At 72.4% G+C, this 101,653-nt stretch carries 92 protein-coding genes, 2 tRNA genes and 1 riboswitch (1 of these 95 running past the window's edge); of the genes, 58 read left to right on the top strand and 36 right to left on the bottom strand.

Translation table 11 applies throughout. From position 1 onward, the window contains the following. Window positions 1–483: 483 nt before the first annotated feature. Together FJQ56_RS15375 and FJQ56_RS15370 are read right to left on the bottom strand one after the other, a co-directional pair. Window positions 484–882, bottom strand: a complete 399-nt coding sequence (locus FJQ56_RS15375; RefSeq protein WP_170215424.1) for a GNAT family N-acetyltransferase — start codon at window positions 880–882, stop codon at window positions 484–486. A gap of 497 nt (window positions 883–1,379) precedes the next feature. Beyond that, window positions 1,380–1,817 carry a hypothetical protein gene (locus FJQ56_RS15370; protein ID WP_140010410.1) on the bottom strand — a complete coding sequence of 146 codons (438 nt, stop codon included), beginning with the start codon at window positions 1,815–1,817 and terminating at the stop codon, window positions 1,380–1,382. A 147-nt stretch (window positions 1,818–1,964) separates the two neighbouring features. Here FJQ56_RS15370 and FJQ56_RS15365 point away from each other — a divergent pair, with 147 nt between their 5' ends. From FJQ56_RS15365 to FJQ56_RS15350, 4 genes are read left to right on the top strand one after another with little or no spacing between them, the layout of a single operon-like run. Next, the gene (locus FJQ56_RS15365) at window positions 1,965–2,504 is read left to right on the top strand and encodes a hypothetical protein (RefSeq protein WP_140010409.1); all 540 of its coding nucleotides are present in this window, start codon (window positions 1,965–1,967) and stop codon (window positions 2,502–2,504) included. A 21-nt stretch (window positions 2,505–2,525) separates the two neighbouring features. Continuing rightward, entirely contained in the window at window positions 2,526–3,344 is an 819-nt protein-coding gene (locus FJQ56_RS15360) for a 3'(2'),5'-bisphosphate nucleotidase CysQ (RefSeq protein WP_140010408.1), read from the top strand. Between the two features lie 5 nt (window positions 3,345–3,349). After that, on the top strand, window positions 3,350–3,964 hold the full coding sequence (locus FJQ56_RS15355) for an HAD family hydrolase (RefSeq protein WP_140010407.1): 615 nt from the start codon (window positions 3,350–3,352) through the stop codon (window positions 3,962–3,964). After that, window positions 3,961–4,356 (top strand): VOC family protein, encoded by a 396-nt coding sequence (locus FJQ56_RS15350; protein WP_140010406.1) that lies wholly within the window; start codon window positions 3,961–3,963, stop codon window positions 4,354–4,356. Before FJQ56_RS15355 ends, FJQ56_RS15350 begins: the two co-directional genes overlap by 4 nt. Before the next feature lie 127 nt (window positions 4,357–4,483). Here the strand turns inward: FJQ56_RS15350 and FJQ56_RS15345 are convergent, their stop codons facing one another. From FJQ56_RS15345 to FJQ56_RS15335, 3 genes are all read right to left on the bottom strand, one after another. Further along, a complete protein-coding gene (locus FJQ56_RS15345) occupies window positions 4,484–5,398 on the bottom strand; it encodes an alpha/beta fold hydrolase (RefSeq protein WP_140010405.1) in 915 nt (304 codons plus the stop codon). A 35-nt stretch (window positions 5,399–5,433) separates the two neighbouring features. Further along, window positions 5,434–5,685, bottom strand: coding sequence for a hypothetical protein (locus FJQ56_RS15340; RefSeq protein WP_140010404.1), 252 nt, complete (start codon window positions 5,683–5,685; stop codon window positions 5,434–5,436). An 89-nt stretch (window positions 5,686–5,774) separates the two neighbouring features. After that, window positions 5,775–6,626: an EamA family transporter gene (locus FJQ56_RS15335; RefSeq protein ID WP_246084177.1), complete on the bottom strand. Its 852-nt coding sequence runs from the start codon at window positions 6,624–6,626 to the stop codon at window positions 5,775–5,777. Window positions 6,627–6,691: 65 nt separating this feature from the next. Here FJQ56_RS15335 and FJQ56_RS15330 point away from each other — a divergent pair, with 65 nt between their 5' ends. From FJQ56_RS15330 to FJQ56_RS15320, 3 genes are all read left to right on the top strand, one after another. Further along, entirely contained in the window at window positions 6,692–7,147 is a 456-nt protein-coding gene (locus FJQ56_RS15330) for an SRPBCC family protein (RefSeq protein ID WP_140010403.1), read from the top strand. Window positions 7,148–7,539: 392 nt separating this feature from the next. Continuing rightward, window positions 7,540–9,225, top strand: a complete 1,686-nt coding sequence (gene ilvD, locus FJQ56_RS15325; protein ID WP_140010402.1) for a dihydroxy-acid dehydratase — start codon at window positions 7,540–7,542, stop codon at window positions 9,223–9,225. Window positions 9,226–9,229: 4 nt separating this feature from the next. Next, the gene (locus FJQ56_RS15320; protein WP_140010401.1) at window positions 9,230–10,267 is read left to right on the top strand and encodes a hypothetical protein; all 1,038 of its coding nucleotides are present in this window, start codon (window positions 9,230–9,232) and stop codon (window positions 10,265–10,267) included. A gap of 56 nt (window positions 10,268–10,323) precedes the next feature. Here FJQ56_RS15320 and FJQ56_RS15315 read toward each other — a convergent pair whose 3' ends face one another. Further along, on the bottom strand, window positions 10,324–11,520 hold the full coding sequence (locus tag FJQ56_RS15315) for a GNAT family N-acetyltransferase (RefSeq protein WP_140010400.1): 1,197 nt from the start codon (window positions 11,518–11,520) through the stop codon (window positions 10,324–10,326). Window positions 11,521–11,645: 125 nt separating this feature from the next. Between FJQ56_RS15315 and FJQ56_RS15310 the strand changes: the two genes are divergently transcribed. From FJQ56_RS15310 to FJQ56_RS15300, 3 genes are read left to right on the top strand one after another with little or no spacing between them, the layout of a single operon-like run. Next, on the top strand, window positions 11,646–12,848 hold the full coding sequence (locus tag FJQ56_RS15310; protein ID WP_211351050.1) for a kynureninase: 1,203 nt from the start codon (window positions 11,646–11,648) through the stop codon (window positions 12,846–12,848). 10 nt (window positions 12,849–12,858) lie between these two features. Beyond that, window positions 12,859–14,055, top strand: coding sequence for an MFS transporter (locus FJQ56_RS15305; RefSeq protein ID WP_211351048.1), 1,197 nt, complete (start codon window positions 12,859–12,861; stop codon window positions 14,053–14,055). Between the two features lie 12 nt (window positions 14,056–14,067). Next, window positions 14,068–15,087: a S66 family peptidase gene (locus tag FJQ56_RS15300; RefSeq protein ID WP_140010398.1), complete on the top strand. Its 1,020-nt coding sequence runs from the start codon at window positions 14,068–14,070 to the stop codon at window positions 15,085–15,087. On the opposite strand, the gene FJQ56_RS15295 is transcribed toward FJQ56_RS15300, so the two are convergent. From FJQ56_RS15295 to FJQ56_RS15285, 3 genes are read right to left on the bottom strand one after another with little or no spacing between them, the layout of a single operon-like run. Next, entirely contained in the window at window positions 15,068–17,293 is a 2,226-nt protein-coding gene (locus tag FJQ56_RS15295; protein ID WP_140010397.1) for a molybdopterin-containing oxidoreductase family protein, read from the bottom strand. The two genes, FJQ56_RS15300 and FJQ56_RS15295, sit on opposite strands and share 20 nt — an antisense overlap. After that, complete coding sequence (locus FJQ56_RS15290) at window positions 17,286–17,639, bottom strand: UBP-type zinc finger domain-containing protein (RefSeq protein WP_140010396.1); 354 nt, start codon at window positions 17,637–17,639, stop codon at window positions 17,286–17,288. Before FJQ56_RS15290 ends, FJQ56_RS15295 begins: the two co-directional genes overlap by 8 nt. Further along, window positions 17,636–18,277, bottom strand: coding sequence for a Pr6Pr family membrane protein (locus FJQ56_RS15285; protein WP_140010395.1), 642 nt, complete (start codon window positions 18,275–18,277; stop codon window positions 17,636–17,638). Before FJQ56_RS15285 ends, FJQ56_RS15290 begins: the two co-directional genes overlap by 4 nt. A gap of 22 nt (window positions 18,278–18,299) precedes the next feature. Between FJQ56_RS15285 and FJQ56_RS15280 the strand changes: the two genes are divergently transcribed. The 8 genes from FJQ56_RS15280 to FJQ56_RS15245 all read left to right on the top strand — a co-directional run bounded on the left by FJQ56_RS15280 (window position 18,300) and on the right by FJQ56_RS15245 (window position 24,534). Beyond that, window positions 18,300–19,007, top strand: coding sequence for a GNAT family N-acetyltransferase (locus tag FJQ56_RS15280; protein ID WP_140010394.1), 708 nt, complete (start codon window positions 18,300–18,302; stop codon window positions 19,005–19,007). 27 nt (window positions 19,008–19,034) lie between these two features. After that, a complete protein-coding gene (locus FJQ56_RS15275) occupies window positions 19,035–19,451 on the top strand; it encodes a VOC family protein (protein ID WP_140010393.1) in 417 nt (138 codons plus the stop codon). Continuing rightward, the gene (locus FJQ56_RS15270; RefSeq protein WP_140010392.1) at window positions 19,448–20,197 is read left to right on the top strand and encodes a VOC family protein; all 750 of its coding nucleotides are present in this window, start codon (window positions 19,448–19,450) and stop codon (window positions 20,195–20,197) included. Before FJQ56_RS15275 ends, FJQ56_RS15270 begins: the two co-directional genes overlap by 4 nt. Next, window positions 20,181–20,861 carry a VOC family protein gene (locus tag FJQ56_RS15265; protein ID WP_140010391.1) on the top strand — a complete coding sequence of 227 codons (681 nt, stop codon included), beginning with the start codon at window positions 20,181–20,183 and terminating at the stop codon, window positions 20,859–20,861. The genes FJQ56_RS15270 and FJQ56_RS15265 overlap by 17 nt, the downstream gene beginning before the upstream one ends. A 118-nt stretch (window positions 20,862–20,979) precedes the next feature. After that, window positions 20,980–21,053, top strand: a tRNA-Gly gene (locus FJQ56_RS15260). A gap of 45 nt (window positions 21,054–21,098) precedes the next feature. Continuing rightward, window positions 21,099–21,171: transfer RNA gene (locus FJQ56_RS15255), tRNA-Pro, on the top strand. A gap of 36 nt (window positions 21,172–21,207) precedes the next feature. Next, a complete protein-coding gene (gene tig / locus FJQ56_RS15250) occupies window positions 21,208–22,644 on the top strand; it encodes a trigger factor (RefSeq protein WP_140010390.1) in 1,437 nt (478 codons plus the stop codon). Window positions 22,645–22,746: 102 nt separating this feature from the next. Continuing rightward, the gene (locus tag FJQ56_RS15245) at window positions 22,747–24,534 is read left to right on the top strand and encodes a serine/threonine-protein kinase (RefSeq protein WP_140010389.1); all 1,788 of its coding nucleotides are present in this window, start codon (window positions 22,747–22,749) and stop codon (window positions 24,532–24,534) included. 216 nt (window positions 24,535–24,750) lie between these two features. Here FJQ56_RS15245 and FJQ56_RS15240 read toward each other — a convergent pair whose 3' ends face one another. The 9 genes from FJQ56_RS15240 to FJQ56_RS15200 form a co-directional block, all read right to left on the bottom strand. Continuing rightward, complete coding sequence (locus tag FJQ56_RS15240; RefSeq protein WP_140010388.1) at window positions 24,751–26,871, bottom strand: transglutaminase TgpA family protein; 2,121 nt, start codon at window positions 26,869–26,871, stop codon at window positions 24,751–24,753. Then, complete coding sequence (locus FJQ56_RS22940) at window positions 26,868–28,037, bottom strand: DUF58 domain-containing protein (RefSeq protein WP_170215423.1); 1,170 nt, start codon at window positions 28,035–28,037, stop codon at window positions 26,868–26,870. Before FJQ56_RS22940 ends, FJQ56_RS15240 begins: the two co-directional genes overlap by 4 nt. A 7-nt stretch (window positions 28,038–28,044) precedes the next feature. Further along, window positions 28,045–29,034 (bottom strand): AAA family ATPase, encoded by a 990-nt coding sequence (locus tag FJQ56_RS15230; protein ID WP_140010386.1) that lies wholly within the window; start codon window positions 29,032–29,034, stop codon window positions 28,045–28,047. Window positions 29,035–29,097: 63 nt separating this feature from the next. After that, window positions 29,098–31,638: a hypothetical protein gene (locus FJQ56_RS15225; protein WP_140010385.1), complete on the bottom strand. Its 2,541-nt coding sequence runs from the start codon at window positions 31,636–31,638 to the stop codon at window positions 29,098–29,100. Window positions 31,639–31,717: 79 nt separating this feature from the next. Beyond that, entirely contained in the window at window positions 31,718–36,013 is a 4,296-nt protein-coding gene (locus FJQ56_RS15220) for a type VII secretion EssC family protein (RefSeq protein ID WP_140010384.1), read from the bottom strand. A 195-nt stretch (window positions 36,014–36,208) separates the two neighbouring features. Next, window positions 36,209–36,472 (bottom strand): hypothetical protein, encoded by a 264-nt coding sequence (locus FJQ56_RS15215; RefSeq protein WP_140010383.1) that lies wholly within the window; start codon window positions 36,470–36,472, stop codon window positions 36,209–36,211. A gap of 54 nt (window positions 36,473–36,526) precedes the next feature. Further along, the gene (locus tag FJQ56_RS15210) at window positions 36,527–38,320 is read right to left on the bottom strand and encodes a peptidoglycan-binding domain-containing protein (RefSeq protein WP_140010382.1); all 1,794 of its coding nucleotides are present in this window, start codon (window positions 38,318–38,320) and stop codon (window positions 36,527–36,529) included. Between the two features lie 235 nt (window positions 38,321–38,555). Further along, window positions 38,556–38,825, bottom strand: a complete 270-nt coding sequence (locus tag FJQ56_RS15205) for a hypothetical protein (protein ID WP_140010381.1) — start codon at window positions 38,823–38,825, stop codon at window positions 38,556–38,558. A 69-nt stretch (window positions 38,826–38,894) separates the two neighbouring features. Next, a complete protein-coding gene (locus FJQ56_RS15200) occupies window positions 38,895–39,737 on the bottom strand; it encodes a hypothetical protein (protein ID WP_211351046.1) in 843 nt (280 codons plus the stop codon). A 184-nt stretch (window positions 39,738–39,921) separates the two neighbouring features. Here FJQ56_RS15200 and FJQ56_RS15195 point away from each other — a divergent pair, with 184 nt between their 5' ends. The 4 genes from FJQ56_RS15195 (at window position 39,922) to clpX (ending at window position 44,287) form a co-directional block, all read left to right on the top strand. Continuing rightward, entirely contained in the window at window positions 39,922–41,148 is a 1,227-nt protein-coding gene (locus tag FJQ56_RS15195; protein WP_140010380.1) for an esterase/lipase family protein, read from the top strand. Window positions 41,149–41,588: 440 nt separating this feature from the next. Further along, window positions 41,589–42,227: an ATP-dependent Clp protease proteolytic subunit gene (locus tag FJQ56_RS15190; RefSeq protein WP_246084176.1), complete on the top strand. Its 639-nt coding sequence runs from the start codon at window positions 41,589–41,591 to the stop codon at window positions 42,225–42,227. 7 nt (window positions 42,228–42,234) lie between these two features. After that, on the top strand, window positions 42,235–42,840 hold the full coding sequence (locus FJQ56_RS15185; protein ID WP_140010379.1) for an ATP-dependent Clp protease proteolytic subunit: 606 nt from the start codon (window positions 42,235–42,237) through the stop codon (window positions 42,838–42,840). Between the two features lie 148 nt (window positions 42,841–42,988). Beyond that, a complete protein-coding gene (gene clpX / locus FJQ56_RS15180; RefSeq protein WP_140010378.1) occupies window positions 42,989–44,287 on the top strand; it encodes an ATP-dependent Clp protease ATP-binding subunit ClpX in 1,299 nt (432 codons plus the stop codon). 161 nt (window positions 44,288–44,448) lie between these two features. On the opposite strand, the gene valS is transcribed toward clpX, so the two are convergent. The 4 genes from valS to FJQ56_RS15160 all read right to left on the bottom strand — a co-directional run bounded on the left by valS (window position 44,449) and on the right by FJQ56_RS15160 (window position 49,535). After that, complete coding sequence (gene valS / locus FJQ56_RS15175; RefSeq protein WP_140010377.1) at window positions 44,449–47,067, bottom strand: valine--tRNA ligase; 2,619 nt, start codon at window positions 47,065–47,067, stop codon at window positions 44,449–44,451. A gap of 94 nt (window positions 47,068–47,161) precedes the next feature. Then, the gene (locus FJQ56_RS15170; protein ID WP_140010376.1) at window positions 47,162–47,842 is read right to left on the bottom strand and encodes a hypothetical protein; all 681 of its coding nucleotides are present in this window, start codon (window positions 47,840–47,842) and stop codon (window positions 47,162–47,164) included. Continuing rightward, entirely contained in the window at window positions 47,839–48,375 is a 537-nt protein-coding gene (locus tag FJQ56_RS15165; RefSeq protein WP_140010375.1) for a SigE family RNA polymerase sigma factor, read from the bottom strand. The genes FJQ56_RS15170 and FJQ56_RS15165 overlap by 4 nt, the downstream gene beginning before the upstream one ends. A gap of 59 nt (window positions 48,376–48,434) precedes the next feature. Continuing rightward, complete coding sequence (locus FJQ56_RS15160; RefSeq protein ID WP_140010374.1) at window positions 48,435–49,535, bottom strand: NAD(P)-dependent alcohol dehydrogenase; 1,101 nt, start codon at window positions 49,533–49,535, stop codon at window positions 48,435–48,437. Between the two features lie 90 nt (window positions 49,536–49,625). Here FJQ56_RS15160 and FJQ56_RS15155 point away from each other — a divergent pair, with 90 nt between their 5' ends. Both FJQ56_RS15155 and FJQ56_RS15150 read left to right on the top strand, forming a co-directional pair. After that, entirely contained in the window at window positions 49,626–51,026 is a 1,401-nt protein-coding gene (locus FJQ56_RS15155; RefSeq protein WP_140010373.1) for a bifunctional folylpolyglutamate synthase/dihydrofolate synthase, read from the top strand. Next, window positions 51,023–51,406, top strand: a complete 384-nt coding sequence (locus FJQ56_RS15150) for a DUF4233 domain-containing protein (protein WP_246084175.1) — start codon at window positions 51,023–51,025, stop codon at window positions 51,404–51,406. The genes FJQ56_RS15155 and FJQ56_RS15150 overlap by 4 nt, the downstream gene beginning before the upstream one ends. 135 nt (window positions 51,407–51,541) lie before the next feature. Here the strand turns inward: FJQ56_RS15150 and FJQ56_RS15145 are convergent, their stop codons facing one another. Further along, on the bottom strand, window positions 51,542–52,039 hold the full coding sequence (locus FJQ56_RS15145; protein WP_246084174.1) for a MarR family winged helix-turn-helix transcriptional regulator: 498 nt from the start codon (window positions 52,037–52,039) through the stop codon (window positions 51,542–51,544). 93 nt (window positions 52,040–52,132) lie between these two features. Next, window positions 52,133–53,347, bottom strand: coding sequence for an acetyl-CoA C-acetyltransferase (locus FJQ56_RS15140; RefSeq protein ID WP_140010372.1), 1,215 nt, complete (start codon window positions 53,345–53,347; stop codon window positions 52,133–52,135). 160 nt (window positions 53,348–53,507) lie between these two features. Here FJQ56_RS15140 and FJQ56_RS15135 point away from each other — a divergent pair, with 160 nt between their 5' ends. Then, window positions 53,508–54,392, top strand: a complete 885-nt coding sequence (locus FJQ56_RS15135) for an acyl-CoA thioesterase (protein WP_140010371.1) — start codon at window positions 53,508–53,510, stop codon at window positions 54,390–54,392. Here the strand turns inward: FJQ56_RS15135 and FJQ56_RS15130 are convergent. Both FJQ56_RS15130 and FJQ56_RS15125 read right to left on the bottom strand, forming a co-directional pair. Then, window positions 54,376–54,747, bottom strand: a complete 372-nt coding sequence (locus tag FJQ56_RS15130; RefSeq protein ID WP_246084173.1) for a globin — start codon at window positions 54,745–54,747, stop codon at window positions 54,376–54,378. The genes FJQ56_RS15135 and FJQ56_RS15130 overlap by 17 nt on opposite strands. Window positions 54,748–54,791: 44 nt before the next feature. Beyond that, on the bottom strand, window positions 54,792–55,811 hold the full coding sequence (locus tag FJQ56_RS15125) for a mechanosensitive ion channel family protein (RefSeq protein WP_246084172.1): 1,020 nt from the start codon (window positions 55,809–55,811) through the stop codon (window positions 54,792–54,794). Between the two features lie 71 nt (window positions 55,812–55,882). Between FJQ56_RS15125 and FJQ56_RS22215 the strand changes: the two genes are divergently transcribed. Beyond that, a complete protein-coding gene (locus FJQ56_RS22215) occupies window positions 55,883–56,281 on the top strand; it encodes a hypothetical protein (protein WP_170215422.1) in 399 nt (132 codons plus the stop codon). Continuing rightward, a complete protein-coding gene (locus FJQ56_RS22210) occupies window positions 56,268–56,654 on the top strand; it encodes a DUF5130 family protein (RefSeq protein WP_170215421.1) in 387 nt (128 codons plus the stop codon). The genes FJQ56_RS22215 and FJQ56_RS22210 overlap by 14 nt, the downstream gene beginning before the upstream one ends. Before the next feature lie 240 nt (window positions 56,655–56,894). Here FJQ56_RS22210 and pepN read toward each other — a convergent pair whose 3' ends face one another. Then, the gene (pepN, locus tag FJQ56_RS15115) at window positions 56,895–59,444 is read right to left on the bottom strand and encodes an aminopeptidase N (protein ID WP_140010368.1); all 2,550 of its coding nucleotides are present in this window, start codon (window positions 59,442–59,444) and stop codon (window positions 56,895–56,897) included. Window positions 59,445–59,611: 167 nt separating this feature from the next. On the opposite strand from pepN, the gene FJQ56_RS15110 reads away from it, so the two are divergent. The 6 genes from FJQ56_RS15110 to FJQ56_RS15085 all read left to right on the top strand — a co-directional run bounded on the left by FJQ56_RS15110 (window position 59,612) and on the right by FJQ56_RS15085 (window position 66,374). Then, window positions 59,612–61,273 (top strand): CHAP domain-containing protein, encoded by a 1,662-nt coding sequence (locus FJQ56_RS15110; protein WP_170215420.1) that lies wholly within the window; start codon window positions 59,612–59,614, stop codon window positions 61,271–61,273. 38 nt (window positions 61,274–61,311) lie between these two features. Further along, on the top strand, window positions 61,312–61,974 hold the full coding sequence (locus FJQ56_RS15105) for a mycothiol-dependent nitroreductase Rv2466c family protein (RefSeq protein ID WP_140010366.1): 663 nt from the start codon (window positions 61,312–61,314) through the stop codon (window positions 61,972–61,974). A 153-nt stretch (window positions 61,975–62,127) separates the two neighbouring features. After that, entirely contained in the window at window positions 62,128–63,021 is an 894-nt protein-coding gene (locus tag FJQ56_RS15100; protein ID WP_140010365.1) for an MOSC domain-containing protein, read from the top strand. Window positions 63,022–63,031: 10 nt separating this feature from the next. Next, complete coding sequence (metG, locus tag FJQ56_RS15095) at window positions 63,032–64,843, top strand: methionine--tRNA ligase (protein WP_140010364.1); 1,812 nt, start codon at window positions 63,032–63,034, stop codon at window positions 64,841–64,843. A gap of 48 nt (window positions 64,844–64,891) precedes the next feature. Continuing rightward, window positions 64,892–65,458 carry an LURP-one-related family protein gene (locus FJQ56_RS15090; protein ID WP_140010363.1) on the top strand — a complete coding sequence of 189 codons (567 nt, stop codon included), beginning with the start codon at window positions 64,892–64,894 and terminating at the stop codon, window positions 65,456–65,458. Between the two features lie 19 nt (window positions 65,459–65,477). Then, window positions 65,478–66,374: an alpha/beta hydrolase gene (locus tag FJQ56_RS15085; protein WP_140010362.1), complete on the top strand. Its 897-nt coding sequence runs from the start codon at window positions 65,478–65,480 to the stop codon at window positions 66,372–66,374. Window positions 66,375–66,399: 25 nt separating this feature from the next. Here FJQ56_RS15085 and FJQ56_RS15080 read toward each other — a convergent pair whose 3' ends face one another. Beyond that, window positions 66,400–67,710: a hypothetical protein gene (locus FJQ56_RS15080; RefSeq protein WP_140010361.1), complete on the bottom strand. Its 1,311-nt coding sequence runs from the start codon at window positions 67,708–67,710 to the stop codon at window positions 66,400–66,402. Between the two features lie 69 nt (window positions 67,711–67,779). Between FJQ56_RS15080 and FJQ56_RS15075 the strand changes: the two genes are divergently transcribed. From FJQ56_RS15075 to FJQ56_RS15065, 3 genes are read left to right on the top strand one after another with little or no spacing between them, the layout of a single operon-like run. After that, window positions 67,780–68,292, top strand: coding sequence for a ribose-5-phosphate isomerase (locus FJQ56_RS15075; RefSeq protein WP_140010360.1), 513 nt, complete (start codon window positions 67,780–67,782; stop codon window positions 68,290–68,292). A 10-nt stretch (window positions 68,293–68,302) separates the two neighbouring features. Continuing rightward, window positions 68,303–69,163: an Fpg/Nei family DNA glycosylase gene (locus FJQ56_RS15070; RefSeq protein WP_140010359.1), complete on the top strand. Its 861-nt coding sequence runs from the start codon at window positions 68,303–68,305 to the stop codon at window positions 69,161–69,163. A 47-nt stretch (window positions 69,164–69,210) separates the two neighbouring features. Further along, window positions 69,211–70,317, top strand: a complete 1,107-nt coding sequence (locus tag FJQ56_RS15065) for a PP2C family protein-serine/threonine phosphatase (RefSeq protein WP_140010358.1) — start codon at window positions 69,211–69,213, stop codon at window positions 70,315–70,317. A gap of 48 nt (window positions 70,318–70,365) precedes the next feature. On the opposite strand, the gene FJQ56_RS15060 is transcribed toward FJQ56_RS15065, so the two are convergent. Continuing rightward, on the bottom strand, window positions 70,366–71,613 hold the full coding sequence (locus FJQ56_RS15060; RefSeq protein WP_140010357.1) for an HNH endonuclease signature motif containing protein: 1,248 nt from the start codon (window positions 71,611–71,613) through the stop codon (window positions 70,366–70,368). A 122-nt stretch (window positions 71,614–71,735) separates the two neighbouring features. Between FJQ56_RS15060 and FJQ56_RS22205 the strand changes: the two genes are divergently transcribed. Beyond that, window positions 71,736–71,891, top strand: coding sequence for a hypothetical protein (locus FJQ56_RS22205; RefSeq protein WP_170215419.1), 156 nt, complete (start codon window positions 71,736–71,738; stop codon window positions 71,889–71,891). Between the two features lie 113 nt (window positions 71,892–72,004). On the opposite strand, the gene FJQ56_RS15055 is transcribed toward FJQ56_RS22205, so the two are convergent. Then, window positions 72,005–72,520: a DUF4304 domain-containing protein gene (locus FJQ56_RS15055; RefSeq protein WP_170215418.1), complete on the bottom strand. Its 516-nt coding sequence runs from the start codon at window positions 72,518–72,520 to the stop codon at window positions 72,005–72,007. Window positions 72,521–72,778: 258 nt separating this feature from the next. Here FJQ56_RS15055 and FJQ56_RS15050 point away from each other — a divergent pair, with 258 nt between their 5' ends. The 4 genes from FJQ56_RS15050 (at window position 72,779) to ilvC (ending at window position 76,873) form a co-directional block, all read left to right on the top strand. Further along, a complete protein-coding gene (locus tag FJQ56_RS15050) occupies window positions 72,779–73,081 on the top strand; it encodes a hypothetical protein (protein ID WP_140010355.1) in 303 nt (100 codons plus the stop codon). 384 nt (window positions 73,082–73,465) lie between these two features. Next, on the top strand, window positions 73,466–75,220 hold the full coding sequence (locus tag FJQ56_RS15045) for an acetolactate synthase large subunit (protein WP_140010354.1): 1,755 nt from the start codon (window positions 73,466–73,468) through the stop codon (window positions 75,218–75,220). A 9-nt stretch (window positions 75,221–75,229) separates the two neighbouring features. Beyond that, a complete protein-coding gene (ilvN, locus tag FJQ56_RS15040; protein WP_140010353.1) occupies window positions 75,230–75,772 on the top strand; it encodes an acetolactate synthase small subunit in 543 nt (180 codons plus the stop codon). 75 nt (window positions 75,773–75,847) lie between these two features. Then, window positions 75,848–76,873, top strand: coding sequence for a ketol-acid reductoisomerase (ilvC, locus tag FJQ56_RS15035; RefSeq protein ID WP_140010352.1), 1,026 nt, complete (start codon window positions 75,848–75,850; stop codon window positions 76,871–76,873). A gap of 71 nt (window positions 76,874–76,944) precedes the next feature. Here the strand turns inward: ilvC and FJQ56_RS15030 are convergent, their stop codons facing one another. Both FJQ56_RS15030 and FJQ56_RS15025 read right to left on the bottom strand, forming a co-directional pair. Continuing rightward, window positions 76,945–77,757, bottom strand: a complete 813-nt coding sequence (locus FJQ56_RS15030; protein ID WP_140010351.1) for an ABC-2 transporter permease — start codon at window positions 77,755–77,757, stop codon at window positions 76,945–76,947. Then, window positions 77,754–78,650, bottom strand: a complete 897-nt coding sequence (locus tag FJQ56_RS15025; RefSeq protein ID WP_140010350.1) for an ABC transporter ATP-binding protein — start codon at window positions 78,648–78,650, stop codon at window positions 77,754–77,756. The genes FJQ56_RS15030 and FJQ56_RS15025 overlap by 4 nt, the downstream gene beginning before the upstream one ends. Window positions 78,651–78,794: 144 nt before the next feature. Between FJQ56_RS15025 and efeU the strand changes: the two genes are divergently transcribed. From efeU to FJQ56_RS15005, 4 genes are all read left to right on the top strand, one after another. Next, window positions 78,795–79,664: an iron uptake transporter permease EfeU gene (gene efeU / locus FJQ56_RS15020; protein WP_140010349.1), complete on the top strand. Its 870-nt coding sequence runs from the start codon at window positions 78,795–78,797 to the stop codon at window positions 79,662–79,664. Window positions 79,665–79,712: 48 nt separating this feature from the next. Continuing rightward, a complete protein-coding gene (efeO, locus tag FJQ56_RS15015; protein ID WP_140010348.1) occupies window positions 79,713–80,876 on the top strand; it encodes an iron uptake system protein EfeO in 1,164 nt (387 codons plus the stop codon). Window positions 80,877–80,976: 100 nt separating this feature from the next. Beyond that, window positions 80,977–82,215: an iron uptake transporter deferrochelatase/peroxidase subunit gene (gene efeB / locus FJQ56_RS15010; protein ID WP_246084171.1), complete on the top strand. Its 1,239-nt coding sequence runs from the start codon at window positions 80,977–80,979 to the stop codon at window positions 82,213–82,215. Between the two features lie 80 nt (window positions 82,216–82,295). After that, entirely contained in the window at window positions 82,296–82,526 is a 231-nt protein-coding gene (locus FJQ56_RS15005; RefSeq protein ID WP_140010346.1) for a hypothetical protein, read from the top strand. A gap of 13 nt (window positions 82,527–82,539) precedes the next feature. Here FJQ56_RS15005 and FJQ56_RS15000 read toward each other — a convergent pair whose 3' ends face one another. Next, window positions 82,540–82,848, bottom strand: a complete 309-nt coding sequence (locus FJQ56_RS15000; RefSeq protein WP_140010345.1) for a hypothetical protein — start codon at window positions 82,846–82,848, stop codon at window positions 82,540–82,542. A gap of 4 nt (window positions 82,849–82,852) precedes the next feature. Then, the gene (locus FJQ56_RS14995) at window positions 82,853–84,484 is read right to left on the bottom strand and encodes an ABC-F family ATP-binding cassette domain-containing protein (RefSeq protein ID WP_140010344.1); all 1,632 of its coding nucleotides are present in this window, start codon (window positions 84,482–84,484) and stop codon (window positions 82,853–82,855) included. Between the two features lie 198 nt (window positions 84,485–84,682). Here FJQ56_RS14995 and serA point away from each other — a divergent pair, with 198 nt between their 5' ends. Next, window positions 84,683–86,293, top strand: a complete 1,611-nt coding sequence (gene serA, locus FJQ56_RS14990; RefSeq protein ID WP_140010343.1) for a phosphoglycerate dehydrogenase — start codon at window positions 84,683–84,685, stop codon at window positions 86,291–86,293. A gap of 251 nt (window positions 86,294–86,544) precedes the next feature. Here serA and FJQ56_RS14985 read toward each other — a convergent pair whose 3' ends face one another. After that, window positions 86,545–87,027 (bottom strand): C40 family peptidase, encoded by a 483-nt coding sequence (locus FJQ56_RS14985; RefSeq protein WP_211351044.1) that lies wholly within the window; start codon window positions 87,025–87,027, stop codon window positions 86,545–86,547. Between the two features lie 3 nt (window positions 87,028–87,030). Further along, window positions 87,031–87,193: riboswitch (cyclic di-AMP (ydaO/yuaA leader) on the bottom strand. A gap of 119 nt (window positions 87,194–87,312) precedes the next feature. Then, entirely contained in the window at window positions 87,313–88,764 is a 1,452-nt protein-coding gene (gene yczR / locus FJQ56_RS14980; RefSeq protein ID WP_140010342.1) for a MocR-like transcription factor YczR, read from the bottom strand. Window positions 88,765–88,825: 61 nt separating this feature from the next. Here yczR and yczE point away from each other — a divergent pair, with 61 nt between their 5' ends. The 12 genes from yczE to FJQ56_RS14920 all read left to right on the top strand — a co-directional run. Further along, window positions 88,826–89,539 carry a membrane protein YczE gene (gene yczE / locus FJQ56_RS14975; protein ID WP_140010341.1) on the top strand — a complete coding sequence of 238 codons (714 nt, stop codon included), beginning with the start codon at window positions 88,826–88,828 and terminating at the stop codon, window positions 89,537–89,539. 151 nt (window positions 89,540–89,690) lie between these two features. Further along, window positions 89,691–89,957, top strand: coding sequence for a hypothetical protein (locus FJQ56_RS14970; RefSeq protein ID WP_140010340.1), 267 nt, complete (start codon window positions 89,691–89,693; stop codon window positions 89,955–89,957). Window positions 89,958–89,963: 6 nt separating this feature from the next. Further along, on the top strand, window positions 89,964–90,407 hold the full coding sequence (locus tag FJQ56_RS14965; protein ID WP_140010339.1) for a hypothetical protein: 444 nt from the start codon (window positions 89,964–89,966) through the stop codon (window positions 90,405–90,407). 114 nt (window positions 90,408–90,521) lie between these two features. Then, window positions 90,522–91,775, top strand: a complete 1,254-nt coding sequence (locus FJQ56_RS14960) for a toxic anion resistance protein (protein ID WP_140010338.1) — start codon at window positions 90,522–90,524, stop codon at window positions 91,773–91,775. 55 nt (window positions 91,776–91,830) lie between these two features. Beyond that, on the top strand, window positions 91,831–92,313 hold the full coding sequence (locus tag FJQ56_RS14955) for a hypothetical protein (protein WP_140010337.1): 483 nt from the start codon (window positions 91,831–91,833) through the stop codon (window positions 92,311–92,313). Between the two features lie 166 nt (window positions 92,314–92,479). Beyond that, window positions 92,480–93,958, top strand: coding sequence for an AAA family ATPase (locus tag FJQ56_RS14950; protein ID WP_140010336.1), 1,479 nt, complete (start codon window positions 92,480–92,482; stop codon window positions 93,956–93,958). Window positions 93,959–94,029: 71 nt separating this feature from the next. Next, window positions 94,030–95,259: a hypothetical protein gene (locus FJQ56_RS14945; protein ID WP_140010335.1), complete on the top strand. Its 1,230-nt coding sequence runs from the start codon at window positions 94,030–94,032 to the stop codon at window positions 95,257–95,259. Further along, window positions 95,256–96,212 (top strand): glutamate ABC transporter substrate-binding protein, encoded by a 957-nt coding sequence (locus FJQ56_RS14940; RefSeq protein WP_140010334.1) that lies wholly within the window; start codon window positions 95,256–95,258, stop codon window positions 96,210–96,212. The genes FJQ56_RS14945 and FJQ56_RS14940 overlap by 4 nt, the downstream gene beginning before the upstream one ends. Before the next feature lie 5 nt (window positions 96,213–96,217). Further along, window positions 96,218–97,330, top strand: a complete 1,113-nt coding sequence (locus tag FJQ56_RS14935) for a hypothetical protein (protein WP_140010333.1) — start codon at window positions 96,218–96,220, stop codon at window positions 97,328–97,330. Next, on the top strand, window positions 97,327–99,774 hold the full coding sequence (locus FJQ56_RS14930) for a serine/threonine-protein kinase (protein WP_140010332.1): 2,448 nt from the start codon (window positions 97,327–97,329) through the stop codon (window positions 99,772–99,774). Before FJQ56_RS14935 ends, FJQ56_RS14930 begins: the two co-directional genes overlap by 4 nt. 160 nt (window positions 99,775–99,934) lie before the next feature. After that, window positions 99,935–101,071 carry a PP2C family protein-serine/threonine phosphatase gene (locus FJQ56_RS14925; protein ID WP_140010331.1) on the top strand — a complete coding sequence of 379 codons (1,137 nt, stop codon included), beginning with the start codon at window positions 99,935–99,937 and terminating at the stop codon, window positions 101,069–101,071. Beyond that, a protein-coding gene (locus tag FJQ56_RS14920) for a vWA domain-containing protein (protein WP_140010330.1) crosses the window boundary here: on the top strand, window positions 101,064–101,653 show its 5' end (the start). It continues 691 nt past the right edge of the window; the window shows 590 of its 1,281 coding nt (coding positions 1–590); the start codon lies at window positions 101,064–101,066; the stop codon falls past the right edge of the window. Before FJQ56_RS14925 ends, FJQ56_RS14920 begins: the two co-directional genes overlap by 8 nt.

Here is a 101,653-nt window from a genome sequence, read left to right as displayed (position 1 = left end):
ACGACGAGAACGACACGGGACGACTCCAGGCAGCAGGGACCCCGAGACGGGGGTCGGCGGGTGCTGCCCGGGGAGTGGGACCACCGGGACCTCTGCAAGAGGGACTGCTCGGGGACCGGCGAGCCCAGGGGGCTGAGGACGGGGCACGCACCCGCCGAAGTGTCCGGGACCGAGAGGGAGCTGATCGCGTGCAGTCCAACCATAGTACAGGTGTTCGATTAAAAGCGCAAGACATGCCGATCGGTTGCTCGTGCTCGTGCGGCGGGAGGGGCGCCCTCCTGGCAGACCGGACCCCACGATGCTCCTACGAAGCCTCAGCGCCGACCCGAGCCGGTCCATGTGGCCAGCCCTTCTCGGCGGCTCTCTCCTTGTCGCGTCGTGGCCGGATCGCCCCGGCGTTCTGACGCCAGGCGACGACGTACCCCGATCCGCGGTACCCCGATCCTCGGCGGCTCGCGCGCCCTCAGGCAGCACCAACGGGCACTATCGCCTGAGTGTGCATCGGTACCGCGACCCCGGCCAGGCAGAGGCGACACTCGCGATCTCGAATCCAGTGATCCGGTAGAAGTCGACGGCGTCGCCGTCGGTCTCGGCTACGAGCTGGCGCAGCGCCAACTCGGTGAACGCGGCGTGAAGCAGCGCGCCCGCGTGTCCATGGCGCTCGTGTTCCAAGGAGGTTGCCAGGTGCAGGAGTTCGGCATCAGGTCGGTCGTTCGAGATTCCGGCGACGGACACCAGCTCATGGTCGACCGACCAGCCGTACAAGTCGCGGTCAGCCCGGGCTTCGTACGCCCCCAGCTCCTGCTGCGCGGAGTGATCGCTCATGGCGCGCCGCAGCAATGCCGCTACCGGTTCGGACAGCAGCACCCCGGCAACGAACACGGCACAAGCGTAAGGGCGGCTGGCCTGCCCGCGACTCGGCATGACCGTCCCGTGGGGCAGCGGAGATGGACGGCACGGGTGACTACCGAGCTCGAAGGTCCGTGTCATCTAGTGACCCGATTCTTCGACCGTCATCGTGCCGAGCTCTTGTCGACCGACCCTGCAGCACACGGCCACCCGTCCCAGACCGCGGAGTAGCAACGCTCCCCGTCAGTGGCGTGCGTGGCCAGGACGTCGTGGACCAGACGTGGGGCATCTCGACCACGACGGAGCGACACCTCCACGTACGCCCCATAGCCTGTGGGCACCACGGTGCTCACTGACGGCTGCTGGTTTCGTGGGTCTCTTCGGACCCAGGCGGCGTCCAGCCTCGACGCGAGCCGGGCGGCACTGCTGACGTCCGACGCCAGGGTCACGCCCGGTGGTAGGTCGGCGCCTGGGGTCACGTTCGGATCGTAGTGACGACCAGCGTGCTCGTCGTCCGCAGCGGCGCCGGGTCAGCTCAGCGTGAACGTGTAGGAGTAACCCCCGTCCAGCGTCGGCGTGTCGAGCACGGTCTCCGCACCCCGCTCGACGGTGAACTCGTCGACCAGGTCGTTGAGGTTGCTGCCGCCCGTCTCTCCCTCCGGCGCGAGCTCGCGGCTGCTCGACACCGCGACCTCGCCGCCGCCGACGCGGGCGACCTCGAACGTGAGCGTCTCGCCGATGCTGTCCACGGTGACGCTGGAGCCGACGGAGGCCGGCAGCGTCGTGGTCCGCGGTGTCGGTGTGTGCTCGGGATCCCACCCGTTCCAGTCCGAGCTGACGATCGTCAACGTCCCGCCCGGACCGGGCCCTTCGGTCCCGCTGTCGTCCGACCGGCAGCCCACCACGCCGAGCGCGGCGAGAGGGGCCAGCACGACGGTGGTCAGGAGTCGGGTCGTCGATGCGGTCATGGGGTTTCCGACGGCCGGGTGGCCGCGGTGGTTCCCGAGCGAGCGTCCGCACGACCGTGCGCGTCGGCTGGTCTGCACGCGGGTCGTGGGACACAGTGGCGCGACCGACCGACCTCCACCGGGCGGCGTACGACCGAGGAGAACCCCATGACCGAGGACCACGACCTGCGAGCCCTGCGGTTCCGTGTCGAACGGCTCGAGCACCTGGTGGTCCAGGTGACCTGCTGGGCGGCCTGCCTGCTGCTGGTCGTGGGGTCGCTCCTCGACTACATCACCGCCCGGAACGGATCCGACGAGCAGGAGGTGACGCCTCGGTTGCTCACGACGGGGTTCCACGCGATCGGCTACCGCAACGACGAGGGCGACACCGACGGGTTCACCATCGCGGTCGGGATCGGGTTCCTCGGCCTGATGGTCGTCACGCTCGTCGTGGTGTGGCTGCTGCTCGCCATCGCGGCGGGCTCGACGTCCGACCGGACCGTGCGCCTGCTCGGGATCGCCCTGACCCTCATGCTGATCGGTACGGCGGTGGCGGGGGTGTTCACCCTGATCGGTCTGGGCAGCGACGACTACACCGGGTACGACGTCGGCTGGGGCATCGTGGTGTTCGCGGCGGGCGGGGCCCTGTGCCTGGCACTGTTCTCCCGGGACCTGCGCCGGTGGTGGGACCCGGCCCTCGCGGCCTAGGCCCTCACTAGGGTGGCTCGGGTGACCCACGAGCCGTCCCAGCCGCCCGCGTCCGCCGCCACCGACGACCATGTCCTGGCCGCCTGGCTGGCCGAGGAGGCCGGACGCCGTCTGCTCGAGGTGCGCGAGGAGGGGCTGGTCGACCGGGAGCTCAAGGACGCCGGCGACGCCGCCGCCCACGAGCTTCTCGTGGCGCTGCTGGCCGAGCACCGACCGCACGACGCCGTGCTGTCCGAGGAGGGCAAGGACGACAAGGTCCGGCTGACCTCGCAGCGGGTGTGGATCATCGACCCCCTCGACGGCACCCGTGAGTTCTCCGAGCCGCCGCGCGAGGACTGGGCCGTCCACGTCGCGCTCTGGGAGCGCGGTGCCGGTGCCGGTGCTGGTGCTGGTGCTGGTGGAGAGGGTGACCTGGTCGCCGGGGCGGTCGCGCAGCCGGCGCTGGGGGAGACCTTCACGACGGGCGCGCCCCCCGTCGTACCCCTCAGCACGAGCGAGAGCGTGCGGATCGCGGTGTCGCGCAGCCGCCCGCCGCAGTTCGTGCACGGGCTCGCCCGCGAGCTCGACGCGCAGCTGGTGGCGATGGGGTCGGCGGGGGTCAAGGTGCTGTCGGTGGCGCGCGACGTCACCGACGCCTACGTCCACGCGGGCGGGCAGTACGAGTGGGACAGCGCCGCTCCCGTCGCCGTCGCCCGGGCCGCCGGCCTGTTCACCAGCCGCATCGACGGCACCCCCCTGCGCTACAACCAGGACGACGTCTACCTGCCCGACCTCGTCGTCTGCCGTCCCGAGCTCGCCGACCGGATCCTCGCCTGGATCTCCGACAACGACGTCCGGTGAGCGGCGTGAGCGTCCGACACGTCCTCCTCGATGCCGACGGCGTGCTCCAGGACCTGCCGGGCGGCTGGTTCGAGCGGCTCCGTCCGTGGCTCGGCGACCGGGCCGAGGAGTTCATCGAGCAGTCGTGGATCGACGAGGTGCCGTGCCTGCGCGGTGAGGGCGACTTCTTCGACCACCTCACCGCCCACCTCGCGGCCTATGACGTCGACGTCGAGGTGGGGGAGCTGTTCGCCTCCGTGTGGACCTCGATCGAGCTCGTGCCGTCGTCGATCGAGCTGGTCCACCGCCTGCGCGCGGCCGGGTACGGCGTCCACCTCGGCACCAACCAGGAGCAGCACCGGGCGGCGTACATGCGGACCGCGCTCGGCTACGACGAGCTCTTCGATGTCTCCTGCTACTCCTGGGAGCTCGGCGCGGTGAAGACCGAGCCGGTCTACTTCGAGCGGGCGCTGACGATGATCGGCACCGTGCCCGAGGAGGTCGTCTTCGTCGACGACCGGCTCGAGAACGTCGAGACCGCCCGCTCGGCGGGGCTGGCCGCGGTCCACTGGGACTTCACCGAGGGACTCGCCACATTGGAGTCGCGACTCGGCGAGCACGGTGTCAGGGTCGGGTCATGACGTCCTTCATCTCCCACACCACCATCGACTGCCACGACGCCTACGCGCTCTCGGAGTGGTGGAAGCCCGTGCTCGGGTACGTCGACATCGAGGGCGACCCCAACGAGCCCGGCCACGAGGAGTGCATGATCCGCGACCCCGCGACCGGCCACCAGCTGCTGTTCATCGAGGTGCCCGACGCCGACCTGCCCGACAAGCGGATCCACTTCGACGTCGCGGCACGCGAGGGCACCCGCGAGGCCGAGGTGGCCCGGCTCGTCGAGCACGGCGCGACGGTCGTCGCCGACCACCGCGGCATCCACGGCCCCGGAACCGGCTGGGTCACCCTGGCCGACCCCGAGGGCAACCAGCTCTGCGTGATCCGCAACCAGGAGGAGCGAGAGAGCAGCTGAGAGCGAGGAACGAGCTCTCAGCGTCGCGAACGAGGGTTGAGCAAGGCTCGCGGCCGAGGAACGAGGCCGCGAAGGCCGCGTCGAGACCACCGCAGCCGAAGGTCGGCCCGACCACCGGGCAGACGGCTCAGCCAACCCTGTCGAGGAACTCGAGCAGCAACCGGTGAACGACCTCGGGCTTCTCCATCGGCAGGAAGTGCGAGCCGCGCAGCTCGACGTACTCGGCGTCGCTCATCCGCGCCGCGGCCGTGGCCATGTCGCGGGCGCCGGCGAGCACGTCGTACGTCGCGGCGACGAACACGGCCGGCACGGAGATCGACGACAGGGAGACCCGGGCATGCCGTGACGTGCTGAGCGCGAGGTGGAAGTACCAGTCGAGGGGGGTCGTGAGGAACTCCTTGACCCCGACGGCCGCCAGCGCGGGGTCGCGCACCGGCAGCATGAACCCGGAGTGGGAGAGCACCGCGATCGTCCGCGACCCGATCGGCAGCCGGCGGGCGACCGGGCTGAGCGCCCTGCCGGCCACCGTCATCGCCCGCGACAGGTTGACGGTGATCGCCCGGGCGACGGCGTGCGGCACGTGCAGCGGGCCGAGCATGGTCGCGAAGGTGTCGCCCGGCACGCCCGCGACCGCGAACAGGCCGGCCACCCGCTCGGGCTGGCGCACGGCGAGCTCGAACATCGTGTTGACCCCCATCGACCAGCCCATCAGCACGGCCCGGTCGATGCCGAAGTGGTCCATGACCGACAGGCCGTCCTGGACGAAGTGCTCGATCTCGACGTGGCTCGGGTCGACCGGCCGCTCCGACCCGCCGACGCCACGGTGGTTCCACGACACGATCCGCACGCCGCAGTCGGGCGAGAGCAGCGCCGGCCAGCACCAGGCGTTGGTGCCGAGGCCGTTGCAGAGCACGACCGTCGGACCGTCGATGCGGCCGTCGGGGTCGTTGGTCCACGCCCGTAGGTGGGTCCCGTCATCGGACAGGATGTCGCGGAAGGCCGGCGAGCGGGTGGCGACGGCGCGCGCGGCGGAGGTCGGCATGCGCCGATTCTGCCGTACGGCGGCCGCCCGGGCCCTCAGGCGTGGGACGCGCGACCGGCGGTCGGGCGGGTGGGCTCCTCGGGAGCGGCCGGGATGGCCGGAACAGTCGGGACGGCCCGGGCGTCGAGGTAGTCGTCGACGTCCTGGCGCTCGATGCGCCGCTGGGCGCACGCGGTGGTGGCCACCATCGCGTTGCGACGGGCCTGCTGCTGCGAGGCGACCGACCAGTCCTGGACGCGCCGCGCGAGACCCCGCAGGGGGCGTGCCACGAGACGCGAGTCGACCATGGTCAGACCGTACGCCGCGGGGCACACCCGGTCATCACCTGCGCGTGACGACCAGGTGAACGCGTTCATGTATTCGAGCCCGAGCGGGCTCAGTCCGGCACCGGATCGGTGACGACACCCTGCCGCGTCGCGCCGATGCTGGCCGCGACGACACACGCGATGGCCAGCCACTGCAGCCCGCTCAAGGTCTCGCTCAGCACCAGGATGCCGGCCAGCGCGGCCGCGGCCGGCTCGAGCGACATCAGGATCCCGAACGTGGCCGGGCGCAGCGTGCGCAGCGCCACCAGCTCGCAGGTGTAGGGCACCACCGACGACAGCACGCCCACGGCCGCGCCGAGCAGCAGCACCCGGCTGTCGAGCATGCCGTCGGTGGCACCGTCGAGGAGCAGGAACGGCGACACGAGCAGCATCGCCACGACACTGGCCAGGGCCAGCCCCTCGATCCCCGCGAAGCGACGCCCGGTTGCGCCCGACAGCAGGATGTACGCCGCCCAGCACGCCCCCGCGAGCAGCGCGAACAGCAACCCCAGCAGGTCGAGGTCGGCCCGCTCGGCTCCCAGCAGGGCGACCCCGACGGCGGCGAGCCCCACCCAGGCCAGGTCGCGGGCGCGCCGCGAGCCGACGACCGCGAGCGTCAGCGGACCGACGAACTCGAGGGTGACCGCGATGCCCAGCGGGATCCGCGAGAAGGACTCGTAGATCGCCAGGTTCATCAGGCCCAGGCTCGCCCCGAACCCCAGCAGGACCAGCAGGTCGGTGCGGGAGCGGCCGCGCAGCCGCGGTCGCGCCCAGACCAGCAGGACCAGCGAGCTGGTCGCCAGCCGCAGGAAGACCAACGCGGAGGGCGACACCTCGTCGAACAGCGACTTGGCAACCCCTGCGCCGAGCTGGACCGACGCGATCCCGATCAGCACCAGGACGATCGGGGAGGGGCGTGGCACCGGGTCACCGTAGCGACGTCCCCGCTGCCCTCCACCGAAGGTCACGAATGTGTCACGATGCCCGGATGGGGAACTACCGCGTGAGCCGGTCCGCCTCCATCGCCGCCGACCCGGCGCTGGTGCACCGCCTCGTCAACGATCTTCACGAATGGCCCGCCTGGTCGCCCTGGGAGGGCGTCGACCCCGCGCTGGAGCGCGTCTACAGCGGCGCCGACTCCGGTGTCGGCGCCCACTACGCGTGGTCGGGCAACCGCAAGGCCGGTCGCGGGTCGATGGAGATCACCGGCTCCACGCCCGAGCGCGTCGACCTGATGATCGTGTTCGTCAAGCCGTTCCGCTCCACCAGCGAGGTCTCCTTCCTGCTCGCCTCCAACGGCACCGGCACCGACGTCACCTGGGCGATGTCCGGGGAGCAGACCGGCGTGATGGGCGTCCTGGGCAAGGTCGTGACGATGGACCGGCTCGTCGGCAAGGACTTCGAGCGCGGACTGGCCCAGCTGAAGGCCGCCGCCGAGGCCTAGGGCGTGTCTCTCGATCCTGGGCGGCGCCAGACGCCGCCCAGGCCGCACGCTGACGGCACCGCAGCTGCTCGAAATACGGCGAGTATGCCGTCGCACCTGCGGACACCGTCATCGCACGACCTGGACGTCGCTGGCATCCACCCCTGATCGAGAGACACGCCCTAGCCCCCAGCCCGCCCGCGCTGACCCGTCCGCAACGGGCGACGGGTCACCGCGGAATCCGCGCTGACCCGTCCGCAACGGGCGACGGGTCACCGTGAGCCCCCGCCGGCATGTCCCACCGGCCCGCACGCGTGGACGGTCTCGTGCCCGAGGGGGCGCGCGGAGGGCCAGGTGTCCCCAACGTCTGGGACCGGCGGTGGCCGGCGACTGCTCGGACCTATCCTCGAACCATGAGTGACCAGCCCGACATCAAGCCCCGCTCCCGCGACGTCACCGACGGGCTCGAGAAGGCCGCGGCGCGCGGCATGCTCCGGGCCGTCGGCATGGGCGACGACGACTGGGTCAAGCCGCAGATCGGGGTGGCGTCGTCGTGGAACGAGATCACCCCCTGCAACCTGTCCCTCGACCGGCTCGCCAAGGCCGTCAAGAACGGCGTGCACGCGGCCGGTGGCTACCCGCTCGAGTTCGGCACGATCTCGGTGTCCGACGGCATCTCGATGGGCCACGAGGGGATGCACTTCTCGCTGGTCTCGCGCGAGGTCATCGCCGACTCCGTCGAGACCGTGATGATGGCCGAGCGGCTCGACGGCTCGGTGCTGCTCGCCGGCTGCGACAAGTCACTGCCCGGCATGATGATGGCCGCCGCCCGCCTCGACCTGAGCTCGGTGTTCCTCTACGCCGGCTCGACGATGCCCGGCAGCGTCGACGGCAAGGACGTCACCATCATCGACGCCTTCGAGGCCGTTGGTGCGTGCCTGGCGGGCAAGATCACCCGCGACGAGGTCGACCGCATCGAGCGCGCGATCTGTCCGGGCGAGGGCGCCTGCGGCGGCATGTACACCGCCAACACGATGGCCGCCGTCGCCGAGGCGATCGGCATGTCGCTGCCGGGCAGCGCAGCCCCGCCGGCCGTCGACCGCCGGCGCGACGGGTTCGCCCACCGCTCCGGCGAGGCCGTGGTCAACCTGCTCCGTCAGGGCATCACCGCCCGCCAGATCATGACCAAGCCGGCGTTCGAGAACGCCATCACCGTCGTGATGGCCCTCGGTGGCTCCACCAACGCCGTGCTCCACCTGCTGGCGATGGCCCGCGAGGCCGAGGTCGACCTGACCCTCGACGACTTCAACCGGGTCGGCGACAAGGTGCCCCACCTGGCCGACCTCAAGCCCTTCGGCCGCTACGTCATGAACGACGTCGACAAGATCGGCGGCATCCCCGTGGTGATGAAGGCCCTGCTCGACGCGGGCCTGATGAACGGCGACTGCCTCACCGTGACCGGCCGCACGATGGCCGAGAACCTCGAGGCCCTCGCCCCGCCGCCGCTCGACGACGACGTGCTGCGCTCCCTCGACCGACCGATCCACGCCAGCGGCGGCCTGACCATCCTCAAGGGCTCGCTGGCCCCCGAGGGCGCGGTCGTGAAGTCGGCCGGGTTCGACGAGTCGGTCTTCTCCGGCACCGCCCGGGTCTTCGACGGCGAGCGGGCCGCGATGGACGCCCTCACCGAGGGCAAGATCGTCGCCGGCGACGTCGTGGTCATCCGCTACGAGGGCCCCAAGGGCGGTCCGGGCATGCGCGAGATGCTCGCGATCACCGGTGCCATCAAGGGCGCCGGCCTCGGCAAGGACGTGCTGCTGCTCACCGACGGCCGGTTCTCCGGCGGCACCACCGGCCTGTGCGTCGGCCACGTCGCCCCCGAGGCCGCCGACGGCGGCCCGATCGCCTTCGTGCGTGACGGCGACCCGATCACCCTCGACGTGCTCAACAAGACCCTCGAGGTGGAGTTCGCCGGCCCCGACGACCTCGAGGCCCGCCGCGTCGGGTGGGAGCCGCTGCCGCCGAAGTACACCCGCGGCGTCCTCGGCAAGTACGCCCGCACGGTCACCTCCGCGGCGCACGGCGCCGTCACCTCCTGACCTCGTGACGGCCACCGTCCGCGCCCCGCGCCCGCGGGGCCTGACCCTTGCGCTCGCCGCGCTCGTCCTGCTGCTCGTCGTGGTCGGGCTCGTGCGCCTCGTCGGGGACGACGAGCCGGCTGGGCGCGCCCGCGAGGCGGCCCCGGCCGGCGAGCCGGGCAGCGCCGGCAGCCCCCCGTCGACCTCGGCGACCTCGGAGCCGAGCGCGGAGCCGAGCGCGGGGCCGACATCGAGCGGTGCCACGCAGGAGCCGGAGGTGCCGCGCACCCACGCGGCTGACGGCCACGTCTTCGGCAAGGGGCGCGTGCTCGTCGCCTACTACGGCACCGGCAGCACCGGCTCGCTCGGGGTGCTGGGGGAGGACGGTCCCGAGGCCATGCACCGGCGGCTGCAGAAGGCGGCCCGGCCGTTCCGGGCGCTCGGCACGGTGCAGCTGGTCTACGAGCTCATCGTCACCGTCGCCGACCGCTCACCGGGCCCGGACGGCACCTACAGCCACGACATCCCCCGTGCGGTCGTCGAGGAGTACGTCGAGGCCGCGCGCCGCCACCACGCGCTGCTCGTGCTCGACATCCAGCCCGGGAGGGCCCGGTTCCTCGACGTCGTCAAGCGGTGGGAGTGGGCGCTGCGCGAGCCGCACGTCGGCCTGGCGCTCGACCCCGAGTGGCGGATGGCGCCCGGCGAGGTGCCCGGCAGCGTGATCGGCTCGACCAGCGCGGCCGAGGTCAACGCGGTGTCGCGCTGGCTGTCCGACCTGACCCGCCGCCAGGACCTGCCCGAGAAGGTCTTCGTGCTGCACCAGTTCCGGGCCGCGATGATCCGCAGCGTGAGCCGGGTGGTTGCGCGACCGGGTTTGGCGATGGTCCAGCACGTCGACGGCTTCGGCACGCCACGAGAGAAGCTCGCGACCTATCGGGCCGTCGCCCGCCCCCGCGCCTTCACGATGGGGTTCAAGCTGTTCTACGACGAGGACCAGCCGCTGATGTCGGCGCGCGACGTGGCCAAGATCCGGCCGAAGGTCCGCTTCGTCACCTTCCAGTGACCGGGCCCAGTGACCCGGCCGGTGACCGGGCCTCCCGAGCACCACGCCCAGGACGGTCAGAAGTAGTCGCGCACGTGCACCGGTCGCCCGCCGAGGAGGGCGTCGAGCACGGCGTCGTGGGTGGCGGGGCCGCTCAGGTGGCCGCTCATCCGCAGGTTCGCGCACGACTGGGCGCCGGCGTACACCAGCGCGAGGCCCTGGGTGGTGAACGTGGGGGCCTCGCCCGCGGGGTCGACCCGCTCGCACGTCGACGGCCCGTCGCCGAGGCTGAGCCGGTAGGTCCCGTCGGCGGTCCGCAGTCGGTCGCCGGCCACGGCGAGCACGACGTCGACGGCCCCGCCGGGCCAGGAGAGACCGCTCAGGGCCGCGGCCGGGTCGCTGACGCGCAGCATGTAGGGGTGGCGTGCGACGACGTCCCACGCGGCGGTGGGGAGCACGAGTCGGGCGGGGTCCTCGCCCGACGTGTGGAGGCGCACCCGTCCGGCCACGGAGGTGTGGGTGCCGAGGAGTCGCCACAGCGCGCGGTAGCCGTCGGCGGTCACCGCGACGAGGTCGTGCACCTCGAGGGTCGCGGTGGTGGGGTCGTAGCCCTCGCCCCGGTCCCACAGCGCGTAGCCGACGACCCGCTCCTGCCCGTCCGGCCCGGTGTCGACGGCGAGGGAGACGGCGGTGAACTCGTCGACCAGCTCCTGGTCGGTGGTCGCGAAGCGGGGGCCGGTGCGGGTCAGCGGGCCGTTCTGCGCGGCCGCCCACTCGTCGTACACGTGCTTGAGAGCGGGTACGTCGCCCACGCCGGCCCTGCGGGTGCGGGTGTCGGCGGGCGGGCGGACGGCCGCGAGGTCGGCGGTCGCGAGCACGACGGTGTCGTAGGAGGACACGATCTCGTAGCCGAGCGGACGGTAGATGCCGTTGGCCGTCGGGAAGAGCGTCGACAGCACCTCGCCGCGCTCGGCGGCCGCGCCGAGGGTCGCCTCGAAGACCGGCACCAGCAGGCCCTCGCCGCGCCGCTCGGGCGCGACGGCGACGCTCGCGATGCCGCAGGTCGGCACCCGGCGCCCGTGCCACCACGACTCGTAGGAGTGTGCCGCGGCGCGCGCCGCGATGTCGTCGCCGTCGACCGCGAGCCAGACCTCGCGTCCCTCTGGGAGGACGGTCGGTGCCGGCGGAGGACCGCCCGGCCCGGAGCCGAAGGCCTCCATCGACAGGCGGTAGGACGGCAGGTGGTCGTCGAGGGTGTAGCGGCGGATCTCCACGACCGCAGTGTCTACCAGGCGTGCGCCGACCCGTCGCCCATGGACGACGGGTCACCGCGAGATCCACGCTGACCCGTCGCCCACGGGCGACGGGTCACCCGACGTCGGCGGGTAGCGTCGCCGCCGTGACCGACCTCGACACCCATGACCCGCTCGGGTCCTACCGCGACCGCTTCGTCGGGACCGACTCCGACCTGGTCTACCTCGACGGCAACTCGCTGGGCCGGCCCCTGAGGGCGACGGGCGAGCGGCTGCGGACGTTCGTCGAGCAGGAGTGGGGCGCCCGGCTGATCCGCGGGTGGGACGAGTCGTGGTTCCTGCTGCCCGAGGTGGTCGGCGACGAGATCGGGCGGGTCTGCCTGGGGGCGGCGCCCGGCCAGACGGTGGTCGGCGACTCGACGACGGTGCTGCTCTACAAGGCGATGCGGGCCGCGGTCGCGCTGCGCCCGGGACGCACCGAGATCGTGGTCGACCGCGACAACTTCCCGACCGACCGCTACGTCGCCGACGGGGTGGCCCGCGAGTGCGGGCTGACGCTGCGGTGGGTCGACGTCGACACGAGCGCGGGCGTGACCGCCGAGCTCCTGGCCGAGGCCGTGGGGGAGCAGACGGCGCTGGTCGTGCTGAGCCACGTGGCCTACCGCTCGGCCTGGCTGGCCGACGTACCGGCGCTGACGCGGATCGCCCACGACGCCGGGGCCCTCGTGCTGTGGGACCTCTCGCACTCCGTCGGGTCGGTGCCGACGCAGCTCGACGCGTGGGAGGTCGACCTGGCGGTCGGCTGCACCTACAAGTACCTCAACGGCGGGCCGGGCGCGCCCGCGTTCGTGTACGTCGCCGAGCGGCACCTCACCGGCGACGTACCGCTGACCCAGCCCGTGCAGGGATGGATGGGGGCGCTCGACCCGTTCCTGATGGGCCCGAGCTATGCACCCGCCGCCGGCATCCGGCGGATGCTGTCGGGGACCCCGCCGGTCGTCGGGATGCTCGCGCTCCAGGACATGCTGGCGCTGCTCGACGAGGTCGGCATGGACGCCGTCCGCGCCAAGTCGGTCGGGCTGACCGAGCACGCGATCACGGTCGCCGCCGAGCTGCTGCCCGACACCGTCCTCGCCTCCCCGCGCGAGGCTGCGTGGCGCGGCGGTCACGTCACCCTCAACCACCCGCTGATGCGCGAGGCCACCGCCGCGCTGTGGCGCCGCGACGTGATCCCCGACTACCGCGACCCGGACGGCCTGCGGCTCGGCCTCTCGCCCCTCTCCACGTCGTACGACGAGGTCGAGCGTGGGCTGCAGGCCGTGCGCGAGGTCCTCGACGCCCTCGCCTGACGTGGCGGTGGTGCCCGCGGAGGACCGCCCCCCGTTCCCGGCCGAGCTGCGGGTCCTGGTCGCGGCGGCCTTCGTCATCGCGATCGGCTTCGGCCTGGTCTCCCCGGTCCTGCCGGCCTACGCCCGCAGCTTCGACGTCGGCGTGGCGGCCGCGTCGTTCGTGGTCTCGATCTTCGCCTTCTTCCGCCTGGTGTTCGCGCCGGCCGGCGGTGCGCTGGTGCAGCGGCTCGGCGAGCGACCGGTCTACCTGACCGGGCTGCTGCTGGTCGCGGCGTCGTCCCTGGCGACGGCGTTCGCCCAGTCCTACGGGCAGCTGCTGGTCCTGCGCGGCCTGGGCGGCATCGGGTCGACGATGTTCACGGTGTCGGCCATGGCGCTGCTGGTGCGCCTCGCCCCGCCGGCCATGCGCGGGCGCGTGTCGTCCGCCTACGCGAGCTCGTTCCTGGTCGGCGGCATGCTCGGCCCGGTACTGGGCGGCGCGCTCGCCGGCTTCGGGCTGCGGCTGCCCTTCATCGCGTACGCCGCCGCGCTGGTGACCGCGACGCTGGTCGTCGCGCTCCGCCTGACCGGTGCGCAGCTGCGTCCGACGACGACCGGGCCACCGGCGCCGCCGATGCGGCTCGGCGAGGCGCTCGGGACGGCGTCGTACCGCGCCTGCCTGGCCTCGGCCTTCGCCAACGGGTGGTGCAACTTCGGGGTGCGGGTGGCGGTGCTGCCGCAGTTCGCGGTGGCCGTGCACGACGACACCTGGGTCGCCGGCGTCGCGCTCGCGCTGGCCGCCCTCGGCACGGCCGTCACCCTGCAGGTCGCCGGCCGGGTCGCCGACAGCGTGGGCCGTCGTCCCCTGGTGCTCGTCGGCCTGGTGGTGACCGCGGCGGGCCTGGGCCTGCTCGGTCTCAGCCACGACCTGCTCGTGCTCTTCCTCCTGTCGGCCGTCTCGGGCGTCGGGGCGGGGCTGGTCAACCCCGGGCAGCAGGCGACCGTGGCCGACCTGATCGGCTCCACGCGCAGCGGCGGCACGGTCCTGAGCACCTTCCAGATGGCGCAGGACGCCGGGGCGATCCTCGGGCCGGTGCTCGTCGGCGTCGTCGCCGACCAGGTGGGCTACGGCTGGGCGTTCGCGACGACGGCCGTCGTCAGCCTGCTCGCCGTCGGCCCCTGGCTGCTCGCCCCCGAGACCCTCGAGCGGGTGCCCGACGGCGCGTGACAGCCTGACGAGGTGTCGACCCGCTACCCCGCCCCGCTCCGACCCGGCGACACCGTCGGGGTCACCGCCCCGTCCAGCGGGGTCGGTGACGCGCTGCGCCCGCGCCTGGACCACAACGTCCGGTGGTTGCGCGAGCGCGGCTACGAGGTGTGGGTCGGCGAGTGCCTCGGCGACGACCGGGTCGTGTCGGCGCCCAAGGAGCAGCGGGCCGCCGAGCTCATGGCCATGCTCCGCGACCCCACGGTGCGTGCCGTCGTGCCGCCGTGGGGCGGCGAGCTGGCGATCGACCTGCTCGACCAGCTCGACTGGGACGAGCTCGCGACGCTCGAGCCGACCTGGCTCGTCGGCTACTCCGATCTCTGCTCGCTGCTGCTTCCCTTCACCACCCTCCTGGGCTGGGCGACGGTCCACGGCACCAACCTGATGGACACCGCCTACCGCACCCCCGAGGGCCTGCGGCACTGGACCGAGCTCGTGTCGGGGCCGGGTCCGTTCGTGCAGGTCAGCCCCGGTCGACACCGGGTCGGCTCGTGGGACGACTACCGGGCCGATCCCGCCGTCGAGGAGCTGACGCTCGACGGCACCGGCTCCTGGGAGGTCGTCGGCGGCGGCGGGCTCGACGTCACCGGTCGGCTCGTCGGCGGGTGCGTCGAGATCGTGTCGCTGCTCGCCGCGACGCCGTACGGCGACGTGCCGGGGTTCGGGCGGACCCACGCCGACGAGGGCCTCGTGGTCTTCCTCGAGGTCGCCGAGGCCGACCCGGCCACCGTGGCGCGATCGCTGCACTCCCTGCGCCTGGCCGGCTGGTTCGAGGAGGCGAACGCCGTCCTGGTCGGTCGCACCCCGGCGCCCGACGCCGACCGGCTCTCCCAGCGCGAGGCCGTGCTCGACGCCCTCGGGTCGCTCGACGTGCCGCTGGTGCTCGGGGCCGACATCGGGCACACGCAGCCCTGGATGTCCCTGGTCACCGGCGCCGCGGCCCGGGTCGTGGTCGAGGGCGACCGGGCCGAGGTCACCCAGACGCTGGACTGACGCCGACGCCGACCTCGGGGTCGGCGGCGACCAGGGCGACCTCGACCTCGTGGGCCAGCATCACGGCCTGACCGCTCACCGGGTCCATGTGGGCGGCCCCGCCCGGGATGACGTCGTTGACGTTGGCGCCGGGCAGCGCGCGGGCGCGCCGTGGGCCGGTGGTCGCGTGGCCCCAGCCGTGGGGCACGACGACGACCCCGCGGGCCACGTCGGTGGTCAGCGAGGCGGGCAGCGTGAGCCGGCCCGTCGGGCTCGACACCTCGACCTCGTCTCCCTCGACGATGCCGCGCGCGGCCGCGTCGTCGGGGTGCAGCAGGACGCCGTTGCCGTCAGGCTGCTTGACGTAGGCGCTGTTGTGCATCCACGAGTTGTGCGAGCGACGGTCGCGACGCCCGACCAGGCGCAGCACGCCGGGGCGGGCCAGGTCGGCCTCCGCCGCCTCGAGGCGGGCCAGGTCGGCGACCAGGTCGGCGGGGGCCAGGTCGACCAGGCCGTCCGGCGTCGCGACCCGTGAGCCGAGGAACGACCCCGGCTCGGTGGGCGGCAGCAGGACGCCCTCCGGGTGTCGCTTGAGCTCGCGCAGCGTCGTACGACGGCCCCAGCGCAGGAGCAGGGCCAGCAGCTGGTCGGCGCCGAGCTGGGGCGAGCGCGGCAACCGGGCCAGCAGGCGGTTGAGGCGCGGCAGGGCGTGGGCGGCCGTGGTGCCCCACGGGCGCACCCCGGAGGCGATCGCGAGGTCGGAGAAGATCCGCCACTCCGTGCGCCGCTCGGCGAGCGGCTCGACGACCGCAGGGGTCCACTGGGCGTGCGGGACGACCTGCAGCGACTGGTGCGAGGCCGGGAAGTCGCTGCGCTCGAGCATGTCGGTGGCGGGCAGCACGTAGTCGGCGTGGGCGGCGGTCTCGTTGCGGAAGATGTCGACGCTGACCAGCAGGTCGAGGTGGGGGAGCGCCTCGCGCAGGTCGTGGCCGGGCACGGAGTGCACGGGGTTGCCGGCGGTGACGAAGAGCGCGCGCACGCGGTCGGGGTGGTCGGTGGTGATCTCGCCGGCCAGGGCCGCGACGGGGAAGGCGCCGGCGACGCGATGCCACCGGCCGTCGGTCGTGCGGTGCTCGTCGAAGCGCCCCAGCCCGACGAGGTCGCTGAGGCGCAGCGTGTCGAAGGCGCCGCGCGGCACCAGCAGCCCACCGCGCCGGTCGAGGTTGCCGGTGAGCAGGTTGAGGCCCTGGATCAGCCAGTAGGCGACCGAGCCGAACGGCCCCATGTTGACCCCGGTCGAGCAGTAGAGCGCGGCGCCCCCTCGGGTGCTGGCGGCGGCGTACGCCGTGGCGAGCTCGCGCACCATGGCCGCGGGCACACCGGTGACGGCCTCGGCGCGCTCGGGGGTCCACGGGGCAGCGGCGGCGACCAGCTCGTCGACACCCCGGGCGACCGCCCGGGCCGGCGCGAGGTCGAGCGGCTGCTCGTGGGTCAGCACGTGCAGCATCGCGGCCAGCAGGTAGGCGTCGGTGCCGGGCCGGATGGGCAGGTGCTCGCCCACCCGACGGGCGGTCTCGGTGCGGCGTGGGTCGACGATCACGACCCGCCCGCCGCGGGCCTCGATGCGCTGCAGGACGCCGGCGGCGTCGGCGACCGTCACCACCGACATCTGGCTGACCAGCGGGTTGGAGCCGAGGCAGACGAACATCTCGACGTGCTCGAGGTCGGGCACCGGGTGCACCAACGACAGGCCGTACATCTCGGTCGAGACGTGGAACTTGGTGTTGACGTCGACCGAGTGGGAGGCGAAGACGTTGGGGGAGCCGAGCGCCTCGACGTACGCCGTCGACATCAGCGTGTGCTGCAGCGAGAAGAACGTCGGGTTGCCCTGGTAGAGCGCGACCGATCGCGGGCCGTGCTCGTCGACGAGGGCGCGCACGCGCGCGCCGATCTCGGCGTTGGCCTGGTCCCAGCTGATCGGCACGAGCTCGCCGTCGACCCGCTTGAGCGGGGTGTCGAGCCGGTCCTCGTCGTGGTGCAGCGCGCCGAGGCCGAGGCCCTTGACGCAGCAGTAGCCCTGCGAGACGGGGTGGTCGCGGTCGGGGCGCACCTTGACGACCTGCTCGTCGGCGCCCTCGCCGACGACGTCGACGACCAGCCCGCAGTGCACCTCGCAGATCCGGCAGAAGGTGCGGACGCTCCTCGTGGGCGTCTCGGCCTCAGCCACGGACGTGGGACAGCCAGTCGGCCGGCACCCGACCGGCGGGGCCGGGCACGGGCTGGTCGTCGGGGTGGGACGTCGGCGGGGCGAGCTCGAGGTCCTCGGGCACGTCGGCGTCTGTGTCGGCGGCGAAGTCCCAGAACCACTCCTCGCCGGGCTCGAAGCTCTGCATCACCGGGTGTGCGGTCGCGGCGTGGTGCGCCGAGGCGTGCTGGCCGGGGGAGGAGTCGCAGCAGCCCACGTGGCCGCACTGGGCGCAGCGCCGCAGGTGGACCCACCACCCGCCCGCCGCGTCGCACTCGACGCACCCGGTGCCGCTGGGAGGGACGCTGGGGTCGACGCCGTCGGTCATGGGGCTGAGTGTGCCCGCTCGGGTAGCCGGCGGTCGAGGGCCGCGAGTCCGCCGACCACCGCCAGGAACAGCGCCGTGACCCCGCTGCAGGCGACGACCACGGCGGGGACGCCGTCCTCGTCCGGGTCGAGGAACGGGTAGGGGTACCAGCCGGAGGCCGCCCCGACGGCCAGGGTCACCACGAGCCAGAGGATCGGCCACCCGATCGCGACGGCGACGGCAGCACGGTCGATCCGTCGACGCGGCCCGTACGCCGCCCACCCGACGACTGCCAGGACCGGCACCACCATGTGGAGCAGCTTGTCGGCCGCCCAGTCGGCGCCCTCGAGGTCGAGGAGCGGCCGCAGCAGCACGAAGTGGACGATGCCGGTCACCGTGATGCCGGCGACCCCCGCGAGCCGCACCCACCGGAGCACGACCGAGTCGTGGGCCGGGTCGCGCGCCAGCCGCCAGGCCCCCACGGCCACGAGCACGTTGCTCTGGATCGTGAAGTAGGCGGCGAAGCGGTAGAGCGCGATCGGCAGCGACGGCTCCTGGGTCTCGTCGAGCACCGCCCCGCCCTGCACCACCAGCACGAGCTGGAACAGCACCGCTCCGCTCGCCACGACCGCGGTCACCAGGTGCCAGCGTCGGTCCATCAGGCGACAGTAGGGTCTCGACGTGCCCGAGGAGAACGATCACGGCCAGCTCGTCGGCGACGTCGTACCCGGGTGGACGCCGCGGCCGTGGCCCACCCCGGTGCGCCTCGCCGGCCGGTACGTCGTCCTCGAGCCGCTCGACGTCGCCCACGCGCCCGCGCTGCACCGTGCGTTGTGCGGCCCGGACGACGGCGCCCTGTGGACCTACCGGCCCACGCAGCCACCCGCGGACGTCGGGGCGATGGAGCGGTGGATCACCGACCAGCTGGCCACGCCCTCGGTCGAGACCTGGGCGGTCGTGCCCGTCGGGGGCCCGACGCCGGGGCAGGCGGGCGGCGTCACGTCATTCATGCGGATCGAGCCCGCGACCGGTCAGGTCGAGGTCGCCGGCGTCCTCTACGGCCGGCACCTGCAGCGCACGCCGGTGACCACCGAGGCGACGCACCTGCTCATGCGGTGGGCCTTCGACGACCTCGGCTACCGCCGCTTCGAGTGGAAGTGCGACTCGCTCAACGAGCCGTCGCGCCGGGCCGCGGCCCGGCTGGGGTTCACCTACGAGGGCCGGTTCCGCCACCACATGATCACCAAGGGCCGCAGCCGCGACACCGACTGGTTCTCCGTCGTCGACACCGAGTGGCCGGCCGTGCGGGCCGAGCACGAGCGCTGGCTGGCTCCCGACAACCTCGACGGCTCCGGACGGCAGCGTTCGCCCCTGCGAGTGGTGACCTGAGTCACCAGGCGTGGCAGGGTCGGGACGATGGACCAGCGGATCAGCTTCGTCACGCTCGCCGTCGCCGACCTCGAGGCGTCGCGGCGCTTCTACCTCGACGGCCTCGGCTGGACCGAGGACGTCCACGTCCCCGGCGAGGTCAGCATGGTGCTCGTCGGCGAGCACGTCGCGCTCTCGCTGTGGGACCGGCAGGCGTTCGAGGACGAGGTCGGCCCCATCGCGGCGTACGACGGGGTCCCTCCGTTCACCCTGGCCCACAACGTGGCCACGACCGAGGAGGTCGACGCGATCCTCGCGACGGCCCAGGCGGCCGGCGCCGAGCGGGTCGGCGACCCGCTGGAGCGTGAGTGGGGCGGCTACAGCGGCTACTTCGCCGACCCCGACGGCTATCGCTGGGAGATCGCCACCAACCCCGGACCCATCGGACAGAAGGTGCTGCCATGACCGACGACCACGACCAGACCGACGACCAGGCCGACGACCGCCGGACGCTGGGCCCGGCCGACGTCGCGAGCGAGCTGCTCGACGACTGGCGCTACCTGATGGGTGCGCTGCACGCCCGCTTCGAGACGGGCGACTTCGCGACCGGTCTCCGGCTGGTCGCCGACATCGGCGGCTCCGCGGAGGCGGCCGGCCACCACCCCGACCTCGACCTGCGCTACCCGTTCGTCACCGTGCGCCTGACCAGCCACGACGTCGGTGGGGTGACCCTGCGCGACGTACGCCTGGCCCGCGAGATCACCGACCACGCCGGGCGCCTGGGAGCCACGCCCCGGCCCGAGGAGGTGCGGGTCGTGGAGTGGGCCCTCGACACCCGTGCCCACGCCGACGTGGCGGCGTTCTGGGCGGCCGTGCTCGGCCGTCCCGTGCCCGAGGGGGACGACGACGCCCTGGCCGACCCCGACGGCACCGGGCTCGGCGTGTGGTTCCAGGAGGCGCCCGACGCGACCTCGACGGTCGACAACCCGCCCGAGCAGCGCTGGCACGTCGACGTCAGCGTGCCGTCGGAGGTCGCCGAGCGCCGGGTGCAGGAGGTCGTCGCCGCCGGCGGGACGTTGATCAGCGACGCCCGCAAGCCGAGCTTCTGGGTGCTCGCCGACGCCCACGGCAACCAGGCCTGCATCTGCACCTCGATCGGCTCGACCGAGGAGGTCCCCGTGGACAGGACCGGTGATGGGACGGATTCCTGAGGCCGACCGCCTCCTGCTCGACGGCCACGACGTCGAGACCGAGCGGCTCGCCGACTGGCGGATCCTGTTCTGGCGGCTGCACGCCCGCTTCGCGACGGGCGACTTCGCGACCGGCGTGCGCCTCGTCGAGGCGATCGGCGAGGCGGCCGCCACCGCCGACCACCACCCCGACGTCGACCTGACCTACGCCGCGGTCGACGTGCGGCTGTCCAGCCACGACGTGGGCGGGGTGACCCAGCGCGACGTGCGTCTGGCGCGGGAGATCAGTGCCGCCGCCGGGCGCCTCGGCGCGACGCCCCGCCCCGACCAGGTGAGCGTCTTGGAGCTGGGCCTCGACACCGCCGACTTCGGCGGGGTCAAGGCGTTCTGGGCCGCGCTGCTCGGCTACGAGCCCAGCCCCCACCACGAGGCCGAGCTCGTCGACCCCGACGGCACCATGCCCACGATCTGGGCGCAGTCCACCGACCCCCACGAGACTCCTCGTCAGCGCTGGCACCTCGACCTGCGGGTGCCCCCCGAGGTCGTCGAGGCCCGGATCCGAGCAGCGCTCGACGCCGGCGGCACGCTGGTGAGCGACGAGCGGGCGCCCGCGTTCTGGGTGCTGGCCGACGCCCAGGGCAACCAGGCGTGCCTCACCACCTGGCTCGGTCGCGGCCAGGGCTGAGCCCGGCGCCGAGCCGACGACGACCGACGACGACCGACAGTGCACGAATGCCGTTTGGTCGGCGTACCCGGGCCTGTGGAAGAATCCTCAGGTCGACGGGGACGCAGTCCCCGTGTGCGCGGATGTAGCTCAATGGTAGAGCTCCAGTCTTCCAAACTGATTACGCGGGTTCGATTCCCGTCATCCGCTCCAAGCGGGTCCTCGAGCGCCGACCCGGCGCTCCGAGGTCCGACTTGGCGGGGCGTAGCGTAGTGGCTAGCGCGCCTGCTTTGGGAGCAGGAGATCGCAGGTTCGAGTCCTGTCGCCCCGACAGCCCAGACACCACCCGAACCCTAGGAGACCACCTGTGAAGAGCGCCGTCGAGACCTTGAGCCCCACGCGGGTCAAGCTCACCGTCGAGGTGCCTTTCGAGGAGCTCAAGCCGAGCCTGGATGCCGCCTACCAGTCGATCGCCAAGCAGATCAACGTGCCCGGCTTCCGCCGCGGCAAGGTGCCGCCCACGGTCATCGACCGGCAGGTCGGCCGCGCGGCCGTCCTCGAGCAGGCCATCAACGAGACCCTCCCCAAGAAGTACGCCGAGGCGCTCGAGGCCAACGACCTCGTCCCCCTCGCCCAGCCCGACATCGAGGGCCTCGAGATCGCCGACGACGAGGGCTTCGGCTTCACCGCCGAGGTCGACGTCAAGCCCGAGATCGTCGTCCCCGACTACACCGGCCTGACCGCCGAGGTCCCCGACGCCGAGATCACCGACGCCGACGTCGACGAGCAGGTCGAGGCGCTGCGCGAGCGGTTCGCGACCCTCAACGACGTCGAGCGGGCCGCCGCCGACGGTGACTTCGTCGTGCTCGACCTCCGCGCGACCAAGGACGGCGAGGTCGTCGACGGCGCCGAGGTCAGCGGCATGTCCTACCAGGTCGGCCGCGGCGGCATGATCGAGGGCCTCGACGAGGCGCTGGTCGGCCTGTCCGCCGGCGACGACAAGACCTTCGAGACCGAGCTGGTCGGCGGCGACCTCGTCGGCGAGAAGGTCGAGGTCAGCGTCAAGGTGACCCAGGTCCAGGAGCAGGAGCTCCCCGAGATCGACGACGAGTTCGCTCAGATGGCCTCCGAGTTCGACACCGTCGACGAGCTCACCGCCGACGTCCGTGAGCGGCTCGGCCGGGGCAAGCGCCTCGAGCAGGCCGCCGAGGCCCGCGACGCGGTCCTCGAGGCCCTGCTGGACAAGATCGAGATCCCGCTGCCCGAGACCATGGTCACCGACGAGCTCAACGCCCGCCGCTCCAGCGTCGAGCAGCAGCTCGCCATGGCCGGCATCACCATGGAGAAGTACCTCGAGGACGAGGGCCAGACCGTCGACGAGTTCGAGGCCGACCTCGAGCGCCGCGTCCGCGACGCCGTCGCCGCGCAGTTCCTGCTCGACGAGATCGCCAAGAAGGAGGAGTTCGGCATCGACCAGGCCGAGCTCTCCCAGCACCTCGTACGGCGCGCCCAGCAGTCGGGCCAGGACCCGCAGGAGTTCGCCAACCACATGTTCGAGCACAACCACATCCCCGACCTCGTGCAGGAGATCCTGCGCGGCAAGGCGCTCGCGCTGGTCGTGGAGGGTGCCGAGGTCAAGGACGCCTCGGGCAACCCGGTCGAGCTCAAGAACCTGCGCCCCGACGGCACCATCGGTGAGGACGAGCCCGTCGACGAGTCGGCCGAGGGCTCCGACGAGGGCTCGGACGAGGCCTCCGAGGCCACGGCCACCGAGTCCGACGACAAGGCCGACGACAAGGCCTGAGCCACCGCGCTCCACGGGCGCCACCCCGCTCGCCGCTCCGACGGCCGAGCAGGGTGGCGCCTGCTGCGTGTGAGCACACCCCGCAGGTCATAGGCTGAGCCCATGACTTCGGGATCCTCGGGCGGGTCGGACGGGTCCGACGCCGCCTGGCGTCCGCCGGAGCCCGTGCGCGCCACCGCGAGCGAGCAGCTCGACGGCTACACCGACCTCGTCGAGATCGGCCGTGGTGGCGACTCGGTCGTCTACCGCGCCCGCGAGGTCGCCCTGGGGCGCGAGGTCGCCATCAAGGTGCTCAGTCTCGACACCACCAGCGACCCGACCCGCGCCGCGCGGTTCGCGCGCGAGATCGAGATCACCGTCCAGCTGGGCCGCCAGCACCCCAACATCGTCACCGTGCTGGCGACCGGCACCACCGCGTCCGGGCGCCCGGCCGTGGTCATGGACTTCTTCGAGGGTGGCACCCTCCACGACCGGCTCCGCGCCTACGGCCCGCTACCGCCCGAGGAGGTCGGCCGGATCGGCGAGGTGCTCGCTGACGCGCTGTCGTTCGCCCACGAGCGCGGCGTCCTCCACCGTGACGTGAAGCCCCAGAACGTCCTGGTGCTGCCCACGTCCTGGGTGCTCGCCGACTTCGGCATCGCCCGCCTCGTCGACGCCGAGCACACCTCGTCGGCCGAGACCTTCACCTACCGCCACGCTGCCCCCCAGATCCTCGACGGGCACCCCCCGACGGCGGCCGACGACGTGTGGTCCCTCGGCTCCACGCTCTTCACGCTGCTCGACGGGCGCCCGCCGTTCGCCAGCGACGACCCCGACGAGGACTCCGCCCTGGCCTACCTGCGCCGGGCCCGCACCGAGGACCACCGCCCCCTCGAGATCGTCGGTGCCGAGCGCCTGGGGCCGGTCATCGCGCGGTGCCTGCGCAAGGACGTCGCCGAGCGGTGGGCTTCGGCCGCCGAGCTGCGCGACGCGTTGCACGGCCTGCGTGCCTCGGCCTGGGAGCCCACCGGTGCGAGCGGGGCGCCGCGACCGGCCCCGCCCTCCCTGGTCAAGTCACCTGCCCCGTCACCGGCACCGTCGCCGGCGGCATCCTCGGGCACCGACCGCGAGGCTGCCCCCACCCCCACCCCCACCCCGACGCCGACGCACACCCCCACGTGGGCGGCGCCGGCGCCGATCGGGCCCGGACCCATCAGTCCCAGCCCGATCAGCCACAGTCCGTCACCGATGGCCGAGCCGGTCCCGCTCGCGGTCTCCGCGGTGTCCCACGCCGCCCCCGTCCACGACGCCGAGCCCACCGGCACCGGACTCCCTGACGCCACCGGCAAGCCTCCCGCGGCCCGTAGCGAGCCCGAGGCGCCCGCCGAGGAGAAGTCCCCGTCGCGCCGACGTCTCCCGCTCCTGCTCGGGGTCGGCGCCCTGGTCATCGGGCTGGCGCTCGGCATCGTCGGGGCCGTGCTCCGCGACAAGGACGAGCCGACCGACCCCGACACCTCCGCCGTCACCGACCCCGGTCAGGGAGCCCCCGTCGCTCCCGTCGCGCCGGGGGCCACCGACACCGTGACCGGCCGGCCCCAGGCCGACCTCGCCGTCGTGCTCCAGTCCTTCGACTACGACGGGACCAACCTCGGCGCCCAGTGGACCGACCCGTCCGACGGCGAGGGGGAGTTCCGGCTCCTCATGGCCACCGACGACGTCCCCGGGGGCCGCGTCATCTACAGCTGGCCCCCCGGCTCGGGCGGCACCAAGGTCACCGTCCCGATCGCCCCGCGCCTACCGACCGGACGCGCCTGCTTCTTCATGCTCGTCAAGCTGCCCACCGGGGCCTACGGCATCAGCGACCGCACCTCGCGATGCGGCAAGGTCACGGCGTTCGGCTTCGAGCAGTAGCCGGCGCCACCCGGCCTGGACTAGTCCGGGGGGTCGTCTGCTCGGCGGTCGGTCCTGTCGCTGGCACGCGTGCTGACTCGTGCAATTGAACGGGTTGGTGGCCGGGTGGGGCTGACCGGGCGCCCGACTCGTGCAATTGAACGGGTTGGTGGCCGGGTGGGGCTGGTCGGGCGCCCGACTCGTTCGATTGCACGAGTCGGTCGTGCGCCCGCACCTCTACGAGCGGCGCAGGACCCGCGGGTCGAGCCACCACCACCAGCGGCGCCACAGCGGCGTCTCGCGGCGGACCCGCCGGCGTACGTCGCGCAGCTGCGTCCGCAGGGCGGTGCGGTCGGCGTCGGGCGAGGGGGACGGCGTCGGGGGGCCGAAGGTGGCGAGCTCGGCACGGGAGGCGATGGCGGCCGAGGAGGTGCCGAGGCGGGCGTCGAGGCCGGCGGCCACGACGTCGGCGGGCTGGTGGGCAGCGGGCCGCAGGCCCGAGAGCCGCATCGCGTCGACCACCTCGGCCCAGGCGCCGGTCGGGCCACGACGCTGGTGGCGGACCCGACGGCCGGTGCGGAGCAGCACCAGGACCACCACCACCAGGGCCAGGCCGGCACCGAGCAGCACCGACGCGGCCGGTCCCCCCATCGGGGCGTCGGCGTCGTCCGGGCCCACGCTCGCGTCGCCGGTCTGGGGGTCCTCGCTCGGGGTGGCGCTCGTCGACGGGGGCAGCACCGGTGAGCCGGTGTCGGCCTCCTCGGGCAGCTCGGCCTCGGTGGCCTCGATGGGCCGGGGGCGGCTGAAGGTGTCGTCGTCGGGCGTGGGCGAGAAGGGCACCCAGCCCAGGCCGCGGAAGTAGACCTCGGCCCACGCGAAGGCGTCCTCGCCCTTGATCACGCGCGTGCCGTCGTCCTGGGCGGTGCCGGGGCGGAAGCCCACCACCACCCGGGTCGGGAGCCCGTTGTAGCGGGCCAGCAGCGCGAAGGCCGAGGCGAACTGCTCGGAGGTGCCGACCCCGCCTCCCGGCTTGTCGGAGCCGCCGAGGAGGAACTGGTCGAGCCGCCACAGCGCGGAGCCCGAGATGGCGGTCGGCGAGAGCTTGTACTCGTCGCGGACCAGGGACTCGATGGCCGAGGCCCGTTGGTACGGCGTCGCTGCGGTCGCACCGACCTGGCCGGCGAAGTCGGCGAGCGGCTTGGGCAGCGGAGGGAGCTCGGTGAGCTCGCCGACGTCCTCGGGGACCTGGGCGGCGTTCAGGTCCTCGCTGGGCGGGGAGTCGTAGGACCCGGCCACCTCGTAGACCAGGCCGTCGGTGCCGTCGGGCGAGAACAGGGTGCCGGTGGCGGGATCGACCAGGACGTCGTCGAGCGCCACCGAGAGCGGGGTGCCGGGGCTGGGGAGCCAACTGCCACCCAGGCCCGAGAACTGCACCTGCAGGGTCGCGTCGGACGGGTAGGGCCCGGGGTCGATCCCGGTGCGCCCGTCGCTGCGGACCTGCTCGAACCTGGTGGCCGAGGTCCACTGGGTGCCGTCGTACTTGTCGAGGACGACCAGGCGCAGCGGGACCTTGGGACCACGGACCCGCAGCAGCTCCTGGTCGGGGTTGTTGGCCCATGCCCCCAGCTGGGTGAGCGGGTTGGACGCGACCACGTCGACGACCGGCGGGTCGACCATCTCGCGGGGCTCGAACGCCGCCCCCACCGGCAGGGTGGCGATGGCGGCGAGCGCGCCGACGCCGACGACCGAGACCGGACCGGCCAGCGCCAGCCGCTGCCGGACCGGCTCGCCGTGCTCGTCGAGGAAGACCCAGCCGAGCAGGGCGACCACCAGCAGCAGCACCACCACGAGGCCCGCGGGGTCGGCGTCCCCGGCGGTGAGCAGCATCCCGGCGAGGTAGAGGACGGCGGCACCGACGACCGGCTCGACCCGCAGCCGGCTGTCGACCCGGAGCCCGACGAGCACCGAGACCAGCGCGGTCAGCAGCAGCGGCCCGACCAGCAGGTCGGCACGGGCGGCGTACGGCTGCGGCGCGGTCAGCAGCCGGGGTACGACGTCCTGGATGGTCTGCTCGAGCGAGAGGTCGGCGCCCGAGGTGGCGAGGTAGGCGCCCATGATCGACAGCAGCACGATCATCGAGCTGGCGAACCAGCGCGACATCCCGACCCGCAGCAGGCCGCGCAGCAGCAGCAGGGGGAGGGCGGCGACCACGGCGAAGAGCAGCGAGATCGTCAGCCGGTGCCAGGCGGTGGCCAGCACCAGGGCACCCAGGACGAGGAGCGCGACCGGCCACAGCAGCCGGAGCGCGCGTCCGGGCAGGCTCTCGGTGGTGGCCTCGGAGGTGGCGATGCTGCTCACCGGTGCACCGCCGCGTCCCAGCTGGCCGCGAGCGACACCGAGGTCGCCCCGCGCAGCACGAGCAGCCCGGCCTCCTGGTGGGCACCGACGAAGGGGGCGGGGTCGACGACGGCGAGGACCCGCGTCGGTGCGTCGCCGAGCAGCAGCCCGACGTCGCGCAGGTCGGCGCCCGGGCCGGTCACGGCCACGGCGACGTCGAGGTCGCGGCTGTGCAGTTCGATGCGCGACAGCGACCCGGTGAGGTCGACCTCGGCCAGGAGCCAGTCGAGGTCGCGGTGCTCCTCGAGGAGCCGTCGGCTGGCCGACCCGGGCACCCGCACCTCGCGGCGGTCGCTCATCGTGTGCAGCCGGACCGGGAGGCCGTCCTCGAGACCCGAGCGGCACAGGGCGGCGGCGATCTCGACCGCCTCCTCGAACAGCGCGTCGTCGCCCAGGTAGGCCGAGGCACGGTCGTCGAGCAGGACGCACACGTGGGCCTGCGACGGCTCGGCGTCCTCGCGCACCATCAGGGTCCCGGTACGGGCGCTGGTCGCCCAGTGCAGCCGCCGCAGGTCGTCACCCATGGCGTACTCGTGGAGCCCCACGAGGTCGGTGCCGCCGAGCTCGTTGGCCTCGTCGTTGCCGGTCAGGGCCCGGCGGGTCCCCGAGACCATCCCGGCCAGGGGCACGCGGCGGGGCAGCACCCGGACCTGGTCGACGGGTCCGGACTCGGTCGAGCGGGCGGCCATGCCGGTGAGCCCGACGAGCCGCACCTGGACCGGGCCGACGTCGACCAGGCCGCGCCGAGGCGTCGGGATCCGGTAGACGACACGGGTGCCCAGCTCGTCGGTGCCGAGGTGGTCGGGCAGCGAGACCGGCACCAGGCCGCCGTGGACACGGTCGGCGACGTCGAGCCGCACCAGCCCCCGTCGGCGTCGGCCACGCACGAGCAGCCGGCCCTCGCACGGGGCCTGACGGACCACGACGCGCGGCTCGATGTCGCGGTCGACCGCCACCGGGCGGGTGAGGAGGACCGCGGCGAGCTCGACGACGACGAGCGCCAGGAGGCAGCCCCCGAGACCGGCGACCAGGAGGTAGTCCCAGGCCAGGCCGGCACCCAGGAGCAGGACCCCGAGCACGACGATCGCGCGGCCGCGACCGGTCGCGCTCGCCCACACCTGGCCCATGACCCGCTCAGCCCGCGTCGGGCTGCGGCGGCTGGACCGTCTCGAGCACCTCGTGGACGACGCCCTCGCTCGTGTGGCCGGCCAGGATGGCATCGCGGCCCAGGACGGTGCGGTGGGCCAGGACCGGCTCGGCCAGGCGCTGTACGTCGCTGGGCACGACGTAGTGGCGCCCGCGCGCCGCCGCGTAGACCTGGAGGCACCCGACCAGGGCCTTGAGCCCGCGGGTGCTCACCCCTACCCGTACGCGTGGGTCGCGGCGGATCGTCATCCCGATGTCGCGGACGTAGCGGAGGATCGGGTCGGCCACGTGCAGCCGCGACAGCTGGTCGGCGACGGCCGCGACCTCCGCGGGCGTCGTCACGGTGGGGACGTCGTCGACCAGCCCGGCCGTGCTGTTGGGCCGCAGCACCTCGATCTCGTGCTCGGCGTCGGGGTAGCCCAGCGAGGTGCGGAGCAGGAACCGGTCGAGCTGGGCCTCGGGGAGCCGGTAGGTGCCCTCGAGGTCGATGGGGTTCTGCGTCGCGATCACCACGAACGGCCGGGGGACCGGGTGCCCCACGCCGTCGACGGTGACGGTGCGCTCCTGCATCACCTCGAGCAGCGCCGACTGGGTCTTGGCCGCCGCCCGGTTGATCTCGTCGGCCAGGACGACGTTGGCGAAGACCGGGCCCTGGCGGAACCGGATCTGGCCGTCTCGTGGGTCGAACACGGTGGTGCCGGTGACGTCGCTCGGCAACAGGTCGGGCGTGAACTGGATCCGTCCGACCTGCCCACCCATCGCCCGTCCGACGGCCCGGGCCAGCGTGGTCTTGCCGGTGCCGGGGACGTCCTCCAGCAGCACGTGCCCACCGGCGAAGGTGGCGACCAGGACGAGGTCGACGACGGCCCGCTTGCCGTGCACCGCGGACTCGACCGCGTCGCCGATGCGCTGGTGGAGCCGCCCGAAGGCGGCGATCTCCTGCTCACCGGGAACGGTCGGGTTGATCAGGGCGGTCATGGCTGGCCTCTCGGGAACGGCTCGGGGGGTCGGCTCGGCTCGGCCCGTGGAGAGCCGTGCGGGTCAGGGGATCTGGCAGGGCTGCGGCGAGCAGCCGGGCTGCTCGGGGCTCGGCTCGGGGTCCGGCGGGGGCACCACCTGGGGGGTCTGCTTGGTGGTGAAGCTGTAGCCCGAGCTGGTCGCCGTACCGCGTGGGTTGGTGGCGTAGAAGATGACCCGGTGGTCGACCGTGCCCTTGTTGGGCTGGTAGATCACGCCGTTGGCGTAGGCGATGGTGACCTTGGTGGCGTTGCAGGCCACGGGCTGCGCCGGGTTGGCGTCGAGCACGTAGGTGCAGGTGCCGGGGAACCGGAACCAGTCGTCGGGGGCTCGCAGCTTGAGGTCGATCGACCCGGAGCCGTCGTCGGCGGCGTTGTCGCTGCGCGGGCTCGAGCCGTCGACGATCTGCCGGTTGCTGTCGGGCAGCGGCGGCGGCGGCTGGGCCGGGGCCGTTCCGGAGACGACCCCGGCGGCGCCGGAGCCCAGCTCGTTGCGGGCCATCACCGTGGCCTGGAAGTCGCCGCCGACCTTGCAGTCGGCGTTGGTCCTGCGGCTGCAGGTCCAGGTGAACTTCGCGCTGCTCTGACCACCGGAGACCTGCTGGCTCCGGGTGTCGCCGGCGACGGTGACCGCGACGTCGTAGGTGGCGATCGGCTTGCCGTTGGCCTTCGCGCCCTGCCACTTGACGTCGACCACGAAGATCTCCTCGTCGTCGTTGCCCTGGTAGGTCGCCGTACCGGTCACCGTGGGGGCGCCCGGCCGGGCGGTCGAGGTGACCGTGTTGGAGGGGTAGGACGTCGACTGGCTGTCGTCGTGCACGGCGGTCACGGTGAACGTGGTCGGCTGGCCGGGGGTGACGTCGACGAAGGCCTCACGCACCCAGCCCTTCAGGCCCGGGTAGGTCTTGCCGGTGGAGGAGCGGATGACGAAGCCGTCGGCCTTCGGCAGCCCGGAATGACGCCAGGAGACGCGGACCTGGCCCTCGGCCATCGCCTCGGCGACGACGTCGGTGGGGGCCGTCACGGGCTGTCCGGCGCTGCCGGTGGGCGGGCTGCACGGCTTCGCGCTGCCGCCCTTGCCGCCGCCTCCCCACGACGTGGGCGTCGAGCTCGGCGTGCACGTCGTCGGCGTCAGGTTGTTGCCACCGCCGCCGCCACCGCCGCCACCGTGGGTGTCACCGCCACCGCCACCGCCACCGCCGGGCGGCGTGCCGGTCGGGGGAGTGCCGCTCGGCTGTGAGTCGGGCGTGTTGGGGGTGTTGGTCGGGTCGGGCGTCGGGGGCTCGGACTCCTCGTCGTCGCCGCCGAGGTCGAGCAGGTCGTCGACGAGGTCCTGGTCCGGGAGCGACGGCGGGGTCGTGGCGGGCGTCAGGCCGTTGGTGGGCACCTTGGCGTCCTCACGGACGATGGTGCTGGTGCTGCCGTCGCCGTGCACGACGATGCCCTGTGGTGCGCCTGGGGCGTTGATGACGAGGTTGTCGTCGTCGAGGATCAGCTCGGGGTCCTTGCTGCCAGGCGTGGACAGGTCGCGGGCGACCCGGCGACCCTCGGCGTTGAGTCGTACGACGCGGCCCTGGCCGGTGCAGGGGACCCAGACCTCGCCGCGGAAGACCTCGGGGGTGCCGGGCTTGGTGCAGGCGATCGAGGCCATGTCGATCTCGATGACGCGCTTGCCGGACAGCAGGACGACGTGGCTGTTGTCGGCCGAGGCGACCGGGACCAGGTCGCTGGGGGACTTCTCCGGTGCGTAGATCTTGCCGATCACCTTGGGGGCGTCGGTGGTGAGGTCGTGGCCGGTGCCGACCTGGGCGATCATGCCCTGGTCGGGTCCGAACACGGTCACGCCCTCGTCGTGTGCGACCAGGACCGAGCCCTCGCCGCTGCCGTCGACCGACTGGTCGTCGTCGTCCTGGAACTTCTGCTGGTCCGCAGACCAGCTCAGCTGGTGGAGGGTGCCGTCGTCCTCGAGGGCCCAGATCACGCCCTTGCCGTCGACGGCGGCGTCGGCCAGGCCGCTGGGCGCCACCCAGATGGTGCCGATCGCGTCGGTCGTCTGCGGGTCCATCGCCGAGATCGTGGACTGCTCGCTGTCGACGAGGAAGACACCGTCGTCGTTGAAGATCGTGTCGACCGCGCCGCCGGTGCTGATGCGGCGCTGGCCGGAGACCAGGATGCTGGTCAGGTCGAAGGCCCGCAGCCGGCCCGAGGTGTGGTCGGCGACGTAGAGCTGGCCGCCGTGCTCGCCGGTGACCTCGATGTCGTCACCGGGGTTGCCGACGACCTGCTTGACCTCGAGCTGCCCGGTGGCGGGGTTGACCTGGATGATCTGGCCGTTGGGCTCGTCGGAGAGCCAGGTCAGGCCGTCGGCCACGTCGACCGCGGTGCGGCTGATGCCCTGACCGAAGAAGACGCCCGCGATCAGGGAGCCGGTGACCACCAGGACGGAGAGCTCGGCCGCACCGCGGGACTGCCGGTTGCGGAGCCGGGCTGGGACCAGTGCCTCGAGGCGGGACCGTGCCCGGCCTCGTCGCGTCGGTGTGGTCCGAGGGCTGCCCGAGTCTGTCATCACGTCTCCTGGTGAGCGTCGTGCGTCATGTCGTGCGTCATCTGCTGCGCCGTTGCTGCGTCGTGCCTGGGTGGTGTCGTCATGCCGTGCCATCTGCTGCGGGTGCTGCGGGTGCTGCGGGTGCTGCGTGGACGACCTGCGCCACCCACGCGGTGCCTCCGTCGCACCACACCCCACGTCCGGGTCCGGTGAGCGGTTCGGTGGTCTTGGTCGGGACCGATGCCCCGAGTGCATCGCCGTCGGCCCACTCCGGGGTGAGGAGGAACCCGCGCCGGTTGCGGCGGGCGGTCTCGACCAGGCCCTCCGGACCACCACGGGCCTTCGCCTGGGCGGTATCGGCGGTCACCACCAGCCCGATCTGCTGGGTGTGGGCACCGAGAAGGCCCAGGAGACGGTCACGGGTAGTACGTCGTGCGTCGTCGACTCCGACCCCAGCATCCCAGAGATGGGCGTCGTCGACCATGACGAGAGCCCATCCGCCGTCGGAACGTTCCGTGACCCAGCGCTCGACGGCGGCCAGGGTCGAGGCGTAGTCGGGCTCGCGGATGACCGTCGGCGGCCGGTCGCCGCGGGCGACGAGGGCCTGCAGACCGTCGAGGGTGCCGGTGCGGCCGGTGCGGGAGCGACCGGCGACGAGCACGGGGCCGGCGAGCAGGTCGACCTCGAGGACGGCCACGGCGTCGGCGTCGACGGCGATCGCGACCCGGGAGCCGCGGGGGGCCGGGAGTGCGGCCTGGTCGAGCCGGGCCGGCATCGGCGGGACCGGAGCGGTCGGACGACCCTGGGTGCGGGGGGTCAGGAGCCGGTTGATGGTCTCGATCCGCTCTGCCTGGAGCGGGGTGCCCGCGCCACCCGTCGTCTGGACCTGGACGCTGCGCTTGCCGAGCAGGCCGGCGCCGGGGAGCGTGTCGGCGTCGAGGACGTTGCCGGGGACCCCGAGCATCAGGTAGTCGTCGTTGGTCGTCATCCGCAGCACGATGCGGCGACCGAACGTCGAGCCGAGCGAGGTGGGGACCCCGGTGCGCCCGGGCGCGGTGGCGATCACGTGGATGCCGACGCGTCGTCCGTTCTGGAGCACGGTCTGCAGCCTCTCCACGTGGGACGGGGCTACACCTCCTCCGGACTCCAGGCTCTCGACCATCGAGGGCAGGTTGTCGATCAGCACGTAGACCCGGGGCAGCGCGTGGCCCTGGCGGGCCAGGTCGTCGAGGTCGGCGCAGCCGCGGGCCGACAGGGCCTGGGCGCGTTCGTCCATGGTGCGGCGCAGCAACCGGATCAGGCGCATGACCCGGCCCAGCTGGGACTCCGACACGATCGCCTCGACGGTCGGGACCCCGCTGATCGCCGCCAGGCCACCGCCGGCGAAGTCGACGCCGTAGATGTAGGGCGCCACGCCGTAGCTGCCGAACGCGTCGGCGATCGAGGCGCTCAGCGCCGCCGAGCGCAGCAGCTCGGTCTTGCCCGAGCCCGAGGCGCCGTGCACCAGCACGTGCCCGATGGCGGCGAAGTCGAGGCTGAGCTCGGGCTGGCGCTGGGCCTCCGGCTCGTCGATGCGCCCGATGGTCACGTTGCCGCTGGTGCGTCCCTCGGCGCCGGCCACCAGGGCCTCGACGTCGAGCGGCAGCTCGGCCGGCAGGGCCGGCAGCCAGGGCCGCTTCGGGGCCGCCGCACCCGACATCATGAACGCCTCGTTGATGGTGTGCACGCACCGCTCGAGGTCGGTGCGCGGGTTGAGGCGCTGCTCGTGGCCGGTGCTCTCGAAGGCCCCCGTGACGGCGCTGAACGGGTTGACCAGCACCGGCACCTCGGAGCCGGCCATCGGCTCGCGCGCGCCGGTCCAGGCCGACTGCACGAGCTCGGCCGTGCCGTGCCCGGTACGGCGGATCCAGGCGCGTCCCGGCGTACGGCGGGAGATCCGGGCGGCCTCGGGGCTGTCGATGACGTCGCGGGAGTCGTCGGCCGACGAGACGCGCAGCGAGATCCGCAGGTCGGCGTTGGCCTTGATGTTGCCGGTGACGACGCCGGCCGGGCGCTGCGTCGCCAGCAGCACGTGCATGCCGAGCGAGCGACCCCGCTGCGCGATGTTGACCATGCCGTCGACGAACTCGGGGACCTCGGAGGTCAGTGCGGCGAACTCGTCGACGCAGATGAGCAGGCTGGGCGGGGCGACGTCGGGACGCTCGCGCTCGAGCTGGACGAGGTCCTTGACGCCGTACTGACCCAGGAGGTGCTCGCGGTAGACGATCTCGGCGCCGATCGACGTCATCGCGCGCTGCACGAGCGCGGGGGTGAGGTCGGTGATGTAGCCGACGGTGTGGGGCAGGTCGGCGCACTCGCGGAACGCCGCGCCGCCCTTGTAGTCGACGAGCAGGAAGTTCATCCGCGACGCCGGGTTGTTGAGGGCCAGCGAGCAGAGCAGCGACTGCAGCAGCTCGCTCTTGCCGGAGCCGGTGGTGCCGGCGACGAGCCCGTGCGGGCCGTCCTCGCGCAGGTCGATGGTGGTGACGCCGTCGACGCCCGAGCCGATCTGGGCGCGCAGGCCGCTCGACTGCTGCCAGCGCCGGGTGACCGCGGTGACGTCGTCGAGGTCCTCGAAGTCCGAGCTCAGCTCGGGCAGGCGCACCACGTTGGGGATCGCGGTGCTGGGCGGCAGCACCGCCGCCTCGTCGACGTACGCCGTCATCAGGCGCGCGGCCCGCCAGGCGGCGTCGAGGGTGACGGCGTCGGCGACCTCGATGTGCGCGATGCCCATCCGGTCGGCCTTGCCGACCTCGCCGGTGGCCAGGTCGATGCGCAGCGAGGTGGCCGCGGGGACCTCGGTGGCGTGGCGGCCGAGCCAGATCAGGTGGATGCCGCGCTCGGCGGCGACCGCCGCGACGGCCTCGACGGTACGCCGGGCGATGCCGGCGTCCTCGTCGACGAAGCAGATCGTGTGCCCGCGCCCGGTGTCCTCGGTGACGAGGTGGTCGAGCAGGGCGGTCGCGGCCCGGGCACCGACGGCGACCGGGGGCTCGCCGCCGAGCCGTGCGGTCGCGTGGGGGAGCCAGCGCAGCCAGGCCTCGTGACCGGCGCGGCCGCGGCCGAAGCAGCCGGCGACGCTGAGGTCGGTGGGGGAGTGGTCGAAGGCCAGGCGCAGCATCATCGAGCGGACCAGGGCGTCCACCGCGTGCGGCTCGCCGGTGATGGCGACCAGGGGGTGCTCGGTGAGGTCGGCCAGGACCGGCATGTCCCGCAGCGTCTCGCGCTGCCGGAACTCCTCGGACACCTCGCGGCGGGTGGCCCGGTCGCCGCCGTCGTTGATGAAGCCGGTCAGCATGGCCGGCACGGTGCCGATGCCGAGGCGGGTCACGAGGAACGCCTGCCGGCTCTCGGAGCGCGCCCACAGGTAGGGATCGCGGTTGGCGGCGCGGGTGCGCAGGGTCTCGGCGTCGGGGTAGTCGTCGTGGGACTGCTCGCGCTGGCGCACCGCGTGCTCGTCGATGGCGGTGATGAAGCCGTCGACGTCGGCCCGCCAGTCGGCGAGGTCCTCCTCGAACTGCTTCTGCGCCGCACGCTTCTGCTGGCGCCAGCCGAGGAAGCCCAGGATCGGCCAGGCGACCATGTAGATGATCGCGTAGGCGCTGCGGGCGCGGGCGAACAGCGCGATGCCCATGATCATGGGCAGCATCAGCATCGCCCACGGCATCGGCGAGGGCCGGGTCTTGGTCGGCGGGGAGGGGACCTCGAGGACCTCCCGGGTCAGCGGCTCGCCGAACCGCGGCGGCCGGAAGACCGAGACGGCGGGGGCCTCGGTGGGCACCTCGCCGGCGTCGATCACCAGGGTGCTGCGACCGAGCCGGATCGGAGTGCCCCAGTCGATCTCGCGGCCGGCGACGATGCGCTCGCCGCCGACGACGGTGCCGTTGGCCGAGCCCTCGTCGTAGACGGTCGGGCGGGTGCCGAGGACGATGCGGGCGTGGTGCTGGCTGACCAGCGGGTCGGTGAGGCGCAGGGTGCAGGAGGCGCCGCGGCCCAGGGTCAGCGAGCTGCCACGCACGTGGAGGCGCTGGCCGCGGTCGGGGCCGTCGGTCACGCGGAGGATGGCCCGGGGGCGGGCCGAGCTGGACACCCGGGTGAGCCAGGCCGGCGGGGCGGTCACGACGTCGAGCAGGTCGCCGGTGCGCAGCCCGCACTCGGACACGAGCCGGTCGGCGGGCCACGGGTGGCCCCCGTCGACGGGCACGAGGAGCAGGTGCGGCTGGTCGGGAGCCACGTGCTGGCCGATCGCCCGGGCCAGATCGGCCACGGTCGCCTCGCCCCGCGCCTGCACCGCGACGTCGACCGAGGGCAGCCCGGTCTCGGCGGCCGTCCTCAGCGAGAGGGTCCAGCTCTGCATGTCGAGCTCCTCAGAAGTGGTCTAGACCGGTTGGTCCCGAAATGACGGACGGCCGCCGGGTTGCCCCGGCGGCCATCTGTCAGTCAGCCCGATCCATGACCGGGCCTTACCCAGGTGCGGCGGACCTAACCACCGCAGGGAGGACTGTGCGCGAGGCGCACGCCGCCTCCCGTCCGCGACGCGGACTAGTTGGAGCTAGTTGGAGACCTGCTCCTGCTCCTGCGCCTGGTTGTTGATCAGGGTGGAGAACTCCTGGAGCGACTGGGTGACCTTCTGCAGCATGGTGACGTAGTCGCTGCTCCAGGTGTCGCGGGTGCGGTCGGCGTCGGGGCCGATCCAGTCGAAGCCCTGGATGACCTGGGTCATCTTGCCGCTGAGCGCCTCGAGCTCCTGCGAGCCCTGGTTGATCTGCTGGGACGCCTGGCGACCGGCCTCGACATCCATACCCTTCATGGCCATGGAACTGCTCCTTCTGTCGTTGAACTACTTGATGGGGTGTTAGGGGCGGGTGCTTCAGTTGCCGCCGGAGCCCATGCGGGACCGGACGTGTGCGGTGGCCTCTGCGGCCGTGATGACACCGTTGTGGTCGGTGTCCAGTCCCCGGTTGGGGCCGTAGTTGCGGTCACCCTGGGTGAACAGGGGGTTGTCACCGGAGGAGGGGTGACCGGCCAGGATCGAGGTGTAGACGCTCTCGAGGTCGTTGAGCCGGCCGCGGTAGGGCTGGAAGTACTGCTCGACGTAGTCGAGCTGCTGGACCGGCGTCATCTGGGCGAGCTGGCCGGTGGTGGTGCCCATCCCCTTGGCGGTGTCGGACATGAACTGGATCAGCCCGGTCGCGCTGCTGTGGGGGTTGCGCACGTCGCTGGAGAACCGTCCGCCGGTCTCGAAGCTCATCGCCGCCATGATGTGCTCGGGACGGGCGCCGAGGCGCTGGGACATGCCCTCGACCTTGCGCAGGAACTCCGGGGTGACGTTGGCGTTGCCCTGCACACCGGTGATCTGGTTGTAGTCGTAGCCGGTCGGCGAGGTGTAGCCCTGGCCGGTCTGCACCGGCAGCGGGTGGTCGGCGCGGTAGGCGTCGTAGGCGGCCTGGGTGTTGGAGCCCCAGGCGCCGTCGGCGCCCTTGGTGTCGTAGCCGGCCGACGTGAGCCGCTCCTGCAGCTCCTTGACGCCCTCGCCGCGAGAGCCGCGGCCGTTGGTGCTGGAGAGCTGGTCGATCTTGGCGTCGCTGCCGCCGCCGTTGCGGCTGGCCAGGGCCGCGCCGCCGAGCCCGAGGGCGGCCGCGCCACCGGCGATGCCGGCCGCGGCGCCGTACGACGGCCCGCCGTCGGAGGCCGCCCCGGTCGGGGTCGCGTGGCCCATGCCGCTCGAGGTGCCGAGCGACTCGGCACCGGGCGCGGCGCCGCCGAGGCCGCCGTCGGCCACGGGGCCGGAGTGGGAGGTGGGGCTGCCGGAGCCGCTGTCGATGCCGCCGCCGCCGAGGGCGGTCGACTCGCCGCCGCCCCCACTGGGGGCACCGCCGCCGGCCGAGCCGCCGCCCGTGCCGCCTCCGGAGCCGCCGGAGTCGAGACCGCCGCCGCCGATGCCGCCGCTGGGCGAGACACCGACCTCGCCGCCGAGCTTGGTGGGCGAGATCCGGTCGGAGTCGACGCCGAACTCGCCGCCGACGTTGCCGACCTGGAGGTCGGGGGTGGAGCCCGAGGCTGTGGGGGTGCTGCCGATGCCCTGGGAGGTGCCGATCGTGCCGCCGCCGGTGCTGGTGCCGACGTCGGCGGGCTTGTCGCCGTCGAGGTCGATGCCGGTGTCGATCATCAGGTGGCCGTTGTCGCCGATGGTCAGGCTGGGCCCCTCGGTCGTGGCACTGCCGCCGAGCGGGGTCCCGCCGGCCGAGCCGGTCGCGCCGGTGCCGCCCGCCTCGGGCGTCGTGGTGCCGGCCGCGGTGCCGCCGAGCGGCTCACCCTGGTAGGGCGTGACCGGTGCCGGCAGCGCCGGGGTCTGGTAGGTGGGCAGCGAGCCGTAGTCGACGGTGCCGCCGTCGCTGGCGGTGTCCTGCGCCTCGGCCTGCGAGTTGAGGACCTTGGCGAACAGGCCGAGGGCCTGCGAGATCTTCTCGAGCCACGGGACGACCGTGGTCTCGAGGTACTCGGCGTAGGCGAGGCTGGCGCCGCCGGAGAAGAACGACGCGGCCTTGAGGATGGCGATCAGGGCCTTGAGGAACATGATCACCTGGTCGGTGGTCTCCTTGCCCTGCTCGAACTCCTGTCCGACCTCACGCAGCTCGTCGGTGTCCGCTCCGATCAACGCCATGACGTGCTCCTGTCCGAGATCCGTGGTGGGCCGATCAGCCCGGTACCGAGGAAACTAGGCATGGTCGGTACTCACGGTCGAGAGCGAGTCGGGTGGAAACTTCCGTTCCCTGGAGCCGGTCGGGCTCAGGAATCCGTCGTCCTACATGCCACGAGCCACCGGAAACGTGTCCGGTGGCTCGGGTCGCTGTGCTGTTCGGTTGTGGGGGTGCTGCTGGTGGTGCCCGTGCGGTTGGTCAGGAGCTGACGGAGTCCTGCTGGTCGGCCTTGTTGATGAGGTAGGTCGCCTGCTGCTTGATGTCCTCGCACGCGGCGTTGGCGTTGGGGATGAACTGGCTGCCGATGTCGTCCTGGATGCGGTCCTTGTCGGAGCCGATCCAGCTGGTGCCCTGCACGCGGGCCAGCAGCTTGGCGCAGACGTCGCCGACCACGGCGGCGTGGGAGTCCATCTGGTTGGCCGTCGAGCGGGCCGCTTCGGTGTCCATGCCCTGCATGTTGTTCGCCATGGTGCGTCTCCTCGAGGTGCGGCGGGGTCCGGGTCGCCTGTGACGGTAGGTCGGCGACGACCGGCCCCGCTAGGACACGACCGGTGGAACCTTCCGGGCCGAGGCCGCCCTCTCGACGGTCTCGAGGTCGTCGACGGTCACCAGGCGGACCTCGGCGGTGCGGCGCCCGATGGCGAAGCGGACGTTCTGGGCCCGACCGCGACCGGCGTTGAAGGGGTCCTCCTTGGGGCCGAACGCCAGCCCGGAGATGGTGCGGATGGCGTCGTCGACGCGCTGGGCGCGCTCGAGGTTCCAGGCGTAGCCGTGCCAGCCCAGGACCCGCTCGTAGATCTCGCGGTTGGACGGCGGGCGCGGGTAGTCGTCGGTGCCGGTCAGCCAGGGCTCGGCGAGCGCGAGGGCGACGTACCACTCCCGCGAGAGCGGGGGGAGCCGGGGCGCCGGGGCCGTGGCGGTGGCGTCGAGGTCGGCGTAGGGATCGTCGGGCGGTCGCGGCCGGTCGGCGAGCACGGGCACGGAGGTCGCGACGTCGACGGTGATGGACAGGTCGTCGTACGTCGTGGGCCCGGTCTGGCGCCCACGCATCACCACGAGCTGGTTCTCGCCCTCGTCGAGCAGCAGCGCCATGCCCTCCGCGAGGGTCACCCGACGGGCGCCACCGGGGGCGTCGAAGAGGCTGGACACCTGCGTCTCGCCTGAGCCGTGCCAGCGCAGGCGGGCGATCTCGTCGCCCACGACGAGCTCGCCCAGCAGCCGGCTCACGTGGGGGGCGCAGCGGGGGAGGGCGATCGCGGTGACGCGCAGCGCGTCGCTCGGGTCGTCGTCGGGGACGGCGTGGTGGGGGGAGCGTCCGAAGAGGAGCGTCTCGCCGGACCCGAGGATCACCGCGGGGAGCCCGGCGCCCTGCAAGGTCACGCGGAGCACGGCACCACACCACGCCCGAGGTGTGCCCGAGAAGCCGTCATGAATCGCATCCAACCACAGGCGTCCCACGGGGATGTGTCGTTCGAATGACGGGCCGGTGGCGCGGGTGGGATCGACGGGGAGGACCATGCCCTCACGAGTGAACAGATGTTCACCGAATTGGTAGCATGCGGACGTGCCGACGACCACGACGACCACCGTGACCCCAGTGGCCCCGGTGTCCGGCGGCCCGGGCGTGCTCGACGCGCTGTCCCTGCTCGCCGAGGTCACCGACGAGCTCGTCGTCAGGAGCGTGCGCGACACCCACCTGGCCTGGGCCGACCGGGCCCACGGCCTGACCCGGCGCGCCGCCGAGGCGTCCGGTGTCGCGGGCGCGGTCACGGCGGTGCCGCAGGTGGTGCACCGTGGCATCGCGGCCGCGGTCTACGGGGGCCTCGGTCGCGGCCTGCGCGCCGCCTCGCGCGGTCTCGACACGGCGGCGGCCGCCGACCTGGGCCCCCGGCTCGAGGCGACCTCGCGCGGGCGGTTCGTGTCGGCCGCGGTCAACGGCCTCATCGGCGACCGGCTCCTGGAACAGCGACCGCAGCTCGCGATCCCGATGGCCGTACGCCGCCACGGGCGCGATGTCGCGCCCGAGCCAGACGCCCTGACCGAGGCCTTCCCCGACGCGACCGGCCACCTGGTGCTCTTCCTGCACGGGCTGTGCGAGAACGAGGACTACTGGAACCGTGGCCGCGAGCACCGCGGCACCACCTACGGCGAGGCCCTGGCGGCCGACGGGTGGTCGCCGCTCTTCCTGCGCGTCAACACCGGGCTGCCCCTGCGCGAGAACGGTGTCGCCCTGACCGCGCTGGTCCAGCGCCTCGTCGAGTCGTGGCCGGTGCCGGTCACCCGCATCGCCCTGGTGGGCCACTCGCTGGGCGGACTGGTCGTCCGGGCGGCCGGCGCCGTCGCCGCGGCCCCGGGCTCGCCGGACTGGAACACCCTGGTGACCGACGTCGTCACCCTCGGCACCCCCCACCTCGGCGCCCCCATCGCGTGGGGCATCGGGCACGGCAGCCGCGGCCTGCAGTGCCTGCCCGAGACCGCCGCCTTCGGACGCATCCTCGACTGGCGATCGACCGGGGTGCACGACCTGGTCGCCGGCCTCGCCGAGGACGTCCCCCCGCTCCCGCACGCCCGCTACCGGCTGGTGTCGGCCACGGTGACCGAGTCGGAGCGGCACCCGGTGGGCCACGTGGTCGGCGACCTCCTGGTCCGCCCGCGCTCGGCGTACGGCCGTGACCGCAGGGGCGGTGAGCTGTTCCCCGGCGCCGACGTCCTCCACGTCGGCCGGACCGACCACTTCGGGCTGCTCAACCATCCCGACGTGCTCGTCGCGCTGCGGCGCTGGCTGTCCTGACGACACGGTCGTCCGTGGTCGGGTCGAGCGCCGGTCCACCACGGTCGTCGAGCCGGGCGAGCGTCACCCCACGGTCGTCGAGCCGGGCGAGCGCCACCCCACGGTCGTCGAGCCGGGCGAGCGCCACCCCACGGTCGTCGAGCCGGGCGAGCGCTAGCGAGCCCGAGTCGAGACGCCCGCAGCTGCGGACCGACCTGCCCTGTTCCTGCGGTGGTCTCGACGCGCCCGTTCCGGCCTCGTTCCTCGGCCGGAGGGCTTGCTCGACCTGCGCCCCCGACGGTGCGCTGCTCGTTCCTCGCAGCCCACCTGGCGGCTTGCTCGACCTGCGCCGCCGACGGCGCCCGGCTCGTTCCTCGCCGCGCGCCTGGGGCTTGTCTGCTGATGGCGAACAGCGCGGGATCTGCCGTGTTGTGTCCCCGCTGCGGGCTAGTGTCGGCGAGGTGAACCACTACGCCCAACAGACCGGCCCCACCCTGGGTGGCGGCGGCGGTCTCAACGTGCTCGACGACCACATCTACCAGCGCCTGCTGCGCGAACGGATCGTCTTCCTCGGCTCCGAGGTCCGCGACCAGAACGCCAACGCGATCTGCGCCCAGCTCCTCCTGCTCTCCGCGGAGGACCCCGAGGCCGACATCTTCCTCCACATCAACAGCCCCGGTGGCTCGGTCGACGCCGGCATGGCGATCTACGACACGATGAACTACATCCCCAACGACGTCGCGACCGTCGGCATGGGCCTGGCCGCCTCGATGGGCCAGTTCCTGCTCTGTGCCGGCACCAAGGGCAAGCGCTACGCCCTGCCGCACGCGCGGATCATGATGCACCAGCCGTCCTCGGGCATGGGCGGCTCGGCCTCCGACATCAAGATCCAGGCGCAGCAGTCGCTGCACATCAAGAAGGTCCTGCTCGACCTCATCTCCGAGCACACCGGCCAGCCCGTCGAGCAGGTGATCGCCGACGCCGACCGCGACCGGTGGTTCACCGCCGAGCAGGCCCAGGAGTACGGCCTGGTCGACCAGGTCATCACCAGCGCCCGCGAAGCGGCCGACGACGGGCGCCCCGCGCGCCAGAAGAACTGAGGTAGCGATGAACTACTACATCCCGCAATGGGAAGAGCGCACGTCCTACGGCTTCCGCCGCATCGACCCCTACGGCAAGCTGTTCGAGGAGCGCATCATCTACCTCGGCACCCCGATCTCCGACGACGTGGCCAACGCCGTGATCGCCCAGCTGCTGTGCCTGCAGTCGATGAACCCCGACCAGGACATCAGCATCTACATCAACTCGCCCGGCGGCTCGTTCACCGCGCTGACCGCGATCTACGACACGATGCGCTTCATCAAGCCCGACGTGCAGACGGTCTGCCTCGGCCAGGCGGCCTCGGCCGCGGCCATCCTGCTGGCGGCCGGCACCCCGGGCAAGCGCCTGGCCCTGCCCAACAGCCGGATCCTCATCCACCAGCCCTACACCGAGGGCACCTTCGGCCAGACCTCCGACATCGAGATCCAGGCCAACGAGATCCTGCGGATGCGCGACCTGCTCGAGAAGATGATCAGCGAGCACAGCAGCAAGTCGGTCGAGGAGGTCAGCCGCGACATCGAGCGCGACAAGATCCTCACCGCCGAGCAGGCCGTCGAGTACGGCCTGATCGACTCGGTGCTCGAGTCGCTCAAGACTCCCGCCCTGGCCTAGGCCAGCAGCGGCGACGTCCGCCCGTTCGCCGTGTCCGCCCCCTGTCAGGGGGCGGCACGGGGTACCGTCGGGCAGATCGCCCGCAGCACCCGCACGTCTCGTTCCACCCCCACTCGCACAGCACGTCGTCAACCAGGAGGACTCGCCCGTGGCACGCATCGGTGACGGAGGCGACCTGCTGAAGTGCTCGTTCTGCGGCAAGAGCCAGAAGCAGGTCAAGAAGCTCATCGCCGGTCCCGGCGTCTACATCTGCGACGAGTGCATCGACCTGTGCAACGAGATCATCGAGGAGGAGCTGAGCGAGGGTACCGAGGTCAGCCTCGACGAGCTGCCCAAGCCCAAGGAGATCTTCGAGTTCCTCAACTCCTACGTGATCGGCCAGGAGCAAGCCAAGAAGTCCCTCGCCGTGGCGGTCTACAACCACTACAAGCGGGTCCAGGCCGGGCTGCAGCCGACCTCGGGCCCCGACGGCAAGGGCAAGCACAGCAAGGACGAGGTCGTCGAGGTCGCCAAGTCCAACATCCTGGTGATCGGTCCGACCGGCTGCGGCAAGACCTACCTGGCCCAGACGCTGGCCCGCATGCTCAACGTGCCGTTCGCCATCGCCGACGCCACCGCCCTGACCGAGGCCGGCTACGTCGGCGAGGACGTCGAGAACATCCTCCTCAAGCTGATCCAGGCCGCTGACTACGACGTCAAGAAGGCCGAGACCGGCATCATCTACATCGACGAGATCGACAAGGTGGCCCGCAAGGCCGAGAACCCGTCGATCACCCGCGACGTCTCCGGCGAGGGCGTGCAGCAGGCGCTGCTCAAGATCATCGAGGGCACGACCGCCTCGGTCCCGCCGCAGGGGGGCCGCAAGCACCCCCACCAGGAGTTCATCCAGATCGACACCACCAACATCCTGTTCGTGGTGGGCGGCGCCTTCGCCGGCCTCGAGCACATCATCGAGCAGCGCGTCGGCAAGAAGACGCTCGGCTTCACCGCCGAGATCCGCGGCGTCGAGGAGAAGGCCCAGGAGGACCTGCTGGCCCTGGTCCGCCCCGAGGACCTCACGAAGTTCGGGCTGATCCCCGAGTTCATCGGCCGGCTGCCCCTCATCGCCAGCGTCAACAAGCTCGACCAGGCGGCGCTGGTGCAGATCCTCACCGAGCCCCGCAACGCGCTCACCAAGCAGTACCGCAAGCTCTTCGAGCTCGACGGCGTCGAGCTCGAGTTCACCGACGAGGCCATCCAGTCGATCGCCGACAAGGCCCTCGAGCGCGGCACCGGCGCCCGCGGCCTGCGCGCGATCATCGAGGAGACCCTCCTCTACGTGATGTACGACGTCCCCTCGCGCGCCGACGTCGCCAAGGTGGTCATCACCGACACCGTCGTGCTGGGCGAGGCCGAGCCGACGTTCGTCCTGCGCGAGCCCGAGGCCAAGAAGAAGAAGTCCGCCTGAGACCCAGCCCGGTCGGGCCACAGCACCCACCACCACGCCGACCCGTCGCCCATGGGCGACGGGTCGGTCTGCTTTTCACGCTGACCCGTCGCCCATGGAGGACGGGTCGGTCTGCTTTTCACGCTGACCCGTCGCCCATGGGCGACGGGTCAGCGAGGGACTCAGGCGTCGGTGGGGGCGAGGTCGGCGGTGACGGCGAGGTCGCCGGCGTCGACTGCGGTGTAGACGAGGTCGCCGGTGATCTTGCCGGCGGCGCGCAGGTCGGGCTCGGCGAGTCGTACGGCGGCCAGGACGGCCTCGGGGGCGGTGATCTCGACGCGGGACAGCTGGGCCTTCATGCCCACCTTGGCCTGCGACTTGACGCCGCGGATGCCGGCCAGGGCGGCGGCGACGTGGTCGACCAGCGTGGGGTCGGCCGCGGCGGCCGCGCCGAGCTCAGCCGGCACCGGCCACGAGGCGTGGTGGATCGAGCCCGTCTGCCACCACGACCAGACCTCCTCGGTCACGTAGGGCAGGAACGGGGCGAGCAGGCGCAGCTGGACCTGGAGCGCGATCGAGAGGGTCGCGCGGGCCGACTCGCGGGCCGAGCTGGCCTCCTCGGCGTACGCGCGCTCCTTGATCAGCTCGAGGTAGTCGTCGCAGAACTCCCAGAAGAACTTCTCCGACGCCTCGAGCGCGGTCGTGTAGTCGTAGGCGTCGAAGGCGTCCGAGGCCCGGACCACCACGGCGGCGAGCCGGGCGAGCAGGGCGCAGTCGATCGGCTCGGTGACCCGGGCCGGCTCGAGCGGGCTGGCGCCGATGTTGCCGAGGACGAACTTGGAGGCGTTGAGCACCTTCATCGCCAGTCGGCGCCCCACCTTCATCTGGGTCTCGTCGAAGGGGGAGTCGAGGCCCGGGCGTCCGGTCGCGGCGCGCCAGCGCACCGCGTCGGCGCCGTAGGTCTCCAGGAGCTGCTCGGGGTCGATCTTGGTGTTGCCCTTGGACTTGGAGATCTTGCCCTTGCCGGTGCCGGCCAGGACGAACCCTGAGATCAGCGCGGTCGACCACGGCAGCCGCCCGAACTCGGCGTCGGCGCGCACGACGCGCGAGAAGAGCCAGGTGCGGATGATGTCGTGGGCGTGGGTGCACAGGTCCATCGGGAAGACCCGGTCGAAGAGGTCCTGGTCGCTCTCCCACCCGCCGGCGATGAGTGGGGTGAGCGACGAGGTCGCCCAGGTGTCCATCACGTCGGGGTCGCCGAGGAAGCCGCCGGGCCGGCCGCGCTGGCTCTCGTCGTAGCCGCGCGGGGCCTGCGTGGACGGGTCGACCGGCAGCTCGGCCTCGGTGGGCGTGAGCGGGTGGGCGTAGTCGGGGGCGCCCTCGTCGTCGAGGGGGTACCAGACGGGGAACGGGATGCCGAAGAAGCGCTGGCGCGAGATCAGCCAGTCGCCGTTGAGGCCACCGACCCAGTTGTCGTAGCGGTGCTTCATGTGGGGCGGGACCCAGCGCAGCTCACGACCGCGGTCGAGCATCTCGGTGCGCAGCGCCGTGTCGCGACCGCCGTTGCGCAGGTACCACTGGCGGGTGGCGACGATCTCGAGCGGCTTGTCGCCCTTCTCGAAGAAGTTGGCCATCCGCTGGGTGGGCTTCGGCTCGCCGTCGAGGTCGCCGCTGGTGCGCAGCAGGCCGACCATCGCCTCACGGGCCGAGAACGTCGTCTTGCCGGCCAGCTCGGCGTACGCCGTCGCGGCCTGCTCGCCGGACAGCCAGTCCGGCGTCTCGCGGGTCAGCCGGCCGTCGCGTCCCACGACGGTGCGCACGGGCAGGTTGAGCTCGCGCCACCACGTGACGTCGGTGAGGTCGCCGAAGGTGCAGCACATGACCAGGCCCGAGCCCTTGTCCATCTCGGCCCCGGGGTGGGCCACGACCGGGATCTCGACGCCGAAGACGGGGCTGGTCGCGGTGGTGCCGAACAGCGACTGGTAGCGCTCGTCGTCGGGGTGGGCGATCAGCGCGACGACGCTGGGGATGAGCTCGGGCCGCGTGGTCTCGATGAACAGCGGTGAGCCGTCGGGGGCGTGGAAGGCCACCCGGTGGTAGGCGCCGGCGTAGTCGCGTGCCTCGAGCTCGGCCTGGGCGACGGCGGTCTGGAAGGTGACGTCCCAGAGCGTGGGCGCCTCCTGGAGGTAGGCCTCGCCGCGGGCGAAGTTGCGCAGGAAGGCGGTCTGGCTGACCTTCTGGGCCTTCGGTCCGATCGTCGTGTAGTGCTGCTTCCAGTCGACCGACAGCCCGAGCGTGCGCCACAGCGCCTCGAACTTCTTCTCGTCCTCGGGGACCAGCTCCTCGCAGAGCGCGATGAAGTTGGGCCGGCTGATCGGCACCTGCTTCTTGGCGTCGGGCTTCTCGGGCGGGGTGAAGTCGGGGTCGTAGGGCAGCGACGGGTCGCAGCGGACGCCGTAGTGGTTCTGCACCCGGCGTTCGGTCGGCAGGCCGTTGTCGTCCCAGCCCATGGGGTAGAAGACGGCCTTGCCGCGCATCCGCTGGTAGCGGGCGATCAGGTCGGTGTGGGTGTAGGAGAAGACGTGGCCGACGTGCAGGCTGCCGCTCACCGTCGGCGGCGGCGTGTCGATCGAGTAGACCTCGGCACGGTCCTTGGTGCGGTCGAAGGCGTAGGTGTCGTCGGCCTTCCACTGCGCCGACCACTTGGCCTCGAGGCCCTCGAGCACGGCCTTGTCGGGTACGACGGGCGCGGCGGGTGGCGCGCTCGTCGTGTCCGTGGGCTGCTCCGGGTTCTCGGTCATGCCCGAAATCCTATGGGGCGTGTCCGGTGGATGACGCATCGGTTACGCCGACCCGTCGCCCGTGGGCGACGGGTCGGCGTCACCGCACCGGTGCCTAGGTGGGCTCGGGCTCCGTGGGCCCGGGCTCCGGCTCGGGTTGCGTGGCGGCCTCGACCGTCCTCAGCGTCGACTCGACGTCGACCTCGTGACCGTCGAGGGTCACGCTCGCGCACCGGGTCATGGTCGCCCCGACGGACACGGTCGACCCGTCGGGGTAGGCGACGACCAACGTCCACGGCATCGGCGCCAACGAGATCGCGGCGCACTCCGGATCCATCGCGAACTCCGGCTGCGCGGCGAGCCGGTCGACCAGGGCGTCCACTCCCGTGGTGACAGGTGCGGTCGGCAGCAGGAACTTCCCCAGGTCGCCGGCGGTGTCGAACGTCGCCGGGCACAGTCGCAGCGACGTGGCGCCGTCGGGGAAGTCGGCCTTGGTGCTCGTCTCGTCGAGGACGGGCGGCTCGGCCGGGCACGGCGGGGGCGCGGGGGTGGTCGTCGGGGCCGGGTCGTCGGCGACCTCGGTGCCGCGGTCGGGGTCGTCGCCCGACGCGAGGACCGAGACCCCGACGCCGATCCCGACCACGGCGACCACCGCCGCGGCCAGCACCAGCCGGCTGCGGCGTCGTACGACGACGGCGCGCTCGCGCACGGCGGACGTGCGCGCCGCGGCCGGGAGGTCGGGTCGGTCGGGGGCGGTGCTGTCGAGCAGCTCCTTGAGGCGGTCGTCGTAGGTCATGAGGGTTCTCCAGGCAGTCGGTCGGTGAGCGCGGGGGAGGAGCGCAGGGCCGCGATCGCGCGGGACGCCTGGCTCTTGACGGTGCCGACGCTCACGCCGAGCGTGTCGGCCGTGCGTTGCTCGGTGAGGTCGTCGAAGTAGCGCAGCACCAGCACCGCGCGCTGGCCCCGGGGCAGGGCGGCCAGGGCCGTCAGCACGTCGCGGCGTACGTCGACCCGGGTCGACTCGTCGCTCGTCCCGGCAGCGTCGGGCAGGTCGGCGGTCGGCACCTCGCCTCGCCAGCGACGGCGCCACCAGTCGGTGTAGGTCGTCACCAGCGCCCGGCGCACGTAGGCCTCGGCGGTCTCTGACGAGCGGTCGTCGAGGCGCTCCCAACGACGCCAGGTCTTGACGAGCGCCGCCTGCAGCAAGTCCTCGGCCTTGTGCCGGTCACCGGTCAGCAGGTAGGCGCTGCGCCACAGCGCCGTCGATCTCGCCGCGACGAAGTCGTCGAAGCTCACGCCCGTCTTGGGCTGGTCCACGATGGTCTCCATGCCTCACCCCTTCACCTGTCACGACGAGGCGGGTGGCGGGGATGGTTGTCAGGGAGAGGTCACCAGACGAGGACGGGTTTGACCACCTTCCCGGCCAGCACGTCGGCGACGGCCGCGTTGATCTCGGTGAACGGGTAGGTCGTGATCAGGTGGTCGACCTCGAAGCGGCCGTCGGCGCGCATCTGCAGCAGCCGCGGGATCATCTCCAGGGGATCGGAGTCGCCCTCGATCGAGGACCGGACGACCTTGCCGTTCTGGAGCAGGTCGATGGCGTCGATGGCGTACTCCTCGGCACCGAGGCCCAGCGCCACGAGCGTGCCCCGCGGGCGCAGCGCCTGCTGGGCCTGCTTGACGACGGTCGAGACGCCGGTGGTGTCGATGGCGTACGCCGCGCCGCCGCCGGTGAGCTCCTTGACCCGGTCGGGCACGCTCTGCTCGCCGAGGGCGGTCGGGTCGACGCGCACGGCGCCGTACTGCTCGGCGACGTCGAGTCGGGCGTCGAGCAGGTCGACTGCGACGACGGTCTCGACCCCGGCGGCCTTGGCCGCGACGATCGCGGCGATGCCGACGGCGCCGACGCCGAAGACGACGATGCTCTGGTCGGGGCGCGGGTCGAAGACGTTGAGCACGGTGCCGGCGCCGGTCTGGAAGCCGCAGCCGTAGGGCGCGAGCAGCGTCAGGTCGAGGGAGTCGTCGACGACGACGCAGTTGTCGGCGTAGGCGAGGGCGTGCTGGGCCAGGCTGGACTGGCCGAAGAACGAGCCGTAGAGGGGCGCGTCCTCGGCGAGGTGGTGGGTGGTCGAGCCGTCCATCCGGAAGCCCATGTAGTTGAGCATCAACGCGTTGTCGCAATAGCCCACCGCGCCCTCCCGGCAGGGACCGCAGTGCCGGCAGGAGCGGAAGCTCAGCAGCACGTGGTCGCCGACCGCGATGCCCTCGACCTCGGCACCGACCTGCTCGACGACGCCGGCACCCTCGTGGCCGAAGACCCGCGGGAACATCTCGGCCGGCAGCGTGTCGCGCAGGGAGATGTCGGTGTGGCACAGCCCGGTCGCGACCAGCCTGACCAGCACCTCGTCGGCGCGGGGCTCGTCGAGCTCGACCTCCTCCAACCGGAACTCCTGGCCTGGCTCGTGCACGACTGCCGCTGTGGTCCGCATACCTGCAACCTAGAACGTGTTCTCGTTTCGGGGAAGGGTCGTCCACGCCGACTCGGCGGGCGTATGGCGGATCCCTAGACTCAGGGGGAGATGACCACCAGCGATACCGACCCCGATGCCCCCCGCCTGGCCGAGACGTTCGACGAGGTCGAGGACGCCCTGCTCTCGCGCTGGCCCGAGACGCGGCTGGAGCCGTCGCTGGACCGGATCCGCGCGTTCGTCGAGCTGCTGGGCGACCCGCAGTCGACCTACCGCTCGATCCACCTGACCGGCACCAACGGCAAGACGTCGACCTCGCGGATGATCGACACCCTGCTGCGGGCGCTCGACCTGCGCACCGGTCGGTTCACCTCCCCGCACGTGCAGCGGATGAACGAGCGCATCAGCATCGACGGCGAGCCGCTCGACGACGACGCGTTCGTCCGGGCGTTCAACGACGTGGCGCCCTACATCGGTCTCGTCGACGCCGACCAGCCGCACCCGCTGAGCTTCTTCGAGACCGTCGTCGCCATGGCGTACGCCGCCTTCTCCGACGCCCCGGTCGACGTGGCCGTCGTCGAGGTCGGCATGGGCGGGTCGTGGGACGCGACCAACGTGATCGACGCCGACGTGGCCGTGCTGCTCCCGGTGGCCGTCGACCACGCGCGCTACCTGGGCGACTCGCTCGCCGCGATCGCGCGCGAGAAGGTCGGCATCATCAAGCCCGGCGCCACCGTCGTGGTGGCCGAGCAGACGCCCGACGTGGCCGCGATCATCGGCGAGCGTGCGGCCGAGGTCGGCGCGCAGCTGGTCGTCGAGGGCGTCGACTTCGGCGTGGCCGCGCGGCTGCCGGCGGTCGGCGGTCAGGTCGTGTCGCTGCAGGGCCTGCGGGCGCGCTACGACGACGTCTTCATCCCGCTCTTCGGAGCCCACCAGGCGCAGAACGCCGCGTTCGCCCTGGCCGCGGTCGAGGCGTTCCTGGGCGACCAGCCGCTCGACGACGACCTCGTCCGCGAGGCGTTCGCCCAGGTCACCTCGCCCGGCCGGCTCGAGGTCATCCGGCGCAGCCCGACCATCGTGCTCGACGCCGCCCACAACCCGCACGGCGCGGAGGCGGTCGCCGCGGCGCTCGAGGACTCCTTCCAGTTCTCGCCGCTGATCGGCGTCCTCGGCGTCATGGGCGACAAGGACGCCGAGGGCCTGCTCGCCGTGCTCGAGCCCCACCTGGCCCACGTCGTCATCACCCAGAACTCCACCGACCGCTCGATGCCGGCCAGCGACCTGGCCCGCACCGCCGTCGAGGTCTTCGGCGAGGACCGGGTCACGGTCGAGCCGCGCCTGGCCGACGCCATCGACCAGGCCGCCGCGCTGGCCGAGGCGGGCGAGGCGGTGAGCTCGATGGGCTCCGGCGCGGTGCTGGTCACCGGCTCCGTGGTCACCGTCGGTGAGGCCCGCACGCTGCTCGAGCGGCCCGAGCGTCAGCCCCGCGGGGCGAGCGGGACCTCGTCGTGAGCGACCGCGACCGCTCGCCGCGCCGGGCGATGTGCGCGGCGGTGCTCTCCTTCGAGGCGGTGGTCGTCGCCCTGACCGCCCCGGTGGCCATCGCGATCTCCGACGTCTCGCCGGCGGTGGCGCTGGTGGTCGGGCTCGGCCTGGCCGTCGCGTGCGTGCTCGCCGCAGGGATGCTGCGCACCGAGCGCGGCTACCAGCTCGGCTGGTTGGTCCAGGTCGCCGCGATCGCGCTCGGCTTCCTGGTCACCACGATGTTCTTCCTGGGCGCGATGTTCGCCCTGCTCTGGGGGACCGCCGACTACCTCGGCCGCAAGATCGAGCGCGAGCGGGCCGAGGCCTACGCGCGGTTCGATGCCGAGGGTGGGGGGTCGGTGGGCTGAGGGGGTCGGCGGTGGCATGAATCCCCAGGTACCCGGGGATTCCTGCACTCCGGGACCGTTGCAACACCCCAGAAGCGCATGAGCCGGCCCCGGAGTCCCGACCGGCGTAGGGCGACCGGCGACCGGAGTACGGCGTCAGCGCATCTCGCGGTCGGGGTGACCCGCGATCAGGTGGTCGGCGACCGCGTCGAAGACCCGGCCCACCGCGGCGAAGTCGGCCGGGTCGACGAGGTCGACGAGGTGGTCGCGCACGCCGTTGACGTGGGTCGGGGCGACGTTCTCGAGCAGGAGGCGGCCGCGGTCGGTCATCACGGCGCTGACGCCGCGGCCGTCGTCCTGGGAGACCTCGCGCGTGACCAGCAGGGCGTCCTCCATCCGGCGGATGGTGTGGGTGACCCGGCTGCGGCTGTGGGCGAGCGAGTCGGCCAGGCGCGACATCCGCATCCGGCCGTCGCGCTCGGACAGTCGGACCAGGATCTCGTACTCGACCAGGGAGATCCCGTGGTTGCGCCGCAGGTCCTCGTCGAGCCGGTCGAACAGGAGGGTCGAGCCGAGCACGAGCGCGCGCCAGGCGACCTGCTGCTCCTGGTCGAGCCAGCGTGGCTCGGGCAGGGTCGGGAAATGGGCGGCCACTGGGTGATCCTAGGTTGGAGAACGACGCAGGGGTGCGCACCTCGGTCGGATGGCCGGGGTGCGCACCCTGGTCGTGGGTGGAGGTGGGGTCGGTCAGATCCGCTCGAGGATCAGGGCCATGCCCTGACCGCCGCCGACGCACATGGTGATCAGGCCGGTGGTCTTGTCGTGCCAGTCGAGCGAGTTGAGCAGGGTGTTCTGCAGTCGCGCGCCGGTCATGCCGAACGGGTGACCGACCGCGATCGCGCCGCCGTTGACGTTGAGGCGGTCGAGGTCGATGCCGAGCTCCTGGTAGGACGGCACGACCTGAGCGGCGAACGCCTCGTTGATCTCGACCAGGTCGATGTCGCCGATGCTCATGCCGGCGTACTTGAGGGCGTTCTTGGTGGCCTCGACGGGGCCGAGGCCCATGATCTCGGGGGACAGGCCGCTGACGCCGGTGGAGACGATGCGCGCCAGGGGCGTCAGGCCCAGCTCGGCGGTCTTGGTGTCGGACATGATGACGACGGCGGCAGCACCGTCGTTGAGGGCGCAGCAGTTGCCGGCGGTGACGACGCCGTCGGGACGGAAGACCGGCTTGAGGTCCTTCAGCGCGTCGTAGGTCACGCCGGCGCGCGGGCCGTCGTCGGCGCTGACCACGGTGCCGTCGGGAGTGGTGACCGGGGTGATCTCGCGCGCCCAGAAGCCGTCGTTGATGGCCTTCTCGGCGAGGTTCTGCGAGCGGACGCCGAACTCGTCGAGCTCCTGGCGCGACAGCCCGCGCATCCGGGCGACGTTCTCGGCGGTCTGGCCCATGGCCAGGTAGATGTCGGGCAGCAGGCCGTCCTCGCGGGGGTCGTGCCAGTCCTGGCCGCCCTCGGCGTAGGCGTCGGTGAGCTTCTGGGCCTCGGCGAACTTGGGGTTCTTGGTGTCGGGCCAGTGGTCGGAGGTGCCCTTGGCGAAGCGCGAGACCGTCTCGACGCCGGCGGCGACGAAGATGTCGCCCTCGCCGGCCTTGATCGCGTGGAACGCCATCCGCGTCGACTGCACCGACGACGCGCAGTAGCGGGTGATCGTGGCGCCGGGGACGTCGTCGAGGCCGAGCAGGGTGTTGACGACCTTGGCCATGTTGTTGCCCGACTCGCCGCCGGGCAGGCCGCAGCCGAGGTAGAGGTCGTCGATGGTGTGCGGGTCGAGCGAGGGGATCTTGTCGAGGGCCGCCTGGATGATCGTGGCCGTCAGGTCGTCGGGACGCAGGTCCTTGAGCGATCCCTTGTTGGCGCGACCGATCGGGGACCGGGCGGCGGAGACGATGACTGCTTCGGGCATGCGGGTGGCTCCGGTTCTCTGCGTGCAGCGGATGGGCGGCCGGACGGGTGTCCAGGGCCAGACTAGGACGCAGGGTGCGGCGGCCCGGGTGGGTGTGGTGTGACCGTGCTCACGACGAGGTCCTCCGAGCGGGCCGGACGCACCTGCGAGGATCACCGGGGTGCGCCACCTCTACCGCTGTCCGATGCGCTGGGCCGACCTCGACCTGCTCGGCCACGTCAACAACGTGACGTACGTCGACTACCTGCAGGAGGCGCGGGTCGACATGATGCGCACCCTCGGCCAGGGGCGCGCCACCCACGACGACCTCGAGGACGGTGTGGTGGTGGTCCGCCACGAGGTCACCTACCTGGCCCCGCTCGGCCTGCGGCTGGAGCCCATCGGCATCGAGTGCTGGGTCACCGAGGTGCGGGCGGCTAGCTTCACGATGGCCTACGAGGTCTTCCACGACGAGGACGACGGCGGCCGCACCACCTACCTGCGGGCCACGACCGTGCTCACCCCCTACGTGTTCGCCCAGGAGCGCCCGCGTCGCCTGACCGACGCGGAGAAGGCCGCCATGGCGCCGTACGTCGAGCCCGCGGCGACGTCGCGGGGCCGTGCCGCCCGGCTCGGTCCGCTCGACCGCGCCGGGGCCGTCCACTACCCGCTGCACGTGCGGTTCTCCGACGTCGACCTCTACCGCCACGTCAACAACGTCAAGTACTTCGAGTACTTCCAGGAGGCGCGGGTGCGGCTGATGGGCGACCTGACCCGCCGCGGCGGGCGGCGGATGTCGCCGGTGGTGGTCGCCCAGACCGACGTCGACTACCTGCGCCCGATCCTGCTGCGCCCCACGCCGTACGACGTGTGGTCGAGGGTGACCCGGGTCGGCAGCCGCTCGATGACCATCGACGGCGAGATCGTCGGGGGTGCCGACGGCACCGAGGCGCTGGCGAGGTCGCGGGTGGCCCTCGTCTTCTGGGACCCCGAGACCCAGCGCTCCACCGAGCCGCCCGAGGGTCTGCGCGAGCTGCTGAGCCCGGCGGTCAGTCCAGCGAGTTGACCATGAACTGGGCCGCGTGGGTCACGTAGTCCCAGAACTGCTGGTCCTGCTCGGGCGTCAGGTCGGCCGCGTCGAGGCCGGCACGGAAGTGCGTGAGCCAGTGGTCCTTGGCGGCCGGGTCGACCTTGAACGGCGCGTGCCGCATCCGCAGCCGGGGGTGGCCCCGCGTGTCGGAGTAGGTCGTCGGCCCGCCCCAGTACTGGACCAGGAACAGCAGGAACCGCTCCTCGGCCGGCCCGAGGTCCTCCTCGGGGTAGAGCGGGCGCAGCACCTCGTCGGTCGCGACGCCCTCGTAGAAACGGTGGACGATGGTCCGGAGGGTCTCGAAGCCACCGATCTCCTCGTAGAACGTCACGCCCCCATTGTGCCGTTGCAGCCTCAGGTCGTGGCGGGCGGCCATCAGGTCGTCGCGGAGTCGTCGATGGCCGGGACCGTCGCCGCCTCCTTGCGGTTCCACACGACCCGCTGGGGGAGGGCCATCTCGATGCCCTCGTGGTCGAAGCGCGACTTGATCCGCTGGCGCATCTCACGGGCGATGCCCCACTGCTCGCCGGGCGTGGTCTTGAGCACGACCCGGACCAGGACGCCGTCGATGCCGAGGTTCTCCACGCCCCACACCTCCGGCTTCTCGATGACCTGGCCCTTGAAGTCCTCGTCCTCCCACACGTCGTGGGCGACCTCGCCGAGCACGCGGCGCACGCGGGCGAGGTCCTCGTGGTAGGCCACGTTGACGTCGAGCACGGTGCGCGCCCAGTTCTGGCTCTGGTTGCCGACTCGGACGACCTGGCCGTTGGGGACGTACCAGACCGTGCCGTCGACGTCGCGCAGCCGGGTCACGCGCAGGGTCACCGCCTCCACGACGCCGGTGGCCTCGCCGAGGTCGACGACGTCACCGACGCCGAACTGGTCCTCGATGATCATGAAGACCCCGGACAGGAAGTCCTTGACCAGCGACTGGGCGCCGAAGCCGAGCGCGACGCCGACGATGCCGGCGCTGGCGATGATCGGGGCGATGTCGACGCCGACCTCGCTCAGCATCATGGTGCCGAAGACCGCGACGATCAGGCCGGTGACGATGCTCTTGAACAGGCTCGCCATCGCCTCGGCGCGCTGCCGGCGCCGCTCGGTCGCGATCAGGTTGACCCGGTCGGGCAGCACCCCCTTGGCGGCGCGTACGGCGATCCGGCCGATCGCCTTGTGCGCCACCCAGCGGATCGCGAACGCCAGGGCGAACAGTCCGAGGAGGGCCAGCGGCCGGCCGATCAGGACGTCGGAGTAGTCGGCGAGGTCGCGGTTGCCGGTCATGTCGAAGACCGCGTGGCAGATGGTCTCGCCGCTGGCGCACGGGTTGGCGTCGGCGACGGCTCCGGAGGGGGTGGTCTGCAGGGACGGGTGGAGGTCGGGGGTGAGCACGAGCATGCGTGCATGCATAGCAGGACGCGGAGAAGGCCGTGGTCGCCCGGACCACGGGCGACGGTAGGCTGTGACCCGTGACTGGGACCGTGAGCAAGCACGCCGTACGCCGTACCACCACGCTGGTGCTCTCCACCGCTGCCCTGCTCGCCACGACCGCGCTGCTGTCGGGCCCGGCGTCCGCCGAGGTCCCGGTGGGCTGGGGCCCCACCTACGACGTCGACCCCCTGTTCGTCCTGGGTGTCCTGGTCGGCGTGCCCGTCCTGCTCTTCGTGCTCATCGTCGCTGCCGTCTACCTGCCCGGCATCGCCCGGGGCGAGCGCGTGGCGCCCGGTGCCACCGGCCCCGAGGACCAGTGGCTCGGTGGACGCCGCGAGGCCGGCGAGATCGCCGCGCCGCCGGCGGGCGCCACCACACCCGCCCTCGGCTCGTCCGAGTCCGTCCCGACGGACGGAGGAGCCAGTGCCCGCTGGTGAGTACCTCAAGGCGGCCGACCGGGCCGCCCTCGACCTGACGATCCGTCGCGCCGAGCAGCTCTGCCGTGCCGAGTTCTCGGTGTTCGTGGGCCGGGCGCAGGGCGCGCCGCGGCCGTTCGCGGTCGGGCTGCACCGCTCCCTGGTCGCCCCCGACCGCAGCATCCTGGTGATGGTCGACCCCGTCGCGCGCGCGGTCGAGGTCGTCACCGGCTCCGACGTACGCCGCCACCTCGACGACAACGGGGTCGAGCTCGCCGTCGCCTCGATGGTCGGGCTGTTCCGCGACGACGACCTGGTGGGCGGCCTGCGCCGCGGCATCCAGCAGCTGGCCGAGCACGCCAAGCCGGCCAACACCCTGCACTCAAGCCTGTAGTCCCGCGCGAGGCACGAGCGCCGGACGTCACAGGCGCAGGTCGAGCAAGCGTCGCGGGTGAGGCACGAACCCGCGACAAGCGCGTCGAGACCCCCGCAGCCGATCTCGGTGACCAGACCCAGGGGTCAGGTCGCGAGACCCGTTGCGGGGGTCTCGAGGCTCGTCGCCAGGGCTCCTCGCACCTCGACCGACGTGGTCGCACCTCGACCGACGTTGGTGGTCGGCCGAGGTGCGAGCCGGTCAGGCCGGCTGCGCGTCCTTCGCCTGGGCGGCGAGCGCCCGGAGGACCTCGGCCCGGCCCTCACGCACGTAGCGCAGCGCGCCCGGGTTGACCGAGGTCCCGTCGGTCTCGAGCCAGGCGTCGAGGCGGGCGACCAGGTCGGCGGAGGCGAGCGGGGTGGGGAACAGGCCCTGCAGCGAGACCGAGGCCTTGTGGGCGCCCAGGCGCTCCCAGATGGTGCCGACGGCGTCGAGGTAGCGCTCGACGTAGGGCGCGAGCAGCTCTGCCTGGTCGGAGACCTGGAAGCGACCCACGATGCTGCGCGCGGTCTCGTTGGGCGTCTGGGGGTCGAGGGCGGCGGCCCACGACGCCTCCTTGGCGGCGGCGTCGGGCAGCGTGGCGCGGGCCGCGGCGGCGTTCTCCTGGCCGCTGATGGTGTTGTCGGTCTCGAGCATCGCGTCGATGCGGGCCTCGTCGGCGCGGCCGGCGGCGGCGAGGCCGGTCAGCAGCGCCCAGCGCAGGTCGGTGTCGACGTCGAGGCCCTCGAGCACGAGCGAGCCGTCGAGCAGGCCCTCGAGGTCGGCGAGCGCCTGGTCGGAGCGCGCGGCGGCGGCGTAGGAGCGGACGAACGTGAGCTGGGAGTCGCTGCCCGGCTCGGCCGCGTCGATGAGCTCGCGCAGGCCCTGCTGCCAGCGCAGCCGGAGGTCGGCCCGACCGGCCGGGTCGGAGAACGACACCACGGCCTGGGCGGCGCAGGACGGGATGCGCGAGATGCCCCAGGAGTCGGTCTCGGCGCCGATGTTGCCGAGCACGAGCTCGACGAAGTCGGTGGCCGCCATCTCGGCGTCGCGGGTCATGTCCCACGTGGCGCCCCAGACCAGGGCCCGGGCCAGGGAGTCGTCGAGCTTCGACAGGCCGGCGACGGCGGTCGCCAGCGAGCGCTCGTCGAGGCGGATCTTGGCGTAGGCCAGGTCGCCGTCGTTGAGCAGCAGCAGGTCGGGCTGACGCTGGCCGATGGCCTCCTTGACGTCGGTGCTCTCGCCCTCGACGTCGACCTCGAGGTAGTCGCGACGCACCAGGCGGCCGTCGACCTCGTCGTACAGGCCGATGCCGAGGCGGTGGCGACGCAGGGTGGGGTGGTCGGGGTGGGCGGTCTGTCGGACGGCGAGCCGGCTGTAGGCGCCGTCGGCGTCGAGCTCGAACTCGGGCGTGAGGGTGTTGACGCCCGCGGTCTGCAGCCACTCCTCGGCCCAGGAGCCGAGCTCGCGGCCCGAGGACCGCTCGAGGGCGGTCAGCAGGTCGCTGAACTCGGTGTTGTCGTAGGCGTGGTCGGTGAAGTACTGACGCAGCCCGGCCACGAACGGGTCGAGCCCGACCCAGGCCACCAGCTGCTTGAGCACCGAGGCGCCCTTGGCGTAGGTGATCATGTCGAAGTTGACCTCGACGGCCTCGAGGTCGAAGTTGTCGGCCGCGATCGGGTGGGTGCTCGGCAGCTGGTCGGCGCGGTAGCCGGTCTGCTTGCGCGCGTTGGCGAAGCCGGTCCACGCGTCGGTGAACTCGGTGGCCTCGGCCTCGGCCCAGTAGCAGGCCCACTCGGCGAACGACTCGTTGAGCCACAGGTCGTCCCACCAGCGCATCGTCACCAGGTTGCCGAACCACATGTGGGCCATCTCGTGGGTGATGACCGAGCAGCGGAACTCGTAGAACGAGCGCGGCTGGCGCGAGCGGGGGAGGTACTCGTCGCGCAGGGTCACGCAGCCGGCGTTCTCCATCGCGCCCATGTTGTACTCCGGCACGTAGAGCTGGTCGTACTTCTCGAACGGGTAGGCCATCCCGAACTTGTCCTCGAAGAACGCGAAGCTCTGCGAGGTGATCTTCACCAGCTCCTCGCGGTCGAGGTGCTCGACCAGCGACTGCCGGCAGTAGTGGCCGAGCGGGATGTCGTCGTACTGGCCCTGGTAGGTGTCGAAGACGGCGTGGTACTCGCCGGCGACGATGGCGGTGATGTAGGTCGACATCCGCTTGGTGGTCGGGAAGGTCCACACGGCCTTGCCGTCCTCGGCGGGGACCGGCTCGGGCGTGGGGGAGTTGGAGACGACGACCCAGTGGTCGGGGGCGGTCACCCGGAAGTCGAACACGCCCTTGAGGTCGGGCTGCTCGAACGTCGTGAACACGCGACGCGCGTCGGGCACCTCGAACTGCGAGTAGAGGTAGACGCGGTCGTCGACCGGGTCGACGAAGCGGTGCAGGCCCTCGCCGGTGTGGGAGTAGGGCAGGTCGGCGCGCACCACGAGCACGTTGTCGGCCTGCAGGTCGGGCAGCGGGATGCGGCTGTCGGCGTACGACGCCACGTCGAGCGGCACGCCGTTGAGCGTGACCTCGTGCAGGGTCGCGTCGACGAGGTCGGCGAAGGTCGAGGCTCCGGGCTCACGGCACGTGAACGAGAGCGTGGTGGTCGATCCGAACAGTGTGTCGCCGGTCGTGAGGTCCAGGTCGATGGAGTACGACGTGACGTCCAGGAGGGCGGCGCGGGTGGCGGCCTCGTCCCTGGTGAGGTTGGTTCCGGGCATGCGCGACATCTTGGCACCACCGTGGTCGCCGCGGGCTCCGGCCCGGGTCGGTCGGGGGAGCGGAGGAAAACGACACGCCTGTAGTTCGTGGTGCACGAAAATGTGGCCGCTGTGAGTTATGTGGTTTTTGTTGCAAAACGCCACGGATGTGCTTGACAGTGTCTCCCGTGCTCTTCTCCCCCCGCTCCGTCCGTGCGCCCCGCCGCCGCTCCCGGGCGGGGCTCGGCGCCGGCCTGGCGACCCTCCTGGGCACCACGCTCCTGGTCGCGCTGCCGACCACGGTGCCGCCGGCGCAGGCCACGTCGCGCTACCTGTGCACCGGCTACACCGCGTGCGCCAACGCCGGCTACAGCCACGCGGGCTACGGCACGCGCAGCAGCACCATGTACTGGCGGATGTACGCCGGCCACAACTGCACCAACTACATCGCCTACCGGATGATCCGGGGCGGCATGTCGACCGAGCGGCCCTGGACCGGCTCCGGCAACGCCACCAACTGGGGCGTGGCGATGAGCGGCATCACCGACACCGAGCCGCGCGTGGGCGCGGTCGCCTGGTGGCGCGCCGGCGCGGCGGGGGCCGGCAACAGCGGCCACGTGGCCTACGTCGAGCGGGTGGTCTCGGCCAACGAGATCGTCATCTCCGAGGACTCCTGGTCCGGCGACTTCCACTGGCGCACGATCTACAACAACGGCCCCGGCTGGCCCTCCGGCTTCATCCACTTCATCGACCGGGCCCCCGAGCCGCCGCCGGCGTTCGAGCCCGCCGTGCGGCCGAGCGTCGAGGGGACCGCCCAGGTCGGCGTCAAGCTGTCCAGCTACCGCGGCAGCTTCACCCCCACCGGCGCGACCCGGACGATGCAGTGGCTGGTCGGAGGCGTGCCGGTCGCCGGCGCCACGGGCACGTCGTACACACCGGTGCCTGCCGACCGTGGCAAGCCGGTCGCGCTGCAGACGACCGCGACCCGCGACGGCTACGTGCCGGCGGTCGCCACCTCGGACCCGACCGAGCCCGTCGCGCTCGGCGCGCTCGACCGGCTCAGCACCCCGAGCGTCAAGGGGTTCCCCGAGGTCGGCCAGGTGCTGTCCGCCGTGCCCGGCACGTGGGGGACCCCCAAGCCCGACATCGAGTACCGCTGGCGCGCCGACGGTGCCTGGCTGGACGCCCCGCACAGCTCGAAGCTCACCCTCACCCGTGACCTGGTCGGCAAGAACGTGTCGGTCGTCGAGGTCGCCACGCTGCGCGGCTACACCGGTCTCCACAGCTACTCGACCGGCTTCGGCCCGGTCGTCGCCGGCGTCGTGGAGGTCAAGACGCCGTTCGTCCCGTCCGGCCGGACCCGCTACGGCAACACCCTCGCCATGGCCCCGGGTACCTGGGCGCCCGCCGGCGCCACCGCGTCCTACCGGTGGTTCCGCGACGGCGTGCACGTGCCGACGGTGACCGGGTCGTCGTACAAGCTGACCGAGGCCGACGTCGGCCACCACATCAAGGTCAAGGCCACGGTGGCGCGTGATCGCTACCAGAGCGCCTACCGGTTCGCCGACTACGGCCTGATCACGACCCCCTCCCGCTTCTCGTTGATCGCCAACGGCCGCAAGCGCGGCGCGGTCGTGCGGGCCCGGGTGCTCGCGCCCGGGACGTCGCCGACCGGGTCGGTGTCCGTGCGCGTCGGCAAGCGCACCGTGCGGGGCAACCTCGTCGACGGGGTCGTCCAGCTCGCGCTCGACCGCCTGGCGCCCGGATCCCGGACGATCTCCATCTCCTATGCCGGCGACGGCGTCGCCGAGAAGGTCTCGGTCAAGCGGACCGTCACGGTCCGGTCCTGACGGGAAGCCCCCGACGGTCGCGGTGGTTGAGTGTCGACATGACTGCCACCGAGACCACCCCCGACACCGCCCCCACCGGGGACACCACCAACGCCGACTTCTGGTTCGACCCGCTCTGCCCGTTCGCCTGGATCACCTCGCGGTGGATCCTCGAGGTCGCGCAGGTGCGCGACATCAGCGTCACCTGGCACGTGATGAGCCTGGCCTACCTCAACCAGGACCGGGACATCCCGCAGGAGTACCGCGACCTCCTGGCGCCCGCCTGGGGCCCCGTGCGGGTCTGCATCGCCGCCGAGCAGAAGCACGGCAAGGACGTGCTGCTGCCCCTCTACACCGCCCTCGGCACCCGCATCCACCACGACGGCCGCTCGCTCAAGGACCAGGCCGACCGCGGCCGCCAGATCATCGTGGAGTCCCTCGCCGAGGCCGGCCTCGAGCCCGAGGTCGTCGACGCGATGGACGACACCTCCTACGACGCCGCGGTCGCCGAGAGCCACCACCGCGGCATGGACCAGGTCGGCGACGACGTCGGCACCCCCACGATCGCCTTCGAGGGCGCGGCCTTCTTCGGCCCGGTGCTCTCGGCCATCCCGCGCGGCGAGGACGCCGGGCTGCTCTGGGACGGCTGCGTCGCCGTCGCGAAGGTGCCCTACTTCTACGAGCTGAAGCGGTCGCGGACGGGGTCGCTCGACTTCAGCTGAGGTCGGTACGTCGCTGCGGGCGCCTCGACTCGGGCTCGCCGGGGCTCGCCCGGCTCGACGACCGTGGACCCACGGTGGTCGAGCCGCGGGGACGCAGTCACCGCGAGTCGAGACCGCCGCAGCGACAGGCCGACCCCGCCTAGGCTCGACCCCGTGCCGGCGACCCTGACCTCCCTCCACCGCTACCCCGTGAAGTCCTGTCGGGGCGAGACCGTGGAGACCGCGGTGGTCGAGCCCCAGGGGCTGGCCGGCGACCGACGCTGGATGCTGGTCGACGCCTCGGGCACGGCGGTCACGGCGCGCGAGGTCAACCGGCTGGTGCTGGTGCACCCCGAGATCACCCCCACGGGGCTACGCCTGACGGCGCCCGGGGTGGACCCCGTCGAGGTCGAGACCCCCGAGCCGACCACGCAGGTCGCGGTGTCGTTGTTCTCGTCGTCCTTCACCGCCGCCGCGGCCGGGCCCGCGGCCGACGCGTGGTTCAGCGCGACGCTCGGGGTCGACGTACGGCTGGTGCACCTCGACGACCCGACCCGACGACGGACCAGCGGCTCGTTCCCGGGCGGTTTCGGCGACCCGGGCGACCGGGTGTCGCTGGCCGACGGCTACCCCCTGCTCGTGACGACCGAGGAGTCACTGGCCGCGCTCGACGAGGAGGTGCTCGCCAACGCCCCCACCGGGCGCGAGCCGCTGCCGATGTCCCGGTTCCGGCCCAACGTGGTCGTGAGCGGGGTCCCGGCGTGGAGCGAGGACGACTGGCGCGTGGTCCGCATCGGCGGGGCGACGTTCCGGGCGGTCAAGGGCTGTGCGCGGTGCGTGCTGACGACGATCGACCCCGACACCGGGCTGCGCGAGCGCGAGCCGATCGCCAGCCTGGCCCGGCTGCGCCGGTACGACGGCAAGGCCTGGTTCGGGGTCAACCTGGTGCCCGACAGCCCGGGCGTGGTGCTGCGGGCCGGCGACGAGGTCGAGGTCCTGGAGGCGGTCGAGCCCGGCGGCGGGCCGCTGCGCGTGCCCACGGGCAACCCGGTGGCGCCTGCTCACTAGCCTTGGGTCCATGACCCATGTCCTGTCTGCCGTCGCCTGGCCGTACGCCAACGGTCCGCGCCACATCGGCCACGTCGCCGGTTTCGGCGTGCCCTCCGACGTCTTCAGCCGCTACTCGCGGATGGCCGGACACGACGTGCTCATGGTCTCGGGCTCCGACGAGCACGGCACCCCGATCCTGATCGCCGCCGACGAGGCGGGCCTGTCGCCGCAGGAGCTCGCCGACCAGAACCACCGGGTCATCGCCGAGGACCTCGTGGCGCTGGGGCTCAGCTACGACCTCTACACCCGCACGACCACCCGCAACCACCACGCGGTCGTGCAGGAGCTCTTCCTCGGGGTCTGGGACAACGGCTACTTCGTCGAGCAGACGACCAAGGGCGCGATCTCGCCCTCGACCGGACGCACGCTGCCCGATCGCTACATCGAGGGCACCTGCCCGATCTGCGGTGCCGCCGGGGCCCGCGGCGACCAGTGCGACACCTGCGGCAACCAGCTCGATCCCGCCGACCTGATCAATCCGGTCTCGAAGATCAACGGCGAGACGCCGGAGTTCGTCGAGACCCAGCACATCCTGCTCGACCTGCCGGCCCTGGCCGACGCGCTCAAGGTGTGGCTCGACGAGCGCGAGGCCTCCGGGACCTGGCGCCCCAACGTGATCCGGTTCAGCCAGAACATCCTCAAGGAGATCCGCCCCCGCGCCATGACGCGCGACATCGACTGGGGCATCGCCGTCCCGCTCGACGGCTGGCGCGACGACCCGACCAAGAGGCTCTACGTCTGGTTCGACGCGGTCGTCGGCTACCTGTCGGCGTCGATCGAGTGGGCCCGCCGCAGCGGCGACCCCGAGGCGTGGCGCCAGTGGTGGAACCCTGCACCCGACGGGGAGGGGGAGGCCCTGTCCTACTACTTCATGGGCAAGGACAACATCACCTTCCACAGCCAGATCTGGCCCGCGGAGCTGCTCGCCTACAACGGCAAGGGGAGCCGGGGTGGCGAGCCGCACACCTACGGCGAGCTCAACCTGCCGACCGAGGTGGTCAGCTCGGAGTTCCTGACCATGGAGGGCAAGAAGTTCTCCTCGTCCAACCGCGTGGTCATCTACGTGCGCGACCTGCTCAGCCGCTACCAGCCCGACGCGTTCCGCTACTTCGTGGCCGCCGCCGGCCCCGAGAACCAGGACAGCGACTTCACCTGGGCCGAGTTCGTCCGGCGTACGAACGACGAGCTCGTCGCCGGCTGGGGCAACCTGGTCAACCGCACCGCGACCCTCATCGCCAAGAACTTCGGCGAGATCCCGCCCGCGGGTCCGCTCACCGAGGCCGACGAGGCGGTGCTGGCCGCCTCGGAGCAGGCGTTCGGCGTCGTGGGCGACCTGATCGCGCGGCACCGCCAGAAGCAAGCCATCGGCGAGGCCATGCGCGTCGTCGGCGAGGTCAACAAGTACGTCTCCGACTCCGAGCCCTGGAAGCTCAAGGGCGACGACCAGCGCGAGCGGCTCGGCACCATCCTGCACGTCGTCGCCCAGTGCGTCAGCGATCTCAACCTGGTGCTCTCGCCGTTCCTGCCGTTCTCGGCCAACGCGGTCGACGCGACCTTCGGCGGCGCCGGCGACATCGCCCCGCTGCCGCGCATCGACGAGGTCGACGACCTCGACGGCGGCCCCGGCTACCCGGTCATCACCGGCGACTACACCGGCGTGCCGGCGTGGCAGCGCCGCCCGCTGGTCCCCGGCACCCCCGTCGACAAGCCCACGCCGGTGTTCACCAAGCTCGACGTCGCCGTCGTCGACGAGGAGCTGGAGCGCCTCGGCGGCGCGTGAGCCCGGACTCGTCGGCGTACGCCGACCGGGCCCGATAGGTTCGCCGTCATGACCGACGAGATCTACCTGCCCGGCTTCTTCGTGAAGCAGAAGTTCGCGATGACGACCAACCGCTACGAGGTGTGGGCGGCCAACCCCGACGGCTCCTTCGGGGACCTGATGGCGGTGGCCCAGCAGAAGCGGCTGGCGTTCAAGGAGGAGGTCACCTTCTACAGCGACGAGTCCAAGTCGCGCGCGGTGTTCAGCTTCAAGGCCCGCAAGAAGATCGACCTCAACGCCGGCTACGACATCAAGGACGAGCACGGCCAGCAGCTGGGGTTCTTCCGCAAGGACTTCGGCAAGAGCATCCTGCGCTCGACCTTCCACCTCGAGGGCCCGGGCTACGCCGGGGTGGGGCAGGAGCGCAGCAACGCGGTGGCCCTGATCCGGCGCTTCACCGACATCCCGTTCCTGCCGATCCACTTCGACTTCAAGGCCACCGACGGCAGCACGCTGCTGCAGGTCGAGCGACAGGCCAGCGTGCGCGACAAGTACACCGTCACCGTGCCGGCGCGCATCGACTTCCGGGTCGCCGCAGCGGTCGCGGTCGGCCTCGACGCGCTCATGCAGCGCTGACCCTCCGAGCCCCGAGCCCGTGCTGTACCCCGACGCCCGGGCCGCCGTCGACGCGGCCGCCGGCGACCTGCCCGTCCACGATCCGTCGTACGACGTCCCGGCGGCGCGCGCTGCGGCCCGGGCCCACGCGGCGTCCCTGCCGCGTGAGGACGTCGCTCGTGTCGTCGACGTCACCGTCCCCGGCGCCGAGGGCGGGTCCGGTGTGCCCTGCCGCCTCTACGTGCCGGCCGACGCGCAGCCGGGCGTCGTGGTGCACGTGCACGGCGGCGGGTTCGTCCTCAACGACGTCGAGGTCCACGACGAGCCGGCGCGCCGGCTGGCCAACCGGGTCGGGAGAGCAGTGCTCTCGGTCGACTACCGACTCGCGCCCGAGCACCCCTACCCGGCCGCGGTCCACGACCTCGACGCCGTGCTCGGGTGGCTCGACTCGGGCGACGACCGCGTGCCGGCGGGGCCGGCGTACGGCCACGGCGACAGTGCGGGAGCCCAGCTTGTGCTCGTCGCGGCGCTGCGCCACCCGGGCCGCCTCGCTGCCCTGGCGCTGATCTACCCCTTCCTCGACCCGGGCGCCGTCGCCGACTCCCACCGCAGCGAGACGTCGGGCCTCGGGGCCGCCGAGGTCGCCTGGTACTGGCGGCAGTACGCCGGCGACGATCCGGACCTCACCGACCCCGACCTCTCCCCGCTGTCCTCGCCGCGACTCGCGACCCTCCCGCCGACGTACGTCGCCACGGCCGAGCACGACCCGGCGCGCGACGAGGGGGAGCGGCTGGCCGGGCTGGTCGCCGAGGCCGGCGTGCCCGTCGTGGCGACCCGGTGGCTGGGGCAGCCGCACGGGTTCTGGCGACACCACCGGGCCTACGGTGCGGCGGAGCCGCTGATGCAGTCGGTCGCGGCCTTCCTGCGCGAGCACTGACGCTGCGGGGCCCACCGCACAGGCGTCACAGCCCCCGCAGCAGCTCGAACCCGCCGCGGGCGACCTGATCGGCCTCGAGGTCGTAGACCCGCCGGAGGACGTCGTCGACGATGCCCTCGCCGTAGACGACGGACCGGGAGCGGCCCATGCGCCGGAAAAGGTCCATCATCTCGAGGTAGTCGTCGAGGCCGTAGCCGCTGATGAGGAACTCGGCGAACGCCTCCGCGCTGAGGTAGTCGAGCTCGGGGTCGTCGCCCCATCGTCCGGGTGGGATCAGCCGGACCTCCCGCTCGTCGATGCGGCGCTCGAGGCCCGCGTCCTCGATGTAGGAGTCCGCCAGGGTGCCGGGCCGGTAGCCGACGTACTCGGCGATGCCCTCGGTCACCCACTGGGGGTTGCTGTTCCCGTAGCCGCTCAGGACGTAGTGGGTCAGCTCGTGACGCAGGGTCTCGTCGTCCTCGACGAGCTGGGAGACGTAGTCGGGGTTGGCCTTGACCACCGCGCCGGCGACCCCGGTGTAGTCGCCGCCGAGGCGGCTGGACCCGAAGGTCGTGAAGGACACGGCGGCGGCGTCCTCGCCAGAGGCGTTGCTCACCTCGGTAGCGGCCCCGTTGGACGTGGCGTCGACGAGCAGCGGCGCGGCCGGCTCCTGGTCGAGCACCCCGGTGACCGAGGCGAGGGCGGAGCGGGTCTGCCCGAGCAGCTCGTCGGCGCCCACCTCGGCGTCCTCGTCGGTCATCACCAGCAGCGCGGCATCACCCGCGGTCTCGATGCGGGTGCCGTACCAGGGGCGGAACTGGGCGGCGAAGAGCGGGTCCTCGCGCTCGTTCCCGAGCACCCAGCCGCCTCGGCGCTGGACGAACGTCATCGTGACGTCGTTGGAGACGGGTCGCTGGTGGACCCCGCGGAGCTGGACGTGCTCGACCACGACGGGTCGCAGGGCGTGGCCACCACCGCGCACCGGGTCGGCCAGCAGCGCGGTGCGCTCGACGCCGTAGTAGACGTTCGTGAGCGGCAGCACCTGCAGGTTGTCGAACATCGCGGCCTGCCGGCGACGCAGCTTGCTGTTGTCACGGTCGACGGTGGCCAGGAACCGCTTGCGGTCCCCGCCCAGCAACGCTCGTGCTCGTTCGTCGAGCACGCGCTGGACGGCCCCGAACTCGGCGTACGGGTCCTTCTCGCCCGGCGCTGCGGTCGTCGTGACCTCTGCCTTGCCGAGGTCGGGCTTGGCCAGCGGGTCGCCCACCGTGCAGCCGGCCGTGCCCACCACCAGGGTCAGGGGGAGCAGGAGGGCGAGCACGCGGGGGAGGGGACGAGGGACAGAGGAGCGACGCACGCGCCGACCCTAGGCGGCCCGAGAGGCTCCCGGAGCCGATCACCCAGGCTCGTCTGGGAGACTGCGCGCATGCGCGTCCACCTCGGCAGCGACCACGCGGGCCTCGAGCTCAAGGACCACCTCGCCGGCTGGCTCACCGCCCACGGCTACGAGCCCGTCGACCACGGCCCCTTCGTCCACGACGCGCTGGACGACTACCCCGTCTTCTGCCTGCGCGCCGCCGAGGCGGTGGCGCGCGAGCAGGCCGACGGCCTCGACAGCCTGGGGGTCGTCATCGGCGGCTCGGGCAACGGCGAGCAGATCGCGGCCAACAAGGTCGTCGGCGTGCGCTCGGCGCTGGCCTGGTCCGAGGAGACCGCGACCCTGGCCCGCCAGCACAACGACGCCAACGTCGTCTCGGTCGGCGGGCGCCTGCACACGCTCGACGAGATGACCCGCTTCGTCGAGGTCTTCCTGGCCACCCCGTTCAGCGGTGACGAGCGGCACGTCCGGCGCATCGGGCAGCTGTCGACCTACGAGACGGGCGGCGGCCTGCCGCCCCTGCCCGAGTCGGCGCGCGTCCCGGCCAACCCCGACCTCTGAGGACGCCCCGATGCCCGAGGGCCACACCCTGCACCGGCTCGCCCTCGACCTGACCGCCGCCTTCGCCGGCCGCGTCGTCGCGGTCAGCAGCCCCCAGGGCCGCTTCGCCGACGAGGCCGCGCTCCTCGACGGTGCGGTCCTCGTCGGTGCGGAGTCCTGGGGCAAGCACCTCTTCGTCCACCTCGACGACGGCTCCGAGGCGGGCGCCCTCGTCCACGTGCACCTCGGCCTGATCGGCACCTTCGCCGTGCACGCCGCGGTCGACGCGGTGCCGCCGCCGGTCGGCCAGGTGCGGCTGCGGCTGGCTCGCTCCGGACCCGGCGGGGCGGCGTACGCCGACCTGCGCGGGGCCATCACCTGCGCCCTGGTGACCGCCGAGCAGCGCGCTGCGGTGATCGGTCGGTCCGGTCCCGACCCGCTGCGCGCCGACGCCGATCCCGACCGGGCCTGGCACCGGATCCACCGCAGCCGCAAGCCCGTCGGGGCTCTGCTCATGGACCAGGGCGTGCTCGCCGGCGTCGGCAACGTCTACCGCGCCGAGGTCCTCTTCCGGCAACGGCTGCACCCGTTGCGTCCCGGCAACACCCTGCGGGTCGGCCAGTGGCAGTCCATCTGGGACGACCTCGTGGTCCTGATGGCCGAGGGCGTGCGCACCGGCCGCATCGACACCGTCGGGCCCGAGCACACGCCCGAGGCGATGGGCCGTGACCCGAGACGCGACGACCACGGTGGCGAGGTCTACGTCTACCGCCGCACGGGCCAGCCGTGCCTGGTCTGCCAGCGTCGGGTCTCGACCGCCGTGCTCGAGGGGCGCAACATCTTCTGGTGTTCGCGATGTCAGCCCGTGTTCCGCTCGCGCGCCGTAGGGTGAGCACCGGCTGGAACTCCCCCCACCCTCTGGCTCAGAAGGCACCACCCATGACCGCGACGGCGCTGGCGACTCGTCCCGCACGCAGCGTGACCCTGCGTCGGGCGTTGACACGGCTGCGCCGGTGGGGCCACACGATCGAGAACCAGATGGCCGTCGGGCTGGTGCTGTTCTCGACCACGGTCGCCGTGCTCGTCACCTACTTCCCCGAGCAGACCCCGTTCACCAGCCTGATGCTGCCCGTCGTCCTCGGCAGCATCCTGCTGGGCCCGCGCACCCTGCCCTGGTTCGTCCTCTACGACATGGCCCTGCTGACCTACTGCGTCAGCCAGCAGGAGTCGATCACCCCCCGCACCCTCGGGGCGACCGCGGTGCAGTTCTCGATCGCCCTGGTCGTGCTGGTCACCAGCTTCCGCCGTACCCGCCTCGGCGTCGCCGGGCTGCGCGGCGAGACGATGTTCGTCGACCTGCGCGACCGGATCCTCGACCAGGGCCGGCTGCCGGGCCTGCCCCCGGGCTGGGCCGTCGAGTCCGCGCTGCGCTCCGCCGGCGGTACGGCGTTCGCCGGCGACTTCATCGTCGCCGCCGAGGCGCCCGACCACCGCAGCGTCCAGATCGTCGTCGTCGACGTCTCCGGCAAGGGCGAGGCGGCCGGCACCCGCGCCCTGCTGCTGTCCGGTGCCTTCGGCGGCCTCATCGGTGCGCTCCCCGCCGACGGGTTCCTCCCGGCGGCCAACGCCTACCTCCTGCGCCAGGACTGGGACGAGGGCTTCGCGACGGCCATCCATCTCTGGCTCGACCTCACCACCGGCGACTTCGAGGTCCGCACCGCCGGCCACCCGCCGGCCGTCCATCGCCTCGCCGGTCCCGGCCGCTGGTCGGTGCTGCGCACCGACGGCCCCGTGCTCGGGCTCATCGACGACGCCGACTTCGACGTCGCCCGCGGCCGCCTCGGCGTCGGCGACGCCGTCCTGCTCTACACCGACGGCATGGTCGAGGAGCCCCGCCGCGACATCGACCTCGGCATCGACCGGATGCTCGGCGAGGCCGAGTCGATCCTGCGCGGCAGCTTCGTCGGCGCCGCCGAGCGCCTGGCCACCCAGGTCGGCTCCAAGGACGACGACCGCGCCGTCCTCGTCGTCCATCGCGCGGGCTGAGCACGCCCACAGCCCCGCCTCCCTGGTGGGTGGCGGGGTGCGGGGCGGTCAGGGTCGTCGGTGGTGGGGTGGTCGCCGATCGACGATGACGGTGGCGCCGGTGGGGCTGGTCCACTCGTAGCGGGCGGGCTCGAGCACGACGTAGGACCAGTGGCCGTGGGTCTTGGCTCGGTGGTGTCGCCGGCAGAGCATGGCGAGGTTGTGTGCGGTGGTCGGTCCACCGGAGGCGAACGCGATGACGTGGTCGAGGTCGACCCGGCGTCGGCCGCAGTCGGGGAACACGCAGGTCCGGTCGCGCAGCTCCACCTGCTCGCGGATGGCCTCGGAGGGCCGGTAGGTCGTGACGGCCGGGTCGGCGGCGAGGTCGATGACGGGCTTGACGGTGACCTTGGTGCCTGCGGTCTGGCACCACTGGCGGATCTGCTCGATCAGCACGGGGCTCTGGGTGTTGTCGACGGTGCCGGGCTGCTCGAGGTCGGCAGCGTCGAGGTGGGCGTAGATGGTGACGCCCCGTCCACCACCGCCAGTCAGCTGACCGGTCTCGAGGTCGAGCGCCTGCTGCTGACGCGCCATCTCGCCCAGGGCTTGGGAGCGGCGTACGTCGAGGGGCTCGCTCGAACCGAGGTCGGCCAGGGTCTGCGCACCGTCGCGTAGGGCGGTCTCGAGGTCGAGCGCGTCGGTGAGGTCGAGGGTGGCGCGCAGGTCGATGGTCCCGGAGGTGGTGGCGCAGGACAGGTCGAGGGTGGCGTGGCGGTCCTCGGCTGCGGCCACCCGGCGTCGCTCGGCCTCAGCGGGGTCATAGGCAGCGCGCGCCGCATCGACGGCACGATCGACCTGGGCCCAGGAGCACGAGTGCAGGAACGGGCTGATCACGCGATCGACGTGCTCGGCGCCCGCGGGCGGCAGCGCGATGGTCTGCTCGGCGATCCGGAACGCCTTCCACAGCGAGACCTCGAGCCCGACGACGCGGGCGAACAGTCGGGGCAGCCGGTGACGCAGCTCAAGGGCCTTGCCGAGGTAGGCCCGCCCGCCGTCGGAGGTCATGCCCAACGACAGCGCGAGGTCGAGAGCGGCGAACTCACCGATCACCGGACATCCCGCCCCGCCGAGGTGCAGGGCGGGCTCGACCGTCGGGTCCAGCAGCTCAGCAGTCTCGGCGTCGTCGGCGACGTTGACCGCGGCCCAGTCGAGCACGGCCGTCAGCGTCACCACCTGGTCGCGAGCCTCGGCGTCACGACCCGCGCGCACGGACGCGAGCAGCGGGTCGCTGCTGACGGTCCGGGTGAGCGTGGGCATGGGTCGAGTGTACATCAGACTGCATACATTCGAAAGAGTGTTCGCACAGTGACGGCCGTGATGACCCCTCGGATGCGCCCGCGCGTGCCGGAGATCTGGCGACTGCGGCGCGGCAGAACCGCGTGACGGTCAGCCGTGATGGCACACCTGGTGATCCTCACCGGACCTATCGCGGCGGCAAGAACACCGTTGCTGAGCAGTTGGCCCAGCGACTGATCGAGGATGCCCGAACCGTCGTGGTCGCCGACGTCGACGATGTTGCCGACATGGTGGAGTAGGTCGCCGACTCGATCTTCGGGGCTCTCTCTCCGTCGTCGTCGTAGAGGCGACCTGTGAGGCCACCCTGCATCGCTGGCTCCGCCCGACCGTGGCGCGCAACGGGCATGGCTGACTAGGAGAGTGGGGACCCCAGCGACCTCATGTGGTTGCGAAGCTGGACAGACTTCAGGACGGGACGGCTGTTGATGAGGGGTGCCAGGTCCGCAAACGTCGTGGTGCTGTCCATGAGGTCGGCGAGTGGCTCTGCCACGACCTGGACGACCTCCTTCATGAGCTGGTCCTTGGGCGTCGCTTCGTAGATCTCGGATCCCAGCAGGCTGGTCCCTGGAAGTTCGAGCTTCGTTGCTCCGTCGGGCCGGATCCTGTGGATGACCCCACCGACGTCGAGCTCCTCGGCTCGGACGCTGAAAAGACAGCGATACGCGGGCCGGAACGCGGCACCACCAGCGGCGGGATCCCATCCAAGGTTCACGTAGAGATCACCGCTGCCCCAGGTAGACCTTTGAAGGTTGATCACCTGGTAGTCGCCACTTCTCGTCGAGCGGAACCAATTGCGTGCGCGTGTGCGGAACCCCCGTGTCTTGAACACCGCCGCCATCGTTGCCTCGATTGCCTCGATCCGCTCCACAGACGGATCCTCCCAGTTGGCACGAGGCGTCCGACCGGGCAGCACTGAGAGAGGAGCGAGCTGGCGAGAGGTCCCTGGTGCTGACAGTGCGTGGTGCTGACAAGTGGGGCTGCCACCATGAACCCGTGTCGACAAGCGAGATGAGGGCTGAGCTGGTCGCCGCTTCCACCTCATCACAGCGGCTTGGACGTCGGCCAGATGCGCCCTGCACGTCCCTGGTCGAGGACGTGCGGAGTGGCTATGACTACGCTCCGCGAGGTGCGTGAACAACTCACCCCGGAAGCGCTGGCATTCGTGACCTCGGCGCAGGTCGTGGTCCTCGCCGTCATCGTCGTAGCGCTGACCATGACGGGGTTCTGGTTGTGGGCGCTGATCGATGTGCTGAGCTGGCCTTCCTCGACGTGGGGCTCGTCCGGGCTGGGCAGGATGAGGTGGGTCTCGCGGGTCCTCCTGCTGGGATGTATCGGTGCCGTCTGGTACCTGCGCTCAACACGACGTCAGCTGAAGACCGCCTATGCCGAGATTCGATGGGCCAAGAGAGACGACGACAACCTGGGGTGAGGCGGCCACCCAGCTCGCCCTGAGGTGGTGGGTGATCGCCTTGACATGCCGCCGACGGTGATCTCGAAACGCCTGTCCCGCCACCTCAGAGGTCGAGGTGCCGCGCCCCGGTCGCCGTGGCGTCCGGGGGCGCGAAGGGCGACCACCCGCAAGTCCATCCACCAAGACCCACGTCCCACCATGTGGGACCGTGGCAGACTCCTCTACGGCCCCGAGGGTCGCGCGGCTACGGTGGCGTCATGCGTCAAGACCTTCTCGTACCCCAGGGACGTGCCGACTGATCCGATCAGTCAGCACGTCACCCCTCGTCGCCGCTGTGGCCGAGGGGTTTTTTGTTGCCCCGAGACCAGCCCCGAGCAGCACCACGGAAGAGGACCGAGCGGAATGAGTACCGAGACGAGCGGGACGATCAGCGGCGCGCAGAGCCTGATCAAGGCCCTCGAGGCGGCCGGCACGGAGACGATCTTCGGCATCCCGGGGGGAGCGATCCTGCCCGCGTACGACCCGCTGATGGACTCCAGCATCCGCCACATCCTGGTCCGCCACGAGCAGGGCGCCGGCCACGCCGCGCAGGGGTACGCCGCCGCGACCGGCCGGGTGGGGGTCTGCATGGCGACGTCGGGGCCGGGGGCGACCAACCTGGTCACGCCGATCGCCGACGCCCACATGGACTCGGTGCCGATGGTGGCCGTGACCGGGCAGGTCGGGGCGGCCATGATCGGCACCGACGCGTTCCAGGAGGCCGACATCCGCGGCATCACGATGCCGATCACCAAGCACAACTTCCTGGTCACCGACCCGGCCGACATCCCGCGCACCATCGCCGAGGCCTTCCACATCGCCTCGACGGGGCGGCCCGGTCCGGTGCTCGTCGACGTGGCCAAGTCGGCGCTGCAGGCCGAGACGACCTTCGACTGGCCCTCCGAGATCCACCTGCCCGGCTACCGCCCGGTGACCCGCCCGCACGCCAAGCAGATCCGTGAGGCGACCCGACTGCTGCTCGAGGCGCGCAAGCCCGTCCTCTACGTCGGCGGCGGCACCATCCGGGCCAACGCGTCGCGCGAGCTGCTGGCGCTCGCCGAGCTGACCGGCATCCCCGTCGTCACGACGCTGATGGCGCTGGGGGCCTTCCCCGACAGCCACCCCCAGCACCTCGGCATGCCCGGCATGCACGGCACCGTGGCGGCGGTGGCCGGGTTGCAGAAGAGCGACCTGATCATCAGCCTCGGGGCCCGCTTCGACGACCGCGTCACCGGCAACCTCGACTCGTTCGCCCCGGGCGCCAAGGTCATCCACGCCGACATCGACCCGGCGGAGATCGGCAAGAACCGCCACGCCGACGTCCCGATCGTGGGCGACGTCCGCGAGGTGCTGCTCGACCTCCTCACCGCGCTGCGCACCGAGGCCGACGCCGGCAACACCGGCGACTACGAGGGCTGGGTCGCGTTCCTGTCCGGGGTCAAGGCCACCTACCCGGTCGGCTACGACACCCCGGCCGGCGGCGCCCTGTCGCCGCAGTACGTCATCGAGCGGCTCAGCGCGATCGCCGGGCCCGACGCGATCTACACCTCGGGCGTCGGCCAGCACCAGATGTGGGCGGCGCACTACGTGAAGTACGAGAAGCCCCGCACGTGGCTCAACTCCGGCGGTCTCGGCACCATGGGCTACTCCGTCCCGGCGGCCATGGGCGCCAAGGTCGGCATGCCCGACACGACGGTGTGGGCGATCGACGGCGACGGCTGCTTCCAGATGACCAACCAGGAGCTGGCCACCTGCGCGATCAACGACATCCCGATCAAGGTCGCGATCATCAACAACGAGTCGCTCGGCATGGTCCGGCAGTGGCAGACGCTGTTCTACAACGAGCGCTACTCCAACACCGACCTGCACTCCAAGCGCATCCCCGACTTCGTCAAGCTGGCCGAGGCCTACGGCTGCGTCGGGCTGTCGTGCGAGTCGCCCGACGACGTCGACGCCACGATCCGCAAGGCGATGGAGGTCGACGACGTCCCAGTGGTCGTCGACTTCCGGGTCCACCGTGACGCGATGGTGTGGCCGATGGTCGCCGCCGGCACCAGCAACGACGAGATCAAGTACGCCCGCGACCTCGCCCCCGACTTCGACGACAACGACCTCTGAGGACCTCGGATGACGACGCACACCCTCTCCGTCCTGGTGGAGAACAAGCCCGGCGTCCTGGCCCGCATCGCCGGGCTCTTCAGCCGCCGCGGCTTCAACATCGACTCGCTCGCCGTGGGCCCGACCGAGCATCCCGAGGTCTCGCGGATGACGATCGTGGTCAACGTCGACTCCTCGCCGCTCGAGCAGGTGACCAAGCAGCTCAACAAGCTCGTCGAGGTCATCAAGATCGTCGAGCTCGACCCGACCACCTCGGTCACCCGCGAGCTGGTGATGGTCAAGGTCGGCGCCAGCGTCGAGACCCGGGGCTCGGTGCTCGAGATCGTCCAGCTCTTCCGGGCCAAGGTCATCGACATCGCGCCCGACGCGATCACGATGCAGATCACCGGCAACGCCGGCAAGATCGCCGACTTCCTCACGATGCTCGAGCCCTTCGGCGTCCGTGAGCTCGTCCAGTCGGGCCAGGTCGCCATCGGCCGGGGCTCCCGCTCCATCTCCGAGCGCTCCCAGCGCCCGGTCGCAGTCCCGGTCGCGCCCGCCCACGCCGGCTGACCGCCTCGCTCGAACCCGCTCGAACTGCTCGAACCCGCTCGATCCCGTGCACCCCAACCAGAAGGAGAAGCCCTCGTGGCTGAGATTTTCTACGACGCCGATGCCGACCTGTCCCTGATCCAGGGCAAGAACGTGGCCGTCATCGGCTACGGCTCGCAGGGCCACGCCCACGCGCTCAACCTGCGCGACTCGGGCGTCGACGTCCGCGTCGGCCTGGCCGAGGGGTCCAAGAGCAAGGCCAAGGCCGAGGAGGCCGGCCTCAGCGTCCGCACCGTGGCCGAGGCCGTCGAGGAGGCCGACGTCGTCGTCATCCTCACGCCCGACCAGGTGCAGCGCCACGTCTACGCCGAGTCGATCGAGCCCCACCTCGCCGAGGGCGACACCCTCGTCTTCGGCCACGGCTTCAACATCCGCTTCGGCTACATCAAGGCCCCCGCCGGCGTCGACGTCATCCTGGTCGCACCCAAGGCGCCGGGCCACACCGTGCGCCGCGAGTACGAGGCCGGCCGCGGCATCCCCGACATCATCGCCGTCGAGCAGGACGCCAGCGGCACCGCCTGGGACCTCGCGAAGTCCTACGCCAAGGCCATCGGCGGCACCCGCGCCGGCGTCATCAAGACGACCTTCACCGAGGAGACCGAGACCGACCTCTTCGGCGAGCAGGCCGTGCTGTGCGGCGGCGTGTCGCACCTGGTGCAGGCCGGGTTCGAGACCCTCACCGAGGCCGGCTACCAGCCCGAGATCGCCTACTTCGAGGTCCTCCACGAGCTCAAGCTCATCGTCGACCTGATGTGGGAGGGCGGCATCGCCAAGCAGCGGTGGAGCATCTCCGACACCGCCGAGTACGGCGACTACGTCTCGGGCCCGCGCATCATCGACGCCTCGGTGAAGTCGCGCATGCAGGAGGTGCTCGCCGAGATCCAGGACGGCACCTTCGCCAAGCGCTTCATCGCCGACCAGGACAACGGCGCCGTCGAGTTCAACAGGCTGCGCGAGCAGGAGGCCGGCCACTCCATCGAGGCCACCGGCAAGCAGCTGCGCGCGCACTTCTCGTGGCAGCAGGCCGACTCCGACTACGTCGAGGGCTCCGCCGCCCGCTGACCTCCGCTCACCCCGCCGTACGACGAGGCCCCGCTCCGCATCCGGAGTGGGGCCTCGTGCGCGGGTGGGGACTACTTGACCTCCGAGCGGAGCACCAGGCGCAGCCCGAGGGCCAGGGGCAGCACCAGCCAGATCAGGCCGGACACCCCGAGCTGGCCCCACTGCTCGGCGGTCGGGACGCCGTCGAACAGGGCGCCCTGGGCGAAGTTGAAGTCGACCCACCCGCGGATGTCGGCGAACCACTCCTGGTTCACGGCCAGCAGCTCCGTGAGTCCGGTCAGCACGAAGGAGTAGACGAAGTAGGCGACGATCGCGGCCGCCGAGGTGCGCAGCAGCACGCCGAGCATGAAGCCGACGAGCAGGCCGAGCACGTTGGCCAGCACGATCATCAGCAGGTTCACAAGCGAGACGTCCCAGACGGTGTCGACGCCCGCGATCGTCGTACCGACGACGTTGCCGAGCGCGCCGATGGCCGCGGCGAGCACGATCGAGACCACGCCGATGCCAATCGAGCACAGCGCCTTGGCCGCGATCACCCGGCCGCGCCCGGGCACGAAGGTGAACGTCGTCAGTCCCGTGCGCTGGCTCCACTCGCTGGTCACCGAGAGGATCGCGATCACCGGCAGGATCACCGCCATCGGGAAGCCGATCGCCGAGGCGAACGCGTCGTAGGTGAGCTCGTCGTCGGGGGCGAACACGACGACCGCGGCGGTGGCCAGGACGGCCAGGATGCCGATGCTCGCCATCAGCCAGTACCCCGAGCGGGTGTCGAACATCTTGCGCAGCTCGACCGTGACGACCCGGGAGAAGGGGATCGGGGCGAACGACGGGGCGGGGGCCGTGGACGGCGTGGTCGTGGACGGGGGTGCGGCGGTCGTGCTCATGCGGCGACTCCTTCGCGCTGGGTGGTGGCGGTGAGCTCGAGGAACATCTCCTCGAGCCCGGCGCCGTCGGCGGCCCGCAGCTCGAGCAGGGGTACGCCGGCCGCGTGAGCGACCTTGCCGACCAGCTCGGCGTCGGCCTCGGCCCGGAACCCGCCGTCGAGCGGGCTGACCGTGACCGCCGACTCGGTGAGCGCTCGACCGAGGGCGTCGAGGTCGCGGGCCCGCACGAGGGTCCCGGACCCGGCGAGCAGCTCGGCCTTGGTGCCGGAGGCCACGATCCGGCCGTTGCCGATGACCACGAGGTCGTCGGCGACGACCTCGATCTCGTGCAGCAGGTGCGACGACAGCAGGACCGTGCCGCCGGCGTCGGCGTACCCCCGCAGGAGGTCGCGCATCCAGCGGATACCGGCCGGGTCCAGGCCGTTGGCCGGCTCGTCGAGGATCAGCGACGCCGGGTCGCCGATGAGGGCGACCGCGATCCCGAGACGCTGGCGCATCCCGAGCGAGTAGTGCCGCACGCGACGCCGGGACTCCTCGGGCGTCAGGCTCACCCGCTCGAGCATCGCGTCGACGCGGTCAGCCGGCAGCCCGAGGGTCCGCTGGGCCAGGGTGAGGATCTCGCGCCCGGTCCGACCGGCGTGCTGGGCCGAGGCGTCGAGCAGGACCCCCACCTCCCGGCCGGGGTTGGGCAGGTCGACGAAGCGGCGCCCCGCGACGGTAGCGGTGCCCGACGTCGCCGGGGTGAGTCCGACCAGGACCCGCATGGTGGTGGACTTCCCGGCGCCGTTGGGGCCCAGGAACCCGGTGACGCGCCCCGAGCGGGCGACGAACGACACGTCGTCCACGGCGGTGAAGGACCCGTAGGTCCGGGTGAGGTTCTCGACTCTGATCATGGCTCGAAGCCTGGCCGCCGGGTGCCGTGCGCCGCATCGGGGAAGTCGCCGAGCGCGACCCTGGACGGCACCCGAGGGGGACCCTGGGGGAGCCCTGAGATCGAGGTTAGGCAAACCTACCCTGACGGCGTACGCTGCTCGCTTGTGTTCGCCAACTACCTGATCGGCCTGCGCGAGGGCCTCGAGGCCGCGCTGGTGGTCACGATCCTCGTCGCCTACCTGGTCAAGACCGACCGGCGCGAGCTGCTGCCCCGCATCTGGTTCGGGGTCGCGGTCGCCGTGCTGGTCAGCCTGGCGTTCGGTGCCGCGCTCACCTACGGCCCGCGCGGACTGACCTTCAAGACCCAGGAGCTCATCGGCGGCGGGCTCTCCATCGTGGCGGTGGGGTTCGTCACCTGGATGATCTTCTGGATGGCCCGGACCGCCCGCGCGCTCGGCACCGAGCTGCGCGGCCAGATCGACCGGGCCGCCGACGGCGGCCGGTGGTCGCTGGTCGTCGTGGCCGTCCTCGCCGTGGGGCGCGAGGGCCTCGAGACGGCGCTGTTCCTGTGGGCCGCGACCCAGGCCGGCACCCGCGAGGCCGTCGGCTCGGTCGCCCCGACCTGGGAGCCGCTGGTCGGCGCCGGGCTCGGCCTGCTGACCGCCGTCGCCATCGGCGTGGCGCTCTACAAGGGCGCGATCCGGATCAACCTGACCAGGTTCTTCACCTACACCGGCGGCTTCCTCATCATCGTCGCGGCCGGGGTGCTCGCCTACGGCGTGCACGACCTGCAGGAGGCCGACGTGCTGCCGGGGCTCGACAACCTGGCGTTCGACGTCTCCGACACCGTCGACCCCAACAGCACCATCGGGACCCTCCTCAAGGGCGTCTTCAACTTCTCCCCGGCGACGACCTGGCTCGAGGCCGCCGCCTGGCTGCTCTACGCCATCCCGGTGATGACCCTCTTCGTGCTCGGCGTACGCCGTCGCAGCGCCAGTCCCACCCCGGCTCCGGCCACCACCCCGGCCCGCTGACCCCGGTCCGCTGACCGACCTCCATCCCAGACCCAGAAGGACCTCCACGTGCGCAAGACCCTGATCGCCGCCGGCCTGCTGCTGACGGCGCCCGCCCTGGCCGCCTGCACCGACAACTCGACCGGCGACGCCGCGAGCGGCGACGACCGCGCGTTCACCGTGGCCTCGACCGACGACGCGTGCCAGGTCTCCTCGGACAAGGCGCCCGCGGGGGCGCTCAAGTTCGAGGTCACCAACAGCGGCTCGCAGGTCACCGAGTTCTACCTGCTCGCCGAGGACGGCCTGCGCATCGTGGGCGAGGTCGAGAACATCGGGCCGGGCGTCTCGCGCTCCCTGACCGTCAAGGCGCCGGCCGGCGACTACTACACCGCCTGCAAGCCCGGCATGAAGGGCGACGGCATCCGCAACGCGTTCACCGTCACCGCGTCCAAGGACGGCGAGAAGCAGCTCGACGCCTCCGACCAGCAGCTCGTCGACGACGCCCTGGCCGGCTACAAGCTCTACGTGCGCGACCAGTCCGCGCAGCTGCTCGAGAAGACCACCGAGTTCGTCAAGCTCTACAAGGAGGGCAAGGACGACGAGGCCCGCGCGCTCTACCCCGAGGCCCGCACCCACTGGGAGCGCATCGAGACCGTCGCCGAGTCCTTCGGCGACCTCGACCCCAAGATGGACCTGCGCGAGGCCGACCTCGAGCCCGGCGCCGAGTGGACCGGCTGGCACCTGCTCGAGAAGGACCTGTGGCCCGCCGACGCCGGCAAGTACCGTGCCCTGACGCCCGAGCAGCGCGCCACCTACGCCGACGACCTGCTCGCCAACACCACGAAGCTCAACGACAAGATCCAGGACCTCGACTACACCGTCGACCAGCTCGCCAACGGCTCGCGCGGCCTGCTCGAGGAGGTCGCCGCGGGCAAGGTCACCGGCGAGGAGGAGTTCTGGTCGCACACCGACCTGTGGGACTTCCAGGCCAACGTCGACGGCGCCCGGGTCGCGTTCGAGGGCGTCGAGCCCATCGTGAAGAAGAACGACCCCGACCTGGCCGACGAGCTGACCACCCGTTTCGACGACCTGCAGGTGCTGCTCGACGCCCAGCGCGAGGGCGACGGCTTCAAGCTCTACACCGACGTGAGCAAGGCCGACATCAAGGCGCTCTCCGACGCGGTCAACGCCCTCGCGGAGCCGCTCTCGCGCCTCACCGCGGCCGTGGTCTGACGTCGTCCGACCGCGAGGACCTGGGGGGATGGCCGTGGGGCGGGGCAGGAAGCATCGGGGGGTGAGCACGCCCGACCCGGCCGCGCGAGATGATGCTGCGGTGAGCACCCCGCGCCTGTCTCGTCGTGGCCTGCTCGGCGGAGGCGTCGCCGCCGCCGGGGTGGCCGGGGCGTTCGTGGCCGGTCGGGCCAGCGCCGACGACGCCCAGGCGGCCGTCGCTGCGTCGTACGCGTTCCGCGGCGAGCACCAGGCCGGCATCGTCACCCCGGCCCAGGACCGCCTGCACTTCGCCGCGTTCGACCTGCTGACCACCGACCGCGACGAGGTCGTCGCGTTGCTGCAGGACTGGACCGCGGCGGCCGAGCGGATGACGCGAGGTGACGGTGCCGGCGAGGTCGGGCCCGTCGACGGCGACCCGCTGCTGCCGCCCGACGACACGGGCGAGGCGATCGGGCTGCCACCGGCGCGGCTGACGATCACCTTCGGCTTCGGACCGACGTTCTTCGACAAGCTCGACCTCGCCGACCGCCGACCCAAGGCCCTGCGCCGGCTGCCGCACTTCCCGGCCGACGTCCTGGTCGAGGAGATCTCCGACGGCGACCTCTGCGTGCAGGCCTGCGCCGACGACCCGCAGGTCGCCGTGCACGCCGTGCGCAACCTCGCCCGCATCGCGTTCGGGCGCGCCGCGGTCCGCTGGTCCCAGCTCGGCTTCGGTCGGACGTCGTCGACCAGCACGACGCAGGACACCCCGCGCAACCTGTTCGGCTTCAAGGACGGCACCGCCAACCTCAAGGCCGAGCAGCCCGAGCTCGTCGACACCCACGTGTGGGTCGGCGCCGACGACGACCCCGCCGCGGGCTGGCTGGCCGGTGGGTCCTACCTCGTCGCCCGGCGCATCGCCATGACTATCGAGCTCTGGGACCGCCAGCCGCTCGCCGACCAGGAGCAGTTCGTCGGCCGCACCAAGGGCGCGGGTGCGCCTCTCGGCGGCGACAAGGAGTTCGACGAGCCGGACTTCGACGCCGTCACCGGGCTGGCCCCGACGATCCCGGTCGACTCCCACGTGCGGCTGGTCCACCCGTCCTTCCACGGCGGCGCCCAGATGCTGCGCCGCGGCTACAACTTCGTCGACGGCAGCACCCCGCTCGGCGCGCTCAACGCGGGGTTGTTCTTCATCGCCTACGTGCGCGACCCCGACACCCACTTCATCCCGATCCAGAACGCCATGGCCAAGAGCGACGCCATGATGGAGTACCTCAAGGTCAACGGCTCCGCGCTCTTCGTCGTCCCCCCCGGCATCGCCGCAGGGGAGTACGTCGGCCAGTCGCTCTTCGCCTGACCCGCCGTCCACCTTTGGTCGGGTCCGGTCGCGACCTCCGGCCGATGCGCGACCCCGCCGCGCCGCGGGAGAGTCGTGGCATGGCTGACAAGAGTGGCGAGGACGGTCTCCAGGGGTTGTTCGCCGTGGTCGGGATCTGGCTGGGCGTCATCCCGCTGGTGCGGGTCGCATTCGGCGGCGAGGTCGGCCGGCTGGCGTCCTGGCTCCCGGGCGTCGAGGGCGACACCGGACGGTGGCTGGTCCCGGCCGTGATCGTCGTCGGGTGCGTCGCGGTCATCGCGGCGCTGGAACGGGCCAAGCAGCGCGGCTGACGCCGGCCGCGGGTCAGTCGCGCGGGGTCAGCACGACGACCTCGGCCGGGGACCGGACGAACCGGCGGGCCCAGCCGCGCCGCTCGCGCAGCCGGCCGCGTGCCTCCGTCCAGGCCCGACCGGAGCGCACGACGGCAGCGACGGCCGCGAGCTCCTCGCTGCGGCCGTCGTCCTGGACCACGACGACCTCGACCTCGACCGAGTCCCGGTCGCCGAGCAGGGGAGCCAGCGAGGGCGCCACGGCGCAGGCGAGCCGGTGGTCGCCGAGCCGCACCACGCGCACCTCGACGGACACCTCGCCCGCCGTGATCGTTGCTCGCATCGCGCTAGCCAACCACCTCGGTCCCGGTCGACGGGTCACCCAGGCGGACGGTGCGGTCGACGCTGAGGTCGTCGAGGAACGCGGCGTCGTGGCTGGCGACGAGCAACGCACCGCGGTAGTCGGCGAGGGCCGAGACCAGGGCGTCGTACGACGACAGATCGAGGTTGTTGGTCGGCTCGTCGAGCAGCAGCAGCTGCGGCGCGGGGTCGGCGAGGAGCAGGCGGGCCAGCGCCGCGCGAAAGCGCTCGCCGCCCGACAGGGAGCCGGCGGGCCGGTCGGCGCGCTCGCCGCGGAACAGGAAGCGCGCGAGCGCGGCCCGCACGACGGTGGGGTCGACGTCGGGCGCGGCCGACCGGACGTTGGCGTAGACGCTGAGGTCGTCGTCCAGCTGTCCTGGGCCGCCCAGCCGCTGGCGGAGCAGACCCACCGGCACGTGGGCGCGGACGCTTCCCGACGTCGGGGGCAGCAGCCCCGCGACGGTGTGCAGCAGCGTCGTCTTGCCCGAGCCGTTGGGACCCACGACGGCGATGCGGTCGGGGCCGCTCACGTCGAGCTCGACCGGGGCGCCGGTGCGCAGGACGAGGTCATGGGTGGTGAGCACCACCCGTCCGCGCGGCACCGCGGTCGCGGGCAGGTCGATCCGGATCCGGCGGTCCTCGCGGAGCCGGGACTCGGCCTGGTCCAACCGCTCGCGCGCGGACTCGAGGCGGTCGTCGTGGAGGCGGCGGTAGGACCCGGCGTTCTTCTCCGAGCGGTTCTGCCAGAAGTGCTGCGCGCCCTTGCCCATGTTGGTGCGCGCCGCGGTGCGCACCCCCTGCCGCCGGCGCTGGGCGAGCAGCCGCTCGGCCTCCTGGCGGTCGGCCCGTTGACGGCGTACGTCGGACCGGGCGGTGGTGACCGCCTGCGCGGCCGCCTCCTGCTCGGCGGCGACCTGCTCGGCGTACGCCGTCCAGCCGCCGCCGTACCAGCGGACCGTGCCGCCGCGCAGGTCGCCGATGTGGTCGACGTGCTCGAGGAGCCCGCGGTCGTGGCTGACCAGCAGCAGCGACCCGGACCAGGTCGAGACGAGGTCGACCAGCCGGGCGCGCGCCTCGGCGTCGAGGTTGTTGGTCGGCTCGTCGAGCAGCAGCACGTCGGGTCGGTCGAGCACGAGCCGGGCCAGACCGAGCTGCACGACCTCGCCGCCCGAGAGCTCGCCGAGGCGCCGCGAGAGCAGGTCGTGGGGGAGGCCCAGCCGGGCCAGCGAGGCCACGGCACGCTCCTCGACGTCCCAGTCGTCCCCGACCACGTCGTAGTCGGCGGGCTCGACCGAGCCCGCCTCGACGCGACGCAGTGCCGCGAGGGTCGCGGCGATGCCGAGGAAGTCGACGACGGCGCGGTCGGCGTCGAGGACGAGGTCCTGGGGCAGGTAGCCCACGCGACCGCCGACCGAGAGGTGCCCGCGTGTCGGCGCGAGCTCGCCGGTCACCAGCCGCAGGACGGTGGACTTGCCCGAGCCGTTGACGCCCACGAGCGCCGAGCGGCCGGGCGGGACGAGGAGGTCGAGGCCATCGACGACGGGGGTGCCGTCGGGCCAGGCGAAGGTGACGCCGGACAGGCTGACGACGTGCGAGGACGGACGGGGGTGTGCAGGCATGCGGAAGCTCCCTGGATCAGGGTGGAGGTCGGGGCGGCGGACCTCAGAGCTTCAAGACGGCACCTGTCGTCGGGATCAGTACGCCGCCACGCTAGGCGCCGAGGGGGCTGCGGACCACCGGTTAACGGACCCGCGACCCGTGTAGCGTGACGGCGGCACAGCGACGTGCGCCGCCGTCGTCCGACCGTGAGGAACGCAGTGACCCCACCCGCCGTCCGCGCCGCCGATCGAGCCGTCGTGCTCATCGCCGAGGAGCTGAGCCCGGCCACCGTCGAGGCGCTGGGCCCCGACTTCGAGGTCCGGCACTGCGACGGTGCCGACCGGGCCGCCCTGCTCGCCGCGATCGCCGACGCCGACGCGGTCCTGGTGCGCTCGGCGACCCGGATCGACGCCGAGGCGCTGGCCGCCGCGCCGCGGCTGCGGGTGGTCGCGCGCGCCGGTGTCGGGCTCGACAACATCGACGTGCGGGCCGCCACGATGGCCGGCGTCATGGTGGTCAACGCGCCGACGTCCAACATCGTGTCGGCCGCCGAGCTGGCCGTCGCGCTGATGCTGGCCGCCGCCCGCCACGTGTCACCGGCCCACGCCGCCCTGCGCGACGGCGAGTGGAAGCGGGCCCGCTACACCGGCATCGAGCTCTACGAGAAGACCGTCGGCGTCGTCGGGCTGGGCCGCATCGGCGTGCTCGTCGCCCAGCGCCTGGCGGCGTTCGGCATGAACGTCATCGCCTACGACCCCTACGTGCAGGCCGGCCGGGCCGCCCAGGTCGGCGTCCGCCTGGTCGACCTGGCCACCCTGCTGGCCGAGTCCGACTTCATGAGCGTGCACCTGCCCAAGACACCGGAGACGATCGGGTTGATCGGCGCCGCCGAGCTGGCCGCGGCGCGTCCGGGCCTGGTCCTGGTCAACGCCGCCCGCGGCGGCATCGTCGACGAGGCGGCGCTCTACGACGCGCTCAGCAACGGGCGGATCGCCGCCGCCGGCCTCGACGTCTTCGCCACCGAGCCCAACACCGACAGCCCGCTGCTCACGCTCGAGAACGTCGTGGCCACCCCGCACCTGGGGGCCTCGACGCAGGAGGCCCAGGAGAAGGCCGGGCTGTCCGTCGCGCGCTCGGTCGTCCTCGCTCTGGCCGGCGAGCTGGTGCCCGACGCGGTCAACGTGCAGGGCGGGCTGATCGCCGAGGACGTGCGTCCCGGCATCCCGCTGACCGAGAAGCTCGGCCGCATCTTCACCGGCGTCGCCGGTGAGGTCGCCCAGCAGATCGACGTCGAGGTGCGCGGCGAGATCACCGACAACGACGTCAAGGTGCTCGAGCTCGCGGCCCTCAAGGGCGTCTTCACCGACGTGATCGAGCACGCCGTCTCCTACGTCAACGCCCCGCTCCTCGCGGCTGAGCGCGGGACCGCCGTACGCCTGGTGACCGAGCCCGACAGCCCCGACCACCGCAACCTGATCACGATCCGCGGCACCCTCGCCGACGGCTCGCAGGTGTCGGTGTCGGGCACCTTGATGGGCATCAACCAGCGCGAGCGGCTGGTCGAGGTCAACGGCTACGACATCGACCTCGAGCCCACCGACCACCTCGCGTTCTTCGCCTACCGCGACCGTCCGGGCATGGTCGGCACCGTCGGTCAGATCCTCGGCGCCGCCGGCGTCAACATCGCCGGCATGCAGGTCTCGCGCAACGCCAAGGGCGGCGAGGCCCTGGTCGCGCTGTCCGTGGACACCGCGATCCCGGCCGAGGTGCTGGCCGACATCGAGTCCGCGATGGGGGCCCACCACGCCCGCACCGTCGACCTGGTCTGAGGGGGACGCGGGTCGGCTGAGGGGTGGACGGGCGAGGTGGTGCGGACAACTAACTCGTGCAATCGAACGAGTTGAGCCGCTGGGGCGGTCGATCTGGCCACCAACTCGTTCGATCGAACGGGTTGGCGGGCTGGGATGGTCGATCCCACGCTCAACTCGTTCGATTGCGCGAGTTGCCGGACGCGATCACCCATCGACGCACGAGAGCCGCACCCCTCGTCCGGGGTGCGGCTCTCGTCACCGGCCTGCGGTCAGGGCCGACGTACGACGTACGCGGTGGTCCAGATCTTCTCGGTCTTGACCGGCGTGCCGGGGCGGCTGGCGTGCACGATCTTGTTGTGCCCCAGGTAGATGCCGGCGTGGTAGGCGTTGCCCCCACGGACGAAGATGATGATGTCGCCCGGTGCCCGGCGCGACTTGGTCACCGGCTTCAGGCTGGCCTTGAGCTGGTCGGTCGTGCGCGGGAGCGAGCGGCCCAGACGGCCGTAGGAGTACTTCGTGAGGCCGGAGCAGTCGAACGCGCTCGGGCCGGCGGCGCCGGACCGGTAGGGGTCGCCGCGCTGGGCCAGGGCCACCTTCATGGCCTTGACGCGCAGTGCGTAGCTGGTGTGGACGCGCTGGCTGGTGGCGGCCTCGGCGCTGGTGCCGACGTGCGCGGTCGGCACTCCGCCCAGCACCGCGGTGAACAAGAACGCGCCGACGACGAGCGTCAGGGCGCGGGTGATGACAGACATGGGTGTCCCTTTCGTCCACGCCTGTGAAATGTGACCTGTCGGGTTCGGGCTGACGAATTGCCCGCTCAGCGTGCTGAGTTCACCCCAAGGCTCCGGTCGGAGCCGTCGTGCTCGGGTATCCCACTTCCCCCCGATGGTTCAGGACGACATGAGGCGGGAGGAACTCGGCGGACCCCATGTCGGCGGGCCAGACCGGCCGCGCCCGGAGACTGTACGTCACCGTTCACCGCGATCTGGCCGTGACGCCACCAGTGTGAGGTAGGTGACAGCCCTCTCAGACCCCTCTCAGGCCACCATCACCCGGGTACGACGGGGGCTGCCGGTCGCCGGTCGGTCGCGCACGGCCTCCCAGGCCGCCGCGAGGCGGCGTACGGCCTCGGCGAGCTCGGCCGGTGGGCGCGACCACGGCACCCGCACGAACCGGTCGAGGCCGCCCTCGGCCGCGAAGGCCGGACCGGGAGCGACGACGACCCCGCGCCGCTCGGCCTCGACCGCCAGGACGCTGCCGCGCGCGGCCGGCAGCTCGCACCACAGCGCCAGACCACCGGCCGGCCGGTGGAAGCGCCACTCGGGCAGGTGCTCGCTGACGGCGGCGAGCAGGGCGTCGCGCTGCTCGCGCAGCCGCGCGCGGTGCCGGTCGACGACATCGTCGGAGGCCAGCAGCCGGGTCAGCACGAGCTGCTCCAGCACCGGCGCGCCCAGGTCGAGGCCGAGGCGGGCGCGGGTGAGCCGCTCGACCTGGTCGTGCGGCGCCCGGATCCAGCCCAGGCGCAGCCCGCCCCAGTGGGACTTGCTCGCGCTGCCGAGGGTGATCGTGCGCGGGTCGAAGGCCGCGAACGGTCGCGGCATCGCCTGCCCGTCGAGGGCCAGCGCCTGGTGGGCCTCGTCGACGACCGCGACGGTGCCGGTGCGGCGCAGGTGTCCGGCGTACGTCGCGCGCTGGGCATCGGTCATCACGTGCCCGGTCGGGTTCTGGAAGTCGGCGATCAGGTAGCTCAGCGTCGGGCGCACCTCGTCGAGCGCCGCCCCCACCGCGTCGAGGTCCCAGCCGCCGGGATCGACCGGCACCGCGCGCAGCCGCGCGCCGCTGTTGGCGATCGCCTGGGTCGCGTTGGGGTAGACCGGCGACTCGACGAGCACGCGGTCGCGCGGTCCGGTGAGGGCCTGGGCCACCAGGGCCGCGGCGGCCAGCGCGCCGGCGGTGACCACGACCTGGTCGGGGTCGGTGGGGAGCCCGCGCTCGTCGTAGCGACGGGCGATCGCGGCCTGCAGGGCGGGCAGCCCGGCCGGGAAGTAGCCGTGCCCGCCGAGGTAGGCCGGCAGCTCGGCCACCGCCGCGCCGTACGCCGCGGCGATGCCCGGCGGGGCCGAGGTCGCGGCGCAGTTGAGGTCGATCAGGTCGCCCGGGCCGTCGGGACCCTCGGCGCCCGAGCCGGGGACGAGGGCGCGGTCGTGCGCGCGCGAACGTCCGCCGGGGACCCGGGTGAAGGTGCCCGCGCCGCGTCGCGCCTCGGCGTACCCGGTGTCGCGCAGCACCTGGTAGGCCCGCGTCACCGTGGTGCGGGACACGCCCAGCGCGGTGGTCAGGTCGCGCTCGCTGGGCAGTCGGACCCCGAGCCCGACGCGACCGTCGCCGATCAGCTCGGTCAGGGCGTCGGCCAGGCCGGCGTAGGCGGGGCTGCGGGAGAAGGCCCCGGCGAGCGTGGCCACGCGGGTGGCGGTGATGGTCTGCACCATGCAGTCCACTCTCTCACGATTGGCTATTCAAGAGAAGGCCAATCGGTTGGATGGTGGAGTCATGTCCACCGTCGACCACCCCGCTCCTGCACACGCCCCCCATCCCGTCCCGGCCCCGGTGCTGCTCGACCTGGGCCCGGTGGCCCAGCTGCGCGCGGGTCGGCTCCCGGAGCGCATGGCCCGCCTGCTCGTCGGGCTCGTGCTGTACGGCGCCTCGCTGGCGATGATGGTGCGCGCCGACCTCGGCCTGGCCCCGTGGGACGTCCTGCACTCCGGCCTGATCCGGCACGTGCCGCTCACGCTCGGCGAAGCGGTCGTCGTGATGAGCTTCGCGGTGCTGCTGCTGTGGGTCCCGCTGCGCGAGAAGCCCGGTCTCGGCACCATCGCCAACGCGCTCGTGGTCGGGTTCGCCGCCGACGCGACCCTGGCCCTCCTCGACGCCCCGTCCCCGATCCTCGCGCGGGTCGCGCTGATGGTGGGCGGCGTGCTGCTGTGCGGGTTCGCCACCGCGCTCTACATCGGCGCCCAGCTCGGCCGCGGTCCCCGCGACGGGCTGATGACCGGCCTGGCCCGGCTTACGGGGTGGTCGCTGCGGCTGGTGCGCACCGGCCTCGAGGTGAGCGTCGTCCTCATCGGCCTGGCGCTCGGCGGGGTCCTCGGCGTCGGCACCGTCGTCTTCGGTCTGGCCATCGGGCCGGTCACCCAGCTGCTGCTGCCCTACTTCGTCGTCGACGCCGGTGACGGGCCCGCGCGCCGCGCGCCCCACGGCGGTTGAGGGGTCGTGTGCCCGAGCACGAGCCAGGGGCGTCGTCAGGCACACGACCCCACCCCGGCGCCACGGACCACGGGACCGCCCGGCTCCCGTCGTCGCGCGCCTGGGCAGGACTGTCCCCGGGGCCACGTAGGGTCGGTAGGGTGAAGTCACGATGAGCAAGACAGACGAGCTGCGCGCCATGCGCGACGCCAAGTACGCCCGTGCCCGGGCCGCAACCGGCCGCGCGCCGCTGACTCCCAACGCACCCGACGCCAAGCCCCCGGTCGCTCCCGCGGCCAAGGCCGCGAAGTCGGCGAAGACCCCGGCCGCTGCCGATGGAGCGCCGGCCGACGACGCCGTGTGTGGCCACCGCAACATGAGCGGGCGCACCTGCACCCGCGAGCAGGGTCACGCGGCCAAGAGTCACCGCTACTCCTGACCGCCGGTGCCGACGGACGGTGCCGGGGACGACCCGATCAGGGACTGGTTCACGCGACGCCGCGTGGTGCTCGCGGGCATCGTGTGGGCGCTCATCGTCCTGGGCCGGATCGACGATCTTCTCTCCGGCGAGCTGGGACGCCAGACGAGCTGGGTCCACGCCGCGGTGTTCTTCGGGCTCGTCTGCTGGCAGCTGGGCTCCCGCGCCGACCGTGACGAGCCGCGGTCCTGGCTCCGGCTGGTCGTCGCCTGGTCGGCCTATCTCGTCGTCCGCCTCGGGCTGCTCGTGGTCGAGATCGTGCGCGACCGGTTCGAGCCGCTCGGGCTGGTCTCGATCGGGCTCGCGGCCAGCCTCCTGGCCCAGCACGTATGGCGCTACCGGCGTACTCGACGTGGTGTGCCGTGGGACTCGATGAGCGCCTTCGGTCGGTCCGGTCGGTCCCGGGGCTGACCGGAAGGTCGCCCCGACCCGCTCCGACCCGCCCCGCGACCGGCCCCGGCCAACGCGGCATTCGCCGGGGCGCGGCACGAGACGCGGGCCACAGCAGGTGACAGACTGCGCGCCATGACCGCAGGCACCCCCGAGCAGCCCGCCGCCGGCGAGACCGCCGTCCAGCCCCTCGCCCCGCCCGACCCCGTCGTCACGCTCACCGCGCCCGAGCCGGTCCTGCAGGTCGCCGAGACCGCGGCGCCCAAGATGGCGCCTCCGGTGTCGGCGGCCGCGATGCCCGAGCTCGACGCCAAGGTCGACGGGTTCATGACCGCGCTGACCAGCGCCCAGGCCGGCAGCCCGGAGTTCGCCGCGCAGGCCGAGAACGTGCGGACGATGGGCGATGCCGACATCCGCAAGGCGGCCGAGACGTCCAACCACATGCTCGACAAGCCGGTCACCGCGCTGCGCGAGGGCGGTCTCGCGCAGGGCAGTGCGGTCGGCAAGACGCTGCTCGAGCTGCGTCGTACGGTCGAGGACCTCGACCCCAGCCAGGCCACCGGCGCCAAGCGCTGGCTCGACATCCTGCCCTTCGGCGACAAGATCACCGACTACTTCCGCAAGTACCAGTCGGCGCAGACCCAGCTCAACGGCATCCTGCACAGCCTGCGCAGCGGCCAGGACGAGCTGCAGCGCGACAACGTCGCGCTCAACCTCGAGAAGACCAACCTGTGGTCGGTGATGGGCCGGCTCAACCAGTACGTCTACGTCGCCGAGCGGCTCGACGCCAAGCTGTCGGCCAAGATCGCCGAGCTCGAGCTGAGCGACCCCGACGCGGCCAGGGCGCTGAGCCAGGACGTGCTGTTCTACGTGCGCCAGAAGCACCAGGACCTGCTGACCCAGCTCGCGGTGTCGATCCAGAGCTACCTGGCGATCGACATCATCATCAAGAACAACATCGAGCTCATCAAGGGCGTCGACCGTGCCTCGACGACCACCATCTCCGCGCTGCGTACGGCGGTCATCGTGGCCCAGGCGCTGGGCAACCAGAAGCTCGTGCTCGACCAGATCAGCGCGCTCAACACCACGACGTCGGGGATGATCCAGCGCACCTCCGAGATGCTGCGCGACAACAGCGCGGCGATCCAGGAGCAGGCCGCCTCCTCGACGATCGGCATCGAGCAGCTCCAGGCGGCGTTCGCCAACATCTACGCCACGATGGACTCCATCGACGAGTTCAAGCTCAAGGCCCTCGACAACATGTCGGCCACGATCGGGGTGCTCGAGACCGAGGTCGAGAAGTCACGGTCCTACCTCGAGCGGGTCCAGAAGCACGACGCCCGCAACGCCCAGGGCAGCCTCGACCTCTCCAGCCAGCCCCTGAGCTGACCACCCGGTGGGACTGAGGGACTGGTGGGGGCGACTCCGCGGCGACGCGGCAAGGGTGGGTTCGTCATCGGACGAGCTGGTCTCTGCCCCTCCGACGGAGCAGGATGTCCTGGCCTCGCTCAACCGGGTCAACGCGATGCTCACCGAGGGCAACGCCCCGCCGGTCGTCACCTCGCGGGTGATCCGGATCGCGCGGACGATCAACGACACGCTGCCGCGCATCCGCAACCTCGGGCTCGGGTCGATGGAGGGCTACTCCGTGGTGGCCACGGCGACGACGTACCTGCCCGAGGCGGTCGGCGCCTACCTCCGCCTGCCGCGCGAGTGGGCCGACACCCGGCCCATCGACGGCTACAAGACCTCGCTGATGGTGCTCGTCGAGCAGCTCGAGCTGCTGGCCGCGACGATGGACAAGATCCTCGACGCCGCCAACCGCGCCGACGCCCAGGCGCTGATCGCGCACGGCATGTTCCTGGACGCCAAGTTCGGTCACGCCTCCGAGGGCGGCCCCGACCTACAGCTGGGCAGTCCCACATGACGGGGTCTCGAGGCTCGCTCCGCTCGCACCTCGACCGCCGTGGCGATCACGTGACGGGGTCTCGAGGCTCGCTCCGCTCGCACCTCGACCGCCGTCGGCCCACGTCGGTCGAGGTGCGAGGAGCGCTAGCGACGAGCCTCGAGACCACCGCAGCAGGAGGACCATCATGACCACGCTCGCCGCCGCGCTCGAGGCGCTGGAGAGGGTCGCGACCCAGGCCGGGGTCGACCCGGTGACGGCCCGCCGTGAGGGGGAGGCGCTGGCCGCCACCGTCTCGGAGGCCAACAAGGGCGCCTTCGTCGACTGGTGCGCCGAGACCGGGCGCGCCACCGCCGCCCAGCCCTACTTCGACGCCGCCTCGCGGGGGCGTCGCTACCGCGCGGCACAGACGGCGACGATGAGCCTGCTCGCCTCCGGCGGCTCGCCCGCCGCCCCGTCGTACGCCGCTGCCCTGGGTGACGTCGCGCTCGCCGGTGCGTCCCTGGGCCGGCCCGACCCGCGCGCCACCGGCAACGCGGCGACCGCGGCCGCCGCCCAGCTGGCCCAGCCGACCACCCACCGGCCGGCCGCGCCGACGTTGGGCGACGACGTCGCCGGGTCGCTGCTGCAGCAGCTGTCGGTGGTGCAGGCCAAGATCGCCGGCCTTCACGACCTCACGCCGCCCGCGGGGGGTGGCCTCGAGACAGGCGCCAGCGCGCCTTCCTCGACCACCGTGGGGGAGCCGCCTGCCGTGCCGGTCGAGCCGACCCCCGAGCCCGAGAAGCCCCGGAAGACGCTCGAGGAGCTCCTCGCCGAGCTCGACGACCTCGTCGGGCTGGCCGAGGTCAAGGCCGAGATCCACCGGCAGGCGGCGGTGCTGCGGGTCGAGGGGCTGCGCGCCGAGGCCGGCCTGAAGAACCCCGACATCACCCGCCACCTGGTCTTCAACGGCAACCCCGGCACCGGCAAGACGACCGTGGCGCGCCTGGTCGCCGGCATCTACGCCGCCCTCGGGCTGCTGACGAAGGGCCAGCTCGTCGAGGTCGACCGCTCCGAGCTGGTCGCGGGCTACCTCGGCCAGACCGCCGCCAAGACCGCCGAGGTGGTGAGGTCCGCCCTCGGCGGCGTGCTCTTCATCGACGAGGCCTACTCGCTGTCCGGCGACCAGTACGGCACCGAGGCGATCGACACCCTGGTCAAGGAGATGGAGGACCACCGCGGCGACCTCGTCGTCATCGTGGCCGGCTACCCCCTGCCGATGCAGGTCTTCATCGCCCAGAACCCCGGCCTCGAGAGCCGCTTCCGCACCCACCTCGACTTCGTCGACTACACCGACGACGAGCTCGTCGAGATCTTCGGCGTGATGGCCGCGGGAGCCGAGTACGACGTCGACGAGCCCGTGCTCGACCGGCTGCGGTCGGTCCTCGGGGGAGTCGAGCGCGGACCGACGTTCGGCAACGCGCGCCACGTCCGCAACCTGCTCGAGGCCGCCATCGGCCGACAGGCCTGGCGGCTGCGCGACGTCGAGACGCCCACGCTCGCCCAGCTGCGGACCCTCGAGGTCGACGACCTCGACGTCGCGAAGGTTGAGCCGGTCGCCTCGGGGGAAGTCCCGATGGGCGACGCGAGCCCGCCGAGCACACCGGAGAGCAAGGAGACACCGTGAGCCAGACCGCCTCCGCCCCGGTCCCGGCACCGTCCGCGGCATCCTCATCGGCACCCTCGTCGGCACCGTCCGTGCCGCAGGCCCAGGGGAGCGCAGCCCGCGCCACGGGCCCGTTCTCCGAGAACGTCCCGCGCCTGCTCAACCGGCTGCAGGCCCTCGCCGTCGCCGCTTGCCTGGTGTTCGGCGTCGCCGCCGCGGTCGTGCAGGTGCTGTCGTGGCAGGCCGCGGGTCGCGCCGCCGACAACACCGAGCAGGTCGTGCTGGTCCAACGGATCCAGTCGCTGCTGCTGCGTGCCGACGCCGTCGCCACCAACTCCTACCTCTCCGACGGGCTCGAACCTGCCGACGCCCGCGCCGAGTACGACGAGGCCATCGACGACGTCCTCCGGCTGATCACCCTTGCCGCCGAGGCCCAGCCGGCCGACCGCAACGTGCTGGTCGAGCTCAACCAGAAGGTGTCGGCCTACACCAACGCGGTCTCCCAGGCGCGCGACTACAACCGTCAGCAGCTCCCGATCGGCATCGCCTACCTCAACGAGGCCGGCTCGACCCTGCGTACCGAGGCCCAGCCGATCCTCACCGCGCTCGTCGACACCAACTCCGCGCGGGCCGAGGACGAGATGCACGGCCAGCACCCGTTCTGGCTCCTCGGCCTGGGGCTGCTGGCGCTGCTGGTGCTGTTCTGGGCCAACCGCCAGGTCGCGCAGCGCTTCCGGCGCCGCTTCAACCTCGGCCTGGTGGTCGCCGCGGCGGTGGTCGCCGTGCTGGCCGTCGTCACCGCCGGTCACGCCGTGCTGAAGAACAACGACGACGACGCCACCCGCGACGGCGCCTACACCGAGGCCATCGAGGCTGCGACCGCCCGGACCGCCGCCAACAACGCGGCTGCCTTCGACAGCCTGGGGCTGGTCAACCGGGGGTCCGGGCAGAGCCTCTACGAGCCGCTCTACGACGCGCAGTCCCAGCTCGTGCTGGACAACACCGACGGTGAGCTCCAGCAGCTGTGGAGGGCCTACGACGGTGTCCACGACAAGATCCGCGGGGACGACAACGACGGTCGGTGGAATGCCGCGGTCGCCACGGCCATCAGCACCGACGCCCAGTCTCCGCGCGCCCGGCTCGCTTCCTTCGACGACGCCGCGGCCGCGGTCGTCGACAGCGCGGGCCAGGAGGCGAGCGACGGCTTCCGCGACGGCGAGATCCTGTCGATCGCGCTGGCGATCATCACCCTCCTCGGCGCGATCCTGGCCGCCGGAGCCGCCACCCGAGGCATCGACGTACGACGCAGGGAGTTCTCGTGAAGCGCCTGCTGGTCCTCCTCGTGGTCCTGGCGGGAATCTCTGCCTGCGGCTACGACGACACCGTCGTGCCCCGGCCCGACGACGCGGCTACGACGTCGACGTCCCCGCCCACCACGACGCCGTGCGACAACGACGGCACGCAGCTGCGGTCCTACGCCCCCGACTCCGGACCCGTCGGCGGGGACGCGGTCCAGGCCATCAAGGCCCGCGGTCGGCTCGTCGCCGGCGTCGCCGCCGACGCCCTGCTGCTCGGCGCCCGCAACCCGGCACGCAACCGGATCGAGGGCTTCGACATCGACATGGTCTACGCGATCGCCGGCGAGATCTTCGGCGAGACCGACCGTGCTGCCCTCGACCGCGCCAACCGGGTCGAGCTCAAGGTGATCACCGCGGCCCAGCGGATCCCGTTCCTCCAGGACGGGACGGTCGACATCGTCGCGCGCAACTTCACCGTCACCTGCACCCGCTGGCAGGACATCGCCTTCTCGGAGGTCTACTACCAAGCAGGGCAGAAGCTGCTCGTCGGGCTCGACTCGGGCATCGACGGCGTCGACGACCTCGCCGACGAGCGCATCTGCGCACCGGCCGGCACCACGACCGTCGACAATCTCGCCGACGTGGCCCCCGACGCCACGATCGTCACGGCCCCCAACATCTCGGCCTGCATGATCCTCTTCCAGAACGGCGACGCCGACGGGGTCAGCTCCGACGACACCGTGCTCGCCGGGCTCGCGGCGCAGGATCCCTACGCCGAGGTGCTCGACACCGCCCCCCTGAGCAAGGAGCCCTACGGCATCGGCGTCGGCCAGGACAACGTCGACCTGGTCCGGCTGGTCAACCAGGTGCTCGAGGACATGCGCCGCGACGGTCGCTGGCGGGCCTCCTACGACACCTGGCTCAAGCCGGAGCTCAAGGTCTCGGGCGTCCAGCCCGAGCCCGTCTACGGCCGATGACCGTCGTGAGCGACGCACCCGCACCCGCACCCGCACCGCCCGGGCCGCTCGGCAGCGCGCCCGACCCGGCGGCGCTGCAGACCTACCTGACCGGTCTCGAGGCCTGGGTGCGCGGACGGCGTACGGAGCTCGACGACCTCGACTCCGCCGCCCTCGCCGCCGGCCGGGGCGCCGAGGTCGGCGCCGACATGGCGCTGGCGCTGTCGTTGTGGAAGGCCGTCTCCGACCGGTACGCCGAGATGTGGGCGACGTGGGACGGCGGGCGGGTGCTCGAGGCCCAGCGCCAGCAGGTGACGGCCCTGGTGTGGACCCGTCTGGACGGGGTCGGGGTCTCGGTGCCCGAGGCCTGCCGGCTCGCCGACGCCGTCGCGAGCCAGCTGCGCACCCGCCTCGCGCTCACCCCCGGGGCTGACGCGGCCGCCGCGCGGATCAAGGACCTGCGGGCCCAGCTCGAGCGGATCCGCGACCAGGTCGGCCTCGAGCCGGCGCTGGGCCGCGACGCTGCGGTCGACCGCCTCGCCGCGCTGATGCTCCGGCTCGAGGACGCCGCCGAGCGGGCCCGGCGCGGGGCCGACGTCGGGGGGCTGCTGCCGCCGCTCGAGCAGGACGCCGCGATCTTCGAGCGCGACCTCATCGTCGGCAACCAGAGGCGCCGCGACGCCCGCGGCCTGCTCGAGCAGGCCCGCCGCGAGCGCACCGCTCTCGAGACCCGCGAGACCCAGCTCACCGCCCTCGTCGCCACCTGCGTCGCCACCGTCCAGCCGGCGCCGCGCTACGCCGTCCCCGACGTCACCGCGCTCGGACCACTGCCCGACACGCCCGAGGACATCACGGCCTACCTCGCGCGGCTCGACCGCGTCGACCTGGCCATCGCCCATGCCCAGCAGGCCTACGCCGCCGCCCTCGCCGAGCACACCGACCTCGTCGCGCTCCTCGACGGCTACGTCGCCAAGGCCCGGGCCACCGGCGTCTCCGACCGGCCCGACGTCGCCGCCGCCGAGCGCCAGGCCCGCGACGTGCTCGCGCGCCGCCCCGCCCCGATGACCCTCGCCCGTCAGCTCGTGACGACCTACCAGACCTGGGTCGACGCCCAGTCCGCCCCCGGAGGACAGCCATGACCTGCACCCAGCCCGGCTGCACGGGCACCATCAGCGACGGCTACTGCGACGTGTGCGGCATGGCGGCCACGCCGGGAGCCTCGTCCTCGGTGGTCGAGCCTGTCGAGACCCCGGCGGTGGGTCTCGACAAGCTCGACCAACGAGACGGGCTCGACCGACGAGGGGAGCCCACCGCCGACGGCGCCGCCTGCACCCAGCCCGGCTGCACGGGCACCATCGCCGACGGCTACTGCGACACGTGCGGCATGGCGGGGGTCTCGACAAGCTCGACCAACGAGGGACGCTCGACCACCGAGGGACGCTCGACCGACGGCCGATCGGTGGTCGAGCCTGTCGAGACCTCCACGGCTACCGCGTCGGCCCGCGTCGGCTCGGCCCGCTTCGGTTCGGCGCGTGTCGGGGGCGACTCGATCTCCACCCAGCGCCAGCGCAGCGGCTCGCAGCGGCTGCGCACCGCGCGGATCGGCGCGGGCCTGACCAGCGTGCCGCCCGCACCGACGGTCGACCCGTCCCAGGCGATCCGGCCCGACCCCCAGGTGCCTGAGGACAAGCGCACCTGCTCGCGGTGCGGCACCGCGATCGGGCGCAGCCGCGACGGCCGTCCCGGACGGACCGAGGGGTTCTGCCCGCAGTGCGGCCAGGAGTTCTCGTTCACGCCCAAGCTGCAGCCGGGCGACCTGGTCGGCGGGCAGTACGAGGTCGTCGGCGCGCTGGCCCACGGCGGCCTGGGCTGGATCTACCTGGCCCGCGACCGCAACGTCTCCAACCGCTGGGTGGTGCTCAAGGGCCTGCTCAACTCCGGCGACCCCGACGCGCTCGCCGCCGCGATCGCCGAGCAGCAGTTCCTGGCCCAGGTCGAGCACCCGCTGATCGTCGAGATCTACAACTTCGTGACCCACGAGGGCGCCGGCTACATCGTCATGGAGTACGTCGGCGGCACCTCGCTGAAGCAGATGCTCAAGGAGCGGATGCGGGCCAACGGCGGCGCCTACGACCCGCTGCCCGTCGACCAGGCCCTGGCGTTCATCCTCGAGATCCTGCCGGCCTTCCAGTACCTCCATGACCTCGGCCTCGTCTACTGCGACTTCAAGCCCGACAACATGATCCAGGTCGGCGACGCCCTCAAGCTGATCGACCTCGGCGGCGTACGCCGCATCGACGACCAGGACTCCGCGATCTACGGCACGGTCGGCTACCAGGCTCCCGAGGTCGCCGCGGTCGGGCCGAGCGTGGCCTCCGACCTCTACACGATCGGCCGCACGCTCGTCGTGCTCTGCATGGAGTTCCGCGGCTACCAGGGCACCTACCTGCACAGCCTCCCGCCGGCGGACTCGACGCCGCTGTTCCGCGACCACGACTCGCTGTACTGGCTGATCGCCAAGTGCTGCGCGCCCGACCCGGCCGACCGGTTCGCCTCGGCCGACGAGCTGCGCACCCAGCTGCTCGGTGTCCTGCGCGAGACGGTCGCGCGGCGTACGACGGGCACGACGCTGACCTCGGCCGCCTCGGTGCTGTTCGAGACCCCGACCACCTCGCGCGGGGTGCTCGAGTGGTCGCAGCTGCCCGGCCTGCGCGCCGACACGACCGACCCCCAGCACGGCTGGCTGGCCGGCATCGGTGCGACCGAGCCGGGGGAGCGGCTGACGATCCTGACCGACGAGGCGCCCGACCAGTCCGCCGAGGTGCGGCTGGCCCGGGCCCGGGCAGCCCTCGAGCTCGGCGACGCCGCGCAGGCCCGCGAGGTCGCCGCCGAGATGCTGGGCGCCGACCCGTGGGAGTGGCGGGCGCTGTGGGTCGACGGCCTCGCCGCGATGCTCCAGCGCGACTGGGACACCGCCAAGGCGTCGTTCAACGCCGTCTACCAGCAGGTACCCGGCGAGCTCGCGCCCAAGCTGGCGCTCGCCGTCGCGTGCGAGAAGGGCGGGCTGCCCGGGGTCGCCGAGGGTCTCTACCTCACCTGTGCCGCCACGGACGCGGCGTACGTCGCCCCGGCGGCGTTCGGGGTGGCCCGGGTGCGCGCCGACCGCGGTGACGCGCCGGGCGCGGTCGCGGCGCTCGACCTGGTGCCGAAGTCGAGCCGCGGCTACCCCGAGAGCCGTCAGCTGCGCGCCGAGGTGCTGCTGGGTCAGGGCTCCACGGACCTGGGGGTGCTCGACCAGGCGATGCGCTCGATCGAGTCGGCGTCGATGGACCCCGCCACCCAGGGGCGCTACCAGGTGCGCATCCTCGAGCAGGCGCTGGCGATCGTCGCGGGCCCCGACGCCGCGCGGCACCGGGCCGCCCCGGGCACGACCATCGGCTCCCAGGTCGAGGCCACCGAGCCGGGCCTGCGCGACGGCATCGAGCGCGCCTACCGCCTGCTGGCCCGCGACACCTCCGACCTCACCGAGCGCATCGAGCTGGTCAACCGGGCCAACGCCGTGCGCGCCTGGACCCTGACGTGAGGGGCGACGGGGTCTCGAGGCTCGCTGCGCTCGCACCTCGACCGCCGTCGGCCCACGACGCCGGTCGAGGTGCGAGGAGCCCCGGCGACGAGCCTCGAGACCTCCGCAACCGGACCACCCAACCCGACCACCCCGCCGTACCGACCAGAGACGAGCAACCGTGACCTGTCCCCACTGCGCCGAGCCCCTCGCGGACGGCGCCGCGTTCTGCGAGGCCTGCGGCAAGCCGGTCGGCACCGCGCCGGCGCCGGTCGCGGCGCCCGTCGACGTCTCGCAGGAGGCCTCGCCGTTCGAGATGACGGCGGCGACGCGTGGTCCCGGTGCCCGGGCGGCGGTCGCCGGTGGCGGCCCGCGCCCCTGCTTCCAGTGCGGGGCCGAGGTGGGACCCGACGGATACTGCGGCTCGTGCGGCACCAAGCAGCCCAGCGAGCGCGACCACTTCCGCGAGCAGCCGGTGCCGTGGGTGGCCGGGGTGTGCGACCGCGGCCTGCGCCACTCGCGCAACGAGGACGCGATGGCGCTGCACGCCCAGGCCCCCGACCGGGCCGTCCTCGTCGTCCTCGACGGCGTCTCGAACACCGACGACTCCCACGTGGCCTCGCTCGCGGGGGCCAAGGCCGCTCGCGACGTGCTCTTCACCCCGCTCCCGGCCGGCATGGGCACCGACGAGAGCCGCAACGCCGCGGTCGCCCGGGTGTTCGCCGAGTCGGTGCGGGCCGCTCAGTCGGCCATCGTGGCGCTGACCCCCGAGGGGTCCACCAAGCCGCCGTCGGCGACGTACGTCGTCGGGGTGCTCGAGGGGTCTCGGCTCCACGTCGCCAACATCGGCGACTCCCGTGCCTACTGGCTCCCCGACGGGCAGCCGGGGGTGCAGCTGTCGGTCGACGACTCCGTGGCGCAGGTCCAGATCGCGGCGGGCATGGACCGCAAGGCCGCCGAGGAGGGTCCCCAGGGACACGCCATCACCCGCTGGCTCGGCATCGACGCCCCCGACCTGGTGCCCCACCTGACCGAGACCACCGTGACCGGCCCCGGCTGGCTGCTGGTGTGCTCCGACGGGCTCTGGAACTACGCCTCCGAGCCCGCGCAGCTCGCCGAGCAGGTCGCCGCCGCCGCGACCGACGACCCGATGGCCCTGGCCGTCGCCCTGGTCGCGTTCGCCAACGGCCGCGGGGGCATGGACAACATCACCGTCGCCCTCGCCCGGGTCGGCCCGCCGGCCGGGACTCCGACCGGGACTCCGGCCGGGACGACAGGGCATGATTCCGCTACCGACGAGGGAGAGACCCATGGCTGAGTTCACCGCGACCGCCTACCAGAACGAGTTCCTGCCCGACGGTGGCACCGACGTCAACGCCATCGTCACCGTCACCTGCACCGGGGCGGGGTCGGTCACGACCGGCACCGGCAGCGGGTCGGCCGGCGAGGTGATCATGGTCGACACGTCGGGGTCGATGGGCCCGGCGACGATGGCCGCCGCGCGCGACGCGGCGACGACCGCGGTCGGCGAGATCCTCGACGGGGTCTGGTTCGCCGTCATCGCCGGCTCCGACCGGGCGATGCTGGCCTACCCGCAGGTCTCCTCCGGTCCGGGCATGGTGCAGGCCAACGCCGAGACCCGCGCCGAGGCACAGCGTGCGATCGCCCGCTTCGTCGGCAGCGGCGGCACCGCGATGAGCACCTGGCTCGACCTCGCCGGCCAGCTCTTCGGCTCCATCGAGGGACTGACCCAGCGCCACGCGATCCTGCTCACCGACGGCGAGAACCGCGAGGACGTCGGCAAGCTCGACGCCGCCATCGCGCGGGCCACCGGCTACTTCCAGTGCGACTGCCGCGGCGCCGGCACCGACTGGCAGGTGCAGGAGCTGCGCCGCATCTC

The organism is Nocardioides plantarum, assembly GCF_006346395.1.
Lineage (GTDB): Bacteria > Actinomycetota > Actinomycetes > Propionibacteriales > Nocardioidaceae > Nocardioides > Nocardioides plantarum.
The sequence above is the reverse complement of the archived record's forward strand: the minus strand, read 5'-3'. Positions and strand labels throughout refer to the sequence as shown.

What these genes read in the sequence shown, in the direction of transcription:
- FJQ56_RS15370 (WP_140010410.1), bottom strand. Translation starts at nt 1,817, where the DNA reads ATGACCGCATCGACGACCCGACTCCTGACCACCGTCGTGCTGGCCCCT.
- FJQ56_RS15365 (WP_140010409.1), top strand. Translation starts at nt 1,965, where the DNA reads ATGACCGAGGACCACGACCTGCGAGCCCTGCGGTTCCGTGTCGAACGG.
- FJQ56_RS15350 (WP_140010406.1), top strand. Translation starts at nt 3,961, where the DNA reads ATGACGTCCTTCATCTCCCACACCACCATCGACTGCCACGACGCCTAC.
- FJQ56_RS15345 (WP_140010405.1), bottom strand. Translation starts at nt 5,398, where the DNA reads ATGCCGACCTCCGCCGCGCGCGCCGTCGCCACCCGCTCGCCGGCCTTC.
- FJQ56_RS15340 (WP_140010404.1), bottom strand. Translation starts at nt 5,685, where the DNA reads ATGGTCGACTCGCGTCTCGTGGCACGCCCCCTGCGGGGTCTCGCGCGG.
- FJQ56_RS15330 (WP_140010403.1), top strand. Translation starts at nt 6,692, where the DNA reads ATGGGGAACTACCGCGTGAGCCGGTCCGCCTCCATCGCCGCCGACCCG.
- ilvD (WP_140010402.1), top strand. Translation starts at nt 7,540, where the DNA reads ATGAGTGACCAGCCCGACATCAAGCCCCGCTCCCGCGACGTCACCGAC.
- FJQ56_RS15290 (WP_140010396.1), bottom strand. Translation starts at nt 17,639, where the DNA reads ATGACCGACGGCGTCGACCCCAGCGTCCCTCCCAGCGGCACCGGGTGC.
- FJQ56_RS15285 (WP_140010395.1), bottom strand. Translation starts at nt 18,277, where the DNA reads ATGGACCGACGCTGGCACCTGGTGACCGCGGTCGTGGCGAGCGGAGCG.
- FJQ56_RS15275 (WP_140010393.1), top strand. Translation starts at nt 19,035, where the DNA reads ATGGACCAGCGGATCAGCTTCGTCACGCTCGCCGTCGCCGACCTCGAG.
- FJQ56_RS15270 (WP_140010392.1), top strand. Translation starts at nt 19,448, where the DNA reads ATGACCGACGACCACGACCAGACCGACGACCAGGCCGACGACCGCCGG.
- FJQ56_RS15265 (WP_140010391.1), top strand. Translation starts at nt 20,181, where the DNA reads ATGGGACGGATTCCTGAGGCCGACCGCCTCCTGCTCGACGGCCACGAC.
- FJQ56_RS15245 (WP_140010389.1), top strand. Translation starts at nt 22,747, where the DNA reads ATGACTTCGGGATCCTCGGGCGGGTCGGACGGGTCCGACGCCGCCTGG.
- FJQ56_RS22940 (WP_170215423.1), bottom strand. Translation starts at nt 28,037, where the DNA reads ATGGGCCAGGTGTGGGCGAGCGCGACCGGTCGCGGCCGCGCGATCGTC.
- FJQ56_RS15230 (WP_140010386.1), bottom strand. Translation starts at nt 29,034, where the DNA reads ATGACCGCCCTGATCAACCCGACCGTTCCCGGTGAGCAGGAGATCGCC.
- FJQ56_RS15225 (WP_140010385.1), bottom strand. Translation starts at nt 31,638, where the DNA reads ATGACAGACTCGGGCAGCCCTCGGACCACACCGACGCGACGAGGCCGG.
- FJQ56_RS15220 (WP_140010384.1), bottom strand. Translation starts at nt 36,013, where the DNA reads ATGCAGAGCTGGACCCTCTCGCTGAGGACGGCCGCCGAGACCGGGCTG.
- FJQ56_RS15215 (WP_140010383.1), bottom strand. Translation starts at nt 36,472, where the DNA reads ATGGCCATGAAGGGTATGGATGTCGAGGCCGGTCGCCAGGCGTCCCAG.
- FJQ56_RS15210 (WP_140010382.1), bottom strand. Translation starts at nt 38,320, where the DNA reads ATGGCGTTGATCGGAGCGGACACCGACGAGCTGCGTGAGGTCGGACAG.
- FJQ56_RS15205 (WP_140010381.1), bottom strand. Translation starts at nt 38,825, where the DNA reads ATGGCGAACAACATGCAGGGCATGGACACCGAAGCGGCCCGCTCGACG.
- FJQ56_RS15185 (WP_140010379.1), top strand. Translation starts at nt 42,235, where the DNA reads ATGAACTACTACATCCCGCAATGGGAAGAGCGCACGTCCTACGGCTTC.
- valS (WP_140010377.1), bottom strand. Translation starts at nt 47,067, where the DNA reads ATGACCGAGAACCCGGAGCAGCCCACGGACACGACGAGCGCGCCACCC.
- FJQ56_RS15170 (WP_140010376.1), bottom strand. Translation starts at nt 47,842, where the DNA reads ATGACCTACGACGACCGCCTCAAGGAGCTGCTCGACAGCACCGCCCCC.
- FJQ56_RS15165 (WP_140010375.1), bottom strand. Translation starts at nt 48,375, where the DNA reads ATGGAGACCATCGTGGACCAGCCCAAGACGGGCGTGAGCTTCGACGAC.
- FJQ56_RS15160 (WP_140010374.1), bottom strand. Translation starts at nt 49,535, where the DNA reads ATGCGGACCACAGCGGCAGTCGTGCACGAGCCAGGCCAGGAGTTCCGG.
- FJQ56_RS15155 (WP_140010373.1), top strand. Translation starts at nt 49,626, where the DNA reads ATGACCACCAGCGATACCGACCCCGATGCCCCCCGCCTGGCCGAGACG.
- FJQ56_RS15140 (WP_140010372.1), bottom strand. Translation starts at nt 53,347, where the DNA reads ATGCCCGAAGCAGTCATCGTCTCCGCCGCCCGGTCCCCGATCGGTCGC.
- FJQ56_RS15125 (WP_246084172.1), bottom strand. Translation starts at nt 55,811, where the DNA reads ATGCTCGTGCTCACCCCCGACCTCCACCCGTCCCTGCAGACCACCCCC.
- pepN (WP_140010368.1), bottom strand. Translation starts at nt 59,444, where the DNA reads ATGCCCGGAACCAACCTCACCAGGGACGAGGCCGCCACCCGCGCCGCC.
- FJQ56_RS15105 (WP_140010366.1), top strand. Translation starts at nt 61,312, where the DNA reads ATGACTGCCACCGAGACCACCCCCGACACCGCCCCCACCGGGGACACC.
- metG (WP_140010364.1), top strand. Translation starts at nt 63,032, where the DNA reads ATGACCCATGTCCTGTCTGCCGTCGCCTGGCCGTACGCCAACGGTCCG.
- FJQ56_RS15090 (WP_140010363.1), top strand. Translation starts at nt 64,892, where the DNA reads ATGACCGACGAGATCTACCTGCCCGGCTTCTTCGTGAAGCAGAAGTTC.
- FJQ56_RS15075 (WP_140010360.1), top strand. Translation starts at nt 67,780, where the DNA reads ATGCGCGTCCACCTCGGCAGCGACCACGCGGGCCTCGAGCTCAAGGAC.
- FJQ56_RS15070 (WP_140010359.1), top strand. Translation starts at nt 68,303, where the DNA reads ATGCCCGAGGGCCACACCCTGCACCGGCTCGCCCTCGACCTGACCGCC.
- FJQ56_RS15065 (WP_140010358.1), top strand. Translation starts at nt 69,211, where the DNA reads ATGACCGCGACGGCGCTGGCGACTCGTCCCGCACGCAGCGTGACCCTG.
- FJQ56_RS15060 (WP_140010357.1), bottom strand. Translation starts at nt 71,613, where the DNA reads ATGCCCACGCTCACCCGGACCGTCAGCAGCGACCCGCTGCTCGCGTCC.
- FJQ56_RS15045 (WP_140010354.1), top strand. Translation starts at nt 73,466, where the DNA reads ATGAGTACCGAGACGAGCGGGACGATCAGCGGCGCGCAGAGCCTGATC.
- ilvN (WP_140010353.1), top strand. Translation starts at nt 75,230, where the DNA reads ATGACGACGCACACCCTCTCCGTCCTGGTGGAGAACAAGCCCGGCGTC.
- FJQ56_RS15030 (WP_140010351.1), bottom strand. Translation starts at nt 77,757, where the DNA reads ATGAGCACGACCGCCGCACCCCCGTCCACGACCACGCCGTCCACGGCC.
- FJQ56_RS15025 (WP_140010350.1), bottom strand. Translation starts at nt 78,650, where the DNA reads ATGATCAGAGTCGAGAACCTCACCCGGACCTACGGGTCCTTCACCGCC.
- FJQ56_RS15005 (WP_140010346.1), top strand. Translation starts at nt 82,296, where the DNA reads ATGGCTGACAAGAGTGGCGAGGACGGTCTCCAGGGGTTGTTCGCCGTG.
- FJQ56_RS15000 (WP_140010345.1), bottom strand. Translation starts at nt 82,848, where the DNA reads ATGCGAGCAACGATCACGGCGGGCGAGGTGTCCGTCGAGGTGCGCGTG.
- FJQ56_RS14995 (WP_140010344.1), bottom strand. Translation starts at nt 84,484, where the DNA reads ATGCCTGCACACCCCCGTCCGTCCTCGCACGTCGTCAGCCTGTCCGGC.
- FJQ56_RS14985 (WP_211351044.1), bottom strand. Translation starts at nt 87,027, where the DNA reads ATGTCTGTCATCACCCGCGCCCTGACGCTCGTCGTCGGCGCGTTCTTG.
- yczR (WP_140010342.1), bottom strand. Translation starts at nt 88,764, where the DNA reads ATGGTGCAGACCATCACCGCCACCCGCGTGGCCACGCTCGCCGGGGCC.
- yczE (WP_140010341.1), top strand. Translation starts at nt 88,826, where the DNA reads ATGTCCACCGTCGACCACCCCGCTCCTGCACACGCCCCCCATCCCGTC.
- FJQ56_RS14970 (WP_140010340.1), top strand. Translation starts at nt 89,691, where the DNA reads ATGAGCAAGACAGACGAGCTGCGCGCCATGCGCGACGCCAAGTACGCC.
- FJQ56_RS14960 (WP_140010338.1), top strand. Translation starts at nt 90,522, where the DNA reads ATGACCGCAGGCACCCCCGAGCAGCCCGCCGCCGGCGAGACCGCCGTC.
- FJQ56_RS14950 (WP_140010336.1), top strand. Translation starts at nt 92,480, where the DNA reads ATGACCACGCTCGCCGCCGCGCTCGAGGCGCTGGAGAGGGTCGCGACC.
- FJQ56_RS14930 (WP_140010332.1), top strand. Translation starts at nt 97,327, where the DNA reads ATGACCTGCACCCAGCCCGGCTGCACGGGCACCATCAGCGACGGCTAC.